Origin of the sequence: Achromobacter insolitus (genome assembly GCF_002209555.1) — a bacterium.
GTDB classification, from domain to species: Bacteria; Pseudomonadota; Gammaproteobacteria; order Burkholderiales; family Burkholderiaceae_B; genus Achromobacter; species Achromobacter insolitus.
This window is the reverse complement of record NZ_NJIF01000002.1, coordinates 734,525-847,845: the sequence shown is the minus strand read 5'-3', so window position 1 is coordinate 847,845 and position 113,321 is coordinate 734,525. Positions and strand designations below refer to the sequence as shown.

Sequence of the window (113,321 nt, the reverse complement as noted above, 5' to 3'; positions counted from 1 at the left end):
TTAATTGGCTCGATAGATTCAAGTGGAAGTCCAAATGCTAGATCCAGTCCTGCTGCGCAGCTTCCTCACCGTCGTGGACACGGGCAACTTCACCCGCGCGAGCGAACACCTGCACCTCACGCAATCCACCGTCAGCCAGCACGTCATCCGGCTCGAAGAGAACCTGGGTTGCCGCCTGCTGGACCGCACGCAGCGCCACGTCCTGCCCACCGAGGAAGGCGAGCGCCTGCTGGGCTACGCCCGCAGCATCCTGCGCCTGGCCGAGGAGGCACGCGAAAGCGTGGCCGCCGCGCAAGCCAGCGCGGTGCTGCGACTGGGCGCACCCGAAGACTTCATGGGCGCCACGCTCATGCCCACGCTGGCAGCAGTGCAATCGGCCTATCCACGCCTGCGCGTGGAGGTCGAAGGCGGCCTGAGCCATCAACTGCTGCGGCGCTACCGCGATGGCGAACTCGACCTGCTGCTCGTCAAGCAATGGGAAGTCGATGCCGATTGCGACGCGCATTGGCCCGAGCCATTGTGCTGGATCACCGCCCGCGACGCCCCGCCGCCCGCGCCCGATACCGCCGTGCCGCTGGTGGCCTTTCCCGCCGGCGCGTTGTACCGCCATGAAATGACAGCCATGCTGGAAACCAGCGGCAAGCCCTGGCACGTGCGCTTCTCCAGCCCCAGCCTGCCCAGCCTCAGCGCGGCGGTTGCCGCGGGACTAGGAATCAGCTTGCTGCCCGCCGCCTGCGCAACCGCAGAACACCGGCGGCTCACGCCCGAAGAAGGATTCCCGGCGCCTCGTGGCCTGTATCTGTCGCTCTATGCGCGATCCCGGCTCAGCGACGCCGGCCTCGCGCTGCGGCGCGCGTTGACAGACTACTGCGAAGAACGCGCGGCAATGGTTACGCCGCCGGCCTGACGTTGCCGAAAACCTTCACGGCTTCGCCCACGGGTTCGCCCCCGCGGAACAAAAACCGCTGCGCCGGCGCGGCGGCGACTGCCGCGGCGCCATTGGGCGCGGGCACCGCCACGAAGGTCGCTTCATTGCCCGTCCGCAGGCCGTAGCCCTCCAGGCCCAATACCGCCGCGCCCGCGTGGGATGCCAAGTCCAGGGCAGTCAGCAGATCGGCGTCCGTGTAGAAGCCCGAACGGTAGCCAATCAGCATCGCTCGCTGCAACATATCGCCGTTGCCGTAGGGCCACCAGCTGTCCTGGATGTTGTCGTTGCCCGTGAACACCCGCACGCCGGCGGCCAGCAACGCCAATACGGGCGGAAAGGCCCGGTCGCCGGGGGCATTCGTCATGATCGCCACGCCGGCATCGGCCAGCTTGCGCGCCACGTCGTCCACGCTTTGCGGCCCGACGTCGCCCAGCGCATAGGCATGGCTGACCGCAACCCTGCCCACCAGACCCAGCGCGCGCGTGCGCTCGGCAATGCGGGCAAGCTGCTCGACGCCTTGTTCGCCTGGCTCATGCAGATGGATGTCGATCTTCGCGCCCAACCGGTCCGCGATGCCAAACACGCAATCCAGCTGCCCGTCGGCATCGCCGTCCAAGGTGGAGGGATCGATGCCGCCCACCACTTCAGCGCCTTCGCGCACGGCGGCTTCCAGCCATGCTGGCGTGCCCGGACAGGACATCACGCCTGCCTGCGGAAACGCCACCAGTTCGATATCGACGGTGCCGCGCCATTTCTCTCGCGCCGCCATGACGGCGTGCAGGTTAGCAAGGCCGGTCGTGGCATCCACGTCCACGTGGCATCGCATCGCCACCGTGCCGAACGCCGCAGCCTGCGCGATGAGCGCATCGGCGCGCCCTTCTATGGGCGGCGCGGCAGCGAGCTCTTCCTTCTCGATAGCCAGCCGCTCGCGCAGGCTCGCTGCGGGCCGATGAGGCCGCCAGCGGTCGCCGACGAAGCTCTTGTCCAGATGGATATGGCCATCGACAAAGCCCGGCAGCACAAGGTGCCCACGCAGGTCGGTCACGCGGGCCCCGTCTACAGCAGGCGCCTCGGCGCCCAGTGCAAGGATGCGGCCATCGCGCACGTGCAGGAATAGGGGATTGCCGTCCGCGCCGACGGCATTGATGTATAGGCGGTCTGTCATGTTCTGTCTCGGTCTTGCTTGTTTCCTGTTGCCATGCAAGTCGCATGGCCAGTGCAGGCCTTCTACCTTATCGGACGGCGCGCGCGACGGCCAATTAAGTGTTGCGATACCCGCCAATGCGAATCGCGATACCCGGCTTTTCCGGGCGCAACGCAGGTACGCCTGGCGGCCGCGTGCTGGACTCGAGCGGGGTATGTCCCTATACTTGGCGCCTGTTGTAGTTCACCACGCATGCCTGCCAGACGATGCACGTCGCCTGCAGGCATCCGTCACAAGGCCGCGCACAGCGGCCCGGCGTGTAACGCCGAAACACCCAAACCCGGCCATGAAGGCCGCGGAACAAATCCCTGCCCACCAGGCAGGACCATCGCTCGCCGCATCGGGCAACGTCTAAAGCACAAAGCGTTCTGCGTTATGCGGCAGCAAGACACCTACACGGTGTGCCTTGCCGCTGTCCGGCCGAGGGCGTCGCTTGCCGCGCCCGCGCCGGGCAGGCTTGCGATCGCGCCTACGGCCGATCGCCTGGTGTTTCGGCTGCGTCATCGGGGTTTGCCGCCCTGCGCATCCTGCGGAAACGGCCTTCATGCAGCCATGACCGTCCGTCATGAACACGCTGTCAAGGAGAAAGGACGAAGACGATGCAAGAGACAGAATTCTTTCAGCTATCCGGCACCACCGCCACCCTGCTGCTCGTGGGCTTTTATGGCGCAACGTTCCTCATGTCGCTGTTCATCGGCCGCAAGAACGAAAACGTGGACGGCTACATGGTGTCGAACAACGCGGTCGGCTTTGGGCTGTCAACCGCCAGCATGATCGCCACCTGGATCTGGGCCGCGTCGTTCTACGCCAGCGCCACGTCGGGCTACAAGTACGGGCTTTCCGGTCCGCTGCATTATGGCTTCTGGGGCGCGCTGATGATTCTCTTCATCTATCCCTTCGGCAAGCGCTTTCGCAAACTGGCGCCCAAGGCGCACACCTTGGCCGAGGTCATCCATGCGCGCCACGGCACCTCCAGCCAGATGATCATGGCGGTATCCAATATCGTGGGCAGCTGCATCAGCCTCATGGTGAACTTCACCGCCGCTGGCGCACTGGTATCCATCCTGAGCCCGCTGACTTTCATCCAGGGCGTGCTGATCGCCGGCCTGGGGGTCCTGTCGTACACACTGTGGTCGGGATTCCGCACATCGGTCATGACTGACTTCGCGCAGCTGGCCGCCATGATCATCGCAGCGGTCATCATCATTCCGCTCATCTTCTTCAATGCGGGCGGCCCCGACTTGCTGTCGGCCAATATGTGGCGCCTCAGCCCCGAACAGGCGGACTTCTATTCGACCCGGGCCATCCTCGAACAGGGCGCCCCCTACTTCGTGGCCGTGCTGGCCTATGCCATCGGCAACCAGACCATCGCCCAGCGCCTGTTCGCGGTGCGCGAAGACCTCATCAAACCGACCTTTCTGACCGCCACTGCCGGTTACGGCGCCGTCGTCATCGGACTGGGCATGTTGGGACTGCTGGCGCTCTTCGTCGGCCTGGAACCCTCCAATGGCGACATGAACAACATCATCCCGCAGATGGCGTCTACCTATCTGCCGCCGTTTGGCATCGCGCTGTTCTTCCTGCTGGTGGTGGGTTCGCTGTCCTCGACCGCGGACTCCGATCTGGCCGCGCTCTCGGCCATCGTCATGACCGACGTGTACGCCAAGAATCTGGCGGGCGGCCGTCCGGACCCGCGGCGCATGCTGTGGTGGGGCCGCGCCACCATGATCGTGGCAACGATGATCGGCGTCATCTTCGCCAGCCTGCGCCTGGACATACTGGTCATGCTGGTATTCGTCGGCGCGCTGTGGGGCGCCATCGTGTTTCCCGTCATTGCCAGCTTCTACTGGGACCGCGTCGACAATCGCGCCTTCGTCAGCGCGGTGCTCAGCGCCGTGCTGTTGTTCACCATCGTTCGCTTCGAACTGATTCCCATCACTGGCGCCGTCGCCGTCTTCTTCGAGATCTGTTCGGCCATCGGCGGTGGCGTCGTACTGGGACTCATGACATTCGGCTTCTTCGGCCGCACGGCAGCGCTCGCGGTAGGTGCGGCTGGCATCCTCGTCATGCTGCCCGCGTTCATCGGCACCTTGCGCGAGTACATCGTCCTGATGGGGTCTCTGACCGCTTATGGCGTCAGCGCAACGGTGTGCGCAGGCCTCAGCCTGCTCAACCGGCAGCGGTTCGACTTCGCTCTTCTGGCGGACCGCGTCACGTCCTTCCAGGAAGCGCAGGAAGCCATGTCTGCAACCGCGGGACAGCGTCCCGTCGTCCAGCCCGCCCAGGGCTGAGCCCTGAAAACCAGCAACAAGGAGATTGATATGTGGTTGACATTCTACTTTCTGGTCTGGCCCGCCATTTCCGCCCTCATCCTGGTGCTGCTGTGCGTCACGTTGTGGCAGGACATCCGCGCGGCAAAACGCAGTGGCAAGTCGATGATTTGACCGGCTGCGCCGTCGCCCGGCGGCCGCACGCGGCTTACGCCAGCCGCAAAGGACGCTGCGCTTGCGCCAGCGCTTCCACATAGACCGCATGCGTGTCCGCCACGAAGCGAGTTAGCGCGAAATCGCGCACGGCTTTCTCCCGGGCGGCCCGCCCCATGGGCCCCAGCAGGCGCGGCTGGGCCAGAATGTCACGCAACACGGCGGCCACGGTCTCCGGCGCCCGCGCCGGCACCACCCAACCGTCCAATCCCGCGTGCACATTCTCGGCCAAGCCGCCAGCCTTGCTGACGATGACGGGCACGCCCATGGCCATCATCTCGCGGCACGCGAACGAGATGGTCTCCATCTCCGACGACAGCACAAAGCCCACGTCCAGCGCCGCCACGAAGGGGCGGACATCCTCCAGCAAACCGGGGAAGACCACCTGGTCTTCCATGCCCAGCTCTCGCACCCGCCGGCGCTCGTGCTCGCCGGGCGGCTCGCCCGCGACCATGACGACGACGCGTTCGCGCAGCGGCGCGGGCAGCAAGGACACCGCTTCGACCATGTCGGGCCAGCGCTTGTAGTCCGCAGTGCCGGCGTTGCTTCCGACCACCAGGCGGTCCGCGAGCGCCGCAGGCAGCCAACGGCGCCGGGCCTGCGCCGCGGCAACCGGCGTGGGTGGAGCGAATCGCACGATGTCCACTCCATTGCGCACGGTGCGCAACCCGCAGCGTCCGAATGCACTGCGCATCAGCTTGCGGCGTGTGTGCTCGCAGACGCAGATGACGCGGTCCGTCGCCAGCCGGGCGCGCATCATCGCCCCGAAACTGCTGGCAGGCCTGTCGTTATGCTGCGTATACACCACTGCGGGGCTGTCCGCCCCCAGGCCCAAGGTGGCGAACATGCATACGCGATGGTCGGCCGCCCCGTTCACATGAACAACGTCGAAGCGTTCTTGCACCAGCAGCCGGCGCAGACGGCTGGCAGCGGGCAAGGCCGCCAGCATCCCCCCCCGGAAATCCAGCGCCTGGGTCCGCACGCCAGGCATTGCGCGCGCAACCTTGAACAGCCGGCTTTCGGCCGGCGCCGCCACGACCACGTCGTGCGCGTCGCGCAACGCTTCCGCCAGCGACAACACATAGGTCGTGTGCCCGCCTCCGTCGCCGCGATGAAAGTTGGTGTACAGAATTTTCATGGCGGCGCGTCTGCTCAGGCCCCGAACGCGCCGGCCCGATAAGCTGGTTTCTGCCGGGCTTGTACACACGCGAACGTGCCCGGTGCATAATGCATCGCAACGCCGACTTCGTCGTTGGCGAGTTCGAAGGTCTGCCGCGCATGGGCCAGCACCGGAGACAAAAGCGCGGCCGTGGCAACGGCTGCAACCGGGGTTTCTCGAACGTACATGGATCGCTCCTTGTGTTTCAGCGCCGCCAAGCGGGAACTTGGCCGACACGCTGAACTCTACGCAGTCGGCAATTACAAAAGCCGGACCGACTCATTACATTTGTGCAAGGAAAGCGAGACCCCATGCGTATCCTCTTGATCGAAGATGAAAGAAAGCTCGCGGACTACGTTCGCAAAGGACTGACCGAACAGAACTACGTGGTCGACATCGCGCGCGATGGCATCGACGGACGGCACGCCGCTCTCGAGGGCGACTACGACGTAGTGGTTCTGGATGTGATGCTGCCCGGCGTCGACGGCTTTGGCGTGCTGTCAGAGCTGCGCAAGCACAAGGAAACGCCGGTGCTGATGCTGACCGCCCGCGACAAGGTGGAAGACCGGGTGCGCGGCCTGGAGGGCGGCGCGGACGACTACCTCGTCAAGCCGTTCGCCTTTTCAGAGCTGCTTGCCCGCATCCAGGCCCTGCTGCGACGCGGCCGCGGACAGGAATCCACACTGCTCAAGCTTTCCGACCTGGAAGTCGACCTGGCGCGGCGCAAGGCGCAACGAGGCGGCATGCGCCTGGACCTGACCGCCAAGGAATTCACGTTGCTGACGCTGATGTTGCGGCGCCATGGCCAGGTGCTGTCCAGGACTGTGCTTGCGGAACAAGTCTGGGACATGAATTTCGATAGCGATACCAACGTCATCGAAGTGGCCGTGCGGCGCCTGAGGGCGAAGATAGACGACCCGTTCGCCACGAAGCTGCTGCATACCGTGCGCGGCATGGGCTACGTGCTGGAACTACGCGAAAAATGAAGCCGCTCCGCATCCCGTCCATGGAGATCCGGCTTACGCTGCTGCTGGGCGTCATTGCGCTGGTGGTCTCCAGCATTGCCGGATACACCCTGTTCTGGGCCTTGAAGCGCGAGGTGCAACGCCAGGAAATCACAGAGGTCGCCGGCAAACTGGAGCTCATCAACCACCTGGTCGGCATGCAGGCCACGCTCGCGCAGATGCAGGATCTGCGCAGCGCCCTGGACAACATCATGGTCGGCCATGGCAACCTCAAGACGTGGATCACGCTTGCCGACGGCAACGTGTTCTATGGCGATGCGCCGCCCGTGGCCGTGCGCACGATAGCCGGGCCCGAGATCCGTTTGCACTCGCAGGACGGTTGGAACATGCGCGGATTACGCATGCCGCTGGAAGGCTCGGTGCTGCCCGGCGCAGAACTTACCGTGGCCGTGAACCTGGGCCCCGGCACAAGATTCCTGTACGCCTTCGCGACCGCGCTCATCCTGATCTGCGTCGTGTGGGTTGGCGCCACCCTGGTGCTGTCGGCGTGGGCGGTGCGGCGCTCCTTGTTCCCCATTCGCCGCCTGTCCCAGCAGGCTGCCCGCATCCAGCCGGACAATCTCGCAGTGCGCCTGCCGGAGCACGGCATCGACCGCGAACTGCGCGAATTCACCCACACCTTCAACGGCATGCTGGGCCGCGTGCAAACGGCATATCAGCAGATGGAGGGCTTCAATGCTGACGTGGCCCATGAACTACGCACCCCGCTGGCCACGCTGATCAGCGGCGCCGAGGTCATGCTGTCCTCTCCTCGCACCGAGCACGAACTACGCGAAGTGCTGGAGTCGAACCTGGAAGAACTCGAAGGCTTGAAAGCGCTGGTCAACGATATGCTGTTCCTGGCCCGCGCCGACGGCGGCGAGCCGGCCGGAGACTTGCAGGAAGTGGACGTGCGCCGGGAAGTCGCCCGCGTTGCCGAATACTACGAGGCAGCGCTGGACGAAGCCGGCGTATCCCTGACCGCGCACGGCGGCGCCAACCTGATGGCCAACCCGCGCCTGTTGCGGCGCGCCATCGCCAACCTGCTCAGCAATGCCATCCGGGCCACGCCCCGCGGACGCGGGATCGACATCTACTGCGTCGCCCGGCAGGACGAGGTCGAAATCAGGGTCAGGAACCCCGGCGCGCCGATCGCCGCCCAGGCGCTGCCGCGCATCTTCGACCGCTTCTACCGGGGCGACGACGCCCGCAGCCAGCGCACCGACGGTCACGGCCTGGGCCTGGCCATCGTACGGGCCATCGCCCGCATGCACGGCGGCAACGCCTTTGCCCGCTGCGGCGGACAGGGCACCGAGGTCGGATTCACCCTCTCGCGGTCGGCAAACATTACAGGAAAGTAATCCTCCCGACAGGTTGCGGTGTGGAGCGCGTCACTAAAGTGGCGCCTCTACCCCCAATTCGAGTCTAGAGGATACGCATGAAAAAACTGGTGATACTCGCGCAAGGCGCCGTCGCTGCGAGCGCCTTTTTGCTTTCCTTCGGCGCCATCGGCGCGCCCGGCCACGGTGCGAGCCACGGCGGCGGCCATGAAGCCGCCGCCATCGGCAAGCCCGGCAACCCCGCCAAGGTCTCGCGCACGGTTGTCGTCGACATGACCGACGCCATGCGCTTCACGCCGGACAAGATAGACGTCAAGGCCGGCGAGACCATCCGCTTCAAGGTCACCAATTCGGGCAAGATCCGCCACGAGATGGTGCTGGGCACCAAGTCGGACCTGGACAGCCACTACCAGATGATGCTCAACGATCCCGGCATGCGCCACGAAGAGCCGAATTCCGTGTCCCTGGAAGCAGGCAAGGCCGGCGACATCGTCTGGACGTTCGATAAGGCGGGAAGCGTCGCCTTCGCCTGCCTCGAACCTGGGCACTACCCGGCCGGCATGAAGGGCGCGGTTTCCGTCAAGTAATCCACTGCCGGGATGCCGGTCCGGCTACCGGGGAGATAGAGCATGAGTAGAGCAGTTTCGAATCCGCGCCGCCGGTTTGTGCAGGGCCTGGCCACGGGCGGCGCGCTGGCCGGCATGGGCCTGTGGAGTCCGGTCTCGTGGGCGCAATCCGGCTCGGGCAGGCCGTCCGAGCTAACGGGCACGGAGTTCAACCTCGAGATCGGCGAAACACCTGCCAACCTCACAGGCGCCCCTCGCATAGCGACCACGGTCAACGGCACGCTGCCCGCACCCATTCTGCGCTGGCGCGAGGGCGACCGCGTCACCCTGCGCGTCACCAACCGGCTGCGAGAGGACACATCGATCCATTGGCACGGCATTATTCTGCCGACGGAAATGGACGGAGTCCCTGGCCTGAGCTTTCCCGGCATCGCCCCCGGCGAAACCTTCACCTACCAGTTCGACGTGCGCCAGAGCGGAACCTACTGGTATCACAGCCATTCGGGCTTCCAGGAGCAGACCGGGCTTTACGGCGCCATCGTGATCGACCCGAAGCGCCCGGACCCGGTGCGCGCCGACCGCGACTACGTCGTCCTGCTATCCGACTGGACCGACGAAGATCCCATGAGCGTGTTCCGCAAGCTCAAGGTGATGCCCGACTATTACAACTATATCCAGCCCACCGTCGGCAGCCTGATCGACGATGCCGAGAAATCCGGTTGGAAGAACGCGCTGAACGAGCGGCTCATGTGGCAGAAGATGCGCATGAACCAGACCGATCTGGCCGACGTCTCCGGCGCGACCTACACCTTTCTTACCAATGGCAAGTCGCCCGCCGGCAACTGGACCGGCCTGTTCCGCCCGGGCGAACGTATCCGCCTGCGCTTCATCAACGGGTCGGCCATGACCTACTTCGACGTGCGCATCCCCGGCCTGAAGATGACGGTGGTGGCCGCCGACGGCCTGGCAGTGCGCCCCGTGGAGGTGGAAGAGTTCCGCATCGCCGTGGCCGAGACCTATGACGTCATCGTCGAACCGCAGGACGAGCGCGCCTATACGATCTTCTCGCAGGCCATGGACCGCTCCGGCTACGCCCGCGGCACGCTGGCGCCACGCGAAGGCATGCAGGCCGAGATCCCGGCGCTGGATCCCGTGCAGGTGCTGACCATGATGGACATGGGCATGGCGCATGACATGCCCGGCATGGACATGGGCGGCTCGCAGGCGGGGGGCATGGACCATGGCGCTCAAGGCGCGATGAACACGGGGACGCAAGGCGGCATGGACCATGGCTCCATGGGAGGCATGAACCACGCAGGCATGGCTGGCATGAATCATGCCGGCATGAACCATGGCGCCGGCGGCAACGAAGGCGGCATGGTCGAGATCAAGCATCCTTACCCCGCCGAATACAGCCCCGCCAATTCCATGGTTCCCGACATCGTCTCGACACGTCTGGACGATCCGGGCGTGGGGCTGCGCAACAACGGCCGCCGCGTGCTGACCTATGCCGACCTGCACTCCATGGTCGAGCCCGCGGACAACCGCCCGCCGACCCGCGAGATTGAATTGCACCTGACCGGCAACATGGACCGTTACATGTGGTCGTTCAACGGACTGAAGTTCACCGAGGCGAAACCTATCGTCCTCAAGTACGGCGAACGCGTGCGCTTCGTATTGGTCAACGACACCATGATGACGCACCCCATCCACCTGCATGGCCTGTGGAGCGACCTGGAGTCCGCCGAGGGCAACTTCCAGGTGCGCAAGCACACGATCAGCCTGAACCCGGCACAGCGCCTCACCTACCGCGTCAGCGCGGATGCGCGCGGCAACTGGGCCTATCACTGCCACTTGCTGTTCCACATGGAGGCCGGCATGTTCCGCGCGGTCGTCGTGGAATAGGAGGGAAATATGAGAACAACGACATCCAGAAAACACTGGCCCGGGCTCGTCGCGGGCGCCGCCCTCCTTTGCGCCGCGTCCGGACTGGCCCTGGCGCAGACGCCGGCCGGAAAGATGGACGGCATGGACCACGGGTCGATGCCGGGCATGGATCATGGCTCGATGCCGGGCATGGAACAGGGTTCGAAGCAGGGCTCCGCCGCAGCCCCGAAGAAAGACATGGACCACGGCTCGATGCAGGGCATGGACCACGGTTCGATGAAAGGCATGGACCACGGTTCCATGCAAGGCATGGACCACGGTTCCATGCAAGGCATGGATCATGGTTCGATGCCGGGCATGGATCATGGTTCGATGAAAGGCATGGACCACGGCTCCATGCCCGGCATGGACGAATCTTCGCGTAAAGGCCCGCCGGTGGGTTCCCTGCCATCCAGCGACGGCAGCACGGAGCAACGCTACGCCGCCTACCGCATCCATCCGCACATGATGGACAACGTCGTCACCAGCCATCTGTTGTTCGACAAGCTTGGAGTGGCCTATGACCGCAATGAGCAGACCAGCCTGCAATGGGACGGCCAATTCTGGATCGGCCGGGACCTGAACAAGCTGTGGATCAAGAGCGAAGGCGATCGCCTGAATGGCAGCACGGACGCCAAGATAGAAGCCTTCTGGAGCCACACCATCTCCCCGTTCTGGGATCTGCAATTGGGCGCGCGGCGCGATTTCGGCGCGGGCCCGAAGCGCAATTGGGCGGCATTCGGGGTGCAGGGGGTCGCGCCTTACGGCATCGAGACCGAGATCACCGGCTATGTCGGCGGATCCGGGAGGACGGCGCTGGCGCTGAAGGCGGAATATGACGTGCTCCTCACCCAGCGGCTGATCTTCACGCCCGAGATCGAAGCCAGCTTGCATGGCAAGAACGACGAAGCCCGGGGCGTGGGCTCCGGCCTATCGGACGCATCGCTGTCCCTGCGGTTGCGCTACGAAGTGACGCGCGAATTCGCACCGTATGTGGGCGTGTCGTTCGGACGCAAGTTCGGCAAGACGGCCAGCTACGCCAGCGAAGCTGGAGAAAGCCGTTCCGAACGCGCCATCCTGGCAGGCGTGCGTATCTGGTTCTGAGCCCGGCCGGCGCCGCCAGACGGCGGCGCCTTGACCCGTCCCTTTATTTAACGCGGTAGGCAGCGTTACCGCGGCCGCTCCCCTCCGTCCCCCGGACAGCCTTCGATACGCAAACGCTTGACCTTGACATCATTGGAATCTTTATAGTGCCAATCATCAGCAGCAGATTCCAAGTTTTCAAGGAGCGGATATGAGTGCCATCCCAGCAGACAGCGTCGCGGTCAGCCTGCCCATCGAAGGCATGACCTGCGCATCGTGCGTGGGCCGGGTCGAAAAGGCCTTGAAGGCCGTGCCGGGCGTCAACCAGGCCAGCGTCAACCTGGCGACCGAACGCGCCGACATCACGTTTGCAGGGGCGCCGGACGTCGCGGCCGCCGTGCAGGCGGTGCAGAAGGCGGGCTACGCAGTCGCCGAAAGCACGGTCGAACTGTCGGTCACCGGCATGACCTGCGCCTCCTGCGTGGGACGCGTCGAAAAAGCGCTGAAGGCCGTGCCAGGCGTCAGCAACGCCACCGTCAACCTCGCCACCGAACGCGCCAGCGTCACCGCGACGGGCGGCGTGCCCGCCAGCGCCTTGATCCAGGCGGTGGCCAAGGCAGGCTACGAAGCCAAGCCCCTGGCCGCCGAAGCCAGCGACACCGACGCCGTGGCCGAACGCCAGGCCGCCGAGCTGCAGTCGCTCAAGCGTTCCCTGACCATCGCCACGATTTTCGCGCTGCCCGTGTTCATCCTGGAAATGGGCGCGCACATCGTGCCGGCGTTCCACCACGTTATTGCAGAGACCATCGGCACGCAAAACAGCTGGTATCTGCAATTCGTGCTGGCCAGCATCGTACTGTTCGGCCCCGGCCTGCGCTTCTTTAAAAAAGGCATACCCGCGCTGCTGCGCGCCGCCCCCGATATGAACTCGTTGGTGGCGGTGGGTACCTCCGCCGCCTATGCCTATTCGGTGGTGGCCACCTTCGCGGCCGGACTGCTCCCTGCCGGCACGGTCAACGTCTATTACGAGGCCGCCGCCGTCATCGTGGCGCTGATTCTGCTTGGCCGCTACATGGAAGCCCGCGCCAAGGGCAACACCTCCGAAGCGATCAAGCGACTGCTGGGCTTGCAAGCCAAGACCGCTCGCGTCGTGCGCAATGGCTCCACGCTGGAGCTTGCCATCGAGGAAGTGGTGGCAGGCGATCTGATCGAAGTCCGCCCCGGCGAGCGCATCCCCGTGGACGGCGAAGTTGTGGAAGGCAACAGCTTTATCGATGAATCCATGATCAGCGGAGAGCCCGTTCCGGTCGAAAAGCAGCCGGGCTCCGAGGTCGTCGGCGGCACCGTGAACCAGAACGGCGCGCTGACGTTCCGCGCGACCAAGGTCGGCAATGACACGGTGCTGGCGCAGATCATCCGCATGGTTGAGCAGGCGCAGGGGTCCAAGCTGCCGATCCAGGCCCTGGTGGACCGCATCACCATGTGGTTCGTGCCTGCCGTCATGGCGGCCGCCGTGGCGACCTTCATCATCTGGCTGGCGTTCGGCCCCGAGCCCGCCCTGACCTTCGCCCTGGTCAACGCCGTCGCCGTGTTGATCATCGCCTGCCCCTGCGCCATGGGTCTGGCCACGCCGACCTCGATCATGGTGGGCACTGGACGCGCCGCGCAGATGGGTGTGCTGTTCCGCAAGGGCGAAGCGCTGCAATCCCTGAAGGACGCCCAGGTCGTGGCCGTGGACAAGACCGGCACGCTGACCAAGGGCCGTCCCGAGCTGACCGACCTGATCGTTGCACAGGGCTTCGAACGCGCTGAGGTGCTGGGCAAGGTCGCCACCGTCGAAGCCAAGTCCGAACACCCGATCGCGCAGGCCATCGTGGACGCGGCGCGCGCCGAGGCTATTGCGCTGGGCGCGATTTCGCAGTTCGAATCGATCACCGGCTTTGGCGTAAGCGCCCGGGTGGACGGCGAGCTGGTCGAAATCGGGGCCGACCGCTTCATGCGCGAGCTGGGCCTGAGCGTAGAACCCTTCGGCGCGGACGCCGCGCGCCTGGGCGACGAAGGCAAGACGCCGCTGTACGCCGCTATCAACGGCAAGCTGGCCGCGATGATTGCCGTGGCGGATCCCATCAAGGAAACCACGGCAGCCGCCATCCGCGCCCTGCATGACCTGGGCCTGAAGGTCGCCATGATCACGGGCGACAACCGCCGCACCGGCGAGGCCATCGCCCGCCAGCTCGGCATTGATGAAGTCGTGGCGGAAGTGCTGCCCGACGGCAAGGTCGAGGCCGTGCAGCGCCTGAAGCAGCAATACGGCCCCATCGCCTATGTAGGCGACGGCATCAACGATGCGCCGGCTCTGGCCGAAGCGGACGTGGGCCTGGCCATAGGCACTGGCACGGACATCGCCATCGAGGCGGCCGACGTCGTGCTCATGTCGGGCGACCTGGGCGGCGTGCCCAACGCTATCGCCCTGTCCAAGGCCACGATACGCAACATCAAGCAAAACCTGTTCTGGGCGTTCGCCTACAACGTAGCCTTGATCCCGGTCGCGGCGGGCCTGCTCTACCCGGTAAACGGCAGTCTGCTGTCGCCGGTATTCGCGGCAGGCGCGATGGCCCTGTCCAGCGTGTTCGTCCTGAGCAACGCGCTGCGGCTGCGCCGCTTTACTGCGCCCTTCCCGGCCCGGGGCTGATCACCCCAGGGGGAAGGGTGGCCTGCCCGGCAAGACCGGGCAGCGCCGCCTTACTGGCCCTTCTCCTTCGGCGCGCTGGCCACCAGCGCGCCGAATTTCTTGTCCAGCTCCGCCAGCGCATCGTTGATATGGGCGCGCCGCGCTTTGATCCAGGCATCCTGGTCAGCCAACTGGGCGCGCGCCTCCTTCAGCATGCGCTCCATTTCCGCCGGTTGCGGGCCGCCCGAGGTCGCGCGGTTCTTGACGATGGCCACCGGGTCCAGCGTCGAACGGAACTCCGCCTCGCTCATCGGCAACTCGTTGCCGTACTTCGAGTCCTTCATGGCGTCCGCGTAGATGCGCCGAGCCTGTTCATAGGGGAAGTCCAGCGGCTTGATGTTGTTGGTCTTGGCGTAGCTCACGACCTCTGACGCAAAGTGATGGCCGTCGCGGAACGGCAGCTTGTACTTGCGCATCAGCACATCGGCCAATTCCTGTGAAGCCGTCCAATCGCTGTTCAGCTCTTCCAGCGCGCGGTCGGGGCTGATGACCATGGCCTTGAGCACCCGGTCCCAACGTTTCAGCGCCGAAATCCCGGCATCGACCATGGCGGAGTTCTGTTTCACGTCCTTGGGATCGCTCATGCCCGGCGTGATGTTGTGCGTCTGCACCACCGGACCCATGGCCAGCGTCACCGCGGTCGAAGCGTCGCTGCGCGTGTCGTTGAGCAAGCCTGGGTTTCGCTTCTGCGGCATGGCGCTGGAAACATAGGTGTTGCCGCCGCCTTCCTCCAGCAGGATCCAGGGACGCGGCTGCGCGTACTGGGTCATCACGTCCTCGACAAAGTTGCCCGTGCGCAGCGCGATGCTGGTGACAATGGACGCGACTTCGACCGGCTGGTCCATCGACGAGATCTGCGACGCGTCATAAGCGTTGTCCACCAGCGCGGCAAAGCCCAGGTATTGCGCCATGCGCTTGCGATCCAGCGGCCAGCTGGTGCCATTCAGTACCGTCGTGCCCATCGGCGAACGGTCGATGCGCACATAGGCTTCGCGGATGCGCTGGGCATCGCGTGCCAGGCCCGCGGCCTGCCCCAGCAGATAATGCCCGTAGCTGTTGGGTTGCGCCGCCACCCCATTGGTGTAGTTCGGCACAACGGTCGCCGCGTGCTTGCCTGCAAGTTCCACCAGCGTCCGGGATGTGGCGTTCAACTGATCGGCCAGGTCCAGCAGCTTGTCGCGCAGGATAGCGCTGCGGTAGGTCGCATGCATGTCCTGGCTGGAGCGCCCCGCGTGCAGCAGAGTCACGTCTTCGCCTGCCGCCTTGATCAGCAGCGGCTCGAAGGTAATGACGCTGGACGGGCGCTTGGCGCCGGGCTGGTTGCCGTCGCTGATCACCTTGGCCACGCCGGCTGCCAGGCGCGGCGCCATGGACTTGTCCAGCAATCCTTCGTCCGTGTTGATGACGGCGGTCGCCTTGTTGATTTCTCCCAGCCAGAAGAACGGGTCGCGCGGCGGGGAGGCCGCAGGCTGGGCGGGCTGGGCCGACGCCGCCTGCGCGCCCAACGTGAAGACTAGCGCGGCGCCCAGGGCGGGGAGTAGTTGTCTCATGGCGTTCTCGTTTGAATGGCGAGCGGCCAGTGTATCGGCCGGCCGGGCGGCGCGAAATGGCGGATTTCACGGAGCCGCAGGCGATTCCCTGACGGTTTCCTTTAACATACGGCCCAAAGCCACCACGTCCAGCCATGCCCCGTCCGAATCTGACCAACGCCGAAACCCTGTGCCAGATCGCCAAGCTGGGCAGTTTCCGCGCGGCGGCCGAACGGCTGCATACCTCGCAGCCCGCCGTATCGGCCCGCATGAAGGAACTGGAGCAGGCGCTTGGCTTTCCCTTGTTCGAAAAGCGCGGCCGCAGGCTGGAATTGACGGTGCCCGCGCGGCGCTTCGTCGAACGCGTCGAACCCTTGCTGCTGGCGGTGGAAGACGCCTTCACCGATGCGGAGGCAGTGAACAACGCCGCTGGCACGGTACGCATCGGCATGGGCGAAATTTCCATGACCTGGTTTTCGCGCGTCGTGCCAGAACTGCGCCGCGCCCTGCCGCGCATCTCTTACGAGATCGAGCTGGACCTGGCGGTCAAACTGCAGGAACACCTGACGTCCGGCGCGCTGGACATCGCCATCATGGCCAACCATCTGCGCGACGATCAGTTCATCTGCGAATCGCTGGGCACAACCCGCATGTCCTGGATGGTCTCGTCCGGGCTCCTGACCGACGCCGACGGCCGGCCACGCACGATGCAGTCGCTGTTACAGACCGAACCCCTGTGGTGCGTGTCCCGGCCGTCCGGCTTCTTCGGCCCGGCGCAGGACGAACTGCGCGACATGGGCGCAAACCTGGACAATATCTGCAGCTGCAATCGCCTGAACAGCCTGATCGAGGTGGTCGAGGCCGGCGGCGGCATCGCGCAGCTGCCGGAAATGATGGTGGCTCGGCAGGTGCAGGCCGGCTCCCTGGTACTGGTGGACCCCGCGCTGCAACCGCTGACGCTGGAATTCACCATTGCCATCCATCGCAACCAGGGCCAGGCCATCGTCCATCAGGTCGCCGAGGCCCTGACCCGGCTGGGCAAGGCCGCCACCGGCAAGGCCTGACGTCACACGGCGGCATTCAAGCGTCCAGCAGCGCTCGCTTCTGCACCTTGCCGCTGGCGTTTCGCGGCAGTTCCTCCATGAACTGCACATGCTCCGGCACCTTGAAGTAGGCCAGCCGCTCGGCGCAAAACGCCTTGATGGCGGCAGCGTCGGCCTGCTGCTGGTCGTGCAGCACAATGAACGCCTTGACCGACTGGTCACGCACGGGATCGGGGATACCCACCACTGCCACATCGCGCACGGCAGGATGCCCCATCAATGCCTCTTCCACTTCCGCGGCGGAGATGTTCTCGCCCGCCCGCTTGATCACTTCCTTCTTGCGGCCGAAGAAAAAGAAATTGCCCTTGGCATCCTGATAGCCCAGGTCCCCCGTGTGCAGCCAGCCGCCTTCAAATACGGCCTGCGTCGCATCGGGGTCACGGTAGTAACCCAGGGTGAGCGTGCGCCCGGGCCGGCCGCGCACGACAATCTCGCCCACGGCGCCGACCGCCACGGGCCGGTTGTCGTCATCGACCACGAACACTTCGCGATCGGGCGTAGCGCGGCCTATGGACGGGTAGCGGGAAGGCGAGGCATGCGGTTGCAGGGTGATGTAGAGCATGGTCTCGGACTGCCCATAACCGTTGCGCAACGGTATGCGGAAACGCGCGATGAAAGCGGCAATCTCGGCCTCGGAAATATTGATGGCATACCCGGCGTAGCGCACCTGGTGCGCCGTGTCGAACGGGGTGGGCGGCTGGTTCAGCAGCGTGCGGCACAGCATGCCCGACAGGCTGCAAATAGTAATGCGATGCTCGATGAGCTGGCGCAGATAGCGTGTCGCGCTATATCGCTCGCCAATCACCGCGGTGGCGCCTGCCGTCAGGCAGGACAACACGGTTTCCTGGCAGTTCGCATGAAATAGCGGCTTGTTGTTGAACACGCGGTCGGCGCGGCTCAAGCCGCTGTTGGCCGCGCCCGCCTGTCCGCACCAGAGCAAGTTGGCCTGGGTCAGCATCACTCCCTTGGGGCGCGCTGAAGTGCCGGAGGTATACAGGATCTGCGCCAGGTCGTCGCTGCATTGCGGCGGCGCATGGTAATCCGTGCAAGTCTCCGCCCAGACGCCGCGCAACCCCTCCGGCCCCAGACTCCCGCGCGCCACCGGCACGATGTCCGGCGCTTGTACCAGGTCAGCACAGACTTCGCGGATCAGCGCCTCATGCGCGGGCTCCACCAGCGCCAGCGCCGGCTGGCAATGCTCCAGCTGATAGGCCACTTCCGGTGCGGTCAGGTAGATATTTCCGGCCACGATGACCGCGCCAGCCAGCATCAGCCCCATCCACAGCGGCACATACTCCGCCGTGTTCCCCATGAACACAAATACGCGGTCGCCCGGCATAACGCCGCGGGCCTGCAGGGCTGCCGCAAAGCCGCGGGCCGCCTCGCGCAACTGGATGTAGCTCAGTTGGCTGATGTCGCCGTTCTGGTACTCATGCACGATCGCCACCTTATGCCCATGACAAAGCGCCTGTTCATCGAGCAAATCCGTGATCGTGCGGTTTCCTGCAGCGTCCATCCAGCCTCCGGTATGTTGATTTTCAACGGCGCGCCGCTCCTGGTGCAGGCGCGCCCATGGGTAAGAAAATCAGTATAGGAAGCGGCCATTCGCGGCACTAGCTAAACGTTTTTATGCATATCCATCAAGGTTTTTCATGCATGCCGGCAAGGGCGAATGATTGATGCAATTTATGCGTTTCGATCAAAACGTTTGCTTAGTCGGCGACAGCGGGAAAACCTATACTCCGGTTCAAAGGCGCCACGCAGCCGCGGCGCCGGTCAGACAAAAAAGAATGCAATACCGGAGGAGCAGCCGTGCAAGAGGCATCGATCAAGGAACAGGTTTCGGCCGAGGAATGGGCAGTGCGAGTCGATCTCGCCGCGGCCTACAACCTGGCCGTCGAAATGCGCATGACCGACCACATCTATACGCATATCTCGGCCCGCGTTCCCGGCGCCGAGCCGCACTTCCTGATCAATGCCTACGGGCTGATGTTCAACGAGATCACCGCGTCCAACCTGGTCAAGGTGAACATCGACGGCGCCATCCTGCTGGACCAGACCGGCCTGGGCATCAATCCTGCCGGCTTCGTTATCCACAGCGCCATCCATCGGGCCCGCCACGACGCGGCCTGCGTCATGCATACGCATACCGCCGCCGGCATCGCCGTGTCCGCGCAACAGACTGGCCTGCTCATGATCTCGCAGCATGCCATGCGCTTTCACAACCGCATCGGCTATCACGACTATGAAGGCGTCGCCCTCGACATGGACGAGCAGCAGCGTCTGGTCGCCGACCTGGGTCCGCACGACGCGATGATCCTGCGAAACCACGGCCTGCTGGTCTGCGGCGCCAGCGTGCCGGACGCCTTCGACGCCATGTTCTACCTCGAACGCGCCTGCCAGGCGCAGGTCGCGGCGCTGGCCGGCGGCTTGCCGCTGACGACCCCGTCCGCGGACGTCGCCGAGAAGGTCGGCCGCCAATTCGACCGCCTCGACCGGCCATCCCGTCACAAACATTGGCCTCCCCTGCTCCGGCTGCTGCAACGCATCCGGCCTGAATACCAGGAATAGCGGCAACCGCGCCGCCATCCGGGCGGCCCTTTTTCGCAGAGTAGAAATGGAAGATGCTCATCAGAACCGCGTCGCGGTATATGGTGCGGGCGCGATCGGCTGTCTGCTCGCCGCGCGCCTGGCCCAGGCCGGATGCGAAGTGACACTGATCGCCCGCGGACAGACATTGGCGTCGCTGCGCCAGCACGGCGTGGGCTTGATCGCGGATGGCGTCACGCGCCACTATCCGGTGCTAGCAACCGACGACCCGCGGCAGGTGCGCGACGCGGACTATCTGTTCGTTGCGGTCAAGCAGCAGGCGCTTGATGAAATCGGCGCGCATCTCGCGCCCATGCTGGCGCCGCGCGGTGTCGTGGTTCCGGCCGTCAATGGTATCCCTTGGTGGTATCTGCCCACGCTGAATAGCCCTCTGGGCGACACGCCGCTGCAATCCGTCGATGGCCGCGGCATCCTGCGGCGCGCGTTGCCGCTGGAGCGCGTGCTGGGAGCCGTGGTGTACATCGCCGCGAACGCCGCCGCGCCAGGCATCGCAGCGCAAAACGCCCGTAACAACCTCATCATCGGCGAGCTCGACGGTGGCGTGTCCGCCCGAGCCACCCGCCTCGCTGAACTCCTGCGAGCGTCGGGTCTGCAATGTGAGGTCACCGCCCGGATCCACCAGGCGGTATGGATCAAGGCAATGGGCAATGCCACCTTCAACCCCCTGAGCGTGCTGGCCAACGCCACGATGGAAGGCATGGTCCGCGACCCCCATCTCGGCAAACTGGCGCGCGCCATGCTGGACGAGTATCTGACGCTGGGCAAGGCGCTAGGCCTCGCCCTGCCGGTCACCGTGGAAGAACGCATGCAGGCCGCAGCCAGCGCCGGCGCCGCCAAGACATCGATGTTGCAGGACGCGCTGCAAGGCAAGCCGCTGGAGGCGGACGCCCTGGTCGGCGCCATGATCGAAATCGCAGCAAAGCTGAACCTGGACATGCCCTTTGCCAATACGGTCTGGGGACTGATCCGGCACCGGAACCTCAGCGCAGGTTCCACCTGACTGCCACACCTAGAAATCCACAGGAGACAACCCATGAAATGGCTTTCACACTGCCTAGCCGCATCTCTGATCTGCGCGGGCGCCGCCGCCCACGCGCAGGACTATCCCAGCAAGCCTATCAACATCGTGGTGCCCTTCACGCCGGGCGGCGTGACGGACGTGATGACCCGCCAGATCGCTGCCAAGCTGCAAAGCGACCTGGGCCAGCCGGTGGTGGTGGTCAATAAGCCGGGCGCCGGCACCATGATCGCCTCGGCCTATGTGGCCAAGGCGCCAGCCGACGGTTACACCCTGCTGATGGCGGCCTCGTCCCTGGGTATCGCTCCCAGCCTGTACAAGACGACCGCGAACTATGACCCGGTCAAGGACTTCCAGCCAGTGTCGCTCATCGCCAGCGTGCCGCACGTACTGGTAACCGGCAAGCAGCTGCAAGCCTCCAGCGTCAAGGAATTGATTGCCACGCTTAAAAAGGACGGCAAATCCGCGACCTTCGCATCCTCCGGAAACGGCACCTCCAATCATCTGGAAGGCGAACTGTTCGCCGCGCTGACCGGCCTGAAGATGACCCACATTCCCTACAAGGGCAGCGTTCCCGCGTTGACGTCCCTGGCCGGCGGCGAAGTCGACCTGCTGTTCGTGGACATCGCGGCGGCCCAGCCCTTCCTCGACAGCGGCAAGGTGCGCCCGCTGGCCGTTACCACCAAAACGCGTTCATCGGTGCTGCCCGAGCTTCCCACCGTGGAGGAGTCGGGCCTGCCCGGCTACGACGCCATGCCCTGGCTGGGCATTGTTGCCCCGGCCGGCACGCCGCCCTCGGTCGTCGAGCGCCTTCAGGTGTCCCTGCAAAAAATGAAGGCGGCGTCCGACGTACAGGAACAGTTCAAGAAGATGGGTCTGGATCCCTTGTTCACCAAGCCCGCGGACTTTGGCGCCTTCATCGTCAGCGACAGCGCCAAATGGGCGGAACTGATCAAGAAATCCGGCGCGACCGCCGAGTAGGCCCGGCAACCGATACCCCCAAGCCATTCCTAGAAGGACCGTTACATGCATCGCGATACCCAGGCTTCCGACAACCCGCCCGGCCATGACGCGTGGGCAGCCACGTTACGGCGCGCGCTGTCCAGCGCCAACATTCCCACCCTGCTCATGGTGCTGGTGCACCTGACGGGCGACACGCAATGGCTGTCCGAGCGCTACCAGTGCTCGCGCATCCGCGGCCTGGAAGACAACGACCCCGGCGGCCTTCCCGAGGCCGTGCGGGAAGAAGTGCGCGAGGCGGCGTTCTCGGCCATCCTGCTTGCCCGCCAGGGCCGGGCGCCCATGCTGGCCGCGCCTACGCACGAACAACTGGTCGCCATGCTGCAAACCAGTATCGGCGAGGACGTGCCCGACTCCTACGGCCCCATGATCGCCGCCTGGCTGGGGCTGGATCCGGACTTCGCTCTGGAACAGCGCGAGGCGTTCCAGGTGCCCCAGGGCTATCGGGTGCTGGTTATCGGCGCGGGGGTTGCCGGCTTGTGCGCGGCGATACGCCTGCAAGGCGCCGGCATTCCCTATGTCGTGATCGAGAAGAACGCGGAGGTGGGCGGAACCTGGTACGAAAACCGCTACCCGGGGGCCGGCGTGGACACGCCCAACCATATTTACTCTTACTCCTTCGCTAAACACGACTGGTCGCGCTACTTCGCCCTGCAGGGCGAGATCCAGGGCTATTTCGAAGGCGTCGCCGATCAGTACGGCGTGCGGTCCAACATCCGCTTCAATACGCGTGTGGAATCGGCCCGCTACGATGAAGCCTCGCTGCGCTGGAACGTGCGCACCGTGCGGCAGGACGGCCAGGTCCAGGACTACGTGGCAGACATCGTCATCAGCGCGGTGGGCCTGCTGAACGTTCCCAAGTTGCCGCCCATACCCGGTCTGGAGACCTTCAAAGGGCCTTGCTTCCATACCGCGCACTGGCCGGAAGGCCTGGATCTGCGCGGCAAGAACGTGGGCATCATCGGCAACGGCGCCAGCTCCATGCAAGTCGCCCCCGCCATCGCCGACCAGGTCCGGTCCCTGACCGTGTTCCAACGCTCCAAGCAATGGGCCGCGCCCTTCGAGAAATTCCAGAAGCCCGTGCCGCAGGACGTACGCTTCCTGCTGCGCGAGGTGCCGTACTACCAGGAATGGTATCGCCAGCGCCTGGCCTGGATATTCAACGACCGCGTCCACGCGACCCTGCAAATCGACCCGCAATGGCCGCATCCCGAGCGTGCCATCAATGAGATCAATGACAGGCATCGCGAACACTTCACCAGCTACATCAAGGCGGAACTCGGCCAGCGCCAGGACCTGCTGCCGGACGTGTTGCCCGATTACCCCCCCTTCGGCAAACGCATGCTGATGGACAACGGCTGGTTCCGCACCATGGCGCGCGACCACGTCAAACTGGTCACGGGCGGCATCGCCCGCATCACCGAGAACGCCGTGGTCGGCGATAAAGGCGATAGCCACGAACTGGACGTCCTGGTGGTCGCGACCGGCTTCGACGCGATCAATCTGCTTTCCTCCTTCAAACTGTATGGCCGCGGCGGGCGGTCCATCCGCGAGGCCTGGGACGAAAAAGGCGCCGAAGCCTTCATGGGCGTGGCGGCGCCCGGCTTTCCCAACCTGTTCATCCTGGCTGGCCCCAACACCGCATTGGGCCACGGCGGCAGCGTCGTCGCATTGCTGGAAACCCAGGTGCGCTACGTCATGGGCCTGCTGCAGCAAGGCATGGCCCGCGCTGGCGGACGCTTCGAGATCGAAGTGCGCCAAGACCGGCACGACGCCTACAACGCCCGCGTGCAGGCGGCCCACGACCGCATGATCTGGACCCACAAAGGCATGAGCAACTGGTATCGCAACGCGCACGGCAAAGTGGTGGCGCCGACGCCATTTCGCAATGACGACTACTGGCATATGTTGCGCAAGACGAACATGGACGACTACCACTACCGCCCGGCATCCACCGCCCGCGCAAGCGGCGGCGCCGACTCGCCGGCCCCGGTCCGCGTCGAGGCCGCCTGAATGCAGCCAGCCAACAAGGGGCGCTGCCTGGTCCTGGGCTGCGGCGGCGTCACCGGCCTGGCTTGGGAGATCGGCGTCCTGGCGGGCCTGGCCAGCCAGGGCATCGACCTCGCCACCGCGGACGGGCTCATCGGCTGCTCCGCGGGCTCAGTCGCCGGAGCCCAGTTGGCGCTGGGCGTGCCGCTCATGCAGCTACTCGCAGCGCAGCAGGACGGAGCCGGGGCCGAGCAATATCGCCCGTATTCGCAACAGGCTGCCGATGACAAAAACCGCCAGCTGTATGACAAGGTGGGGGCAGACCTGAAACAGGCGCGACAGCGCATCGGCGCGTACGCGTTGCGCAGCGTCACGCCCACGCTGGCCGAACGCCGCGCCATCGTCGCCGCCCGCCTGGGCGGAAGCGATTGGCCCGGCCGCTCCTTGCATGTGGTCGCAGTCGACGCCCACACCGGCGAAGGCCGAAGCTTCAGCGCGGCCGACGAGGTTGATTTCATTGACGCCATCGCGGCAAGCTGTGCGGTGCCGGGCGCCTGGCCGGCGGTGCCCATCGGCCAAAGCGCGTACATCGACGGCGGCATCCGATCCATGACCAACGCCGATCTGGCTGCCGGCTACGGCCAAGTGGTGGTGCTGGCCCCGCTGGGCTACCGCGACGGCAATCCGATAAGCGGCCATCTGCGCCGCGAGCTGCAGGCGCTCGGCGAAGCAGGGGGCCGGGTCCACGCCGTGCTTCCGGACGCCGCAAGCGTGCAAGCCATCGGTGACAACGTGCTGGACCCGGCGCGCCGGGCCGAGTCCGCGCGGGCCGGCTTGCGCCAGGCGTCCGCCATCGCGCAAGCGGTCCGGGAAGTGTGGCGCTGAATCGCGCCCGCGCGTCCGATTGGTCGACCTCGGACCGATTCCAAGGCGGTCTGCCCGTCACTCTCGATGTGGCGGGTAACAACATACCGCTAGAGCCATAGACTCCACGTTCAAGCCCGGCCGCCCGGCCGGACGCCACCACGAACGCGGAGTGCTTCATGAACGCATCGCCGGCAGGCCTCAGACCCGCCGATTTCTTTTCTCCTGCCGTCGCGGCCCTGATCTCGGTCCTGGTGAACTATGGCGGGACCTTTGTGCTGGTATTCCAGGCGGCGGAACTGGCTCGGCTGTCGCCGGCGCAGACCACATCATGGGTATGGGCGGTTTCCGTAGGCGTGGGCGTCACCGGCGCGCTGCTGAGCTGGCGCTATAAGGCGCCGATCATTACCGCGTGGTCCACGCCCGGCGTCGCCTTCCTTGCCACCGTCATGCCTTTCACGCCTTATGGCGAAGTCATTGGGGCATATATTCTTTCGGCGCTGGGCTTTATCGTGCTGGGGCTGTCCGGCGCCTTCGAGAAGCTGGTGCGCATGATCCCCGGCGGCATCGCCGCCGGCCTGCTCGCCGGCATCCTGCTGCAATTCGGCGTCAATGCTTTCGGCGGCGCCAGCGCAGATCCTCTACTGGTGATCGTGCTGGTTATCTCGTACGCGCTGCTCAAGCGCTTTACCTCCCGCTACGCGGTGGTCGGCATCCTCGTCATCGGCCTCGCAATGCTCATCGCGCAAGGCCGGATCGACTTCTCGGCGGTACATCTGAGCCTGGCTGCGCCCGTATTCGAAATGCCCAGCTTCTCGTTGCAGGCCCTGCTGGGCGTTGCCCTGCCGCTTTTCATCATCACCCTGACCGGCCAGTACATGCCCGGGATGCTGGTGCTGCGCAACGACGGCTATCGGACCAGCGCGAACCCCATTCTGACCGTGACCGGGCTGGGCTCGCTCGTCATGGCGCCCTTTGGCGCACACGCGTTCAATGTGGCCGCGATCACGGCCGCCATATGCACCGGCAAGGATGCGCATGAGGACCCCTCCAAGCGCTACATCGCCGGCCTGGCCTGCGGCGTTTTCTACATCCTGGTGGGCACGTTCGGCGTCACATTGGCGACCCTGTTCATGGTGTTGCCCAAGGCCTTCATCACCACGCTGGCCGGGCTCGCCCTGCTAGGCGCGATCGGCGGCAGCCTGGCCAACGCGATGGCCGACGCGCGCACCCGGGAAACGGCGCTCATCACCTTCCTGGCCACCGCCGCGAACGTCACCCTGCTGGGGGTGGGCGGGGCATTCTGGGGCCTGGTGGCCGGCCTGACCGCGCACCTGCTGATCCACGGCGGACAGCGGACATTGGCCGGCAACCCCGCCAAGTCCTGATCCTGCTCCTTACCGCTACCTTCTATCAATACTGGAATCATCGTGACCGACACCGCCCTCCCCGACACCCTCGCGCTGCCTTGCGTCGGCGCCCAGCCCCTGTCGCAAGCCGATCCCGGCATCTGGGGCGCCATCGACGCCGAACGGCGCCGCCAGATGCATTCGATCGAACTGATCGCCTCCGAGAACTTCGTCAGCCGTGCGGTAATGGAGGTCCAGGGCTCGGTATTGACGAACAAGTACGCGGAGGGTTATCCCGGCCGCCGTTACTACGGCGGTTGCTTAAACGCCGATATCGCCGAGGAAATCGCCATTGAGCGCGCCACCCGGCTGTTCGGCGCCCGCTACGCCAATGTGCAACCGCACTCTGGAAGCCAGGCCAACCAGGCGGTGTATCTGGCGCTGCTGGCTCCGGGAGACAAAATCCTCGGCCTGGACCTGAAAGCAGGTGGACACCTGACCCATGGCTCCAAGGTCAATATGTCGGGACGCTGGCTGCAGGCGCTGAGCTACAGCGTCGATCCCGCCACTCATCGGGTGGACATGGACGAAGTCGAGCTCCTGGCCAGGCGGGAACGGCCCAAGCTCATCATCGCCGGCGGTTCGGCCTACTCGCGCACGCTGGATTTCGCGCGCTTTCGCGCCATAGCCGATGACGTGGGCGCAATATTCATGGCGGACATGGCGCACTTCGCCGGGTTGGCCGCGGCCGGGGCATATCCCTCGCCAGTGCCGCACGCGCATGTCACAACCACCACCACGCACAAGACGCTGCGCGGCCCGCGCGGCGGCATGATCCTGACCAACGACGGCGAATTGGCCCGGAAGATCGATTCGGCGGTATTCCCCGGCCTGCAAGGCGGTCCGCTGATGCATATCATTGCCGCCAAGGCCGTGGCCCTGGGCGAAGCGTTGCAGCCCGCTTTCCGGACGTACGCCCACGCCGTGGTCGAAAACGCGCGGGTGCTGTGCGCAAGGCTGGCGCAAGGCGGGCTTTCCATCGTGTCCGGCGGCACCGACTGCCATCTGGGCGTGGTCGACCTCAGGCCCTGGGGGCTTGCCGGCAACACGGCGGAACAGGCTCTGGAACAGGTAGGCATCACCCTGAACAAGAACGCCGTGCCCAACGACGAGGCCAAGCCTGCTGTCACCTCCGGCATCCGCGTGGGCAGCGCAGCGTGCACCTCGCGCGGCATGGGGCCCGCCGAGTTCCAAGAAATCGGCGACATGATCCTGGCCTTGCTGGGCGGTGTGCGCGCGGGAGCCGTCGACGTCCGCACGGCTGGCGCCATCCGCGAAGGCGTAGCTGGGCTGGCCCGGCGCTTCCCCCTGCCCTACTGAGCCGAACCTGGCCTTTTCAGGGCATTGGACAGGCGCAGCACGGCGGCCTCGATCTCGTAGGCCGTCAACGAGGCGTAGCCCAGCAACCAGCCCGGCTGTTTGTAATCGCCGGCGTACAGCCGGCTCAGCCCGGGCAGGCGCAGGCCGGCCCCTTCCGCCTGGCGGATGGTCTGTTCCTCTGACCATCCGCGCTCCAGCAAGCAGGGGATCTGCAGACCGCCCGGGGGCCGGACCGGCTGCACCACACCCCCGAGCTGCTTGCCCAGTGCTTCCAACAGTACCTGGCGGCGTCCGCCGTATAGCTTGCGCATCGCCCGCACATGCGAATGGTAATGGCCGTCTTCCATGAATCGAGCCAGCGTCAGCTGCAGGATCTGCGGAGTGTGTCCGTCCATGATGCTGCGCGCCCGGGAAAAAGCATCGACCAGGACCGCAGGCAATGCCATGTATCCCATCCTGAGGCCGGGGTACAGCGTCTTGCTGAACGTGCCCAGGTAAATGGTGCGCTGGTGCATGTCCAGGCCTTGCACGCAAGCCGTGGGCAAGCCGTCGTAATGGAATTCGCTGTCGTAGTCGTCCTCGATGATCCACTTTCCATGGTCGGCGGCCCAACTGATCAGCTCCAGCCTGCGTTCCAGCGATAACGTCGCTCCGGTGGGATATTGGTGCGACGGGGTCACGTAGACGCAATTGGCGCCGCTACGATCCGCGCGCAGGAGGTCCGTGCGTATGCCCTGCGCGTCGACGTCGATCGGCACGATCCTTGTCTCTGCGGATTCGAACGCCTTGCGGGCGCCGAAGTAGCCGGGATTCTCCATCAGCATGGGCTTGCCCGCGTCCGCCAGCAATTGCGCGCACAGGAACAAGGCCTGCCGCGTGCTGCTAAGCACCAGGACCTGCTCGGGCAGGACCTTGGCCCCCCGCTCCAGATTCAGGTAGGCCGCGATGGCGCGGCGTAGCGGCTCCGCGCCCTGTGGATCACCATGCAGCAGCACGTGGGCGCGGTAGTCCTTCAAGACCTGGCGCTGCAGGCGCTCCCAGACGTCGGTGGGAAACGTGCGCGTTTCCGGCAGCCCGGTGGCAAACGCCTTGATGACCTGCTGATCCGCAACACCGCCGCTGTCCAGGATCATCTTGCCGCGCCGGCTCAGGCCTGCCCCCGGCTGGGCCGCGCCCAGCCCGTGTTCCAGTTTGGATCGCTTGCGCGCGGCGCCGCGCAGCTCGGTTCCCACCTTCTCGGACACATAGCTGCCCGAGCCTTCGCGACGCACGATGTAGCCGTCGCGGTGCAGCTGCACATAGGCGTTTTCGACGGTATCGCGAGCCACGCCCAGAGACTTCGCCAGACCACGAGTGGCAGGCAGCCTGATGCCCGGCCCCAACGCTCCATCCAGGATCAGGGCGCGCAACGCGCGCTGGATGCGCTGATGCAGGTCCAGGCGCTGGAGCTCCGCATCGTTCATCCGTATTTTCAGCGTATCCAGCTCGAATGTCTTAGCCATGCGGTCTGCTCATAGAAAAAAAACTGGCCTGTCCGGGCCGGCCATTCTATCCGTAGACTCGTCCGCTCGCCACGGTTACCGCGGGCGCAACAATGCAAGAGCCCGCGCCTGGCGGGCGCAGGATCAGGAATCATGGCAAGGTCATACAATTTCAGCGCAGGTCCCGCCGCGCTGCCGCTTGAAGTGCTGCAGGAAGCACACGAGGAGTTCTTCGATTTCGCCGGGACCGGCATGTCCATCATGGAAATCAGCCATCGGTCTGGCGTATTCATCGATATTGCGCGCCAAGCCGAGCTGGACCTGCGCGCCCTTCTGCAGGTACCGGACCGCTACAAGGTGCTTTTCCTGCAGGGCGGCGCATCGCTGCAGTTCTCGCAGGTACCGATGAACCTGCTGCGCGGCAAGGCCTCGGCAGACTACCTGCACACCGGGCTGTGGTCGGGCAAGGCCATCGAGGCGGCCAGGCGGTATTGCACTGTCCGTATCGCGGCAAGCAGCGAATCTACCGGCTTTGACCGTGTTCCCGCTCCCGCTGAATGGCGGCTGGATCCCGGCGCTGCTTACCTGCACTACACGGAAAACGAGACCGTGCACGGCGTGCAGTTCGCGACCGCGCCTGAGGCGCAGGTTCCCCTGGTGTGCGACGCGTGTTCCAGCCTGTTGTCCAAACCTATCGATGTGTCCCGCCACGGTCTCATCTACGCCGCCGCGCAGAAGAACATGGGGCCGGCCGGCGTTACCGTTGTGGTGGTGGACGAAGCCTTGCTGGATGGCGCGATGTCCGTCACACCCGACGTGCTGAACTACGCGCACGCGGCGCGCGCGGATTCCATGTTCAACACGCCCGCCACGTTTTCCTGGTACCTGACAGGACTGACGCTGCGCTGGATCCGCCGCAACGGCGGGATAGATCGCATCCACCAGGCCAACCAGGCCAAGGCCTGGTTGCTGTACCGCGCGATCGACGCCAGCGGCGGCTTCTACGCCAACGCGGTGCGTCCAGAATTCCGATCCATCAACAACGTCCCGTTCTTTTTGGCCGACTCTACCTTGGAGCCGCTGTTTCTGCGCCAGGCCGAAAGCGCCGGACTGATGGGACTGAAGGGGCATACGCATACCGGCGGTATCCGGGCCAGCCTCTACAACGCAGTGGACCTGCCCGCGGCGGCCGCGCTGGCCGACTTCATGACACACTTCCAACGCGCGCATGGCTGATGGCTGCGTGCATGACACGGCGGCCATATCAAAAAGCCGCACGCGGAGATCGACATGGATTTCAGGCAACTCAGGCAGTTCGTCGTTCTGGCCACGGAGCTGAACTATCGCAAAGCGGCGGCGCGGCTGCATATGACGCAGCCGCCGCTCAGCGTAGCCATCAAGCGGCTTGAAGCTGAGATCGGGGCCGACCTGTTCGAAAGGGATCGTCTGGGTGTGCGCCTAACCGTCGCCGGCGGCGCCTTCCTGCGCGAAGCAAAGCGGCTGCTGGAGGGCGCCGACGCCGCGCTGCAAGCCGCGCGCGACGCGGCTGAGGGACGCATGGGCGCGCTTCGGGTATGCGCCGTGCCCAGCGCAGCCCTTCACTTGCTGCCACGCATGCTCCCGGAGTTCACCCAGCGCTTTCCGCATATCCGCCTGCGTCTGAGCAGTGGCAGCACCGTCAGCATCCTGGCCGGGCTTCAGCGCGGCGAGCTGGACGCGGCGTTCCTGGTGCCGCCCGCCTCCGGTGTGCCGGGCATCGCGATCACCGCCTTGCGGCGGGAGCGGATGGTTCTGGCCGTGCCGGCTGGCCATCGCGTGGCCGGCATGCAGCAGGTCAGGCTGTCGAACCTGACGGACGAAACACTGGTGGCGCTGGCGCATTCCGACAGCCCCGGCTTCGCCGGTGAAATCGTCGCTGCGTGCCAGCGCGCCGGGTTCCATCCGCGGGTATTGCAGGAATCATCCCACGCCCTCATCAGCCTGCCGCTCATCGCCGCCGGCCTGGGCATCGCCATCGTGCCGGCGGCGCTGCGCCGCATCGCCATCGACAACGTGGCCTATGTGGATCTTGCCGACGAATCGGACTTGCCATTGACTTACGCCATGGCGCTGGCGGCGCCCGCCGAATCGATGAACCCTGCAGTCCGCTGGTTCAACGACTTGGCGCGCGAGCTGCTGGGTCCGCAAACCGCGTAACGCCTCACTGTGCCGGGCGGGACAGGATGTCCGCCCATTTCTTCTGTTCCGCGACGACCTTGCGTTCAAATGCTTCCTGCGCGCCATCCACGGGCTCACTGCCTCGCGCATAGATCTTGTCCCGCACCGAAGCGCTCTTGGCGACCGCGGCAATGGCCGCATTCAGGCGCGCGACAACCTCAACCGGCGTGCCCTTGGGCACGGCAATGCCAGACAGCGACCCGCCCTGCACGTCCTTGCCCAGCACTTCCTTAACGGTGGGGACATCAGGAAGATTGGGCAGGCGCCGCGACGAAGTCACGGCAAACGGACGGATCTGCTTTGCCTCGATGAAACCTACGGCCGTGACGGCCGAAACCGCCGTCAGGTCCGTGTTGCGGCTCATCACCGCCGTCATGGACTCCGAACCGCTCTTGTAGGGCACGTGCAGCATCTTTACGCCGGTAGCCTGTTGCAGCAGCTCCAGCACCTGGTAATTGTCGGAACCTTCGCCCGCGGTGGAAAACGCGATCTTGTCCGCCTGCGCCGAAGCGGCCTTGATGATATCGGGCAGAGACGCGTACGGACTCTCCACTCCCACCGCCAGCACGGTAGGCGTATTGGCCAGCATGGCAACGTAGGTGAAGTCCTTGTTCGGATCGTAAGGCAGCTTCTTGTAGATCAGCGGATTCACGGCGACCATGCCGTTGGTGATCACCAGCAGCGTGTAGCCATCGGCCGGCGACTTCGCCACCGCGCCCGCAGCAATGGAGCCGCCCGCGCCGCCCCGATTCTCGACCACGACGGGCTGGCCCAGCTCGCGTGTCAGGCCCTCGGCAAACACGCGCGCCGTCGTATCCGTCACGCCGCCCGCGCCAAAGGGCACGATCAGGCGTATGGGCTGATCGGGATAAGGGCCCGCCCAGGCCACCGCGGCCGGAATCACCACGCCCAACAAAGCCGCCGTCCAGCGGCGCAATCCCTTGTTCATCGAACTATCTCCATTTTTTTGAGGATTTCAAGAAGCCGTTGTTCCGGTTCCGCGGCCAGTGGCGCCAGCGGCGCGCGCAGGCGCCCGGGGTCAAAGCCGCGTAATTGCAGGCCCGCGGCGACGGTCCTGGGCAAGCCATGGCCCATCAGGAAGTTCAACAGGTCGATCTGCCGGGCAAACCATTCATCAGCGCCGCGCGCGTCCCCAGCCGTCGCACAGCGGTAGAGATTCAGGGCGTGCGATGCGCTGATGTTGGCCGATGCGGTGCACCAGCCCGCAGCGCCTTCCGCGAATCCCGTGCGCGCCATGCAGTTCAAGCCGATGTACACGGCCGTCTTTGCCGGGCAAGCCGCCCGCAACCTTGCGATCTTGGCTGGATCGGGGCTGCTTTCCTTGATCATGGTGACATTGGGCAGTTCGGCCAGCCGGGCCAGGAACTCGACAGACAGGTCCATGCCCGTGGTGAACGGATTGTTGTAGACCATCACCGGCGTGGATACCGACTCGCAGACTTCGCGGTAGTAGGCAAGGATCTCGTCCTGGGTCAGCTTCCAGTAGGTGCTGGGCAATAGCTGCAGGGCAGCCGCGCCCGCGCATTCCGCATAGCGCGCATGTCGCACGGTGCTGGCGGTGCTCAAACTGGAGACGCCCGCAAGCACTGGCACACGTCCGCGTGCCGCGCCGATGACTGTGTCGATGACCGCCTCGCGCTCGCCATCGTCCAGGTACGGCAGACAGCCCACACTGCCCAATGGCGCCAGGGCATGCACGCCTTCGCCGATCAAGCGCTCGACGTGCTCCTCCAATAGCGCATGGTCCACCCCGCCGCTTTCGTCGCAAGGCGTGAGCAGATACCCGATGATTCCCTTCAAATGCATAGCTCGCTTCTCCATGTCGGCTTGCAGTCTAGGGAGGCCGCGCGGGCCGGTCCAATACCTATTTCCTGGGTGCCTGATATCTCGCGCGCGCTGCCAACGGCAAATCTTGTATCCAGTAATTCCCGGGCAACGCCGATAGACTTTCCTCGCCAATTCACGAAGGAGCAAGCCATGAGCAGCAACGATGTTCTCGACCCCGCGCAGACCCATCACATGCCCGAGTACCGCAGGCCGGAAGACATGGAATGGGAAATGGGCAGATTCAAGAACAAGACGAAGTTCCTCTTCCATACGCGGGAAGAACGCCCCACCGAACCCAATGCCGGCTTTCTGCGCTATGAACCTGGCGCGGGATTCCGGCTCCATAAGCACGACTTTGCGCAGGTCTGGTACGTCATCGAGGGCGAATTCAACATGGGCGGCAAACAGTACGGCCCCGGCACCGTCGTCTTTCATCCGGATCCCCACATCGAGGAGGCGCTCAGCACCGAGACCGGCGGCACGCTGTTCTTCGTGCAGTACCAGGGCCCCACGACCGGCGGCCGGCCGGTGTACGAAGGCCGCATGAACATCAAGGGAGATCTGCCGGAAATCACCGAGCAGGACCTCGAACACTGATATCCGCGGGCCGGCGGGGCGGCCCCGACATGCCGTCCGCCCAGAACCAGAAAAAACCAAGGAGACAAACACCATGCACGCCCCCAACCCGCGCGCCTGCCTTGCGTCCCTGACGCTTGCGCTGTCGTTCACGCTGTCCGCTCCCACCCTTGCGGCCGCCTGGCCGGATCGGCCCATCACGCTGGTCGTGCCCTTCGGCGCGGGCGGCATCACCGACCTCACGGCCCGCACGGTGGCCAAACAGCTGCAAGCCGAGCTGGGCCAGCCCGTGGTCGTGGAGAACAAGCCCGGCGCCGGTGGCAACATCGCCGCGGACATCGTGGCCCGGGCCAAGCCCGACGGCTACACGCTGATGGTGATCACGAACGGCATGGTCGCCGTCAATCCGCTCATCCACAAGCAGCTGAACTACGACGCGCTCAAGGACTTCGCCTACGTCTCCATGATCGCCAACACGCCTCTGGCCCTGGTCGTTCCAGAAAACTCTCAGGTCCAGGATCTGCCCGCGTTGATCGCCCGCGCCCGCAGCCGCCCCGACGCCGTTTCGTTCGCCAGTTCCGGCCAGGGCACGTCGATACACCAGGTTTTCGCCCTGATGCAGCAGCAGACCGGCGCCACGCTGATGCACGTGCCCTACAAAAGCGGCGCCGAAGCCGCCACCGCCCTGCTGTCCGGCGTGGTGGACGTAACCGCGGTGGAGACCGTGGTCGCCGGACCGTTCATCCAGTCCGGCAAGATGCGGGCGTTGGGCGTAACGTCGGGCCAAAGGGTGCCGAATCTGCCGGACGTTCCCGCGGCCCGCGAAAGCCTGGGCGCTGAATTCGACGTCGGCTCGATCTCCGGACTGGTCGCGCCCGCCGCAACGCCCCAGGACATACTCGACAAGCTGGAGCGCGCCATGCACGCAGTCGCGGGGAGCCAGGGCATGGCACAGTTGTACGCGCAGGGCAGCCAGCCCATGCCCCCGGGTTCACAGGTCTTCCTGGAACGCATGCGCCTGGAGCAAAAGAAGTGGGCGCTGGTATTCTCCGCGGAACCTGCAAAATAGCCGCATGATCGTTACCGGATAAGGAAGTCAGGCCATGGATCGCGCATATCCCGCCGCCGAAGAGTTGGTGCAGCACCTGGTGGAGTCCATCTCCGCAAAGATCTTCAATGGCGCCTATGCGCCCGGGCAGAAGCTGCGGCAGGAAAGCCTGGCAGAGGAATACGACGTCAGCCGCACGCCGGTGCGCGAAGCATTCCGGCAGTTGGAGATCAAGGGCCTGATCGTGCAGCAGCCGCGTTACGGCGCCACGGTAGTCGCGCCGACCGTCAAGGACATCGGCGCGAACTACTGGCTGCGCGGCGAACTCGAAGGCATGGCCGCCGAGCTGGCGGCGCGCTGGATTTCCGACGCAGACCTGCAACGGCTGCACTCCACCCATACCGAGTGCGCGCATGCCGTCACCGCGCTGTATGCCGAGGTCAATGAGGGAGGCGCTGGCGCGCCGAGCCATGCCGCCGCGTCCATGCGGCACTGGGTCATCAAGAACCAGGAATTCCACGCCCTGATCTTCCGCGCCGCCGACAACCCGTCGCTGGAACGCATCATCAAGGACCTGCACACCGACTACACCAAGAACATCCTCAACATGACCGTGCTGGGCATGTACGAAGCCCGCATGAAGAAGAACATCGAACACCATGCGGCCATCGTTGCAGCGCTGACGGCGCGCGACGCCGCCGCCTCGCGCGCGGCCATGCGCAGCCATATCCACGAGTCCGGAGAGTTCGTGGTCGAATGGCTGCAAAAGCGCCCTGAAGTCCGCCGACCGCGGCGGTAGCTTCGGCCCCAATTCGCTCGAAAGCCGCGTGCTACCATGCCGGCGAAAGGGCGCAACGCGTAGCCCAGGCGCATGTATAGGCTTGGCAATCCGCGTACCGTAGAGCGCCTGCCGACACGCACAGGAAGCGACACGGATTCGAGCATGAGCGAGACCAGGAACACGTCTAGATCCTCGATCGAGATCTCGGAAGAGATTCTGCGGCGGATCAGGAACGGGCAATACCTGCCCGGCGATGCCTTGAGCCAATACGAGCTTGCGACCGAGTTCGAAACCAGCCGCACCCCCATCCGGGAGGCGCTGCGGTTTCTCGAAGCGCGCCGAGCCATCACGCTGACCAGCACCGGACGCGCCGTGGTCACCGTGCCGTCCATCCGGGCGATCCGCGAAGCCTTCCAGATCCGCGCAGAACTCGAAGGGCTGGCCGCACAGTTGGCGGTCGACTGGATCGACGACAAAGACCTGGAGCTGCTGGCGCAACACCAGAAGCATTATGCGGACGCCTTGCGCTCGCGCGTGCGCAGCGAAAGCGGTTCCGACTGGCTCAAGTTCAACGCCAAGTTCCATAGCTTGATCACCCAGGCCAGCCATAACGAGCGGCTGCATGAGCTGGTCGGCGAATTGCAAGGCAGCATCGTGTCCAACGTGCTGGGCTTCGCCTCCAAGATGCCGCCCCGCCTGATGGAAGAGAACATCAAGCAGCACGAGGACATCATCGCCGCCCTGACCCTGCGCAATGGCCCCGCCGCGCGAGAGGCGATGGCCACGCATATTTCCCGGACGACCGAGCTCGTTATCGAATGGATGGAGACGCGGCGCTAGCCAGTTTCGCGCTGACCGCGGCGCGTTGCTGCCCATAGGGGCGCATCAAAATGCCGCAGCCCGCCGCGATCAGGCCAAGTCCGACCAGGTAAAGCACGATCAGCCGCGGCGATCCGTCGCCCAGCGACAGCAGGTACGTCGCCACCAGCGGCGCAGTGCCGCCTCCAATTGCTCCACCTATCTGCACGGCCAGCGATATCCCGGTATAGCGGACCGCAGGCGGAAACATGCTGGAGAATAGACTGGACTCCTGCGCGTACATCGCGGCATAGACCACGCCGAAGGCCACCACCATCGCGATGTTCGTGTGATAAGAGGTCTTTTCACCCAGCAACGAGAAGAACGTCGAGCTGAACAATGAAATGCCCAGGGCGCCGGCGATGAATATCGCGCGCTTGCTGATCACGTCGCCCAGCAGGCCGAATAATGGAATGGTGAACAGCGCCGCCACCGCGCCCCAGATGACCCCGGTCAATATGGTCTCGCGAGGCAGGCCCAGCGTGCCCACGGCATAGGTCAATGAGAACGTCGCCAGCGTGTAGAACCAGGTCTTTTCGGATATGCACGCGACCAGCGCGGTCAGCACGGGACCCTTGTGCTGTGCCAGCACCGTCTTCAAAGGCAGCGCATCCTGCCTGGGTTGGGCCTGGGCCTGCTTGAACTCCGGCGATTCGCTGACCTTGGCGCGGATGTACCACCCCACCAGTAGCAGGAATACGCTTGCCAGGAACGGCAGCCGCCATCCCCAGCTCAGCATGTCTGCTTCCGGCAACCGCGAGACGGCGCCCATCGCAAGCGAAGACAGGATCAAGCCGGGAGCAACGCCCACCTGCGGCAAGCTGCCGAACAATCCCTTCTTGCCTTCGGGCGCATGCTCCACCGCCATCAGAACGGCACCGCCCCATTCGCCGCCCACGGCCAGTCCCTGGAGAAAACGGAAGAAGACGAGAGCCACGGCGCCCCAATAGCCGATCGCCTCGTAGCTTGGTGTCAAGCCGATCAGGATAGTGGGCACGCCCATCAGCATCAGGCTGATCATCAGCATCGACTTGCGTCCGACGCGGTCGCCGAAGTGGCCGAACACGATTCCGCCCAAGGGCCGCGCAATAAAGCCGACAGCATAGGTCCCAAATGCCGCCAAGGTCCCGCTGATGGGATCAATGGCGGGAAAGTAGATCTTGTTGAAAATCAGTGCTGCCGCAATGCCGTAAAGAAAGAAGTCATACCACTCGATGGTGGTCCCGATCATGCTGGAAAGACCCGCGGTCACGTAGTGCTTCTTCGAGCGCGAGGAAGGCTGTTCTGAGATGGCTTTCATCTCTGGTCTCCAATATTTTTTTTTGCGCCGGCGCCTGGGCCATGCCCTGCTGCGCGCAGGGCTTGGGGCCCGGTAGTCGGCAGGCTTACCGTCCGGCTAGACCGCGGTGGTTTCTTCGGCCAGGCTCTTTCTTTCGCTGACGTTGAAGCGGCCTTCGTAGATCGCGCCCTGGCGGGTGTGCGGGCCCACGTATTGCACGTACAGGATGGAGCCGGCCTCGATCGTCTCCAGCGCGCTTTCGAAGTGGGGGTCCGGGTGGAAGATCATGGATCCCTTGCCGTAGAGCTTGCCTTCAATCAAGAATTTTCCGTCCAGGATGTACCAGACCTGCGCGAAGTAGTGGTTGTGCAGCGGGTGCCCGGAACCCTTTTCGTACCGCACGATGCCCGCATTCGGAATCGTTGGATCCTCCGCCGTCGGATGGAACATCATCTTCGCGAACTGGCCTTCGTAACGCAGGTTGGTCCACTCGAGATCATCCTCGTGATGGGCGCGCATGCCCTGGTGGTCTTCGGTCAGCGGGCCTGCGCGGCCGCCCTCGTTGATGATCTTCTTGCCTGTAATGGTGTCGATGCTGGTCATGTGCAGTCCGTCCAAAGAAAGTGACACATACAAATGGGATCCCATTTATATAAAACGGGATCCTATTGATCACGCACCTGGGCGGCTACTGGGTTTAACCCTTAGGTCCAGCGTGAGGAATGGCGGCCGATTGAAATGCCGACAGCCGCAAGGCTGCGGCGGGCAAAAGCGGGGCGCGGCGCGCCCCAAAGACACCTGGGCGAGGCGATGACGTCTAAGGAGCCCGGTTGCCCCAAAGGCGCCAACGCAGGGGAAAACTCAGATCTGGTCCAGCCACCGTTCCATCACGAGGCGCGCGCTGCGTTCAAGCCGTTGACCGTAACGCCGCGCGTCCTCCCGGATCGCTGCGGGATCGATATGGCGCAGGCTTAGCTCGCAGGCATGACCGATCAGCCAGCGTTCGATCTGCGTGGCATCCGCCTCCAGATGGAATTGCAGGCCCAGTATCCTCGCTCCAAGCGCGTACGCCTGGTTCGGGAAACCCGGCGTTTCAGCCAGGCGCGCCGCTCCCTCGGGAATAGCGAACTGGTCTCCGTGCCAATGCAGCACGGGCACGGACTCGACCGCGCTCAATACGGATTCCTGCCCTTGGGGCGTGAGCGTCAGCGGCGCATAGCCGATTTCCGCGCGGCCGGTGGACACTACCTCCGCGCCCAGGGCCGCCGCCATGAGTTGCGCGCCCAGGCAGATGCCCAGCGTGGGCTTGTCCAGCCGCAAGCGGTGCGCGATGGTGCGCAACTCCAACTCTAGAAAGGGATAGCGGCCGGTTTCGTAGACTCCGATCGGCCCGCCCAGGACCACGACGAGGTCGGCGTTGCCCAGGGTGGCGGCGTCGATAGCGTCGATGCCGGCATCCAGGTATTGCACGCTGTAGCCGCGTTCAGCCAGGATAGGCGCCAGGATGCCCAGGTCTTCAAAAGGAACGTGGCGGATCGCCACTGCGTTCAGACTCATTCGGGGCTCTCCTATTGCGGGTTCGGGTGGCCGTCCAGGCCGCCCAGCAAGCCGTCGGGCGTAGAAACGAACAGGTTTTCCGACGCCAGCAGCCGGATCCCCTGGGGCGTGCTTTCCAGCAGACGCCGTTCGCCGTCTGCAACCTGCAGGCTGAGTTGGTAGCCGTCCTTGGCCGGCAGCCGCGCCGCGATGTCGCGGCTGTCGGCTAGCGCGGAAGCGGCGGTAGATTCGAAGTGTCCGATCAGGCGGCCGTCGCGCCTGATGATGAGTCGATACACCGGCATGCGCGTTACTCCTGCCCGTTGGGCGAGCGCGACTCCGCGCCGCTTTCGGTCGGCCAATAGTACGAATCGGGCGTGTTGCGCGCCCCGAAGATGGCTTGCCCGACACGTACCACGGTGGCCCCTTCCTCGATGGCGATCTCGTAGTCGCCGGACATGCCCATGGACAATTCATCCAGGCCTATCCCCGAAGGCGCATCCTGACGCAACTGATCGCGCAAGTCTCGCAGCAACACAAAGCACTGACGTACGCGCGCCGCCTCGGCCGAGAACAGCGCCAGGGTCATCAAGCCGCGCACGCGCAGTCCCGAGAACGCCGGCAGTTCGCGCAGGAATGCCGCCGTCTCGTCCGGCTGCAACCCGTACTTGCTGGCTTCACCGGATGTGTTGACCTGCACAAACACGTCCAGCTGCCGACCTTCCGCCTGCAGCCGGCGATCCAGCGCCTCCGCAACGCGGAGGCTGTCCAGCGCTTGAAACTCGGCCGCATAGCGGGCCACGAGCTTGGCCTTGTTGGTCTGCAGGTGGCCAATGACCGACCACTTCAGATCGGTCAGGTCCGCCATCGCTTCCCATTTTCGGGACACTTCCTGAAGCTTGTTCTCGCCGAGATAGCGGCACCCGGCCTCGTAGGCGAGCCTGATGCGCGCTTCTTCCACGGTCTTGCTCACCGGCAGCAGGCGCACCGCCGCGGGGTCGCGGCCGGCGCGCCGGGCCGCGTTGGCGATGCGCTCATAGACCGTAGCCAGGTTGTGCCGGAAGTCCTCGACCGTCTGCGCCTGCGGCCAGCGGCCATGCTGGTCATGCTGTGTCTGGGTGCCGTTGTCTTGTTCCGGGCCGTGCTCGCTCATGCCTGAACCTCGCGTAGGAATGACGGCCCGCGTTCTGCATAACGCTTATGCCGTCCGTTGTTTTGTCATAGGTCAATATTATCACGATGACATGGGCGTCTGCGGACAGACTTCAAACCTTGGCGGTCAGCCATTCCCGCGGCGACACGCCCATCCGTTGGCGGAATGCCTTGGACAGCGACGATGCGCTGGCGAACCCCAACTCCGCGGCCACCAGCTTGACGGCGCGCCCCGATCGCATCATGGACGCCGCCAGGCTCAACCTCCAGTCCGTCAGATAGGCCGCAGGCGTAGAGCCCGTTGCTTCCTTGAAGGCCGCCGCGAATGCGCTGCGAGACATGCCTGCCATCGTCGCCATCCTGGCCAGGGACCACTCTTCGCAAGGAGACCGATGCAGCGCCACCAATGCCCGGGCCAGGCGAGGATCCGCCAGCCCCATTACCAGGCCGCCGGTCACGCCCGCTTCCTGCGGGTGATCGAGTATCCACCTCAACAATTGGATCAGCACCACCTCGAACAAGCGGTCGGCCAGCAAACGCGAACCGCAGCGCACGTGATCCGCCTCGGCGAAGAGCAGGTCCAGCGCAGGCCTCAGACCTTCCACCGCATCCAGCGGTATCCGTATCACGGATGGCAGCGACTGAACGATGGGATTGCGCTCTCCGCCGTCGAAATCGAGCGCCGCGCAGGTGAAGTCCGAACCGTCCCGCGGCGGGTTCACGAACTCATGATGCACGGCGCGCGGGTAGAACAACAAGGTCGGCTCGGCCAATCGCAGGCGCGGCGTGGCGGTCTCGCCCGGCCGGTGCCGCACTTCCATCTCGCCTCGGCGCAACACATGCAGAAAGCCGCGTCCCGGCACAGGCTCGAAAGCCTGGGTGCCGCATAACGCGCCCGTGTGGAACAACGTGGCGCGCACGCGGAAACGATCCAGCAACGCCGACAGGCGGTCAACCTGGAAAGGGATAGGATCGTTCATGCGCTGGACTCCGGGACATATTTTTTGGACTAAACAACACCTTTCGTCCAGACATTCTACGTACGATGGCTCCAGCCAGTCCGATACCGGCGGCCCTTTTTTCATTTCCAGGAGTTACCGACATGTCCCGAGTCCCTCTTATCGATGCCAGCACCACCACTGCGGACCGCAAGGCGCTGCTTACCCAGATCCATGGCGCATTTGGCGCAACCCCGAACATGTTCAAGGCGGTCGCCAACTCGCCTGCGGCGTTGCAAAGCATGTGGGGTGCATTCGGCGCCTTGGGCGGCGGCGTCATTCCCGCCAAGCTGGGTGAGCAGATCGCCGTGGCCGTGGCCGACCGCAATGCGTGCGAATACTGCCTTGCCGCCCATACGGCTCTCGGCCGCAAGGCTGGCGCCAGCGCCGAGGAAATGTCCGCCGCCCAAGGCGGCAACGCCGCCGATCCCAAGACCGCCGCGGCGCTGCGCTTCGCGCTGAAGCTGGTGGACGCGCGCGGACAGGTGAGCGAAGCCGACGTGCAGGCGGTGCGTGCGGCCGGCTACAGCGACCAGGAGATCGTCGAAATCCTGGCGCACGTTGCGCTCAACCTGTTCACTAACTACGTCAACGTGGCGTTTGCCGTACCGGTGGATTTCCCGGCGGTAAAACTGCGCCAAGCCGCGTAAATCGTTTCAGCCCAAGCTTTCCCGGATGTCGCGCGCCAACTTGCGGCACTGGCCGGGCTCGATGGCAGATATGGTGATGCGCAAGCCCCTGACCGGCTCCTGCACGCCGAAGGCGTCGCCGTGGCGTACCAGCCAGCCGCGATGGGCCAAGGCCAACGCAACGGCCTGGTCGTCGGTGTCCAGCGGCACCCAGAGGTTCAGCCCGTCGCCTTCCGTAGCACACGGCACGCCCTGCTCAAGCAGGGCATTTTCCAGGCCTTTGCGGCGCTGGGCGTAATCCTTGCGCGCCTGCGCCATCTGCTTGGCGACCTCGGGGCGGCCCAGCGTGACTTCGACCACGTCCTGGAGCAGATGGCTGACCCAGCTGGTTCCCGAGGCCAGCCGCAGACGCAACTGCCGCGACGTCGCGGGATCGCTGGCCACCATCGCCAGGCGCACGTCGGGCCCCAGGGTCTTGGAGAACGAACGAACCAGCGCCCACCGCTGCACGCCCGCCGGCAGCACTGAATGGTATTCCTTGTCCGATAGCAAGGCGTAGTGGTCGTCCACAATGACCAGGGCGTGGGGATACCTGGCCAGCACCCGCGCCAGCGCGCGCGCCCGCTTTTCCGTCAGGCTGCACCCCGTGGGGTTGTGGGCCCGTGGGGTCAGAATGACGGCCTGCGCGCCCTTCGCGAGCGCCGTTTCCAGGGCCTGTGCCTGCATGCCCTCCGCATCCACCGGCACGCCCAAAGCTTGCAGGCCGGCGATGCGCAGCATATTGATGCTGCTCAGGAAGCAGGGATTCTCGACAGCCACCTTATCCCCAGCCACCAGGTGAGAGCTGAGCAGCCGCTCGATGGCGTCCACCGCGCCATGGGTCAGATTGACCTCGAAGGGCATCGGGCAGTCAGGCGCGAACCAGGCCTGCGCAAAACTCTCCAGCCCGGCGTTGACGGTGGGCTCGCCATACAGCCGCGGCCTATACGGCCGGATGGCCAGGGCCGCGCTCAGGTCAGGCAACCACGCCGGGTTCGGATTGCCGCTGGCCAGGTCAGCCAGCGGGGAATCCGATAGCGCGCCTTCCTGTTCACCGGGGCCGGATTGGTCGCGAATGATCGTACCCAGCCGGCCCTGCGTCAGGGCTATGCCTGCCGTCACCAGCCGCTTGTAGGCAGCCGCGACGGTATTGCGGTTGATGTCCAGTTCGACCGCCAGATCGCGCACCGGGGGCAGCGCCTGGCCCGGCGGCAGCTGTCCCGACTGTGCCAGCGCACGCACGCAATCGAAGATTTCTGCGGCGGTCTTTCCTTGTATTTTCATAGCGTCCTAAGACAATCCGGTTCCTGGCACTGACAGCGGCCGGCCCGCGTGAAGTCAATGCTGGTCAATTCCAGGCGTAAGTTTGACACGGATCGCACGTCCGGATAAAGCGTGCTTACCGCACGCAATCCACGTAATAGCGGCGGTTTCCGTCCGCATCGGGCAGCTCGACGAAGCCATGGATGTCCGTGCCGAATCCCGGACATTCCCAGTTCAGTTCGCGAGAGAACTTCAGGTAATCGACGATGGTCCGATTGAATACTTCGCCCGGCACCAGCAGCGGAATCCCTGGCGGATAGGGCGTAATGAGGCTGGTGGTGATGCGGCCCTCCAGATGGTCGATCTCAACCCTTTCTGTCCGGCGCTGGGCAATGCAGGCATAGGCGTCGCAGGGCTTCATCGCCGGAGTCACGTCGGTCAGGTACATGTCCGTCGTCAGCCGGGCGATATCGTGACGGGCATAGGTCGCATGCACGTGCTGGCACAAGTCGCGCAGGCCCATCCCCTCGTAGCGCGGAAACTTGCGGCAGAACTCCGGCAGGATCCGCCACATGGGCTGGTTTCGCTCATGGTCCTCCTTGAACTGCTGTAGAGCCGTCAGGAGAGAGCTCCAGCGGCCTTTGGTGATCCCTATCGTGAACATGATGAAGAAGCTGTACAGGCCCGTCTTCTCGACGATGACGCCATGCTCGGCCAGGAACTTGGTGACGATAGAAGCCGGAATGCCGCTGCCAGCGAAGTTGCCGTCCAGATCCAGCCCGGGCGTGACGATGGTGGACTTGATCGGATCCAGCATGTTGAAGCCGTCGGCCAGCGCGCCGAATCCGTGCCAGGTCGCCCCGGCGTCGCCTGCCCGAATGATCCAGTCGTCAGGCGAGCCTATGCCTTCCGGCGCAAGCGATTCCGGCCCCCACACCTTGAACCACCAATCGTCCTGCGCAAAATGCGAACCGACCTCCTTCATCGCCCGGCGGAAGTCCAACGCCTCCGCGATGCTCTCCTCCACCAGCACGGTTCCGCCGGGCGGCTCCATCATGGCCGCGGCCACGTCGCAGCTGGCGATGATGGCGTACTGGGGGCTGGTGCTGGTGTGCATCAGGTAGGCCTCGTTGAACAGGTGGCGGTCCAGCCGCCGCGTCATGGAGTCCTGCGCCAACACATGGCTGGCCTGACTGATGCCCGCCAGCAGCTTGTGGGTAGACTGCGTGGAGAACACCAGCGATTCCCTGGGCCGCGCGCGTTGCTTGCCCATGCAGTGGTACGCGCCATAGAACGGGTGGAACACCGCATGCGGCATCCAGGCCTCATCGAAATGCAAAGCGTCCACGTAACCGTCCAACGCCGCCTTGATCGTCTCGGTGTCGTAGATGATGCCGTCGTAGGTGGACTGCGTCAGCGCCATCACACGCGGACGGACCTCGTCGGCGTCCAGATGCTTGAGCAGCGGGTGGGCGCGAATCTTCTCCCGGATCGTCTGGACATCGAACTCGCTACGCGGAATCGGGCCGATGATGCCGAAGTGGTTACGCGTGGGCCGCAGGAACACGGGAATGGCTCCCGTCATGACGATGCTATGCAGGATCGACTTGTGGCAGTTCCGGTCCACCAGCACCACGTCGCCCGGCGCCACCATGTGGTGCCAGACGATCTTGTTGCTGGTGCTGGTGCCATTGGTCACGAAGTAGCAATGGTCCGCATTGAAGATGCGCGCCGCGTTGCGTTCGCTGGCGCCGATGGCGCCGTTGTGGTCCAGCAGCTGGCCCAGTTCCTCCACCGCGTTGCAAACGTCCGCGCGCAGCATGTTTTCACCGAAGAACTGATGGAACATCTGGCCGACCGGGCTTTTCAGGAAGGCGACGCCGCCGGAATGCCCGGGACAGTGCCAGGAATAGGAGCCGTCCTCCGCGTAATCCAGAAGCGCCTTCAGAAAGGGTGGCTTGACGCCTTCCAGATAGGCACGCGCCTCGCGGATAAGGTGCCGCGCCACGAACTCCGGCGTGTCCTCATACATATGGATCACGCCCTGCAGCTCGCGAAGGATGTCGTTCGGAATATGCCTGGCGGTCTTGGTTTCGCCGTACAGGTAGATCGGCACGTCCGCGTTGCGGCGCCGGACTTCGTTGATGAATTCACGCAACGCCAGCAACGCGGGCGCCACGCCCTCCCCGTGGAGAAGCTCCTCGTCGTCGATGGAGAGTATGAAGGCGCTGGCACGGCTTTGCTGCTGCGCGAACAGGCTTAGATCGCCATAGCTGGTGGTCCCCAGCACGTCGAAGCCCTCGGCCTTGATGGCCTCGGCCAGGACCCGGATGCTGAGGCCGGACGTGTTCTCCGAGCGGAAGTCCTCGTCGATGATCACGATGGGAAACTGAAACTGCATGGCTGTCCTCTGACGAATCCGGGCCGCCCCCATGGCGGCCCAGCGGCAAGGACAGCCGCGCCCCTGTGCATAGGGGTGCGCGGCAGCAGTGTGTCGCATTGGACGCTTGCAAATTATTTTGTCCTCGATCAGAATTATATATGTCTTAGGACAAAACAAATGGCGCGGCGGCAGAGTGGCTATGCAGCGGATTGCAAATCCGCGAAGGTTGGTTCGATTCCAGCCCGCGCCTCCAGTTTCCTGGCCGGGACGGATGCGGCGCTCTAGGTTGCGTGATCGCGCAGGTGTTCGCGCAACGCGTCCGCGAAGGACAAGGCAATGACCGACGACGGCCAGTGCTCCGGCCACACCAGGCTCAGGTCGAAGGACGCCACCGGCTCCAGCGGCCGCAACTGATCCAGCCCGCCCGGGATGCGCGCGGCGGTCAGGCGGTCCACCAGCGCGATGCCAACGCCGCGCATCACGAGTTCCATCGCCACCGATGTCCAGAACACCTGCACGCGCCGGCGCGCGTAGACCTTCTGTTGTTCCAGCAGCGCTTCCAGCCAGAAGCGCGTGTGATCCAGGTTGTCATAGATGATGAGATCCCGGCCGGCCAGCTGTTCGACACGGATGGTGTCGAACTTTTCCAGCGGGTCGCCAGGAGGAATGGCGCAATACAGCTGCAGGCTGACCAGCGGCTCTGCCACGATGCCCGGGTGCTGCGCCGCGCAGAAGCACACGCCCATGTCCACTTGGCGCGCGGCCACCCACTCCACGATGCGCGCCGAACTGCGTGTCTGCAGCGCCACGGAAATATTGGGACGTTCCGCCATGAAACTGGCCAACACGTCAGGCATGACGGTCAAGGACAGCAGTGGCAGGGAGGCAACGGTCAGGTGCCCTTGTTTTTCGCTGCCCAGGTCCTTGATAAAGCTCTCCAGCTGCGAAATACCCGAAAAAAGCCGGTCGACCTGTCCGTAGAGCGCCCTGCCTTCGGGCGTGGGCAAGAGGCGCCCGCCCTTGCGCACGAACAGCGCCACGCCCACGCGCCGTTCCAGCTGGGCGATGTATTTGCTGGCGGCAGGCTGCGAAATCAGCAGCACCTGGGCTGCCCGGGAAACCGAGCCTTCGCGCATCACCGCCCTGAAGATTTCTATCTCTCGCACGTTCATGCGGTGACTATAACTATTTGGCTATAGACATGGCAATTATTGGTATTAGGCAGTTATGTAGTTTGTTCCTAGGATGAACGCTCGACTTCTATCCAGGACCCATCGTGTCGGAAAACTACGCTTCCATGGAATTGCCGTTCGGCCCGGACGTCTATGCCGAGAATCTTGCGCTGCTTGCGCGAGACATCCGGGCCCAGGGCCTCTCGGCGGCCATTCTGTTCGACCCCGAGAACATCTACTGGCTTACCGGCTACCGCTCCATCGGCTACTTCACCTTCCAGTGCCTGGTGGTCACCGCCGACAGCCGCATCTCCATGGTTTCACGCCAGGTCAACCACGCCGTGGCGACCGGCAACCGCAACATCGCGCGCTTCATCGCCATCGACGACGTCAGCGATCCGGTCGAGGTGCTGGCTGCCTACCTGAAAGACATCCTGCCGTCCGGCCGCATCGGCCTGGAAACGACGTCCGGCTATCTGAGCGTGGCCGCCTACAAGCAGCTGCTGGCTCGCCTGGACGCGCGCCTGGCCGACTGGCAAGGTCCCATCGAAGAGGCGCGCAAGATCAAGACCCCCGCGCAGCTGGGCTTCATGCGCCAGGCGGCGCAAGCGGCAGTCGCCGGCATCGATGCGGCGGTGCAGTCCATCGCCGTGGGCGCCACCGAAAACGACCTGGCCGCTGCCATGTTGCACGGCGCCACCAAGGCCGGAAGCGAATACACCCGCGTACCGCTGGTGGCGGTCGGGCACGCCAGCGGCGTGTGCTTCACGACCTGGCAGCGCCGCGAGCTCAAGCGAGGCGATCTGGTGTTCCTGGAGGCCGCGGCCAATATCAACCGCTATCACGCCATGATCTCGCGCAACTGCGTGGTCGGGCGCGCGACCGAGCGGCAGCGGTTCCTGGCCGGCACTGTCATCGCCGCGCTGGACGCCGCCATCGACGCCATCCGGCCCGGCGTCACGTCCGCGCAGGTGGATCAGGCTTGCCGGGCGGTTTTTGAACGCGCCGGCCTTGCGCACTACTTCGACCACCGCACCGCCTACGGCATAGGCATCGGTTTTCCGCCCAATTGGGCCGAAGGACGGTTCCTGGCGCTGCGCCCGGACGATCCCACGGTGCTCGAACCGGGAATGACCTTCCATCTCGTGCCTTCGCTGTTCATGCCCGAGGGCGGTTTCATGGCCAGCGAAAGCGTGGCTGTCGCCGAGGACGGCTGCGAAGTCCTCACCCGCTACCCACGTGAGCTGATCGAAATCGACGCCTGACAACCAAGACCGGCGCGCCAACAACATACAAGGGGAATTGCCGTGTTGAAGAATTGGATGTATCCAACGATCGCGGTCATCGGGGTGCTGCTGCTGTGGCACTTCTCGATACCGCTTTTCGGCCTGCCTGCCTACCTGCTGCCCACGCCGCTGAGCGTGCTTGAACGGCTGTGGACGGACTCGGCCTTCCTGGGGCATCACACCTGGGTCACCTCCGTCGAGACGCTGGGCGGCTTTCTGCTCAGCATCGCCGTCGGCATACCGCTGGGCATCGTGCTGGTCTGGTCGCGTCCGCTGGAACGCGCCATCATGCCGCTGCTGGTCGTGTCGCAGGCGTTTCCCAAGGTGGCGGTCGCCCCGCTCATCATCATCTGGTTCGGCCTGGGCCTGTTTCCCAAGATCCTGATCGCCTTCTCGGTGGCCTTTTTCCCCATCGTAGTCAGCACGGTGGCCGGCATGCGTTCGGTGGACGCGGACCTCAACGACCTGGCCCGTTCGATGCGGGCGGGCGCCCTGCGGACCTTTCTGCGCATCCGCCTGCCCTATGCCCTGCCGCAGATATTTTCCGGCCTGAAGGTCGCCATCGCTTTCGCCACCGTGGGCGCGGTCGTGGGTGAATGGGTGGGCGCGGAAAGCGGCCTGGGCTATGTCCTGCTGTCCGCCAACGCCAACCTGGACACCACACTGCTCTTCGCCGTGCTGGTCGCGCTCATGCTCATCGGCCTGGTCTTCTATTACCTGGTCGAATTTTCCGAACGGTTCCTGATTCCCTGGCACATCAGCGTGCGCAGCGACGCCCTGCCGTCGGTTTGATCCTGTCCTAACGGAGACTCCATCATGAAATTCCAAACCCGACTTGGCTGGGCCCTGACTTTGCTGCTGGCTGCCGGCGCCGCCAGCGCACAGGACAAATTGAGCCTGCGCCTGGACTACAGCATCTATGGCACGCATGCACCGCTGTACTACGGCATCGACAAGGGCCTCTACAAGGCCGAAGGCATAGACCTGAGCATCGGCGAAGGCAGCGGCTCGAGCAACACCGCGAAGCTGGTGGCGCAGGGCATCGATCCCGTCGGCTTCATGGACTACGGCACCATGCTCAAGGGCGTGGCCGCAGGCATGCCGCTGAAGGGCATTTTCGCCGTGCACCAACGTTCGCCCATGGTCATCATCAGCCATGCCGACGCACCCGTGCGCGCGCCCAAGGACCTGGAAGGAAAAGTCCTGGGAATGAGCGCGTCCGAATCGACGGCCCAGATGTTCCCCGTGCTGGCCGCCCTGAACGGCGTGGACCAGAAGAAAATCAACGTCATTGCCCCCGCCGTAGGCACCAAGACGGCCTTGTTCCTCCAACGGCGCGCCGACGCCATCACCGGCGTGACCTACTTCCACATCCCTCCGCTGGAAACCCAGGGCGCCAAGGTGCATTACTTCTCCTATGCCGACTTCGGCGTCAACGCGCTGGAAGGCGGACTTGCAGCCAACACCAAATGGCTGGAGGCCAATCCCGAGATTGCGCGCCGCTTCCTGCGCGCCACTCGCAAGGCCTATGAGGCGGCGCAAGCCGACCCCGCCGCTACGGTCGACGCCCTGGTGCGCCAGCGGCCCGAACAGGCGCGCAACCGCGAACAGCTGGTGCGGCAGCTGCAACTCTCGTTGCAGGCGGCCAGCACGCCCAATACGAAGGGGCTGCCGTTCGGCGTGTCTTCGGAAAAGGACTGGCAAGCCATGGTCGATCAGTTCGTTCAGTCGGGTCAGATCGCAAGCCCGGTCCCGACCGGCACGCTCTACACCAACGACTACAACAAGGACTAGACATGGCGCACCACGCAGCCCTGGCGCTCGCCCCCGACGCGGACGCGCCCGATACCGCCATCGACATCCGCGGCATGGTCCAGCGGTTCGGTTCCTACGTCGCAGTCGACGGCATCGACCTTTCCATACCCGAAGGGCAGTTCCTGTCCGTGCTCGGCCCGTCAGGCTGCGGCAAGAGCACGCTGATGCGCGCGGTGGCAGGCCTGACGCCACCCACCGCCGGTGAAATCCAAGTACTGGGGGAACGCGTGACCGAACCGGGTGCCAACGTGGGCATCGTGTTCCAGCGGGCGGCGCTCTTGCCCTGGCGCGATGTAGCCGGGAATATTTCTCTGCAACTGGAGATGCGCAATCTGCCCGCGGCACGTTACGAGAGCCGGTTGCGTGAACTGATCAAGCTCAGCGGTCTGGAAGGCTTTGAACAATGCCTGCCGCACCAGCTTTCCGGCGGCATGCAGCAGCGCGTCGCCCTGTGCCGCGCGCTTATCCACAATCCCGACATCCTGCTGATGGACGAACCCTTCGGCGCCTTGGACGCGATGACGCGTGAAGCCATGAACCTTGAGCTGCAGCGGGTATGGCTGGAAAGCAAGAAGACCGTCATGTTCATCACCCACAGCATCTCGGAAGCCGTGTTCCTGTCGGATCGCGTGATGGTGATGAGCAAGCGCCCTGGGCGGGTGGCGCTGACGGTGGACATCGACCTGCCGCGGCCGCGCGACTACACCATGGTCGGCCATCCAAACTTCGTCAAGGCGGCCACGGTCATCCGCGAGTGTTTCGACGCCGCAGGGATGACGGAATGAAGCCCATCCGCTACGACGCCGGCCCGTATCCGCGGGCGCGCCTCGCCTTCCTGTGCGTGGCCAATGCGGGCCTGACCGAAGGGGAGATGCACGCCATGGCTCCCGATGGCGTGGGACTGAGCTTCGGCCGCGTGCCCATGGCGGCCGCGTGCTCAGTGGAAAGTCTGGCCGCGATGGAGAGCGAGCTGCTCCAGGCCCTGGGCAGCCTGGCGCCGGGGCGCCGCGACATCGACGTGGTCTGCTACAACTGCACCGCCGGCAGCGTCGTGATCGGCAACGACAAGGTACGCTCCCTGCTCGCGCAGGCGCGGCCCGGTGCGATCGCGGCGACGCTGCTGGACGGCGTCACGGCGGCGCTGGCCGCGGTAGGCGCCCGCCGCCTGGCCATCGCCACCGCCTACGACGATGCGGTCAACGAGCTGGAACGACGCTGCTTCGAGGGCATGGGCTACGACGTCATCTCGTTGCAGGGCCTGGACCTGCCTGATGATGAAACCATGAACCGGGTCTCGCCCGAGTTTCTGTACGAATTCGCCCTCTCGGTGGACCGGCCCGACGCGGACGCCGTCTTCATCAGCTGCGGCGCGCTGCGCTCCACGGCCGTAATCGAACGCCTGGAGGACACGCTGGGCAAGCCCGTGATCGGCAGCAACCAGGCCAGCATGTGGCATTGCCTGCGCCTGGCTGGGGTTCGCGACCGGATGCGCGGATACGGCAGCTTGTTCAAAGAACATTGAATCCGCCCGAGCCATGGACGAAATCGATACCCGGCTGATCGGCATCCTGAGGCGGGACGCGCGCACCCCGCTTTCCGTCTTGGCCAGCAAGGCCGGCGTGTCGCGCGGCACCGTCTCCAACCGACTGCGCAAGCTGGAGGATGACGGCGTCATTGCCGGCTATACGCTGAAGCTGCGTCCCGACGCAGACCAGGGCGGCCTGCGGGCCTGGATGGGCATTACCGTGGACGGCAACCAGACTCGCGCGGTACTGGCCAGCCTGCTGGGCGAACCCAGCGTCGAACAGCTGCACGACACCAATGGCCGTTGGGACCTGTTGGCCGAAATCCGCGCCGACTCTACGGCCGACCTGTCCAAGGTGCTGGAACGCGTGCGCCTGATCAAGGGCATAGCCACCACCGAAACCAGCATCCTGCTGGCAACGTATCGCTAGAGGCGCCCCCGTCCGTGCATCACGCGGGCTCGGGCTCGCCTCGCAACCGTATCTGCGCCACGGTTCTTTCCCCGCGCTGCTCCAGCAGGAACGCATGCCTGTCGGGGTACCTCAGCACCAGGCGGCGGCACAGATTCCCCAAACCTCCCCCCCCGTTGGCCAGATCGAAGGGCGCGTGCAGGCGGCCAGGGTTGTCCACCTCGATGAGCAGTTCATCTCCCTGCAACCGCGTGCGTATGCAGATGGGGAAATGCGCATGTTCCGAACGCATGCCGTGCTTGATCGCATTTTCCACCAAGCCCTGCAATGTCATGCGCGGGATGTTGATTTCAAGCGTGGCCGGATCGATCTGGCATCGGCATTCGAGTTTCTTGTCAAAGCGCAGCGCCTGTATGCGCACATAGGCCTCGGCAGCCTCGATCTCCTCTTCCAGCCTGGACAGCCCCCGCCCGCGCCGATCCAGCGAATAGCGCAGGTACTCTGCCAGGCTGCGGGTCATTTCCTCGGCGATGGCGGGCCGATCGGCGATCTCCGCCACGATGGTGTTGAGCGAATTGAACAGGAAATGCGGTTCGATCTGCAGCTGCAGGTGTTCCAGTTCCAGCTTCAGCGAGCGCGTCTCCGCCTTCATCTTGGACAGCCGTTCTGTGCGCGCGCTCAGTTCCGCGGACACGCCGAAATAGATCAACGTCCAGATCGAGAGCATGCCCATGTAATAGAGAAAGCCCAGCCGATACTGATTGCCCGGCAGGACCCGTATCGCGCCGGGCAGGAACAGACTGTGGATGCCATAGGCGATCGAGGCCAGCAGCGCCGATGCGGTCAGGCAGAACAGTACCGCGCAAACCAGCACCAGAAGGGGTGGATCGCCCTTGCCGGAGCGGCGGCCATGCAGCACAGCCGCCCCGCTCGTCAGGACGAATGCCAGCGGCTCCAGGGCCGCGGTAAGCCAGAAGGCCGCCGTGGCGTTGCCGAATATCGCCAGCCGGATAAAGAAACCCACGATCGCAAGAAAGACCCAACCCAGCGTCTGCGCCCGCCAAAAGCCAAGCGACGACTCCCCGGGGCTGAGGCCCTGGTTGATGGATGTGAACTTCATGAACACGCCCTCCGGGCCGGCAAAGGGTTCTCTGGAAACTGCATTGGCCTTATATTTACCCGCGTGCCAGACCGCACGACTATACCCGCCACATCACGGCGCCAGGGAGGAGAATGCTGCGCGCGCTTGTCATTGACGATGAAGCCCCGGCGCGGCGCTACCTGCGCCGGCTGCTCGAAGCCTCGGCCGCCATCCACGTCGCGGGCGAAGCCGGAACGCTCGAACAGGCGCGTACCTTGATCCGCGAGCATCGTCCCGACGTCCTGTTCCTGGATATCGAACTGACTTCCGGAACCGGCTTCGATCTGCTGGACGAGCTGGAGGCTCCGCCCGCCGTGGTCTTCGTCACCGCGCACAGCGACTACGCAGCCCGTGCGTTCGACGTCCAGGCCGTCGACTACCTGCTCAAGCCCGTCCGTCCGGACCGGCTCGAACAGACGCTGGCGCGGCTGCGCCCGCGCGCCAGCGATCATCTGACGCTGCGGACCCGCAACGGCACCAAGCTCATCAAAGTCCATGAACTGACCATGGCGCAGGCGCAGGGAGACTACGTGCTGCTTTGCAGCGCCCTGCACGCGAATGAACTGATGCACATCACCTTCAAGCGCCTGGCGGCCCAGCTGCCCTGCCCGCCTTTTTGCGCCTTGTCCCGGTCCGTCATCATGAATCTGGAACATATCTCTCATCTCTCGGCGCTGCCCGGCGCGCAGACGGAGGTGACGTTCAACAATGGCGTCGCTGCCGTCGTGCTGGGCCGGGTCGCGTCGCAGCGCCTGCGGCGCGCGGTGGCGCAGCGCTGAGCCGTTCGGCGCGGCATGGCCCGCGCCGGGAATGGACCGCCACGCCGCTACCGCACCGGAATGGTGCCGATTGTCATCGAGAGGCGGCGGGATTTCACCCTATTTTCGACGAAACAGGGGTTTGCCTCGACCAAACGTCGGTCTGGCAGGCGGCGTCAATAGCCTATCGGGTAGCCATCCTTGCGATGATCCGATGCGGCCAGGTAGCCGCCCTGCTCAAGCCGCATGGCCATCTGCGCGCTGCCGAACTCCAGATCGAAGCGTGGCGCCACGTCTACCTTGTGGCCGCAGGCGCGCAGATGCTCGACGGCTTCCGGCGGGCAGTTCCATTCCACCGCCACGCCGACGTTGTCGTCCTTGATGCGCCAGCGCGGCGCGTCGCTGGCGGCCTGCGGGTTCTGGCCGAAGTCCGCCAGGCGGCTGGTGACCTGCAAGTGGCCTTGCGCCTGCATGGATCCGCCCATGACGCCGAAGCTCATCAACGGCCGCCCACGCTTCATCAGGAAGCCAGGAATGATGGTGTGGAACGGCCGCTTACCCGGCGCCACCACATTGGGATGCCCGGGCTTCGTGGAAAAGCCCCAACCACGGTTCTGCATCGCGATGCCCGTTCCCGGCACCACCACGCCAGACCCGAAGCCCTTGAAGTTGGACTGGATGAACGACACCATGGTGCCGTGCCGGTCGGCGGCAGTCAGATACACCGTGCCGCCGCTATGCGGATCGCCCGGCCGAGGCGCGCCCGCGCGATCCGGATCGATCAGCTTCGCGCGTTCGGCCAGGTAGGCCGGATCCAGCAACTGCGCGCTGGACACTTTCATGTGAGCCGGATCGCCTACGTGTTCGTATAGATCGGCGAAAGCCAGGCGCATGGCTTCTATTTGCAGGTGCAGCGCGCGGCCGCTATCGCGACCGCAACTGGCCAGGTCGAAATTTTCCAGCATGCCCAACGCCATCAATGCGCCGATGCCCTGTCCGTTCGGACCGATCTCGAACAGTTCCAGGTCCCGGTACCGCATGCCTATCGGCTCCACCCAGTCGGCGGCATGGTTCGCCATGTCGGCCTCGGTGATGTAGCCGCCTGTATTGCGCGCGTGGGCTGCGATCGCCGCAGCCAGTTCACCGCGGTAGAAGCTTTCGCCCTTGCTGCGGGCGATGCTCTCCAGCGTGCTGGCCTGACCCGGGCTGCGGAACCGTTCTCCGGGCAGCGGCGCCCGGCCGCCCGGCGCAAAGGATTCGGAAAACCCCGGCTGGCCGCTCAGGCGCGGCACCTGCTTCTGCCATTGGCGATGGACCGTGGGCGACACCAGGTAGCCGTCCCGCGCATAGCGTATGGCAGGTTCGAACAGGTCTTCGAACGGCAGCGAGCCGAACTTCTCCCAGATGGCGCGCCAGCCGGATACAACGCCGGGCACGGTCACGCTGCCCCAGCCGATCGGGTCCATGCCGTCCAGGTGGGCGAATCTGCCGGTCTCCCAGGCCGCCGGCGCGCGTCCGGACGCGTTCAGTCCATGCAGGCGTCCGCCATGCCAGACGATAGCGAACATGTCGCCGCCGATGCCGTTCATGCACGGCTCGACCACTGTCAACGCTATGGCGGTGGCCAGCGCCGCATCGACCGCGTTGCCGCCACGGGCGTACATCTGCAGGCCGGCGGCGCTGGCCAAGGGCTGCGACGTGCTGACCACGTTGTCCGCCAGCACGGGCATGCGCTGCGATGCATAGGGAAGCTGCCAGAAGGGATCGTTGGGTATGGGCATGGGATGGCTACTTGCTTGCGGTGATGTTCAAGGCCTTGACCTTGTCGCGCCAGAATGCCTGCTGGTCCAGGATGAACTGCGGCAGTGTCTTCGCCGGAATCTCGCTGATCTGGAAGCCCTGGGCTTCGATGGCCTTGCGGAATCCTGCATCGCCCTGCGCCTTGGCAAGCGCGCCGGCCACGATATCCAGCCGGTCCTTCGGCGTGCCCTTGGGAGCCATCAGCGCAAACAGGTTCTCGGCTTCGAGGCCCTGTACGCCCAATTCCTTGAGCGTAGGCACGTCAGGCATGACGGGCAGGCGTTTGGCGGAGGCCACGCCCAGCACGTCGATGCGGCCGCCCTGCTTGTGCGGCAAGGAGCTTGTCACGCTGTCGAACATGAATACCGATGCACCCGAGATCACCTCGGGCAAGGCTTGGCTGCTGCCCTTGTAGGGGATCTGCAGCGCGTCCACGCCTGCCTGCTCCTTGAAGATTTCACCTTCCAGGTTGGACAGCGTGCCCGCGCCCATCGACGCGTAGTTGTACTTGCCCGGCGCTGCCTTCAGGTAGGCCACCAGGCTGGCATAGTCCTTGATGCCCAGCGTTGAAGGCGTCACCAGGATGTGCGGGGCGCTGGCTATCGCGCCCACCGCATCGAAATCTCCATCCAGCGACACCTGCTGTTTGCCGTTGAGCGCTTCGTAGATCGAGTTGGACATCACCGACGAGATATACAGCGTATAGCCGTCCGCCTCGGAGCGCGCAGCCGCCTGCATGCCAATCAAGCCGCCCGCGCCGGGCCGATTCAATACCACCACGGACTGGCCCAGCGTATCGCCCAGCTTCTGGCTCAGCTCGCGCGCCAGCACGTCGGTTGCGCCGCCAGGCGGGAACGACAGGATCAACTGGATCGAACGCTGCGGAAAGTCCGCCGCCCCCGCGCCTGCCGCCGCCGACAACGCCAGCACGGCAAAGGCGCGCCTCAGAAAACGGATTCCTTGCGGCCGCGTGACGACGCGGCCCGATTTGCAAACAACAGTAGCCATGCGATTCCCCTTGAATGAAGAGCTGCCCGCGGGTCTGTTGCCCGTGTGTCGTGGCGGCCCTGATCAGCCCATTCTATGAATTGCCTTTCAGGCAATCAATATCAATAATTAGCACCTTGATTGCGTTTTTGTGAATCGAATCATGCTCAGCACCGCGCACCGCTATTTCCTCGAAGTTGTCCGCGCTGGCAGCATCAAGGACGCCGCGGCCGCCCTGCATGTGGCGCCCTCGGCAATCAGCCGGCAAATCGCCAAATTGGAGGAAGGCTGTGGCGCAGCCTTGTTCGAACGCCGACCGCATGGCATGGAATTGACGCGGGCAGGGGAAATGCTGGCCGACTACGCGCGTCGCGTCGCCATGGACGCGGAACACGTGCTGCGCGACATCCGCAGCTTGCGCCACGCGGAACTGACCACCATCCGTATCGGCTCGAACGAGGCCGTGGCGCGCAACGTGTTGCCGCCGATCCTGGGCGCCTATCGTTCCCGCAACCCCGGCGTCGCGTTCCAGGTTCACGTCGCGTCGCCGGGTGTCGTGACGCAGCGCCTGCGCGACGGCAGCATCGACGTGGGCCTGGCCTTCAGCCTGAACGCAGGCAGCGGCATCGATGTGCGCTACGAGATCGTCTCGCCCGTGCGCGCCATCATGGTGCCTGGTCATCCGCTTGCCGGGCGCGGCAGCGTGTCGCTGGAAGACCTGCGGCAGTATCCGATAGCGTTGACGGATTCTGGCACCACCGTGCGCCTGCTGTTCGACAGCTCGGCCGCCGGCAGCGATGGCCCGCCCTTCGATGTCGCCTACTCGAGCAATTCCTCCTCGGTCATCCGCGCCGTCGTCGAGGCCGGCCACGCCGTCACGCTGGCCGGCGAGATCACCCTCGCCGAACCGTTGCGCAGCGGCGCGCTGGTCGCCGTGGCATTGCAGCAGCCGATGTTCGCCGAGCGCACGCTGCAGGTCCAGACCGCGAGCCATGCCCAGTTGCCCGAAACGACAGACGCATTTGTGCTGCACTTGATCGAAGCCCTATCCCCAGGCGCGCATCAACGCAATTCTTGACTTCGCACAGGCTTGCCGCAAAACTGAACCTCCTACGCGCGCAAGGGCACTGCCGGGCGCGGAATGCCCCGATTCAATGGTCATAGAGAATGATTGAAGGAGCGCCGCATTGACCACTGCAGGTATGCCCAGACTGAAGTTGCGCCGGTTGGTCACCATGCTGGCGCTGGCAAGCGGAATCATTGCCTTCGTCAATACGCTGTACGCGGCCTATCTGGTCCAGCGCGAACAACTGATCGCCAACACCCTGGAGGCCAACCGCGCCTATGCGATCAAGCAGGCGGAAGTCACCGACCTGTACATCGAATCCATCCAGCGCCAGTTGACTCTCGCCGCCAACCGCGCCCCAGCCCTGCTGGGCTCCAGGCCCGCCATGGAAGATGAACTGGCGCGCCTCGTCCATCAAACCGACGGCGTCATGACCGCGGCCATCACCGACAAGAACGGCACCATCCTGGCCACCGCGCCGGCCCATCTCGGCATGGAAGGCAAGACGCTGGTGCCCCAGCAGCTGGCGTCCGGCCCTCAACGGCTGGAGGGGCGGATATCCGCCCCTTATATCGGCATGGCGGGGCATCTGATCCTGGCTTTCTCCGAGCCCTTCCTGGACACCGGAGGAGCCTATGCCGGCACGATCTTCACCGCCATACCCCTGAGGCAGGGCAACGAGCTGGACAAACTGGTCGGAGACCACTTCTACTGCGACGGTTCCTATCTGTACGTGGTCGATGGCGAGGGCAACATCATCTATCACAAGGACAAGGAGCGCATCGGCACCAGCGAGAGGGACAACGCCGTGGTCGAGGCCGTGCTGCGAGGCGAGACCGGCGCGATGCCCGTCGTCAATACCCGGGGCACGCGCCTGCTGGCCGGGTACGCTGCCCTCAAGCATGCGGGCTGGGGCGTGGTCGCGCAACGCCCCTTGGACGAAACGCTCCGCCCCCTCCAAAGCCTGACCTACAGGATCGTGCTGTACGCCCTGCCCGTGGGGCTGATCATGTTTCTGGCGATCTACCTGCTGGGCCGCTGGATCTCCAGACCCCTGGAAGAACTGGCGCAGGTCATCGAACGGGACCAGCCCGGCGCGACGGCCGACGACCTCGGCAGGATAAAAGGCTGGTACTACGAAGCCGCCCGGCTGAGGAATGCCGTGACGATGAGCCAGCATTCGCAGAACCAGCGCATCGACAAGCTGAACTCCGACACCATCACCGACCCGATGACCGGCCTCATCAACCGCAGGGGACTGGCCCTGCAGGTCGCCAAGCAACAACAAGCGCGACAGGCATTCGCAGTGCTCGCGCTGGACCTCGACCACTTCAAGCGCGTGAACGACACCTTTGGGCATGCGGCCGGCGATCAGGTGCTGATCGCCCTGGCAGGCATACTGCGGACCAGCATCCGCGGAGAAGACATGCCTTGCCGCGTCGGCGGCGAAGAATTCCTGGTACTGATGCCGGACGCCTCGCCCGCAATCGCCGGGAAGGTCGCGGAACGCATCAGGACGGCAACCGCAGGCCACACGATGCCGCAGGCAGTCGGCCACATCACGGTTTCCATCGGAGTCGCACTCTGGCCAGCGGACGATCCCGCCATCGAGCAAGTCCTGGTCAAGGCCGACCAGGCCTTGTACAGGGCAAAGCATTCGGGGCGCAACCGGGTGGAGGCCTGGTCGACAGCCACCGCCATGAGTTCGGACGGCGTTGGTATCCGGGAAGGATAGGTCACGACCGCCTCCCCGCGCCGCCGCCGGATGCTTACTCCAGTTCTTCGATGCTCTTCACATCGCTCTTGTTGACCTGCACTTTCCGGCCATCCTGGTAGTACACATACATGCCCGAACCTTCGTCGTACTTGGGCCTGTCCGCCGTAATGACGTGGCTCCCATCGGTCTTCTTGATCATCGATGGCGATGAGCAGCCCGCAAGAGCCCCAAGCCCGGTCAAAATGAAGGCGATGCGTGCTTGCTTGAAATTCATGGAGAGTCCTTCTAAATAATGAAAGTCCGGCACTCTAGTCCGCATCGCCACGGCCGCGCGTGACAAGAATTCTGCAGAATTTGCGCAGCTGTAACTGCTGAAAGACCCGCCACGAACGCTCCAGGCCGACGCCGCGCTACACACGGTTGCACCGGTAGCACTCGTCGAAAATAGCGGCCCCGGCGCGGACTGCGCCGCGATCCGATACCTATCATCGGACAGCGCGCATACGCCGAGTAGATTGTTTAACTAAGGCGGACGATCCTGCCTTCAGGCGAGTTCTGCCGAAGGGCAACGCCAAGGCCACGCAGTCTTAGCCTTGATCGGCGGGGCGCCGCGTATAGCCCGCGGCCAATGCGTGCGCGACGCGTTCGGCGTATCGCTGCATGACGGCAGCCAATGTCTCAAGGTTCTTGGATTTCAACCGCTGCAATGGCCCGGTTACGCCGAGGCTGTAGATCACACCAAGGTGTTGCAGATGCACCGGCACGCCCAGTGCAGCCAGGCCCTCATCGATTTCGCCGATGCACGTCGCATAACCCTGCTGGCGAACCACCGCGTATTCCTCCTTGATGCGGTCGCTATCGATGCATGTATGCGCGGTAAGGCGCGGTAGCGGTTCCGCCAACGCGGCATCGATGACATCGGGAGCTTGAAACGCAAGTATTGCCTTGGCCGATGCGGCGGCATGCGGCGCCATGCCCTTGCCTGGCAGCACGAACCCGCGCCAAGGCGTATCGGGCGCTTCCATCAGCACCGAGGACACCCGGTGGTCGCCGTGCAGCTTCGCCAGATAGCAGGTCTCGTCGGTTTCGGCCGCAAGATCCGCCAAGTGCGGCCTCACGACCGCGCCGATCCACTCCGTGTCCGCGCTGGCATACGCAAGCCGCTTCACCCGCGCTCCCAACACGTAGGTGCTGGAGACCAGATCCACAAGTTGCGAGTCCTGCATGGTGCCAAGCAGGCGATGCGCGCTGGTCTTGGGAAGCGCCAGCATGCGCGCGATCTCGGTCAGCGCCAATCCATCGGGAAAAGACGCAAGCAACTCAAGGATGCGCATGTAGCGCTCCAGCGGGGGAAGTTTGGAATCTTGGCTCATAGACGTTCCTTGAAGGCCGGATTGTAGGGGCGGCAGAACGCCCATGCCGGGAAAACCCGGTCTTGCTGTCCATGCCAGCAGTTTTTTATTATACCGAAAAAAGGAACGTTGTACCGATTTTCGGAACGATTACGAGTCCATCGAAAACAACCAAGGGGAAAGCCGCCCCGCCTTCAACGTCAATCGTTACAGGAGCGCAGCACCATGTCCATCAAGCACATCCTCAATCTCACTCGCCGCATCCTTCCGGCGATTACCCTGGCAACCATGGCCGGCGCGGCCTGCGCGCAAAATGTAGTCGTGGGCGCCACGGTCCCCCTCACCGGCCCCTTGTCGTTGACCGGCAAGCAGTACTTCAACTCGCTCAAACTGGCCGAGGACGACATCAACAAGGCAGGCGGCCTGCAGGGCAAGCCGGTCAAGTTCGTGTTTGAGGATGCCCAGGCCTCCAACGGCACCGCGGTCAACGCCTATGTGAAGCTGGCGCAGGAGAACAAGCCCGCCTTCACCTTCCTCACGAGCTACAGCACCCAGAACATGGCCGTTGCGCCGGAAGTGGCGAAAGCCGGCATTCCCGCGATGTATGCCGGCGGCGCCGACGCCGTCGCGGACCTGCGCAATCCCTGGATGTTCCGCATCCGCCCGCAGGACAGCACGGCGGCCGTCGCCATGGCGCGATTCATCAAGGACGAGCTCAAGCTGTCCAAGCCCGGCATTCTCTATATCCAGAATGATTTCGGGCAGGGCGGCGCCAACGCCGCAGCAGCTTTCCTGAAAGACCAGGGCATCACCCCCGTCGGCACCGAAGCCTATGGCCAGAACGACAAGGACATGTCGGCGCAGATCCTCAGCCTGAAGAACAAGGGCGCCGACGTCATCCTGGCTTTCGTCTATCCGCAAGACGGCGCAATGGTGCTGCGCCAGATCAAAATGCTCGGCCTCAAGCAACCCGTCGTGGCCTCGTCGGCCGCCTTTGTCCCTGCCGCGATGCAGCTGCTGTCGCCTGCCGATCTGGATAACGTCTGGGGCGTGATCGACACCTACCTGCCCGCGACCGACAAAGGCAAGAGCTATGCGGAACGCTTCAAGCAACGCTTCTCCATGGACGCCGACCCCTACGGCGCCGCTTACTACGACGGTGCGATGCTGATGGCCCAGGCCATCAACGCCGTTGGCGCCGATCCGCAAAAACTTCAGGGTTATCTCAAGGACCTGAAGGGCTACCAAGGCGTTTCGCACGTCTACAGCTTCGATGCCAAAGGCAATGGCGTGCACGATGTTGCCATCGTGAAGTTCGCCAAGGGAAGCAAGGACATGCAGTTCATCAGCACCATCAAGGTCGACTGAGCATGGCCGGCGCCACAAGGGGAACACCATGCAGGAAATGATCCAACTGCTGGTCAACGGCGTCGCGCTCGGCAGCGTCTACGCCTTGGCCGCGCTGGGCTTCGTCATCGTGTATTCGGCCACCAGCGTGGTGAACTTCGCCGCAGGCCAGTTCGTCATGCTGGGCACCTTTTTCGGGGTCAGCACCATCATCCAGGCGCAGTGGCCCGCGGCCCTGGCCTATCCCGTGGCCATTGCGATGATGGCGGCCTTCGGCCTGCTGTTCTATGCACTGGTCCACCTGCCGCTCCAGAACCGCCCCGTCGTGACGGTCATCATCGGCACGGTCGCCGCCGGCATCGCCATGCAGAACGGCGCGCTCCTGGTTTGGGACGCCTGGCCCTTCCGCATGCCTTCCCCTTTTGGCGATGGCACGATCAGCTTGGCCGGCGGCGTCATCACGGTACATGCGCTGGCCACCATCGTCATCACGTTGCTGTTGATTGTCGGGCTCTACGCGCTCCTGCACCGCACCTCCCTCGGACGTTCAATGCGGGCGGTGGCGCAGGACGTTGAAACCGCAAGGCTTATGGGCCTGCCGGTGCGCATGTTGCTGGGCTTCGCCTGGCTGCTGGCTGCCGTCTTTGCAGGCTTCGCAGGCCTGTTGGTGGGGCCCATGTGGTTCGCCGACGTCAACATGGGCGACGCCGTCGCGCTCAAGGCCTTCGCCGCCACCATCATCGGCGGATTCGGCAGCGTGCCCGGCGCGATAGCGGGCGGACTGGTCGTGGGCCTGATCGAAATCCTCGGCGCGGCGTACCTGTCTTCCACCTACAAGGACCTGCTGGCCTTTGGAATCATGATTCTCTTCCTGCTGCTGCGGCCGCAGGGCATCTTCGGCGAACGCATCGCCGATCGGGGCTGACCATGAAACGATCCCATCTGCTCTGCGGCCTGGCTGTCCTGGCGCTGGCCGCCGCCCTGCCTCTTTTCACGCAGGGCTACGGCAACCGTCTTGCCAATACCGCCGTCATCTCGGCCATTGCCGTCATCGGTTTGAACTTCGTTTTCGGCTATGCCGGGCTGATCTCGCTCGCCCACGCCGCCTTCATGGGCGTGGCCGCATACACGGTGGCCGTGCTGACCACGTCCCACGGTTGGAATCCCTGGCTGGCGGCGCTGCTCGCCATTGCCGCCACCTGCCTGGTCGCCTATGTCACTGGCCGCATCCTGCTGCGCTTGAAAGGTCACTACCTGGCGTTGGCGACTTTGGGATTGAACGTCAGCTTCACCATCGTCGTTTCCAACTGGATCGACATCACAGGCGGCACGAATGGCATATCAGGCATTCCACCGCTCACGCTGGGCGTCATCAAGCTCGACGACGAACCCAGCTTCTACCTGTTTTCGCTGGCGGTCCTGACGTTGCTCGCGCTGCTCGCCGCCCGCATCCGCCACTCCCACGCGGGCCGCACGCTGATGGCGGTGCGCGACGACGAGCTGGCCTCGGCCATGACCGGCCTGCCGGTCACCGAAGTCAAGGTCGCCGCCTTCACGCTAGGCGCAGCCTACGCTGCGGTGGCCGGCTGCCTGTTCGCCTTCCACATCCGCTTTGTTTCTCCCGAGGACTTCAACTTCTCCCACTCCATCATTTACCTGGCCATGCTGGTCGTGGGCGGAGAAGGCAGCATCATCGGAGCGATTCTGGGCGCGGTGAGCGTTACCCTGCTGCCCGAGCTGCTGCGCGGCGTCGGCAACGCCTATCTGCTGGTTTTCGGCATCCTGGTGCTGGTCATCCTGATCGTGCTCCCCCGCGGCCTGATCAGTTTGATCGATCCGGCCACCTACCGCCGGCGCGCCAAACGCGGGAACCGCGGCGTTGTGCATGGAGGCAGCCTGTCATGAGCCTCATGCAAGTACAGAACATCAGCAAGCACTACGGCGGCGTGCAGGCGCTTTCCAATGTCAGCCTGGACATCGGCGCCAACCAGTTCTACGCCATCATCGGTCCGAACGGCGCCGGCAAGAGCACCTTGCTCAATGTGATGACCGGCCTGGTACCTCCCACGTCCGGCCAGGTCAGATTCGACGGCAAGGTGCTGACGGGGCTGCCCACGCACGCAATCATCCACGCGGGCATAGGCCGGATATTTCAAAGCGGCCGCCTGTTCACGCGTCTCAGCGTCCTGGAAAACGTCATGTTGGGTGCTGCGATGCGTGACCCGCGCTCGCTGAGCGCGCTGCTGCTGCGCCCCAGGTCCACCCGGGAACGCGAGAAGACCGCCCGCGATGCCGCCTACGAAACCCTGCGTCAATTCGACCTGCACACGCTCGCCGACCGCAGCATAGGCTCACTTTCCTATGGCAACCGCCGCCTGGTCGAAATGGCGAGGGTCATGGTGGCGCGCCCCCGGCTGCTGTTGCTGGACGAACCAGCGGCCGGCCTGAACTCCGGCGAGGTCGAGCAATTGATGAACCTGCTGCGACGCCTGCGCGAGCAGCACCGCCTCTCCGTCGTGCTGATCGAGCACAACATGGGCATGGTGATGCGACTGGCCGAGAACGTGGCAGTACTCAACTTCGGCGCCAAACTCGCCGAAGGCACACCCGCCGAGGTGCAGTCCGATCCCGCGGTGCTCGAGGCCTATCTTGGAGGAGGCTATCAGCATGTTGCAGTGTAGAAACCTGGGCGCGGCCTACGGCGACATCGTCGCATTGCGCGCTATCGATCTCGACGTTCGCGCCGGTGAAGCCGTGGCGCTGATCGGCGTCAACGGCGCCGGCAAAACCACGCTGTTGCGCGCGATTTCAGGGTTGCTTCCCACGACGGGCACACTGAATTTCGACGGCGGCTCCCTGGATGCCTGGCCGATCCAACGCCGTGTAAAGGCGGGCATTGCGCACGTCCCGGAAGGGCGGCGGATCTTTCCGGGCCTCACCGTGAAGGAAAACCTGGAGGTCGGCGGCTCGGTGCGCGGCGGCGGATCCAGCGAGGACTTCGACCGCGTCTATGACCTCTTTCCACGACTGAAGGAGCGGGCCAGCCAGCTGGGCTGGTCCTTGTCTGGCGGCGAACAGCAAATGCTGGCGATCGGCCGCGCCTTGATGGCGCGTCCGCGCCTGCTCCTGCTGGATGAACCGTCACTCGGCTTGGCGCCGCGCCTGGCCGAAGAAGTCTATGCCCGCATCGCCCGTATCAATGAGGGCGGCATGACCGTCCTGCTGGTCGAGCAAAACACCGTGCTCGCGCTCGGCGTGGCCAATCGCGGCTACGTCATCGAAAACGGCAGCATCGTGCTGACCGACACCGCCGAGACGCTACGTCGACACCCGCGCGTCCGGGACGCTTACCTGGGCCGCTAAATCCTGCTTGAGAGAAACCATGTATCCCGATCCCTCCTCCCGTTCACAGGCATTGCACACGCGCGCCAAGCGCTCCCTTCCGGGCGGCAATACCCGCACGACCGTCTATCTGTCGCCGTACCCCGTGTACGCCGCGCATGGCGCCGGCTGCCGCGTCCATGACGTTGACGGCAATGTATTGATCGACTGCATCAACAATTTCACTGCGCTTATCCATGGTCATGCGCACCCCGCGCTGGCCTCTGCAGCGCATCGCCAAATTGATCTGGGCACAGCCTTCGGCATGCCGACCGAAAGCGAAATTGCGCTCGCCGAACTGCTGGCCGAACGCGTGCCGGGCATCGAGCAAATCCGCTTCACCAATTCCGGCACCGAGGCCGTCATGATGGCCCTGAAGGCCGCCCGCGCCTATACCGGTCGACCCAAGATCGCCAAGGTAGAGGGGGCCTATCACGGCTCGTACGATTATGCCGAGACCAGCCTCGATGCGAGTCCCGCCAACTGGGGCGAGGCGGCCGCGCCCGCGTCCGTGGCGCACTCGCTTGGAACGCCACAGGGCGTGACCGCAGATGTCGTGGTGCTGCCCTTCAATGACAGCAAGGCCACCGAGGCCCTGCTGCGGGCAAATGCCGCCAGCCTGGCCGGCGTACTGATAGACCTGCTACCCAACCGCGTCGGATTGATTCCCGCCAGCGCCGAATACCTGGAAATGCTGCGGCGGGTCACCACGGAACTGGGCATCCTGCTGATCGTCGATGAAGTCATCACGCTGCGCCTGGCGTCCGGCGGCGCGCAATCGCGTCTGGGAGTCACCCCCGATCTGACCACCGTCGGCAAAATCATGGGCGGCGGCTTTCCCGTCGGAGGCGTGGCCGGACGCGCGGACGTAATGGCCGTCTTCGATCCCAGCGCCGGCCGCCCTGCAGTCCCCCACGGCGGCACCTTCTCGGCCAATCCCGTCAGCATGGTGAGCGGGCTTGCCGCCATGCAATTGCTGGATGAGGCAGCCTACGCCCAGCTCGACCGCCACGGTGACATGCTGCGGCAGGGATTGAACCAGGCTTTCGCCGACACCGGCATCGCTGGCCAGGCCACCGGACTGGGATCACTGATCAAGCTGCATCTGAAAGCAGACAAGCTGACCAGCTACCGCGATGCCTACCCCAGCCCCGAACAGGCGCGGGCCATGGCGCGCTTCAACCGCGAAATGCTGAACCGCGGCGTCCTGATGGCCAGCTATGGACTGATCGCGCTGTCCACGCCCATGCAGGACCAGGACATCGCACAGATCATCGAGACCGCGCATGAAGCGCTCAATGTCTTGCGCCGCGAGGAGGTGCTGGCATGACGATCACCGTAGGCATAGACGTAGGCGGCACTTTCACCGACCTCATCCTGGTGGATGACGCATCTGGCGCGGTACGCATTTCCAAGGTTCCCAGCACGCTGGAGAATCAGGCGTTTGGCGTGCTCGAGGCGCTGCGCCGCACCGGGGTCCCTCTGGAACGCGTAGACAGCATTGTCCATGGCACCACCACCACAACCAATGCCGTGCTTGAACGCAAGCTCGCCAAGGTCGGCCTGATCACCACCGAAGGATTTCGCGACGTGCTCGAACTGGGCCGGCGCACGCGGCCGCATGCTTATGGGTTGACGGGCAGTTTCGTGCCGCTGATTGCACGTGAGTTGCGGCGCGAAGTCGCTGAACGCATGGACGCCCAGGGCAATGTGCTGACTCCGCTGGACGAAGAGGCTTTCGTGGCCCGGGTGCGGGAATTGGTGGAGACCGGCGTGGAAGCCCTGGTCATACACTTCCTGCATAGCTACGCCAATCCCGCCCATGAGCTTCGCGCCCTGGAACTGGCGCGCCGGCACTGGCCCAACGACTACATCACCGCCGGGCACACCATCATTTCCGAGTTCCGCGAGTTCGAACGCGGCACCGCCGCCGCCGTCAACGCCTCGGTGCAGCCGATTCTCGACCGCTACATCGACCGCCTGCAGAACAGCCTCACGGCGGCGGGCTTTCGCAATGATCTGTTGGTTATGCAAGGCAATGGCGGGACCGTCTCGGCGCGCACCATCTCGCGCGCGGCCATCAATACCGTCATGTCCGGGCCGGCCTCCGGAGTCATGGCCGCCGCCTATTCCGGCAGGATGTCGGGCTACCCGAATCTGATCACGTACGACATGGGTGGGACGTCCTCCGATGTCGCTCTCATCGAAAACAGCATTCCCAAGGTATCCAGCGAACTGGAGCTCGAATACGGCATGCCCCTGCACGTGCCGATGGTCGATGTCCATACCGTCGGCGCGGGCGGTGGCTCCATCGCCCGAGTGCAGGCTGGCGGCTTGCTGCGCGTTGGCCCCGACAGCGCCGGCGCCCGCCCCGGTCCCATCTGCTATGGGCGTGGCGGCGAACTGCCCACCCTGACCGACGCCAATCTGGTGCTGGGACGTCTCGATCCAGACCGGCTGCTCGCCGTCGATCGCGCCGTCAGCGTGGACGAGGTTGCGGCACGCATCGAAGAGACCATCGGCCGCCCCCTGGGCCTGGACGCCGTGCAGGCTGCGGCGGCCATTCTGCAGATCGGCAACAACAATATGGCGGGCGCCGTGCGCCTGGTCAGCCTCGCGCGTGGCTATGACCCGCGCGACTTCGCGCTCTTCGCCTTCGGCGGCGCGGGGCCGCTGCATGCCGTCGCGCTGGGGCGTGAACTGTCCATACCGACCGTGCTCATTCCCGTGCGGCCCGGCCTGACCAATGCTCTGGGCTGCCTGGTGGCGGACGTGCGGCACGACTTCGTCAAGTCATTCAACAGACCGCTGAAGGATCTGACGGACGCCGATCTGCAGGCCTGCCTGCATGACCAGATCGCCCTTGGGCATGCCGCGATCGAACGCGACGGCATCGCCGTCTCGGACATCGAGATCTTCCACCACGCGCAGATGCAATTCCAGGGCCAAAGCCACCTGCTGACGGTCGCTGTCGACGCGGGCGCCGCTACAGTCACCCAATTGCAAGAGGCCTTCGCCCGCGCCTACTGGCAACGTTTCCAGGTCGAACTCTCCGAGCTTCGTCCGGTGCTCGTGACGCTGGACACCAGCCTGGTCGGCAAGCGTTATGCCATATCGCTGGACTCGCTGCGCAGCACGGGCGCCCCGGCCGCCGCGCCACGACGCCGCCAGGTATGGTTTACAGAGACCGGCTGGATCGACACGCCCATCTACGCGCGCGAGCATATCCCCGCCGAAGGCCTGCATGGCCCCGCGATCATTGAACAGTTGGACGCCACAACCGTCATCGACCCAGGCGCGCATGCCTGCGGCGACGACTACGGCAACCTCATCATCACTCTCTAGGGCAGATGTATTCCCATGACCCATATCGACCCCGTGACGCTGACCGTCATCCAGAGCGGACTTCATCAGGTGTGTAACGAAATGGACCTCGCGCATTGCCGTGCGGCCTTCTCGCCCATCATTTCCGAATCGCAGGACCGCTCCAACGGTATTTACCACCGGGACAGCGGTGAACTGATTGCTCAAGGAGAGCTCGGCCTGCCCATATTCGTGGGTACCATGCAGTTCTCCACCCAGGCCGTGATCGCCTTGGCCAAGGATATCGCCCCGGGCGACATCTTCATGGTCAACGATCCCTATCTAGGTGGTACACATTTGATGGACGTGCGCTTCGTCAAGCCCTACTTCTATCGCGGCAAGCTTTACGCCTGGCTGGCCAACACCGGCCACTGGCCCGACATGGGCGGCATGGTTCCCGGTGGATTCTCCGCTCACGCCACCGAAATCGAGCAGGAAGGTCTGCGTCTACCCCCGGTCAAACTGTACAAGAAGGGGGAGTTGGATCCGGAAATCCTGTCCATCCTCATGTCCAACATCCGCATCTCCGAGCAACGCATCGGCGACATCAAGGCCCAGGCCGCCGCGCTGGCTATCGGCGAACGCCGGTTGACTCAGCTGCTGGACCGATACGGCCTGGACACCGTCGATGCCGCCATCGCCGAACTCAAGCGCCAGGCTTCCATCCAGACACGCGCCGTGATCGCCGCCATCCCCGACGGCGAGTACCACGGCCAGGCCTTTCTGGATTCCGACGGCGTCCAGGACCAACCGCTGAAGGTGTCCGTTCGCATCCGCAAGGAAGGCGAACTCATGCACTTTGACCTAAGCGAATCCAGCCCCCCCTGCGCGGGCCCCATGAATAGCGTCATTGCCACCACGCGCTCTTCCATTTACCTCGCGATCAAGCACGTTTTCCCGGAACTGCCCATCAACGCGGGCCTGTTCGAGCCGCTGCGTATCCAGGATCCCGAAGGCACTTTCCTGTATGCGAAGTATCCCCGCCCGGTATCCGGTTGCGCGGCGGAGGTCAGCCAGCGCATCGCCGAGGCGGTCTTCGATGCCTTGCAGAAGGCGATTCCGCACCGCCTGTTCGCCGCCCCCGCGGGCACGACAGCCAACCTCGCTATTGGCGGGGACGATCCCATGCACGGACGCTCCTATGTCATGTACGTGATTTCTGGAGGCGGCTATGGCGGCCATCCAGGAGGCGACGGGCTGACCAATGGCTGCTCCACCATCGGAATCTCCAAGGCGGCCCCTGTCGAAGTGCAGGAACAGCTGTATCCCATACTCTTCGAGCGCTACGCAATCCACGAAGGCTCAGGCGGGCGCGGCGAGTTCCGCGGGGGCATGGGCATCCACTATCGCATCCGCCTGCGGGCGGGCTCGGCGCGGGCGTCCATGGTCATGGATCACGGAAAATTCGGCCCGCCCGGCGCCGCTGGCGGCGAGGACGGCGGACGCACGCGGGTCACGGTCTATCGAGACGGCACGGCCTACGTGCCGGCCCATGTCTCCAAGGATCAGGGAATCGCCATGCAGGCAGGCGACGTAATTGAGGTCTACACGCCCGGCGGGGGAGGTTATGGCGACCCCGAGCGACGTTCACCGCTCGCCCGTGAAAACGATATCCGACAGGGCTATTACCCTGGTTGATGCGGGCATCCGGCCGCTTGCGCGGCCGGCTCGACAGCGGGCGACATCGACGATCCCGGACGCGCCATCGCACTCGCCGCACGGCGTTCAGCGGCCAGTTTTTCATCAAATAGCCTGCTTTAGTAAGGCATTTCCTAAATTACTCGCAGCAAGGGCAAAATCCACGCTTGCTTTGCTAAGCTCTCACAAATTCATAAGGCCAGGCTACGTCCAGCTGGCGCGGGCGATTTTCCGTGAGAGTATTTTCCACATCAAAAAACATCGTGTTCGGATTTGCCAGAATACTGCTCCTGGCATGCGCTTTCCTGGCCTCGTTCCCCTCCATCGCTGATGTCCAGCTCGAGGGAAAAAACCGGGTGATATTCACAGGCGACCAGCGTAGGGTTTTACTGCAGCTCGTCAATTCCGACGATAGCGCCGCGCTGGCCAATATCTCCCTTGACTGGGGAGACGGGCGGCAGGCGGACCCTCATATGGTCGTATCCCGCCCCGTGATCAGTATTCCTCCGCATGAGCATGGCTCGGTCGAGGTGTTCTATCAGGGCGTTGGATTGCCGCAGGACAGAGAATCCTATTTTCTGCTGAGCCTGCTAAGCGCCCCACTTGCGCCCAGCCCCGGAAACACCCTGCAAGTGGCTTTGCGGCACAGATACAAGTTCTTCTATCGCCCTCAACTGACCGTCGCTCCAGCGGAAGCCGCAAAAAGCCTGAGATGGCAACGCGTCCGCAAAACAGGCGCAGTCAAGGCAGTAAACCCTTCACCCTATTACCTGACGATCACCGATTTGAAATTGCAGGAAAAATCCGGGAAAAATTGCGGAATCCACATTCCACACACGATGCTTGCCCCATTTTCCGAAGCCACGCTGCAAACCGAAGGCTGCGAAAAAGCCATAGAACGTTTGCAATACAACCTCGTCTCGGATAGCGGCCGGGAGCATAGCCATGTCGTCGTCGTCAGCCAGCCGGAAGTGGAAACATGAAATTTCTCCTCTCGATCATTTTCCTTGGGGCTCTGTTGTTCTCCCAAAGCAGCTTTGCCGCCATATGCCTGCAGGACGGCACCAACTCGACCGCAACAATATCCTTCAACGGCACGATAGCGGTTCCCAGCACGGCCCCCAAAGGCATGATTCTGTGGCGCTCCCCTGATTACGTCACAGAAATCATCTGCTACCAGGAAACAAGCTGGGGCATGGGTGAAGATGTTTATTTCTACCTGAGCCCCACGGATCAGGGCATGGTGCAGCTGGGCCCGGACCTCGAGTTCGGCGTGAACCTGGCAGGCGTCGACATGACATGCAGCAGCCTGCCGAAGTGCCGCACCAAGATAGGCAGCATTGAACCCTGCATCGGCCCCACCTGCACTAGCCGTAAAAATCGGTTTACGCTTTCCTATAACTTTTTCGTCGCCAAGCGGTCGACCGCGGAGCAAAGCAAAGGCAAGGATGGCCCGCTCGCAGGCATTGCTTCGTATGACGCCTTCCAGATCGATGGCGCGAACGGAATCAATGCCAAGCCGGACAAGAACTTTCGCATGACGGTTCAGGGGTTGGAGCAAATACGATTCATCGATTGCTTTTCCCAACTGCAAATACTCCCCCAAACCATCGACTTCGGCAGACTGCACGTATCTACCGCAAAGGCCTCAACGGTTGCCAAAGAGAAAGATTTTTCCATCCTGATCAGCAAATCGTGTTCCAGCGTCTATGGCATCTCTGCCGTCATGACACCCATAGACGCGACGGTGCAAGGCGGGGATACCTTGGTGCCCAGACAAAATGATTCCGTGGGGATCATGCTGCTGCGTGACAATAAAGTGGCGCTGCCATTCCATAGGGAATTCGAGCTGACTTCACCCACCGGCGACCAGCTGGTGACCAAGCGGTTTACCGCACAACTGAAGTGGCTCACCGATCAGCCCAAAGTGGGAAGCTTCAGCGCCGGCGCAACATTTGATATTTACTATAAATAGACCCAACCCGCGCCTGAGAGATCTGTCTCGCAGGGCGCGGCCGTGGCGCGCCTTTTCGACATCCGCTCGCTTCCGTCCTAAAATCGCGGATTCGCCGAAAGAACCGTCATGGCCATAGCCATGAAGGGCTTTCATCCTTTACAAATAAGTGTGGTGAAGATGAACAAGCCTTTCATTTCGCTGTGCCCTGAAATCACTCGGGCACACGCGCTGACTCTGATGGACTGGTTGGAAGACGAGCGCGTCACCTGCTACTTGAGCGATTCGCGCCATGTCTCCCGCTTTATCGAACAAGCCATCAATCGGACGCAACTGCCGATTCTGACCCATCTGTTCAATCAGGGCGGCCGATTCTTCATGGCCTATGACAGGCGTGACACCCCGGTGGGCTTCGTGCGTCTGGTCAAAACCGGCCCGGACTGCGAAATCGTCCTGGTCATCGGCGACAGCGACAACTGGGGCCAAAACCTGGGCGCAAGCACGATCCGCGAAGGCATGAAACTGGCCTTCCTGGATATGCGGTCCGAGAAGCTCATCGCCAAGATTCACCCGGACAATGTGCGCTCGCTGAAGGCCTTTCTGCGCACCGGCTTTCTGCTTGAAAGCGAAACGCCAACACTGAAGTCATTGTCCCTCACTGCGGGGCGCTATCTCCGGCTGCTGCGCGAAGGCGTCATCGTTGATTCCACTGACATCTACATCACTGAAATCGACAAGGCCCGCCTCAAGAACCTGATCGAACTCGAGTATGGCCCGGCTGTTGTCGAACTCGAGCACGAGATTGAACGAGCCATCGTGGTCAAGCCCGAGCAGGTCGCGGGGAACGTGGTCACGATGAATTCCAGGGCCTTGCTGCAACTGGACGACGAAGAAATGGAAGTCGCCCTGGTCTACCCCGAAGACGCCGACAGCAGCGCCGGCAAGTTTTCCGTGTGTTCCGACGTAGGGGCCGCCATCCTGGGCTATCGGGAGGGCGACGCTATCGACTGGCGAATTTCGGACCGAACCCGCCGGATCGGCATCAGAAAAGTGCTTTACCAGCCTGAAGCCGCTGGCGATTTCCACCTGTAGTCCCGCGTTCGCTACAGGTAACTCATGATGAATGTTACCTCGGTGTTGGCGGCGCCGGGCCTGAGCAACTCCGTGCCCACGCGGTAATAGTTGGCTGCCAGAGGGACCCGGAAGTTGGTGCCATTGGTGGGGTAGCCGCTGAACGTGCGCATGGTGTTCAACGGCACGGGCAGGCCGTTTGCGTCCTTGATCTGCAGACCGACGCCCGCGGCGGACGACGTCCGGTTAAGTCCAACGACGCCTAGGGTAGCGTTGATGACCGGGGTGAGCGCCTGCAGTTGGTAATTGATCTTGGTGATCCCTGCGGGACAGTTGTTCAGCTGGAGGTAGAAAGGAACTTCGCGGGTGGTGGAGCCTGGGCCGCCGAAGTCGAATAACTTGTAGTTGTCGCCCATCGCCACAGCGACATCCGGCGTTTCGCAGGATCCAGCCACGACATTGATGTCTCGACCCAGCACCAGATCCACGATTCTTCTGGGACCAAATCTCACAAGCCCCAGATCGCCCGCGCCGACGACTCTGCTAGGCGCCAAGGGACCAGTTTTGTAGATTTCCAGGATCACGTCGCCTTCGAGGTGGTAGAAGCCCCACCTGAGCGGAGCCAATGACGCGATATAAGCCAAGCCATCTCCCAGCTTAGTCTTGATCCTAAAGGAAAGCCCGGTATCGCCTAGGGGAAATTCTTCCACGTTCGGCTTCGGAACACGCCCACGCCCGGGGGCCAGTTCCAGCCCCCAAAGCTCCTCGCTTGTGCAATCGAATTCGCTGCGAGGGATGACCTGGGTTTCGGTGTAGACCAGCGTCCCGTTCGGCGCGCCGGTCGGTATCGTGAGATTGATGGGGCCGCCATAAGTGACGTAGCGGGTAGAGTGCCCAAAACATATTGCCTGGGCCGTATCCATGGCACCGAACATGGTGGCGATGACAACGAGGATGCGTATGGCCAGTGTGCCGTGGGGGAATTTGCCATGGTTCATGCTGCCTGTACTCTCCTATGGGCCTGTCGCTCCTCTTTGTCAGTCAGCAATTGAGAGCGCTCTGAAAAAGAGCCTTAGAGCCTATAGAGCAGCCGGCGGGCGCTCCATCAGACAAGTCCTAATTTCCTTGCTTTTCCAGCAGATTGTGGGGGGCTATTGCACGGACCTGCGGCGGCTTGCGGTTCCATGGGGACGGAGACTCAGGGCGCGGCTTCAGGCTTGCTTGGGAGAGCCGCGCTTGGCGCCTTTGCCGGCCAGCAGGACAAGGTTGTAGAGCTGTTGTGCGGCAGGCGCCAAAGGGCGGCCCCGGCGCGAGATCAAACCCAGGCTGCGAGTGACGCGTGGATGTTCCAGCTTGATGCCGGCCAAGGTCGCGTGGCCGGCTGGCGGCATCGCCAGCTGCGGCACGGCCGCCACGCCCAGGCCCGCCTCCACCAGGCCCAGCAGGGTCATGACGTGGCTGACCTCGAAGGCGCTGACCGTGCGCTTGCCGCTCTTGGCCAGGGCGTCGTCAATCAGCAGGCGGTTGCCGCTTTCCTTGGCCACGGTCATGAAGCGTTCCTGCGACAGCTCTTCCCAAGACACGCTGCGACGCGCGGCCAGCGGATGGTCGCGCCGCACCGCCAGGACGAAGTCTTCGCGCAACACTGCCTTGAAATCCACGTCCGGCTCCTGGGTGCCGAAAAAGCTGATGCCAAAGTCCGCACGGCCGGTCACGACGCTGTTGAGCACGGTGTGGGCGGTCTCGTCGATGATGCGGACCCGGATGCGCGGAAAGCGCTCGGCGTACTCGCGGACGATGGCAGGCAGGAAGTAATAGGCCACCGACGGCACGCAGGCCACTGTCACCAGCCCGCCCCGCTGCGCCGCCAGGTCGCCGATGCTGAGCACCGCGCGTTCCAGTTCGTCGATGGCGCCGCGTGCCCGTTCCAGGAAGATGCGACCCACATGAGTCAATGCCACGCGGCGGGTCGTGCGCTCCAGCAGACGCGCGCCCAGCAGGTCTTCCAGCTTTTCGATGCGGCGGCTCAGCGCCGGCTGCGACAGGTTCAAGTCTTCGGCTGCGGCGCGGAAACTGGCGCGTTCGGCCACCGCAACGAAAGCCTGCAATTCCTGTAAATCGAAATTGATGCGCGCCATGCATTAATCCATCCGTAAGTTGCAATTCAAATAATAACCGCCACGTCGCAGAATGCACCGCATGGAAACGATCATCCCTTGCGTACTGATGCGCGGCGGCACCTCCCGCGGCCCCTTTTTCTTGGCAGACTGGCTGCCGGCCAATCCCGCCGACCGCGACCGGCTGCTGCTGCAGGCCATGGGCTCGCCCCACGCGCTGCAAGTCGACGGCCTGGGCGGCGGCAACTCGCTGACCAGCAAGGTCGCGATCGTGTCGCGCTCGACCCGGCCGGACTGCGATATCGACTATCTGTTCGCGCAGGTCTCCGTAGACCGGGCCAGCGTCGACACCCGTCCCAATTGCGGCAACATGCTGTCGGGCGCCGCGCCCTTCGCCATCGACGAGGGGCTGATCGCCGCGGCCGATGGTGAAACCTCGGTGCGCGTCCACAACGTCAACACAGGCGCAGTGATCGAGGCCGTGGTGCAGACGCCGGGCGGCCGCCTGACCTACGAGGGCGAGACCCGCATCGACGGCGTGCCGGGCGCCGCAGCCCCCGTGCGCCTGAATTTCCTCGACGCCTGGGGAGCGGTCACCGGCCGCCTGTTCCCCACCGGACGACGCCAGGAAACGGTGGACGGCGTGGCCGCCACGCTGATCGACGCCGCCATGCCCATGGTGTTGCTCCGTGCGGCGGACCTTGGCCTGCGCGGCGACGAATCGCCCGCGGAGCTGGACGCCAAGCCCGCGTTGCTCGCGCGCCTGGAACGCATTCGCCGCGAAGCCGGCGCCCGCATGGGCCTGGGTGATGTATCGGACAGCGTCATCCCCAAGCCGGTGCTACTGGCGCCGGGCAGCGACATCTCCGTCCCGTCTCTGCGCTCCCGTTACTTCACGCCTCATGCCTGCCACCGCGCCCACGCCGCCACTGGCGCGGTGGGCGTGGCCGCCGCCTTTCTCATGCCGGGCACGGTCGCGCATGATTGTGGCGGCCCGGCGCCGCTACCAGGCTACCGGGGCGTACGCATCGAACATCCGTCGGGCGCCATGGACATCGACGTGAAGCTGAACGACGCCAGCGGCGAGGTGCAGACCGCCGGCTTGGTGCGCACCGCGCGCAAGATCATGAAGGGCCTTCTGTATGTGCCGGGGCGCTATGGCGCGGCACGGCAAGAGCAGGAGGCACGCGCCCGGCTGGCATCGCGCCAACCGGTCGCGGCGTAAAAAAACTCGACACACAGCGGTCCGCAGAGGCCGCCCACAGATCCATCTGGAGACATGACATGGCTATTCCCACCCGCGCCACCTTGTGCGCCGCCACCCTTTGCCTGGCCCTGGGCAGCACGGCCGCGCACGCCGAATTTCCCGAACGCGCCATCACCATGGTGGTGCCCACCGCCGCTGGCGGCGGCAACGATACCCTGGCCCGCGTGATCGGGCAGAAAATGGGCGAACTGCTGGGCCAGACCGTCATCGTGGTCAACAAGCCCGGCGCGCAGGGCGCCATCGCCGCCGACTACGTGGCGCGCCAGCCGGCCGACGGCTACACCCTGATGCTGGGCTACATCGGCACGCACGGCATCAATCCGGCGCTGCAAAAGGTCAACTACGATCCGGTGCGCGACTTCAGCGCGATCGGCATGGTGGCTGACTCTCCCACGCTCATGGTGGTGTCCAGCAGCATCGGCGTGCAAGACGTTGCGGGCCTGCTCAAGTATGGCCAGGCCCATCCCGACGGCCTGAGCTACGCCTCGGCCGGCCCGGGCACGGCGCCAGCGGTCGCGGGCGAACTGTTCAACCGCGCCACCGGCGCGGCCATGCTGGAGATTCCCTACAAGGGTTCGGCGCCCGCCATGACTGACACGCTGGCTGGCGTAACGCAGGTCATGTTTCCCAGCCTGTTCAGCGCCTATCCGCACCTGAAGTCGGGCAAGATCCGCGCGCTGGGCGTAGCCGGCACGCGCCGCGCCAAGGTGCTGCCAGACATGCCGACCTTGGCCGAACTGGGTGTGCAGGGCGTGGACGTGGCGCAGTGGTACGCAGTATTCGCGCCCGCCAATGCCGATCCGCAAGTCGTCGCCAAGCTCAACAGCGCGCTCAATGGTGCGCTCAACGATCCGGCCGTGGCCGCCAAGATCGACGACCAGGGTGCCGAAGTGCGCACCAGCACGCCTGCTGAACTGGCAGCGTTCGTGCGCGAAGAAGCCGTCAAGTGGAAACGGCTGGCCTCGACGATCCACGCCGCGCTGTAAACGAGTCCGACACCGTGGAGTCGGAATGGCGCCTTGAGCAGCAGAGGGAGCCCAGACATAAGGGCTCCCTACGACAAGTCAAGGCATGGTCACGGTAACCAGGTAAGTGCCGGAAGTGACGGGCTTGCCGGCGCGATCAACCAATGTGTACTGCTGATCGTAGTAGCGACCCAGGGTCGTCCTGGTGGCGACCAGCTTAGCCTGCACCGGCGTGTGATCCGTTGCACTGAGCGACGATTTCGGCTGGACACGCCGCACATCCAAATCAATGTTGCGGGAGGGCACTGGACAAGCATCCATACGCAAGCCGTTGGCCTGGAAGGAGGTTGTGCAGGGGGATTCGACCACTCGGCCGCTAAAACGAATGACCCCAGACCCCATCGATGTCTCTGCTTGGCACATGGGAAATGCACTCAGCATTGCTATCGCGACAACTAACGAAAACTTGCCGTTCACGCCAGATCTCCTTGAGGAATAGCCTCACCTTGGGTATCGACCGAACCATGGGATTCTTAAGGATTGTCTGATTGCGAATAACAATGGCTAAACGCCGCTGCTCTATGAAAATCGGGTCTTTTGGGGCTGCAACGCGAACGAAAAATCAGACCGTCGGAAGTCGATAGTTCTGCTCAGCCATCGGCCCGTTCGCAAGCTTTGATGCCGATGCGGGATGACCAGCCTGCTTGTAGTGAGCACCGACGGCAATCGACCCAAAGCGATCTCTTGCATCTCTTGATGACGAAGATTCCGACGGCGGCTAGCGAAGAAAGCGCTGAATCACAGCCATTGCAGCGCAGCACCATGCGGATCCGTCCAGGCCAACGCCTGGCCATCGGCGCATAACAGGAACATGCCGGACGGTTGCGGCGTGGCCGCGGGCACGAATTGTGGAAAGACCAATGGACTTTCGTTGCTAACCCAGACGCAACGCGAGGCCAACATGTTGCGTGCAAATTCATTGCGCAGAGCCTGGTCCATCACGTAGTTCAGGACAGCGGAGTGATACACAACCACGGTCGCTTCCGCCGGAGCCTGTTCAATTAAGGAAGCAAGATCCCGCAGCAAATCGCCCCGGACGATCTGAGGCGGCTCGCGTCTGCAGATCCGCAGCGCAGACCGAAGGCGCGCGAGTCGATTGCCATCCTCGGGCCACACCAAGTCCTCCAGCCACTTCCTGTCCTCGTCGCAGTGAACGTCGATTGGGCTCAGGTCTAGTCCCGCCCTCCACACAATTTCAGGATAGGTGTGGGGGAGCGAGCCCGCGCCGGTGACCGCACAGGGAAATACCGGATAACCCGAATCGTCTCCACACGGAACCAGGCGTTGGGACCCCCAGTCGTAGCCGTATTTATCCATCAGCAGGCACAGCCCTGCAGAGGCCCCCACTTCAATGAGCGCTATCTTGCCCCCGATCGAAGCGAGAGCAGGCAGCAATACTGCACAGCGCCCCGGTTCGTTCGTCTGCGTGGAACGAGTCAGCATAAGGGCCCGGATGGCGGCGCCATGTTGCGCCAGGCCTGCATCGAATTCCGCGGTCGACGTGGGCGCGCCTACGGTATGCCGGAACGCTGCAAACAGCAGATTGGGTTGCTGTTTATCTACAGGCAGACCCTGTAAAAACGCCAGTGCGTCAAACGAATTCGCGACATGCAACGCCCATTTTTCATACAAGGGCGAGCGGCCCGCCGCCTCGATTCTTGCAAATCTCAAATAGCGGTCAGCAATACGATCCATGCCATCTCCCATACGCAGATGAGTCTCGGCAGATTAGCATCGGTCGCGGGGAGCTATCATCTGTCGACCATTTTTCGAACCCTCCCGGGACTCACGGGGATCACGTATCCTGGGCACCGCTTCGACGAAACTTGAGGCTGCGCGAAAGCCCCGCTAGCATCGGCTCAAATGCACTCCCGCCCTGCCCCCGCATCCATGACGGAAGCCACCGTGACCGAACCCACCGCCACTGAAGTTTCAGCCAAAGCCGCAACTCATAAGGGCGAATTTTTCCTGATCGACGCCGGCCTCTTGGGCAACGGCGGGGTTCCCGGCATAGAAATCGCCAACGAAGTGAAGCTGATCGATCCGGGGATGAATGTCGTCTCGCGTCCTAATGGAATGCCAGACCAGTATCCGGAGCGTCCCCACCTGGTTCATGTACCGGCGAAGGGCGGAATGCCACGCGATCTGGAAGAGCTTGCTGGCATATGGATTGTGTCGGAGCCGTTGAAGCAACTGTTTGAGCAGTTGGACGCCGAGGCGTTTGCATTTGTGGAATGCGACTTCAGCCTTGCTGACGGCAGCCCCGCCCCTCGGTACTACCTGGGCAATGTGCTGCGCAGGCTGGATGCCCTGGATGAAGCCGCTTCTCGTGTGAGGATCAAGCTCGATCACAATGATCAGACCGGCAAGGACGAGAAATTTTATAGCCTCGTCGGCGGGGCCAGCTTGGTGTTCAAGCAGGACGTTGTGGGAGATGCCCATATCTTCCGCCAGGATCGCATGGGAGCACCGCCCATCTGCGATCGCGCCATGTTTGATGCATTGCGTGCGGCCAACTTCTCCGGCGTACGGCTGCGCGATGTCGCCGATATTTAGCAAGACCACCTGGTGCGCGGCCGTCGGATCACTCCTGATCTCCTGGGCCAGTGCGCCGCCCGTTACGGCGTCTCTCTGACGGCCTCAATTGTCAGGTGGCTGGAGTTCACCCATCAGGCTGCCTTTGCGCATGACAAACAATCCGCCTTCATTCGAACTCTCACCTTCAGCAGATCAGGTAGAAAGCTCGGGCCATTTTTCGCTTCAGAGCGAACACTCGTTTGACCTTAATGAATGTCCGTTTTTTTGGCTGGGAACAGCCATTGGCGAGCGGCAGCTCTCGGCCAGGAGCGGTCACTCCTTTATTAGCCCTCCGTGCTCATCACAGACCGCGATCTAAGTTTGTAAAAATGGCTTTACGTTGATTGTTCATTATCATCGCCATATCTAAAGTACATTTTTTTACGCGCTATAACTGCATTTGGTTTTCCATCGAAATCTACTTAAACCAACTACTTATGCCATCTGAACTCGGAGTTGCCGTAATAGACGATGTTTGGCGAGCAATCGACTACGAGGTGACCTGGCTCCATGGTCGCTGGGCCATCTATAGGCAGCTATATGGCACCAGTGAGGCTCGCGTTAATGTTCTCAATCGCTCAGCTGGCACGTTTGCCATGATGCTCCAAGATGTATTACTTAATGATGTGCAGCTGGGATTGGCAAAGCTGGGAGACCCGGCATCTACGCGTGTCAAGGGCGAAGAGGTTGAGAATCTGACCCTCAGGAATCTCTACAACTTAGTCACCGAGTCGGGTGCTTTGGCAGCTCAATTAGCGCCACTACTTCACGCCTATGACAGTGCCTGTGCTAATGCAAGAAAGAGGCGCAACAAGCATATTGCACACTTTGATCTTGCGACCATGCTAAATGCAAGAGCAACTCTTGGAGGCCCTTCGCGCCATGAGATTGAGATTGCCTTGCAAGCATTACGCCGTGTGATGAATTGCATTTCCCTACATTACATTGGCACACAAACGGCATATGAGCACATCACACTTCACAGCGACGGTGATTCTCTGATTGCAACGCTCAAAAGAGGGCTGCGATATTCAGAGTTAGTTACGGATGGCACTATTCCACCCGATGACCTTCGCTTGAGCGACTGGGGTGACGTCTAATAACTCATCAAGCGTTGTCGACTATCTGCTCTGGGATACCCATGCGTCGTTGCCGCGTCCTTTCCTAAACCGTCCGTTTTTGGATGCTATACGATGGGTGTCCCAAAACCTGCCCGACCAGGGCCAAGCTGAACGCTGATATTGGTCTCTGCTGGCCACCGGTTTCACATAAGTGCCGAGGAAGTAGATCTACGCCACCTAATCCCGACACGTCAACATCACGACGATGAATAATATGACCGACAACGCCCAATATCTAGACCCCGCTGAACATCCTCCTGTGGCGTGTTCGCTATGCTTTTCTGACCACGGTCTACGATTAGACGCTGCGAGATTCGAACCCAACTATCTAGCCGATCTCGCGTGCCAAAATTGCGGCGCAACCGGCGGAAAGAAGCTTAACAAGGCCGCGCTGGAAGCCCTCGCACATCGATTTTTCGTTTGGGGGTCATTGTGGCGGCTCGACTATGGTGGTGCCCCGCGAATTCAGTTCAACGATAAGCAGTCCACCAGCATCAATGTGTCTCCGTGGCTTCAACCCGATGTTGCACTATTTGAGCGACTTCTCGGCGTCGGATTTTTCCACTACGGCCCGAGACTATGGATGGTCGGAGAAGTCACCCCACTCCAACATTTGCAGGACCCGCTAAGAAGGGGCAGCGTTATCGAACGCATCATCGGCGAGTTCCCATCGGTTACTTACGGTCCAGACCGGATCTTCTACCGCGTCCGTGTATCGCCCTCCATGCCGGGTGATCCAACTCAATACGATAGCCCCCCAGACCAATTTTTGGGGAGCGGTCGCATTGATTCGGCCGCTCTGCCCATCTTGTATGCGTCACCGGATCTGGATACGTGCCTACATGAGTGTCGCCTTACGGCTGAGGACGAAACGTTCGTCGCCACTATGCACCCCGCACGGGAGCTACGCTTATTGAACTTGGCAGCTTTGCTCCGTGAAGGCGATCACGTGTCTGAGTTCGAAAGTCTCGATATGGCTATCCACATGCTGTTCCTCGCCGGTAAACATGCGTATGAGATCATCCGCGAGGTTGCCATCGCCGCCCGCGCCGCCGGCTTTGATGGCCTCATCTACCCTTCTTACTTTAGTTTGATCCGACTGGGTATCATGCCATTCCAAACCATTTATGGTATCTCGCATCGTCGCATCCAGTCCCTGCAAGATCACGAAGAGTCCAAAGCGGTACCCAACCTTGCTTTGTTCGGTCGGCCTGTAGCATCAGGAGACGTCGCGATCGAGTCTATAAATCGGCTCGTCCTCAGGCAGGTCCAATACGGCTACCATTTCGGGCCGGTGTCGTTCTGAGTTGAAACCGATTGCACCGCAGAACTGGTACACAGTCGCCGCTACGCGGTCATTGTGGGTGAGCATTAGCACGTTGATTTTTGAGGATTTTGCCGACGGCGGGAGGCTGACTTCTCTCCACGCCATATAAGACTTTTGCCTTGTCCCATTCAGATCGATGGCTTGCCTGCGACGAGCGACTGGTCGGCTCTGATACCTGCCCTTGCAACTCCGACGGCCTGACCGGCAGCAACGGGCCGGGATCGGTCTGTCGTCATAGACGGCACCCGGCCAGAAGCGGACATAGGCTTCGATCTTCGTGGGACAGCTACAGGCTGATCTGAGCCGATCGTGCCGCCTGCCCTGGGGTGGTAACTCGCGCCCGCAGCGGTGATTGAATGCGGCGTTGAAAGCGTGAAGGCAATGCCGCTGCAGCCGGCGAATCCGTGGCTTCTGTTAGTATCCGCGGCAAAGAATTTGCAAGCAACGGCAACTTATCAAATGACCGACGGAGCGAGTCCAATGATCAGGCTGGTGGCTATTTGCTTTTTTCTGTGGGGCACACCTGTAGCGCAAGCGACTGAGACTTCGACATTTGCCTCGAGAGACGAGTTGAATGCCTTCAAGGAATTGCAGCAAAGCAAGTTGGAGTCACAAAAGGAGCTTCAAGCAAAAGGGTTGGAATCACAAAAGGAGCTTCAAGCCAAAGACGTTGAGGCCGTCCGCCAACAGATCACGGCCGTTGACAAGCGTGTAGATGACCAATTGGCGCAGTTGGGTCAAAGCATTGACCGGTTTGGCACCTTGACCACTCTGCTGAGCGTCGGCATCACGGTGTTGCTGCTCTTGGGTGGATTTCTCGGGTATCGCAATGCCAAGTCGGAAGCCAAGGAGGCAGCCAAGGAGGCAGCCAAAGAGGCGGCCAAGGAGGCGGCCTCTGATGTTGCGAGAGCTAGCGCACAAGAGTGGTTTGACAAACAGGCAGACCAGTTAAGAAAACAAATTGGAGCAATGGAGCAGAAAGCCGCTCAGTTGCATCTGGAAATGGATGGGCATGCGCAAGGAGTTCAAGCGCACGCTGCTGATGTCACAAAAGCTCTCAATACTGCACAGGAGTCAATTGACAAAACCAGGGCCCAACCCCCCTCTACTCTGGCCGACTCAACAAAAGTGCTTGCTCAACGCGACCGTGAGCTGAAAGCCTCTACCGAAGACAGCTACTCTTTCGATGACTGGAACACTCGCGCCCACGCCGCGTACGCCGCCGGAGACTTAGAAGACGCTGCCTATTTTTGGCTCAAAGCTGCTAGAGTTTCCAATGCTGGTGCCACCAGTGTTGCGAAGGTGCTAGTCAATCGAGGTATCACGCAGGGGCAACTGAGCCAAAGCGAAGCCGAAATAGCCACCTACGATGAGGTGCTGCACCGCTTTGGTGATGCTGTCGAGCCCGCGCTGCGCGCGCAGGTCGCCCGGGCCTTGCTCAACAAGGGCATCGTCCAGAGCCAACTGAACCAGAACGAAGCCGCCGTCGCCACCTACGATGAGGTGCTGCGCCGCTTTGGTGATGCTGCCGAGCCAGCGCTGCGCGTGCAGGTCGCCAGGGCCTTGGTCAACAAGGGCATCACCCAGGGCCTACTGAACCAGGACGAACCCGAAATAGCCACCTACGATGAGGTACTGCGCCGCTTTGGTGAGGCTGCCGAGCCCGCGCTGCGCGAGCCTGTCGCGAGGGCCTTGGTCAACAAGGGCATCACCCAGGGCCAACTGAACCAGAACGAAGCCGCCATGGCCACCTACGATGAGGTGCTGCGCCGCTTTGGTGATGCTGCCGATCCCGCGCTGCGCGAGCAGGCCGCCAGGGCCTTGACCAACAAGGGCCGCACCCAGGGCCAACTGAACCAGAACGAAGCCGCCATGGCCACCTACGATGAGGTGCTGCGCCGCTTTGGTGATGCTGACGATCCCGCGCTGCGCGAGCCTGTCGCGATGGCCTTGGTCAACAAGGGCATCACCCACGGCCGACTGAACCAGGCAGAAGCCGAAATAGCCGCCTACGATGAGGTGCTGCGCCGTTTTGGTGATACTGCGGAGCCCGCGCTGCGCGAGCCTGTCGCGAGGGCCTTGCTCAACAAGGGGATCACCCAGGGCCAATTGAACCAGAACGAAGCCGCCATGGCCACCTACGATGAGTTGCTGCGCCGCTTTGGTGATGCTGCCGAGCCCACGCTGCGCGAGCAGGTCTCCAGGGCCTTGATCAACAAGGGCATCATCCAGGGCCTACTGAACCAAGCAGAAGCCGAAATAGCCACCTACGGTGAGGTGCTGCGCCGCTTTGGTGATGCTGCCGAGCCCGCGCTGCACGAGCAGGTTGCCAGGGCCTTGGTCAACAAAGGCATCACTCACGGCCAACTGGGCCAGTACGAAGCCGAAATAGCCAGCTACGATGAGCTGCTGCTCCGCTTTGGTGATGCTGCCGAACACGCGCTGCGCGAGCAGGTCGCCAGGGCCTTGATCAACAAGGGCCTCACCCAGGGTCAACTGAACCAGGCAGAAGCCGAAATAGCCACCTACGATGAGGTGCTGCGCCGCTTTGGTGATGCTGACGATCCCGCGCTGCGCGAGCGGGTCGCCGGGGCCTTGGTCAACAAGGGCATCACCCAAGGCCAACTGCACCAGAACGAAGCAGCCATGGCCACCTACGATGAGGTGCTGCGCCGCTTTGGTGATGCTGTCGAACCCGCGCTGCGCGAGCTGGTCGCCAGGGCCACGGTCAACAAGGGCGCCATCCAAGGACAGCCGAACTCGTGAGAGAAAACTCGCGGGCGACTGCTCTGGGTCGGAAGCTGCCAATGGCGGACGACCGCTCCCGACCCATTGCGGCCGCTCGAATCTCAATAGCCAGTTCCTGCGTTGCGGAGTTTGCCTCCGCCCCACGCCTGACAAGGTTGGCCGTTGTGATCAGGGCCTGAGCGTTCCCACGCGGCAAGACCCACTGGTCACCAAGGCTTTTGCAGCATGTTGGCGCTCCCGGCCGGTGAGGCTCGCCGCCATGGATGCTTGGCTAACATGTTGAGTGTCCAGTTTGATCTGCCGCCGCAGATCTCCCTTGGCCAAAACTGGACTTCAAAGCGTTGGATTGCGCCCCAAAACACAATGACCCACAGCAGTGCCAAGGAGCGCGGCCCAAACGAGCCGCAGCCGCAGCCGTAGAGATGGGGGACGTTACCAGTAATAGTTCAGGCTGAGCATCGCTTCGCGCTCCATGCCGCGGAACGTGTAGGTGTAGTAGCGCTTGTCGAACACGTTGTTGACGTTCAGCGCAACACGGTAGCGCGGGGTCTCATACGCGATCGCCACGTCCGCCAGCGTAAAGGCGGGGTTGTACGGCGTGCTGCCGTCGGCCGCGGTGTTCAGCGGCGCCTTGCCGCGATAGCGCAGGCCACCCCCAAGCATCAAGCCCTGCACCTGGTGCGGACGGTAGTCCACCCACAGGCTGGCCGTCTGGCGCGCAGTTTGCGTAAGCTGGCGGCCCACCTCCTGCAGCCGGTTGCTCTTTGTCGTGCGCGGATCGATGTAGGTGTAGCCGGCCATCACGCTGAGTTCACGCGAGAGGGGGAATTTGGCTTCCAGTTCGACTCCCGTGGAACGCACTTCGCCCGTCTGCAAACTGAAGCGTGGATGGTCCGGATCCGGCGTCGTCACGTTGGTCTGGCGGATGTCGAACACTGCGGCCGTAAAGAGCGCGTCGGTGCCGGGCGGCTGGTACTTCAGCCCGATTTCGTACTGCTTGCCCTCGCGCGGCTTGAATGCCGTGCCGTCGAACTGCTTGCCCGTAATCGGGTCGAACGCCGTGGAGTAACTGACGTAGGGCGCGACACCGTTGTCAAAGAGATAGAGCAGGCCCATGCTCCCGGTGGTGGCCGAGTCGCTGACGCGAGGCTGCGTCGTGCTGGTCTGGGTGGTGCGCACGAAGTCGCGCCGCAGGCTCACGTTACCCACCCAGTTATTCCACTTGAGCTGGTTCAGCGTGTAGATGCCCGTCTGCTTCATATCGGTGCGAGACGGATCCAATTCGGGATACTCGATGCTTTGCCCATAGACCGGCGCGTAGATGTCCAGGTTGGGCACGTCCCATCCGAAGCCCAGCGCATCGTTCTCCTTGTAGCGCAGGTAGTCCACGCCCAGCGCAAAGGTGTGCTGCAGATCGCCCCACTTGAAGTCGCGCGACGCGCGGCTGTCCACCGCGAACGTCTTGCCGTTGGTGCGCTGGGCGAGGCTGCCGCGCGTGACCGTGCGGCGGTCGTCCAGCAGATCCATCGCGTAGATGTGCCGGTAGTCGATGTCGATCTCGGAATAGCGCAGGTTCTGGCGCAGGCGCCACCCGTTGTCCGTATCGTGTTCGAAGGCGTACCCGATCGACTTCGTGTCGCGGTCGAAGCGGTCGAAATCCGGATCGCCGGCGGTGCGGCTCAGCGGCAGGTCGCCGATTTCGGGGTAGGTATAGAGATTCGGCCACCAGCTCTTGGGCGTCGCACGCTCTTTGGAGTACGTGCCCAGCACGGTCAACCGCGTCTGGTTCGTGATGTTCCACAGGATCGACGGCGCCACGGAAATCCGGTCGTCGCGCGAACCGTCCGTGCGGCCATCGCTGTCGCGGCCCAGCACGTTCAGGCGATACAGCACCTTCTGATCGGCATCGAAGGCGCCGCCCAGGTCCGCGGTGAGCTGACGGCGATTGTAGGTGCCGTAGCTGGCGCCGACGCTGTTGACGTGATCCGCGGAAGGCCGCTTGGAGACCACGTTGATGACCCCGCCCGGCCGGCCCTGACCGAAGAGCACCGAGGCGGGCCCCTTCAGCACTTCGATGCTGTCGAGTTCCTCGATGTTGTCGTTCCACGAGGCATAGGTGCCGGTCGACAACTGCTTGAGGCCGTCCTTGAAGTAGGCGCTGCCATCGCTGAAGCCGCGGATGACGGTGCCCGTCATCCGCGCATCGCTTGAGCCCGACACCTCCGTCTGCACGCCGGGCGTATAGGCCAACGCGCTTTCCAGGTTGCGCGGCGCCTGAACCTTGAGCTGCTCCTGCGTCACGATAGACACCGATCGCGGCGTCTCGATCAGCGGCACGTCCAGCTTGCCGCTCTGGCTGGAAAGCGCGACGTAGCTGTCGGCCGTTCCCACCGCAACACCATGCACCGTCACGGTTTCAAGCTGAGCTGAACCGCCGGACGGTGCGGTCAGCGAGACATTGCGCCCGTCACGCTGGAACGCGATGCCGGTGCCGGCCAGCAGGCGGCGCAGTGCATCGTCGGGCGTCAGCATTCCCGACACGGCCGGCGCGGTGCGGCCTCGCACTGTCTCAGGCAGATAGAAGATCACCAGCGACGCCTGCTCGCCCAACTGGATCAATGCGTCGCCCAGCGGCTGCACCGCAATGCTGACCTGCACCGGGGCAGTCTGCGCGACGGCCTCGTTGGGCATGGCGCCCCACGCCAATGCCAGGGAAATCGCCAGCGCGCCGCAGGCGCCTTGCGCCCCGCGCTTCGCGGCCTTGCGCGCCGCGGCGTGCGGCGTATGTTGCTTGTCCATCATCAGAAGAAAAATTCCAGTACAACTGCCCGCGCATTGAGCGCCCGACACCCTTGGCCAAAGGTTGCTTCCGGGGTCGAGATCGGCTGGCGAGCGCGGCCCCTTTCACCGGATAGACGCCTGGGGCCTGAAAAAACCGGAATGATTCTCGATGGAATAGTTGAAACAGAATGATTCAGCCATGGATCTACCTGGACGCGGCGCCATTGCGGCCCCGGTCCCTGGTTTCATCAGCGTGCACTAACGCGGCGCCAACACCGCCCCGCCGTCCGCGGCATACAGCACGATCACGGGCGCGATGTGAGGCAGCACGTCCAGGACCGACTCAGGCGCGTCGATTGGCAACGTGCCCGCCACGCGCAGTTGCGCGAGCTTGCGGTCGTCGATCCGCAACGGACTGCGCAGATAGCGGTTCAGCTCCGCCACGACCTGCGCCAGTGGAGTATCGCGAAACACCAGCCTGCCCCGCTGCCAGGCAGTGACTGCCGCCACGTTTTCCTGATGCGGCGCCGCGAGGGGAGCCCCGGGCGCATATTGCGCGGCGTAGCCGGCCGTCAGGTGGCGCGTGGTCTTGTTCCACCAGGCGCCCGCGGAAAACGCCACGCTGCCCTCGTCCACCGCCAGCGCCACAACGTCCCCATCCCGGCGGACATTGAAACGCGTGCCCGTCACGCGCACCTGCACCGCGCCTGCGTTCACCGTGAAATGCCGCGCCGCATCGGGACTGACGGTAAACAAGGCCTCGCCCGCCAGCAACTCGATTTCGCGCCGGTCCTCATACAGCGCCACCTGGATCTGCGTGTCCGTGTTCAATTCCACCAGCGAGCCATCGGGCAACGCGACGCGCTTGCGCTCGCCGCGCGCGGTGGCCAGCGATTGCGTGAAATCCGGCGCCGGAGACCACAGCCGCGGAGCGATCACGCCGGCGGCAAGCGTCAAAGCACAGGCGGCCGATAGCCCAACGGCGAACTTGCGGCGCCCAGGCCGCGCCGGAGCTTCATCAGATCGCGCCAGGATCGCGCGCATTTCGTCTTCCGGCAGGCGATCCGCCACGCGCCACAAGGCCTGCATCGCCCGGTATTGACGCGCGTGCTCCGGATCCGCCGCCAGCCACGCCTCAAGCGCCCGCCGCTGCGCGTCGTCCAGTGCGCCCAGGCGCTCGCGCGAAAACCAGTGCGCCGCCTGGTCGCGCGTCGTCGCAGGCGGTCGGGATGCGTCCTCGCGGGCATCAGTGCGGGGCATGATCTTGCAACCGGTCATGGATGTGGGTGAGCGCGCGCTTCATGTGCTTTTCGACCATGCTTTGCGTCAACCCGAGTTTCTGGGCGATTTCGGCCTGCGTGTAACCCTCAAGCTTGTTCCACAGGAACACCTGCTGGCATTTGAGGGGAAGTTCGGCCAGCGCCGACTTTAGCGCATCGGCAAGCTGCGCCGCGCGGATAGCGGACTCCGGGTCGGCCTGCGCGGGATGCTCGGCGTCCGTCAACGCGTCCAGGCTGAGCACCTCGCGCCGCGATTGGCGGCGGAACTCGCCGTTCAGACGGTTCTGGCTGGCGCCATAGAGGTAAGCCTTCGGGTCCAACACGGCGGCGTCGCCGTTGCGCAGCATGTTGGTCACGACGTCATGCGCGGCGTCTTCCGCATCGTGCCGGCTGGCGCTACGCCGCGTCCACGTCCCGATCAGCTCGCGATAATGCGCGAGCCAACCTTTTTCGGATGGGGGATGGCGGGGCATGGAACGGCAGGGAGGCTGTTGCAGAGAAGAGGTCCGGCATTATCAATCATGATTCTCATTACGGCAACAGTGTGGCCGACGGTCCGTGGCATCGGTCCCCGCGACAGATCTTGAATTCGAGAGCCGCTTCCCCATAGACGCAACGTGGCTTTTCATGCATGCGCACCATCGTTTCATGCGCAATTGAACTTGACGTCCGCATTTGGCCGCGAGCCACTTGTGGCAATGAGCCGCTTTCGATCCACAGCAGCCCTATGTGCGGTCAGGGAGTACAGATCGAAAGCCGAGGCCATCGGTGGCTGAGTCGCTTGGAATTCACACGGTGCATAAACGTTGATACGCTCGCCCGACGAGGGTTGTGCCGAACTCGCAGTTCAAACAGGTCATTCAATCCGTACGGCGCTATGACCTTCAATGATTCATCACCGTCCAGGTAAATGCCAACGCAGGTGGCGAACTCTGGCCAAGTGGCCAGCCCATCGTCCAAAGACGTTAGGGGTGAAACCACCTGGCCGAGGGCTTCTGCGAGCCACTCGTGCACTCTGGCCTGGTTTGTCACTTCCCAGGTGAGCGAGGGAAGGAGAAATTGCAGCCGCTCTCGAAGTTCGGCATCCAGAGCTAGAGGCGCTTCGGCATCAAAGTACGCCACGTCCACATCATCCACGTTCGAGGGCACCTGAAAGCCATGCAAGTTATCCCAAACCAAGGATCTGATGGCCCCTGCACCGATGCACCACGAGGGTAAACCAAGGCAGCGAACCGCCCGCAGCGCGGCCATCAGTTGCTCAGAGGATTCGACGAGGTCGCACAGTCGTTGCTCATAGCCTGCTCGAACGTTCGCCATCATTTCGCCGGAAACTGGAATCTCGGGTGGGTTGATATGTGGAACTAGCATATCCGGAATCATTGGCCGTCCGCTTCCTGGCCGCAATCGGTCAGTCGCAACTGTTAGCTCATATCTCCGCTGCTGCCATACGCTTCGTAGACAGAACGCTCGCGCCGGTGCGGTGGTGAGCGTGCGCGTCGTGGCGTACTCAGTTGCTGGCTATATCAGACATGGACCACCAGGTCCCGAATGTAAGCCTCCAGGGTGGTCGATCCGCGCAGCGGGGTGTCTGACAAGTCAAAGCCGCTGTCGACGCACACCTGGGTCATACGGGCATAGGATTCAGCGGCGGCTTCAGAAAATCCCTGGTTGACGAACGTCTGCTGCCATTCCGCTCGCGGTACGACGTGGACCTCGACAGGCCGGCCCAAGGTCTCCGCGAACGCTCGCGCTACGTCGCTGGGTGTATACCGCCTCGGGCCTTCTACGTAGCGGACGCCGCAGTCGTCGAGAGACGACATTAAACGGGCGGCTGCGACTTCGCCCAGGTCTTTCGGCGCGACCATCGGAATGGCGAGATCCGCCGGGAAAAGACTGGGCAACACGCCGGTGTTGCGCACCGTTTCGAGTAACCCATCCCAGTTGCTCATGTAGTAAGCAGCACGGTTCACGGCGGCCGGCAACGCCTGGGCCCGTAGCCCTTCTTCCAGTTCCCACAGCACGTTCAAATCGCCAATGCGGCTGCCCGGCTGGGCGCCGCCAGTCGACTCGGCAACGACTTTTTCAAGCCCGGATCCCTCGAGCGCGGCGAGTATGTTCGCAACGGTATGTCTTTCGACGACGTCGGTGTCGGTGGTGGTGTCCGCCGGAGGATTCAATAGAAAAGCGCGTCGGCCACGCCGGAACGCGGCGCGTAATGACGCCACGTCTTCCACATTGGCTTGGACAATGTCGGCGCCCCGAGCGCGCCAGTGCGCGGCGCGAGCCGCCGAGCGGGTAACGATGGTTACCTCCGCGCCACGCGCGAGCAAAGCGCGCGCGGTAGCCGTCCCGACGTGGCCGGTGCCCCCCATGATGATGTACATGTGTATGTCCTCCGGTTGATGCGCGTTGCGAGCGTCCCGGCATCCGGGCCGCGCCTCATCGAGTCAAACTGAGTTCCCAGCTATCGCTGGCCACATTGTGTAACGGCGGTGCCCCTCGGAGTAAGGGGGCAGCGCAGGACGCCCGATCAATATCCATGATTGTGCGCAATCGGGATCCGGGTGTCGAGCGGCTCTATCTCGGCGAGAACCGTCCTTGAGGACAGCTCCTCCCGCACCCAAAGCGGCGGCGGACTTGGCTGCGGCGATGGGATGTCGGGGGATATTGAGTCCCTTGGACATTGGAGGGACCGTAGCCGCCGTACAGGGCTTTGGCCAGGGCCGATGCCGGCTCACTCAGATTGACTGCCCCCCGGAGACTTCGATGCGCTGGCCGTTAACCCACCGATTGTCCGGTCTCAGCAGGCTCGCGATCATTGGACCGATGTCGTCGGGAACACCCACACGGCCAAGCGCGGTCATGTTGGCGAAGGCCGCGTTGTAGTCGGGGATGTCGCGCACGGCCCCGCCGAGAAAATCGGTCTCGATGGCGCCCGGGGCAACGGCGTTAACCGTGATGCCTCGGCGTCCAAGTTCCTTGGCCATATATACAGTGAGCGTTTCCACGGCGCCCTTGGCCGCGGCATAGGCCGAGAAACCCGGGAACGAAACGCGGGTGAGGCCAGACGACAGGTTGATGACGCGCCCACCGTCCGCCAGCGATGGCAGCAGCGCCTGAGTCAGGAAGAACACACCCTTTACATGCACGCTAAAGAGCGTGTCGAACTGCGCCTCGCTGGTGGATTCAAAGTCCGCCATTTCGCCGTGCCCGGCGTTGTTGACGAGGTGATCGAAGCTGTCGCGGCCCCATTTTTCTTTCAGCGCTCCGCGCAAGGCTGCCACGAAGCCGGTGAAGGTGGCTACCTGGCTTGTGTCCAGTTGCAGCGCGACGGCCTTGCGGCCAAGAGCCATGATTTCGGCGACCACCGAATCCGCCGATGCCTGATTGCCGCGATAGGTGACTATCACGTCGCCACCGTGGCGGGCGATGCTCAATGCGGTGTTGCGGCCCAGACCTCGGCTGGCGCCGGTAACGAGAGAAATCGTTGTCATGAAAGAGCTCCTGAATCGTTGAGCGTTCATCTTAGGAGTTGCCGCATTGATCGGATTGCCTGATCATGTTGGCCAATTGCCTAATCGTTTTGTCGTAGAGAATCGAAGGTCATAGGCCCCATGTTTCTCTACGATTTCGCCCACTTCCGTCTCCCGAAGACAGTGAACGCTTTTGCCCAATCTTCCGAATCCTGGACTGCCGCCACCGACCAATACAGACATGCCGGTGTGGCCGACGCATTGCTGCAGGCGGCGCAACGCTACGCCGATGCAAACGTAAACCGCGAGGGCGTCGCGGCGATGCCTGTCGAAGGCGTTGCCATTCTGCGCGAAACGTCTCCTTCAGCGCTTCAATATGCCATCACCAAACCATTGGTCGCGCTGGTCCTGCAAGGCCGCAAGCGGGTGACCATGGGCGCGGAAACTTTCGAATTCAGCGCGGGCGAGTCCTTGCTGATCACGACGGACGTGCCCACCGTAAGTCAGATAACCGCAGCCAGCAGTGCCGCGCCTTACTACTTACTGGTCATGGAGCTGGACGCCGGCGTGATCACGGATCTGGTCGGCGAGATGGGATCCGCATCGACCGAGCAGAACCGCGCCGTGTGCGTGGACCCAACCGAAACTGAAGTGGCTGACGCCGCATTGCGCCTGCTTAGATTGCTGGACAGGCCGGCCTCAATTGCCGTGCTTGGGCGTCAACTTATCCGCGAGCTGCACTATTGGCTGCTGGCCGGGCGGCAAGGCAGCGCCATTCGCGCACTGGGAGTCAACGGCAGTCATACCAACAGGATTGCGCGAGCCATTGCCGTATTAAGGAAGAGATTCGCCGAGCCCTTGCCCGTTGAGACCCTCGCTAAGGCCGCCAGCATGAGCTTGTCGGCGTTTCACACGCACTTTCGCAGCGTTACCACGCTTACGCCATTGCAATTCCAGAAACAACTCCGCTTGCTTGAAGCACGCCGGCGCCTGCTCTCGGAAGGCGCGGCGATTAGCACCGCCGCCTACGCAGTCGGCTATGAGAGCGTGACTCAGTTCACGCGAGAATACGCGCGAATGTTCGGTCAGCCGCCCGGGCGGAGCATCCGCGAAGCACGCGCGCAAGCTCATCCGCCTATGCCCAACGGTGCTGACGAAGTCCGCGTGACGCAGGGGCCAGAGGTGCGATTGCCTTCGCCAGAGTCATAGGTGCCTGCGGACCTGTCGAAATGCTAGTGCGTCAGTCGATCTCTCGATATTTTTTTTCGGCCCGTTGCAACGACAAAATTGGGCATCGCGCCGCTGGCGCGATGCCCTCAGAGCAGACTGGGTGGCTTGGCCGTTATTTCGCCGTCAGAAGTCCATCGCCTCAGCCGGCGCAGCCTGCGGCTTGGTATCTTCTGGAACCTGCGCGATGGTAGCGGCGGTGGTCAGAATGAGTCCGGCGATGGAAGCCGCGTTCTGCAACGCGGTACGAGTGACCTTCGTCGGATCGACGACGCCGATATCGACCAGGTCGCCATAGTCGCCGGTGGCGGCGTTGTAGCCATAATTGCCTTTGGCTTCCCTCACCTTTGCCACGACTACCGAAGGCTCTTCGCCTGCATTGGCGACGATGGCGCGCAGCGGAGCCTCGAGCGCTCGCAGGATGATGCGAATGCCCGCATCCTGATCGGCATTGGCGCCTTTCATATCCTGTATTGCCTCTCGGGCCCGCAACAGCGCAACGCCGCCGCCGGGCACGATGCCTTCCTCGACCGCCGCGCGGGTCGCATGCAGCGCATCCTCGACCCGATCCTTCTTCTCTTTCATTTCGACTTCGGTCGCGGCGCCCACCCGGATGACGGCGACGCCGCCCGCCAGCTTGGCGACACGCTCCTGCAGCTTTTCGCGGTCGTAGTCGCTGGTGGCGTCGTCGATCTGCTTGCGGATCGATTTGACGCGCGCGTCGATGGCCTCCTGCTTGCCGCCGCCGTCGATGATGATGGTCTCTTCCTTGCGAACGTCGATCCGCTTGGCGCTTCCCAGGTCTTCCAGCGTGGCCTTGTCCAACTGCTTGCCCGTTTCTTCCGAGATCACCGTGGCGCCGGTCAGGATCGCAATGTCCTCCAGCATCGCCTTGCGGCGATCGCCGAAGCCTGGCGCCTTCACCGCGGTGACCTTTAGCACTCCGCGCATGGAGTTGACCACCAGGGTGGCAAGCGCTTCGCCTTCGACGTCCTCGGCGACGATGAGCAGCGGCTTGCCCGCCTTGGCGGCGCTTTCCAGCACAGGCAGAAGCTCGCGAACGTTGGAGATCTTCTTGTCGTACAGCAGGATCAATGGGTCATCGAGCTGAGCGACCTGCTTCTCCGGGTCCGTGATGAAGTATGGGCTCAGATAGCCGCGGTCGAACTGCATGCCCTCCACGATATCCAGTTCATTGTCCAGCGACTTGCCGTCTTCCACCGTGATCACGCCCTCGCGCCCGACCTTGTCCATCGCGTCGGCGATGATCTTACCGATCGCCTCGTCGGCGTTGGCGGACAGCGCCGCGACTTGCGCCGTCTCTTTGCTGGTGGAGATGGGCTTGGACATCTTGCGCAGAGCCTCCACCACACCGGAAACGGCCTGGTCGATGCCCCGCTTGAGATCCATGGGGTTCATGCCGGAGGCCACGTACTTCATGCCTTCCTGAACGACTGCCTGCGCCAGCACCGTGGCGGTGGTCGTGCCATCGCCCGCGACGTCGGCCGTCTTCGATGCGACCTGCTTCACGATTTGTGCGCCCATGTTCTCGAACTTGTCCTTCAGTTCAATGTCCTTGGCCACCGAGACGCCGTCCTTGGTAATGACCGGCGCGCCGAAACTGCGTTCGAGCAGCACATTCCGGCCCTTTGGGCCGAGCGTCACCTTTACGGCGTCGGCCAGGATATTGACGCCCTTGACCACACGGCTGCGGGCACTGTCGTGGAACTTAACGTCCTTCGCACTCATTTCTAGCTCCTCAATCCATAGGCCGGCGGCGTCAGGCCGCCTTCTTCAGTTGAGCATCTTGCGACGTGAGCACGGCGAAAACATCCTCTTCGCGCATGACCAGCAGTTCTTCGCCGTCGACCTTGACGGTCTGGCCGGCATACTTGCCAAAGAGAACGTGGTCGCCGACCTTGAGCTCGGGCGGCTGCAACGAGCCATCCGCGTTGCGCTTGCCCTGACCGACCGCGAGGACCTCTCCCTGTTCGGGCTTTTCCGCCGCCGAGTCGGGGATGACGATGCCGGAAGCTGTCTTTCGCTGCTGTTCGATTCGCTTGACGATAATCCGGTCGTAAAGGGGACGGATCTTCATGACTCTATCTCCTGAAGTCTTGATCATCAAAAATTGAATGCCGGCGCACTGCAGCGACATGGCGAGGCAGCATGCGCCGTACAGCCCGGGATGGGTGCGGAAAAAAAACTATGGGCGCCGCCCAGCCGCTTCAAGAGCGATAAATGATTCAAAATGAAACTTATTGAATCAAGAAATCTCTTCCTCGCCCCAGGCGGTACACGACCTTTCGACGCGGCTCGCGGCCGTCCGGCAGCAGGGTGACGGGACAAGGCGCGGAACGGCCGCCATCGGCATCCAGAGTGCGATCGTCGCCGTCCATTTGGCCCCACAGACCGCCCTTGCGAGGCCGGAACAGCCAGCGGACATAGCCGCGGCGAGCGGCGATGTCGAGCAGGGCCTGCTGATCCGGAGCCTCGACGACGACCGCCTGGTTCGCCTCGCGCGCGTCGGAATAATCCGCGAACGCTCTACGGCAGGCGAGCGCTTCGGACACCGGCGCATTTAGGCGCCACCATCCGGGCCTTGCCACTCGCTCCACATCCCAGGCGCCGAGTTTCCATGCCGCCTCCAGCATTGCGTGGTCGATGACGGCATAGTCGCGCCAGCGCTGGTTGATCTGCAGCGCAGAACCCGCGACGGAGTGCAAAGCGCCTGCCGTCCCTTTGTCGCGGCGGAATCCATGCCAGTGCAGGATAAGGATGATGGGCGTGTCTGATTTCTGTGTAGCGGTTGCGCTGACGGCGTACAACGGAAGCTGCAGCGCAGCTACGTGCGAAGTGATGGTCTCAAGGATATCCATTCGCTGACTCCAACGACTTGCAGCCTTTTTGTCAAAGGCCATTGCGACAATATCGTTTCGCAGAATTTATCGCAGGTGCTTTGCCCGGGCAACGTCAGTTGGGGTGCACGTAGCCCTCGCCAGCGCGCCTTTGCCCGGGCCACATGCTCACATATACCCCCACCCTCATGGATCGCTAAACGGGCTGGACGCGGTCGCGCGTCAGTTCGACAAGCGGGACGTCATCGTCAACAGCGCCGCCGTGGACATCGCTGCCCCATCGAAAAATCGGAATCTTTACGGGCAGTGCTTATCGCCGACCGCATTTTGCCGGGCGTCGCCAACCCGTTAATCTCTCATCCTTGCCAGGCACTGGCCGCCACGCCGGCAGCCAGCAGCAGGCACAGTGGTGAAAACACGTACGTGTCCAACCGGGCGAAGGGCTCGCCGCCAAACCGCTTGAACAATCCCACGTAGCGGAAGTCGCCAATTGCCCGTCCGAGCAGAGCCAGCGCCAGCACAGCGCCAACCCAGCGTAGCCAGGTTGGCGCCCAAAGTGTGTTCAGTAAGCCCGCGTTAACCGCGACGAGCCCGGCAAACGCCATCAATGCCAAACCCACCACGAATGTCCCCAAAGCAGACGGCCGAAACAGGGGCTTTCCGTCTTTAACAGGCAAGGCGATCTGGTAGGCGACGCGACCGCCTAGGGCCCAGTAGATGTGCCACAGCGACAGCACGACGAACACGGCACAGGTCAGGGCGGCAATGGTGGCTTGCATGGTGATTTCAGGAAGTTGGACCCGCGTGATTGTGCCCCGGAATTCCTGAGAATGATCGGTAGGGACGAACCGGTCATTGGCGACGAGGACATTACAAGGGGGTCGATTCATTACATTCTCGGCCCCCCGCGGAGCGGTCCGCCTGTTCGGCAAGATTGTCCGGCTAGCTGTGATCGCCAGATCAAGGCATCGCGGACGCCAACCTTCGACCCGAAGCGGTCAGGCGGTCAACGCGCCGTTAACGGCTCTTGGAAATCACATCGCTCATGTACTTGTTCAAATCGCGAAAATCCTGAACGGTCCAGGAGTGCGGCGCCAGCTTTACGCCGTTCTCCCTCAACGTTCTCGGAATCAGGTCTCCGTTCGGACGGAGTATTACCGACGAGACAATGACGCCAGGATAATCATTGAGCCGCTTTTTGAACGCAGCAGTTGTGAGGTCAGGCGTGGGAGGATTGCTTGTCTTGGCCAATGGCCCCGTGCCCTTGATATCTGCACCGTGGCACATCGCGCATCTCTGCGTGTAGAGAGTCTTCCCGTTGATGTTTTGTGCGAAGGATGGGGATGGTTGAGTCAACACCAACGTTCCTAGCGTAGTGATGAGTAATTCTCTTGCTTTCATGGGCCCTGGCTTATCACGCAAATCGGCGGGGCGTCGAGTATAGACTCCTAAGCGGGGAATGGCTCGTCTTGGCCGCGAGCCGCCGTTGATGACTGGCCGCTGACGATCCAATCCAGACGTTCGTCGGTTTAGGCTCCCAATGGCAGAAAACCGTGTCGAGCGGACGGAGCGCCTAGCTTTTGCCCGACAGGGAGTGTCACTATTTTTGTGCTTAGGGCCTACCTACGGATCTGCTGTGATAGCTCCATCAACACCGGCTGCAACTTGTCTGGCGTTAGCGTGCTGGCGAGGGTGGCGACGATGTCAATCCTGGCCTTGTCCATCCAAACATTACAGAGTTTCAAGACCAGCCCACCCTGGATGACACCACCAGTGCTAAGGACGACTGCCAGTCCACCCATCTCCTGGTGAAACGCAAGCGCGATACCGATCGTCACAACCACTATCACGATTAAAAGCGCGAAGTAGACCTTGAATAGGCCGTTGTTTGTAGCTTGTACCAGCCGTAGATCTTCGCGCGCCGCTTGATCGGTGCCGGTGCGCGGTTCCGTACTCGCCTCGCCGCCCGCCGTTATCGTCGTCGCGTGTTTCTGAAGGAACTCGATCAACTTCATGTCAGTCTCCTTGCCGCGCTATCGGCCCAGGGAGTCAACTAGCTTTCCCGCTTGCAACAGCGCCTTCCATAACGGCAAGGCATCTGTTTGCATCAGTCGTAGCGCCGCCTCCAGCTTCGCCAGCGAAAGCCCCACCAGCATTGGCTCATCGCTGCAGATGCAGATAACATCGGGATGCTTACGCCTGAAAGTTTCGGCGGGAATGTCGGAGGTGCATACAATCATGTGCACCGTTCCGGCGAAGTCATTGGGGAAAAGGTCGGTGAACTCCTCGGCCGTGAGCATCGCATTGTGCATCTCTAACCGACAGCAAGGAAAGTCTGCGTCCGAAGGCAGTACCATGCCCTTCCAGTGGGCAATCAAGACAACGTTGCGATATTGCATCGCTACTCGCGCCAAATCGGCAGGTGTGGCCGCGCGAACGACCTCCATACCGCGCAACTCGATTTCATCCAGCTTGCGCGAGATGAAGTGGGCCTCCTTCGAGAAGAAGGACCAGGCGTCGGGCACCGAACTCTTCAGCCGCACTTCCGCGACGAACCGTACAAAGTCGCCGAGGGGGGGCAGCGCGGCGACCTGGGTCCAGCTATCCCGGTCCAGCGGAATGCAGCAAAGGACCACGACGTCAGGAGGCGCGGACAATGGTTGCAGTTTCGTCATCTTGAGCGATGATCACGCGGTGTATTTTTTGAGTAGCATCGCTGTCAAGGTGCAACAGCACCCTATCCACATTCAGCTCTCGCAGGTCATTTTGCAGGCCGCGACGAATAGCAAGTTGGATGTCTACGGGTGACGCCGGCCCCTTTAAGGACGCCAGGATAGTCGTGACTTTGGTCGAAATTGCCTCGACAGCGGCAGCTGAAAAATCCTTCACGAAAAATACGATCCACAGATGCCACGGCGTTTTAGCCTGCACTGTGATCGGCACTTGGACACGCATGAAGCCATCGAAATCGCCGCCCTTCATTGGTGTCAGCTTGATGCCGCTGCGGTCAAGCCGAAGGCCATTGTGCGCAATTTTTTCGTTTAGCAAGCGCACGCGTTGCCCAACAGAAAATAGGTCAGATCCCGAGGCTAGGATGTCGTCGACGTAGTCTTTGGATCGACGCCGCAACGAGGCCTGCACATAGCTGAGCATGGCCTCGGCCTTCTCCTCGGCAATACCCTTTATCAATATGGAAACGCCGCCGCGGCCACTCGCGGTCCCAATGAGTCCGTTCGCGAGGGCGTCAGTGGCAGCGGTCACAGACCTGACCTGCAAGGCATTGGCGGACCCGGTGCGAGTCAGCGTGAATGCGCCACTGGCAACCTGTTCCATGATGATGGCGTCCTGACGATTAATGGCCAGCTCAGCCAGCGTTTGTGCTTCGGACGCGTTGAGTGGCCGGATTATATGCGAGGCCTCGGCTGCGTTGGTAGGTTTGAATTCCTCGGCTCGACCTCCCGTCTGTCGGATCGAACTCAGTGTCACTGGTGCTTCGGCACGCCCGGTCTTCAATGCTTGGGTGACATCTGTTTCGATCTGTTCCTTGCTCAGGTTCCTGCGAGTGCCGATTTCTCGTGCTATGGTTCCGAGCCGGCCGCTGTCTGCAGGGCTGTGTTCGACCACCCAGCTTCCGTCCTTTGCCCGATTGACCTTAATTTGGCCCTTCGCCAGCGACCTATCGGCCTGGAAGCGAGTCATCGATGCGTCGATGTTGTGGCCGCCAACGCCTGATGAAACAATTCCCAGCGTGTGGGATTCGACGACATAAGACGTGCGGGTGTTCGTTGACGTCGAGGATTCGACAGACATCAGATAATCCCAGCCTGCGGATTGGCTCATAGCCACCTGGATGAGGCCTGTGTGTCTGAGTTCGAGCCCGCGGTCCTGAAGAAGCTTCAACACCAGTTCGGGTTCCATAGCTTCCAACAACGTGTCCAAGGCAGCGTCGAAGCGAACATCTTCCTCGGAAGTGGGTTTCGATCGCAGCCTGAAGGTCGCGACCACATCCACTAGGGCGTTCAGCACCTCGCCTTCGCTGATCCTATTCGCATTGGAAAGTGCCTGAGCATAGCCCATGGCTTCTTCGACGCGCTCAGCAATGAATTCATCGCGTCGAATCCCTCTTGATGCAAAATCGGCATCGCTGACTCCCGTGGCATAGTTAGTCCAATAGATCGATAGCTGAGTCCGCAATTGAGACTCGGACATGTCATTCAGCAAGAACTTGAACTGAGCCCGGGTTACCCGGTTCAGATTCGCGGTGAATTCCTTGTACCGCGTAGCTTCGGGTGGCCGCGCGGCTGTGATGCCGAACTGTCTGAAGATTTGGTACAGCAGGGAGTACTGCACTACCCGAGCCAGGGTAGTGTCCCCCGACCGGGCAAAGTAGTTGTAGGCCGTTTCCTCCATGTCGCGCGGCCTATCATTTGCGTCACCATAGATTACCGAGAGGGATCCCGTTCGCTGTGGCGTGATTACATCCAGCCCTTCAATGGTCTGTAGGTAGGCGGCGCCGTCCGTGTTCCAATTGAACAAAAACGTTTCACGGTTATTGTTTACTATGCGCTCAGGCGTGGCCCCAAATGGGTATGTGGGAGGTTTCGGATAGTTGAAATCCGCGTACCGGACATAGTCTGCCAAGGACCACCCTTTGAGCAACTGGTCGGCAATATTAAGCAACGTGCCGAATTCGGTGTCCACCAATTGCGGACTCAACAGGATCGGTGCGCGATCAATCCCATCCAGGCCTCTGCCGGCGATCATGTCGTTGCGCTCGTAAGACTGTTTCAGTTCGCTCTCGCCGCTGCCGGCCAGCAGCAGGACGGTCTCACTCCTGAGCGCCGGCAGGTGCGCTAGCGGCTCCGCGCGAGCGCGGCCTACGATTACAACGGCCTGCTTGTTCGCAATGGCGCCCAGTACGAGATCGCCGCCTGCTGCGAAGCGATGGATATCCCCGCGCGATTGTTGGTCCAGCGACGCATCGCGGTTGACAACCCAGATGACGAGCGAGCCATCGTCGCTCTTGAACACGCCGCGCACCCCGCCATTTAACAGGTCGTTCAGGGCCACCGACGGCGCGATTGGGTTGCTTGAGAACCTCTGCTTACCATTGACGACCCAGCCGTGCAGGTCCTTGGCGGCGAATTTCACGTCTAGGCTGTGCGCCAGCATCTTTCGGGCCGTAACGGGCAGGCTGATGATGGGTGCCCCCTCGGTCGATCCAAGGGCGTCGATCTGGATGCGTGCGAGCGCGTCGGCCCAGCCAGGCAGGTCGGTCCCGACTACCGTGCACACCACATCGCTGACCGTGCCACCAGACATCACCGCCCACTCTCGGGTCTCGCAGCCCGCGGCGTGAGCGCCAAGGAGAGCTGTCAGGCTGGCCTGGGTCACCTGAGGTGCAGGCTCGGAAACGATCAACGTCCTGGGCTCGCCACCGGAGGCCTGGGACATCGCAACCACTTGCGTCTGGAAGGGTTGCGCAGCTCGGAATTGCCGCCATACCTCCACTGATGCTGCTCGCGCGGCGGTCTGTCCGTTGGCCGCGGATGAAAGGAACACTGCACAGAGCAAGATTCCAACAGTTTGCATCGGTCGCCGCTGCTCTTGCGTTGGTTCAGATGACAGAGGAGGCATGGTGGAGTATCCAATTCTCGTCGCAGGTTGGAGCAAGCTACTACGCCTACAGCATTCGTGCATACCAAATATTGAGTATGTCAGGGGCATGGAGCTCGCGTATAGCGAGCCGGGCAAGCCACAACAGAATTCCTACGCCGAACGGTTCAACAGTGCCGTGTGCTACGAATGGCTGTTGTAATTTCACTAGGACGATCTAGACCACGTGCAGCACGTCGCTACACGGTGGATTTGGTGCTGTAATCACGAGCGCCCAAGTATGGTTCAGGGCGGGTTACCCCAATACAGCGGTTGGCCATGGTCGCAGAGTGTTGCTGCTTCTGGTAATCGCTAAAAAACTGGGGACTACCGGGTGAGCCCTACTAGCAAGCTCGGGTGAGCGTCGATGAATCGGATATAGCGCAAGTTGTCCGGCGGTGGGGACGACTCTAAGTATGAGGGCAGGTTCATTTGCCATCTAAGATCGGCTGTCCGCTTCTGGCCGAAAGCCGTCTTTGGTGATCACGGCGTCCCTCCTGAAATCGACATTCCGCATTCATCCGACCAGCTCATCATTACTAACCTCTCCAGCGCGCGGGCACAGCGCTTGCTGGCGCCGCAATGTTCCCAGCTACATCGAGATGCAGCGACGATTTTCCCCGCGCATCGCAGGAGATACCGTGAGCGACCAAACTCAGTTCTTTCTGTTTCTGGCAGCCGCTGGCGCGCTGGCCGTCATGCCGGGTCCGGGTTTGCTTTATTTAACCGCTCGCGCCCTGAGCGAGGGGCGAGCCGTGGCCCTGCGGTGTTGCGTGGGATCTTTCGGTGGTGGCTTGGTGCACGTCGCGGCAGGTTCGGCGGGCTTGTCGGCCCTGCTGCTAACGAGCTCGACCGCTTTCACCGTCCTCAAATTGGCGGGCAGTTTTTATCTGCTATGGCTGGCATGGAAGACATGGCACCGCGCGGGCGCTCCCCAAAGCGCACCTGGGACGTGGAGGCGCGGCGGACCGGCAATTCAGGGATTCATCGTCGAAGCCACAAACCCGAAAACGGCGTTGTTCTTCCTAGCCTTCATCCCGCAGTTCATCGATACAAAAGCAGGTTATGTCGCGATGCAGTTCATTGCTCTAGGCGCCGTATCCGTCGTGCTGAATACCGCTGTCGCATTGATCGTGATTGTCACGGCGGCGCATATGCAAAGACGCATCGCTCATCATCGCGGCATGGTGGGGTACACGCAGAAGGGCTCTGCCCTCTTGCTTGCAGCGCTTGGTTTTGCCACTTTGCTCGTCCGCAGGCCGCAAACGTGAAAGTGTAAATACCCTTTCCCGGCGTCAGCGCGCACGTGGCAAGATTTCGCGATTCAAGCGCACAAATGCGGCATCTCAAAACGCCCACGACACCGACACATCCGCCCCGACGTCCTGCTGGCCCGGGCTGAACAACCGGGTCGCCACGCTGGCGCGCACCGCGACGTTGGGTTGCGGCGCGAAATCCATGCCGGCGCGCAGGCCCATGGCGTCCGGCGCGCCCACGGCGATCCGCTGGCTGAAGGCGATGCCGGGCGAGGTCGCGAAGCGGGCCTGTTGCGTGGCGTAGCGGGACAGCCATTCATGTTCCCAGGTGACGGCCATGTAGCCTTGCAGGCGCTGGGCGTTTTTTAGTTGCCAGTCGGCGCGCGCCATGAGGCCCAGGCTGCTTTGCAGACTGTCGGCCTTGAGGGAGGACAGGTTCAGCTTGCTGGCTGCGGGACCCGATTCGTCCACGCCCGGGCGATAGGCGTGCACGTAGTCCAGGCCCAGCACGGGACCGACGGAAACGGCCTTGTTCAGCGGCCAGGCATAGGCGGTGGCCAGGCCGGCATTGAAGCTGGCGCCGCTCCAGTCGCTGTCGTGGCTGGCTTGGTAGTCGGAGAAGCCGACGCCGCGTTTCATCTTGCCCTGTTCGGCCCCCGCCCTGGCGTAGGCGGCGAAGTGCATGCGGGGATCTTGCGCGGGCTGGTAGCGCGTGTGCACGCCCAGCTGGAAGGCCGTGCTGGAACCCTTGCCGTTGTGGGGCGAGCGGCTGGTGCTGTCGAGTTCGGAGATGCTGAGATTCAGACCGTAGGTCCAGTCCTCGCGCGTGCTGCGTTCAAGCCCGACGAGCACGCCGGTTTCGCTGGTGCGGTGGCTGGCCAAGCCTTCGCGACGGTCCTGTGTGGCGTGGTATCCGTAGGGCTGCACGAAGGCCTGCCAGCCCGACGGGCGCGTCGCCGGCAAGGCGGTGAACAAGCCGCGCGTGCCCAACAGCGCGCCCACGCGGTGGTCGCGCTGAATGGAGTCGGCGGTCAGCGCGCCATAGGCGCCGGGGCCGAGCTGTTCTAGCGCGGTGGTGACGTCGGCGCCGTCCATGCGGGAGAAGTCCAGCGAGCGGTACAGGTCGCGCAGGGGCAGCTGTTGTTCGGACGAGGCCCGGCCCAGCGCCCGGCCCAATGCCGCGCCGTTGCCGGAGCGGGCGAACTGCGAGTAGGCGTCGCTGCCGCGCATGACTGACCAGGCGTAGCCTCGCGGCGAGCCGGCGTCATCGCGGGTGTCGACCAGCAACGTGGGCGACGCGATGCTGGCGACCAGCACGTCGAAATCGCCTTCCTGGCGCGCGGGCTGGAACAGCTCGGAGGAACGGACCGTCCAGCCGTCGGCGTACCAGTCGGGCTGCAAGGCCACGTGCAGTTCGCCCGCGACGGAGGCCAGGCCGTTGACGGTAAGCGTGTCGCGTCCGCCGCGGGCATTTGTTTCCAGCACCAGCCGGCCGGTGGGTTCCTGCACGTAGTTGCCGGCGATGGTGATGTTGCCGAAGGAGTTGCCGGGGCTGAGCGTGCCGCGGTTGCGGAATGCACCGGCGTCGTTCATGGTGTAGCGGCTGTTGCCGGACAGCGTGGCGCCTGGCGCGATGTCGAGCGAATAAAGCCGGTGTTCGCCATTCAGCGAAGTCTGGCCGCCAGCGAGCCCGACGTGTAGATTGCGTATACCCTCGATATTGCCGTCGTAGCGGAACTTGAAGCCGGCGTCAGGCGTGTCCAGCGCGCGGCCCTGCGCGTCGGCCTGCCTCCCGAGGTTGAGCGACGTCAGGCGTTGTCGGCCCTGTTCGTCGACGCGCTCGTACAGGGAAACGATGTCCCCTTGGATGGAGGCGCCGCGCAGCACGTTGATTTCGCCGACCAGGGCATTGTCGGACATATAGATGGCGGCGCGGCGGCCGGCGACCGATCCGCTGATGTCGACCCTCCTGGCCAGCGGGCCTTCCAACTCGGGTAGCAGCGGCAAGGGCCCGTCTTCGGTTTCGCGGATATAGGAGCCGCGGTATTCCGACGCCGAGCCCATGCTGTTGTTGCCGAAGTCGAAGGCCAGCGCGATGCCGTGGCGGCCCAGCGCCTGCACGTCGCCGCGCTGGATCAGCACCTGGTCTCTGCCGTAGCTGAACATGATGCCGCGCCCGTTCCAGCCGTTGCCGTGAATGCGGACGCCCGGCGCGATGGCCAGCGTGTTGGCGCTGCCGTCCACACGGATCCCGGCGCCGCCGTTGCCGGCGCTGAGCAGGTCGGCCGACTGGGTCACGTGGTTGCGTTCGCCGTAGACGTGCAGGCCGAGGCCCAGAGTGGCGGTGTTGTATTTACCGGGGACATACGCGGTGCCGGCCGCGTTGCGGGCGGCGTAGGGGTTGCGGTTGTCCAGCGTTAGGCCGTCGCCGTAGACCGAAAACCCGAAGAAGTTGCGGCGGTCCAGTTGCAGCCCCATGTCCTGCATGGCGGCCAGTTCGGCTTCCATGAAACTCGTGTAATTGCGGTAGTCCTGGTGGCTCATCAGGCTGTTGCGCAGCTCGATGTGGCTCATGTAGTCCTCGTCCAATTGGCCGGCCGACAACATGCGCACCGGCAGGCCTGGCATGGCGCCGGCCAGTACTTCGTCGACGTGCCGGCCCGAGAAATAACCCTGGTCCTTGCGCACGTCGAAAGCATCGGCGCTATACGAATGGTCGCATTGGCTGCACATGATGGCCTGACCGGGTCGAGCCGGATTGCCATTGTCGTCGCGCAGGTGCTCGGACCATTGGTTCAGGCGCTCGCCGAAGCGCGGCGTGGGCGAGTCTTCGAGGTCGTCCTGCACACCGCTGAGGATACCCAGCGCATGCCCGAGCTCGTGGAACATGACGCCGGAGAAATCGAGCCGGGACGGGTCGCGCGGCAGCTGTGAAGGCATGTGCTCCAGCTCGTCGAAATCGAGGCGGCCTACGGCGATGTTGGCATGGCCGTTCGGCTCGGGGCCGCCGTCGCGCGCCAGGGCGGCGAGCAGCTTGGTCGTAAGCGTATCGCGGCCGGTGACCGGCGCGTCGGGGCTGATCGCGCCAGCGTTGGCTTCGTCGTAGGTGCCAATGTGCAGGACCGGCGGCACGTGGCCGGGTCGCAGCGTGACGATCTCGGCCCACAGTTGCAGGCCGGAGACGATTTTGCGCTTCTGTTCGGGCGAAAGCGTGAAGGTGGAGTATTCACCCGGGCCGTCATCGAACACGGCGAAGGGGCCATCGCCTGGTCCGAAAAAGCGGGCTTCGAAGGCCGTCTGCCCGTTCTGGTTCTTAATGGGCACGATGTCGAGCGCATGGCTGGACAATGGCAGGGCGGCGATGGCGGTGGAAACAATGGCGAGGGTGAGCCTGATATTGCAGAGCATATGCGAGTCGGGAAGAATGGCGAGCGCCGGGCGTGCCCGGCGCGAATAGGTGGGACGAGTCTAGGCCGGAGAACAAACCCTGCGTTATCACGTCCGTCCCAATCCACTGCCTCGTTTTGTCCCAGCGTCTCAAAGCCGGGAGGGGGCCGATCCCGCGTGCTACATTTCGCCGATACAAAATGAAACGGAGGGTAGTGGTGAGCATTCCTCGGCGACATTTTCAGAGTTCAGAATTGCCCGAAGAGGCAAGGTTCGAGATTTGGCGTGATCGCATGGGCGCGATGTTCGACATCGATACGATCGATGGCAATCGGGATCTCCGCGTCGACGTCCGAAGTTTCAACCTTGGCGGCATGATCTTTAGCGACATGGATGTTGACCCGTTCGTGTTCGAGCGATCGGCCCGCAAGGTGCGGGCCGACATGCTGGATCACGTCATGCTGCGTTTCGACCCTCCCGCGCACGGCGGCCAGAATCCCCGGATGCTGACCATAGATCTAGGCCAGCCGCTGGAACGCGCGCTCATCTCCACGCGCAATCTCTCGATCATCCTCCCACGCGCGACCATGGCGGAGCTAGTCCGTCAGCCCGAACGGTTGCACGGCCAGTTCGTTGAGGGCGGCAGCATCACGCTACTTTATGAATACCTGCGCGCACTTTCGTCTTCCATCGGTTTGATCGATGCCGGCCAGGTGAGCGGCGTCCTGTCGGCCACCGAAGGCCTGATCGCGGCATGCGTGGGCGGCCTGTCAGAGAACCCCGCCAAGGCCCGCACTGAAGGCAAGGCCACGGCCTTGATGCGGGCGCGACGTCATATCGAAGCCCATCTAGGCGATCCAACACTCAGTCCAGATGGGATCGCCTGGGCGTGCTCGATTTCGCGTTCTAGTCTGTACCGGCAGTTCGCCGACCACGGCGGCGTGGCCGGATATGTGCAGGAAAGGCGTCTTGTGCGGGCATTCGCAATGCTCTCCAACCCCTCCAACACTTCGACCATTTCAACGACGGCCTATCGTTGCGGTTTCTCCAGCGACGCCTATTTCAGCCGTACGTTTAAACGCCGATTCGGCTGCTCTCCGAGCGAGTTGCGCGCCGATGCGATATCCGGCTCCCGCACGCAACGCTTGGGTGAGCGAAACAAGACGATGGCCGACAACGTATTCAAAGCCTGGGTTTCGGGACTGTCTACCTGATAGTTCCTTACAACCTTCGGGTACACCCCTCTCCTTCAGGCTGGTTCCGACATTGCTGCGCGCTCACGGAACCAGTGTGCCGTGGCCTCGTCGGCCGCATAGAACGATTGGGCCGGGATGCTCGGGCGGGTGTTTTCAGAAATGGGAATTTCCTTGGAAGAATACTGGCGACGCGATTAGCCCCGACGTCATCGATGCGCAGGATCGCCCGATCGACAAGGGCGTAGCCTGAAAGTCGTGACCCCTACGAGAACCCCATGACAAGGCATGGCACATGCCAGATCCCATTTCCAAACGGGGCTAACCAGCGTACGTCGGAGCGCCAATTCGTGCGCCCGCCGACCAGCCTGGGAACTTGAATCTCAAGTCGCGCTCGCGCTTTGCGATCGACTGATTGTTATGAGGACTGTGTCGCACCCGTTGGATACGGCCGCGCATGCGGAGCCGCGCGGTTCACGTATCGCTGACGGTGGGCGAAACAGGGCTGCGTTCTCTGTGGGAACCATGCGCTTCGGCATATACGCGGGTAAATTCTGCGCCCAGCAGAAACACCTGGGCCGCGTAATAAACCCAGATCAGCACGATCACCAGCGACCCGGCCGCCGCGTACGACGAGGCGATGGACGCTTTGGCCATGTACTGGCCGATCAGGAACTTCCCGATTTCGAACAAGACGGCGGTGACGAACGCCCCTGTCCAGACGTCTCGCCACGCGACCGAGACTTGGGGCATAAATCGGTAGATCATCCCGAAAAGCAGGGTGAGTATGCCCAACGTAATTGCCTCGTTGACCAGTTGAAGAAGCATTCCCCAGCCCGGAATGCCGCCTCCCAGCCAACTGCCCAATGCGGCCAGCACCGTGCTTACGACCAACGAGACGAGCAACAAAAACGCCAATGTCAAAATCAGGCCAAAGGAAAGGAGTCGCGCGCGGACCAGGGCCCATATGCCGGATTGCTTCTTGGCGTTGACCTTCCAGATGCGGTCCAGCGCGCTTTGTAATTCCGAAAACACTGTCGTCGCCCCGACTACCAGCACCACGACGCTGATGACCGTGGCTGCGATGCCCTGCGCGGGTTCTTGCGCCCCCAATACGACACTTTCCACCGCCTTCCCACCCTCGGTGCCGACCAAGGCGCTGACTTGGTCGAACAACTGCCCTTGCGCGGCTTCGTGGCCCCAAAAGAACCCCGCGATACCGATCACGATAATAAGAAGTGGCGCCAGCGAGAAAACCGTATAGAACGCGATGGCGGCGCCCATGCTCGGTGCATAGTCGTCCAGCCAGTTCGTCACCGTTTGCTTGACTAACGCATAGAACCCTTTGATAGCCATTTCCACACCTCAGCGCATGCAGAGATGGAGCAAGTGGCGTGCCAGCCCTGTATCAAGACCGGATGGCGGCGGCCCTAGAAATCTGGGGAAGGTGCTATGGAGCGGGTGATGGGAATCGAACCCACGCTTGAGGCTTGGGAAGCCGCCGTTCTACCATTGAACTACACCCGCTCGGGTGTCGTGCTGTCGGCCAAAGCCGAAGCAGAGGCGGCGATTATAGCGCGCCTTTTTTTATCGGCGGGAGTGGCGTTTCCGCCTGTGCCCTCGGCCTCACGCTACGTGAATTAAATATGTCCCCAATTTAGTGCATATGGGCGACAGCGGCGCGCCGGACCTGCCACTACAATTCGGGCTATGAATACGAACACCCCCGAAAACCCCTCCGCGGCCGGTACGGCCCCGGATGCCGCAAGCACCCCCGCAACGCCTGGCGGCGATGCCGCGTCCACCGCCGTTTCCCCGGAAACCCGGGCGGCGCTCGCCAGCACCGCCCACGCTCCCAACAGCCCCGGCGCGACCCATATCCGCAGTTTCGTGCACCGCCGCGGCCACATTACCCAGGGCCAGTTGGCCGCCCTGGAGCGCCTGATGGGCGCCTGGTCCATTCCCTATGCGCCGCGCCGCCTGGATCCCGCCATTGCCTTCGGCCGCCAGGCGCCGACGGTGCTGGAAATCGGCTTCGGCATGGGCGAGACCACCGAGAAGATCGCGTTGGCGCGGCCCGATGACAATTTCCTGGGTGTGGAGGTGTTCAACGCCGGCGTGGGCTCGCTGCTGCGCCGCATTGAAGACTCCAACATCCAGAACCTGCGCATCATCCAGCACGACGCGGTGGAAGTGGTGCGCGACATGATCGCCCCCGACTCCCTGGCCGGTGTGCATATCTACTTCCCGGATCCATGGCCCAAGAAGCGCCACCACAAGCGCCGCCTGATCCAGCCCGCCTTCATCTCGCTGTTGGCCAGTCGCATCGCGCCGGGCGGGTACATCCATTGCGCCACCGACTGGGAAGACTATGCGGTGCAGATGCTGGAAGTGCTGGGCAACGAGCCGCAGCTTGCGAATACCGCGGACGGTTATGCGCCGCGCCCCGATTACCGCCCCCTGACCAAATTCGAGAACCGCGGCCTGCGCCTGGGCCACGGTGTCTGGGACCTGATCTTCAAGCGAGTCGCCTGATGCTATATCCGCCCATCGAACCCTACCGCCAAGGCACGCTGGACACTGGCGACGGCCACCAGATCTACTGGGAACTCTGCGGCAATCCGCAGGGCAAACCCGCTGTGTTCCTGCACGGCGGTCCCGGCAGCGGCTGCTCGCCCGTGCATCGCCAGCTGTTCGATCCGCAGCGCTACAACGTGCTGTTGTTCGATCAACGCGGCTGCGGCCGTTCGCAACCCCACGCCAGCCTGGAGAACAACACGACCTGGGATCTGGTGTCCGACATCGAGCGTCTGCGCACCGAAGTCATGAGCGCGGAAAAGTGGCTGGTGTTCGGTGGTTCCTGGGGTTCGACGCTGGCGCTGGCCTATGCGGAAACGCATGTGTCTCACGTCAGCGAGCTGGTGCTGCGCGGCATTTTCGGCCTGCGCCACGCAGAGATCCAGTGGTTCTATCAGGAAGGCGCGTCGTGGCTGTTTCCCGACCGCTGGGAAGAATATCTGGCGCCGATCCCGGAGAACGAACGCGGTGACCTGGTTGCGGCCTATCACAAGCGCCTGACCGGCGACGATCCTGCCGAGCAGCTGCGCGCAGCCAAGGCCTGGAGCAAGTGGGAAGATAGCACCATCACGCTGTTGCCCAGCCCGCGCCATCAGCAAAGCCACGCCGCCGACCGCGCCGCGCTGGCTTTTGCCCGCATCGAAAACCACTACTTCGTGAATCGCGGCTTCATGGAAGAAGGCCAACTGATCCGCGACGCGCACAAGCTGCGCGGCATTCCCGGCACCATCGTGCAGGGCCGCTATGACGTCTGCACGCCCGCGCGCACGGCCTGGGACCTGCACCGCGCGTGGCCCGAAGCGGACTTCCACCTGGTGCCCGACGCGGGACACGCATTTGATGAACCCGGCACGTTGGCGCGGCTGATCGCCGCCACCGACGGCTATGCGCGATAACTGAGGAGACCTGCATGCACATCACCCTGAACGGAGACGCACGGGAGTTTCCCCTGGACACGACCGTGAACGAACTGCTGGAAACCCTGGGTTATGCCGGCAAGCGCGTGGCCGTGGAGCGCAACGGCGAAATCGTGCCCAAGAGCCAGCACGCGCAAACCGCGCTGACCGATGGCGACCAGATCGAAATCGTGGTGGCCGTGGGCGGAGGCTGATAGTCGCGCCGCACTCGAACGCTGCATAGACAAGGGCCGCTGCAATAGCGGCCCTTGTCGCATGTAGCCGCGCGCCGGATGCGGTTTAGACCCTCTGCCGCGCATTCCCTACAAACTGACCAGCATTCTTGCGTAGTCTGCCAACGGGCTAGCAACCTGTTACACGTTAACCCCTCGTCGTGCGGCGAATGTGCGAGTCATAATCGTTCCTGCTGGTTTCGTACGCTTGTCTTGCAGTTGTTCTAGCGTTGCACATCGCCCTCGCGGGCAGAGGAGGCATCATGAACACCGCAGTCATCATTAACCTGCTCATCCAGCTTGTCGCCGGCGCCGCCGGAGGCAACGGCTTGGGGAAGATGCTCCAGCAGTTCAACCTGGGTCCGTTGGGAAATACCATCGCAGGGGCCATCGGCGGCCTTGCAGGCGGTTCCTGGCTAGCCCCGATGATCACCGCGGGAGCTGGCGCGGTTGCAGCGAGCAATACGGGACTGGATCTTTCCGCGATCGCCAGCAGCGTGGTTGGCGGCGGCGTCGGTGGCGCCGTGCTCACCTTGATCGCCGGCATCGTGCGCAAAATGTTCATGGGCCAAAAGCCCTGATGGCACTTGTTTCTCTCACCGCAACATAGACAAAGGAAACACTATGGGTCTGCTCAATTTCATCAAGGACGTTGGAGAAAAGCTCTTCGGCGCCAGCGAGGCCAAGGCCGCGACGGCGGACGAATTGAAGAAAGAGCTGGATAAGCACGGCCTGAATGCCGACGGCCTGCAGATCTCGGTCGACGGCGACAAGGTCACGGTGGCGGGCGAGGCCCTCAGTACGGAAGCCGCGGAGAAGATCACTCTGGCGCTGGGCAACACCGTGGGCGTGGCCCAGGTGGACAATCAATTGAAGGTGAAACAGGCTACGCCGGAAGCCAAGATGTACACGGTGCAGAAGGGCGACAACCTCTGGAAGATTGCCGAAGCGCAATACGGCAAGGGCCAGGGCGCCAAGAACACCCTGATCTTCGAAGCCAACAAGCCCATGCTGACCAGTCCCGACAAGATCTATCCGGGCCAGGTGCTGCGCATCCCGCCCCTGTCCTGATCGCCCTCGGAACTCGGACAGGCCGGAAGGCACCCATGCGCTTTCCGGCTTGCATCGCGGCAGGCGCCCCCTGCTAGCCGCGATTACTTGGCCAGA

At 63.2% G+C, this 113,321-nt stretch carries 101 protein-coding genes and 2 tRNA genes; 60 read left to right on the top strand and 43 right to left on the bottom strand.

Features of this window, described 5'->3' with window-relative positions:
* Window positions 1-34 precede the first annotated feature (34 nt).
* Window positions 35-907: a LysR family transcriptional regulator gene (locus CEY08_RS09430; RefSeq protein WP_042795254.1), complete on the top strand. Its 873-nt coding sequence runs from the start codon at window positions 35-37 to the stop codon at window positions 905-907.
* On the opposite strand, the gene CEY08_RS09425 is transcribed toward CEY08_RS09430, so the two are convergent.
* Entirely contained in the window at window positions 891-2,093 is a 1,203-nt protein-coding gene (locus CEY08_RS09425) for an amidohydrolase family protein (protein WP_076817495.1), read from the bottom strand. The two genes, CEY08_RS09430 and CEY08_RS09425, sit on opposite strands and share 17 nt — an antisense overlap.
* A 638-nt stretch (window positions 2,094-2,731) precedes the next feature.
* On the opposite strand from CEY08_RS09425, the gene CEY08_RS09420 reads away from it, so the two are divergent.
* Together CEY08_RS09420 and CEY08_RS30070 are read left to right on the top strand one after the other, a co-directional pair.
* Window positions 2,732-4,423, top strand: a complete 1,692-nt coding sequence (locus CEY08_RS09420; protein ID WP_076817492.1) for a sodium:solute symporter family protein — start codon at window positions 2,732-2,734, stop codon at window positions 4,421-4,423.
* A 30-nt stretch (window positions 4,424-4,453) separates the two neighbouring features.
* The gene (locus tag CEY08_RS30070; protein ID WP_088607637.1) at window positions 4,454-4,576 is read left to right on the top strand and encodes a putative transporter small subunit; all 123 of its coding nucleotides are present in this window, start codon (window positions 4,454-4,456) and stop codon (window positions 4,574-4,576) included.
* A 34-nt stretch (window positions 4,577-4,610) separates the two neighbouring features.
* Here the strand turns inward: CEY08_RS30070 and CEY08_RS09410 are convergent, their stop codons facing one another.
* A complete protein-coding gene (locus tag CEY08_RS09410; RefSeq protein WP_088607636.1) occupies window positions 4,611-5,753 on the bottom strand; it encodes a glycosyltransferase in 1,143 nt (380 codons plus the stop codon).
* 14 nt (window positions 5,754-5,767) lie between these two features.
* A complete protein-coding gene (locus CEY08_RS09405) occupies window positions 5,768-5,962 on the bottom strand; it encodes a hypothetical protein (protein ID WP_042795257.1) in 195 nt (64 codons plus the stop codon).
* Window positions 5,963-6,085: 123 nt separating this feature from the next.
* Between CEY08_RS09405 and CEY08_RS09400 the strand changes: the two genes are divergently transcribed.
* The 6 genes from CEY08_RS09400 (at window position 6,086) to CEY08_RS09375 (ending at window position 14,385) form a co-directional block, all read left to right on the top strand.
* Entirely contained in the window at window positions 6,086-6,760 is a 675-nt protein-coding gene (locus CEY08_RS09400; protein ID WP_063639523.1) for a heavy metal response regulator transcription factor, read from the top strand.
* The gene (locus CEY08_RS09395; RefSeq protein ID WP_076817490.1) at window positions 6,757-8,139 is read left to right on the top strand and encodes a heavy metal sensor histidine kinase; all 1,383 of its coding nucleotides are present in this window, start codon (window positions 6,757-6,759) and stop codon (window positions 8,137-8,139) included. Before CEY08_RS09400 ends, CEY08_RS09395 begins: the two co-directional genes overlap by 4 nt.
* A 77-nt stretch (window positions 8,140-8,216) precedes the next feature.
* Window positions 8,217-8,705 carry a cupredoxin domain-containing protein gene (locus CEY08_RS09390; protein ID WP_076817488.1) on the top strand — a complete coding sequence of 163 codons (489 nt, stop codon included), beginning with the start codon at window positions 8,217-8,219 and terminating at the stop codon, window positions 8,703-8,705.
* A 42-nt stretch (window positions 8,706-8,747) separates the two neighbouring features.
* Window positions 8,748-10,589: a copper resistance system multicopper oxidase gene (locus tag CEY08_RS09385; RefSeq protein ID WP_076817486.1), complete on the top strand. Its 1,842-nt coding sequence runs from the start codon at window positions 8,748-8,750 to the stop codon at window positions 10,587-10,589.
* 282 nt (window positions 10,590-10,871) lie between these two features.
* A complete protein-coding gene (locus CEY08_RS09380; protein WP_269471929.1) occupies window positions 10,872-11,714 on the top strand; it encodes a copper resistance protein B in 843 nt (280 codons plus the stop codon).
* 190 nt (window positions 11,715-11,904) lie between these two features.
* Window positions 11,905-14,385: a heavy metal translocating P-type ATPase gene (locus tag CEY08_RS09375; protein WP_088607635.1), complete on the top strand. Its 2,481-nt coding sequence runs from the start codon at window positions 11,905-11,907 to the stop codon at window positions 14,383-14,385.
* A 50-nt stretch (window positions 14,386-14,435) separates the two neighbouring features.
* Here the strand turns inward: CEY08_RS09375 and CEY08_RS09370 are convergent, their stop codons facing one another.
* On the bottom strand, window positions 14,436-15,974 hold the full coding sequence (locus CEY08_RS09370) for an argininosuccinate lyase (RefSeq protein WP_063639519.1): 1,539 nt from the start codon (window positions 15,972-15,974) through the stop codon (window positions 14,436-14,438).
* Between the two features lie 134 nt (window positions 15,975-16,108).
* Here CEY08_RS09370 and CEY08_RS09365 point away from each other — a divergent pair, with 134 nt between their 5' ends.
* A complete protein-coding gene (locus tag CEY08_RS09365; protein ID WP_042795271.1) occupies window positions 16,109-17,017 on the top strand; it encodes a LysR family transcriptional regulator in 909 nt (302 codons plus the stop codon).
* 16 nt (window positions 17,018-17,033) lie between these two features.
* Here the strand turns inward: CEY08_RS09365 and CEY08_RS09360 are convergent, their stop codons facing one another.
* Entirely contained in the window at window positions 17,034-18,572 is a 1,539-nt protein-coding gene (locus CEY08_RS09360; protein WP_076817484.1) for a class I adenylate-forming enzyme family protein, read from the bottom strand.
* Window positions 18,573-18,868: 296 nt separating this feature from the next.
* Between CEY08_RS09360 and CEY08_RS09355 the strand changes: the two genes are divergently transcribed.
* The 7 genes from CEY08_RS09355 to CEY08_RS09325 all read left to right on the top strand — a co-directional run bounded on the left by CEY08_RS09355 (window position 18,869) and on the right by CEY08_RS09325 (window position 27,286).
* A complete protein-coding gene (locus CEY08_RS09355; protein ID WP_042795273.1) occupies window positions 18,869-19,627 on the top strand; it encodes a class II aldolase/adducin family protein in 759 nt (252 codons plus the stop codon).
* On the top strand, window positions 19,572-20,666 hold the full coding sequence (locus CEY08_RS09350) for a ketopantoate reductase family protein (protein WP_341865801.1): 1,095 nt from the start codon (window positions 19,572-19,574) through the stop codon (window positions 20,664-20,666). The genes CEY08_RS09355 and CEY08_RS09350 overlap by 56 nt, the downstream gene beginning before the upstream one ends.
* Before the next feature lie 33 nt (window positions 20,667-20,699).
* Entirely contained in the window at window positions 20,700-21,665 is a 966-nt protein-coding gene (locus CEY08_RS09345) for a Bug family tripartite tricarboxylate transporter substrate binding protein (protein ID WP_042795275.1), read from the top strand.
* A gap of 45 nt (window positions 21,666-21,710) precedes the next feature.
* Window positions 21,711-23,717 carry a flavin-containing monooxygenase gene (locus tag CEY08_RS09340; protein WP_232033790.1) on the top strand — a complete coding sequence of 669 codons (2,007 nt, stop codon included), beginning with the start codon at window positions 21,711-21,713 and terminating at the stop codon, window positions 23,715-23,717.
* A complete protein-coding gene (locus tag CEY08_RS09335; RefSeq protein ID WP_076817482.1) occupies window positions 23,718-24,578 on the top strand; it encodes a patatin-like phospholipase family protein in 861 nt (286 codons plus the stop codon).
* A gap of 158 nt (window positions 24,579-24,736) precedes the next feature.
* Complete coding sequence (locus tag CEY08_RS09330; RefSeq protein WP_076817480.1) at window positions 24,737-25,945, top strand: benzoate/H(+) symporter BenE family transporter; 1,209 nt, start codon at window positions 24,737-24,739, stop codon at window positions 25,943-25,945.
* A gap of 42 nt (window positions 25,946-25,987) precedes the next feature.
* The gene (locus CEY08_RS09325) at window positions 25,988-27,286 is read left to right on the top strand and encodes a serine hydroxymethyltransferase (protein WP_076817478.1); all 1,299 of its coding nucleotides are present in this window, start codon (window positions 25,988-25,990) and stop codon (window positions 27,284-27,286) included.
* On the opposite strand, the gene pdxR is transcribed toward CEY08_RS09325, so the two are convergent.
* Window positions 27,280-28,788 carry a MocR-like pyridoxine biosynthesis transcription factor PdxR gene (pdxR, locus tag CEY08_RS09320; RefSeq protein WP_076817475.1) on the bottom strand — a complete coding sequence of 503 codons (1,509 nt, stop codon included), beginning with the start codon at window positions 28,786-28,788 and terminating at the stop codon, window positions 27,280-27,282. The two genes, CEY08_RS09325 and pdxR, sit on opposite strands and share 7 nt — an antisense overlap.
* Before the next feature lie 132 nt (window positions 28,789-28,920).
* Between pdxR and serC the strand changes: the two genes are divergently transcribed.
* Window positions 28,921-30,003 carry a 3-phosphoserine/phosphohydroxythreonine transaminase gene (serC, locus tag CEY08_RS09315; RefSeq protein ID WP_076817473.1) on the top strand — a complete coding sequence of 361 codons (1,083 nt, stop codon included), beginning with the start codon at window positions 28,921-28,923 and terminating at the stop codon, window positions 30,001-30,003.
* Between the two features lie 54 nt (window positions 30,004-30,057).
* Complete coding sequence (locus CEY08_RS09310; RefSeq protein ID WP_076817471.1) at window positions 30,058-30,963, top strand: LysR family transcriptional regulator; 906 nt, start codon at window positions 30,058-30,060, stop codon at window positions 30,961-30,963.
* A gap of 4 nt (window positions 30,964-30,967) precedes the next feature.
* On the opposite strand, the gene CEY08_RS09305 is transcribed toward CEY08_RS09310, so the two are convergent.
* Entirely contained in the window at window positions 30,968-31,933 is a 966-nt protein-coding gene (locus CEY08_RS09305) for a Bug family tripartite tricarboxylate transporter substrate binding protein (RefSeq protein ID WP_076817468.1), read from the bottom strand.
* Window positions 31,930-32,811 (bottom strand): dihydrodipicolinate synthase family protein, encoded by an 882-nt coding sequence (locus CEY08_RS09300; RefSeq protein WP_076817466.1) that lies wholly within the window; start codon window positions 32,809-32,811, stop codon window positions 31,930-31,932. The genes CEY08_RS09305 and CEY08_RS09300 overlap by 4 nt, the downstream gene beginning before the upstream one ends.
* Window positions 32,812-32,982: 171 nt before the next feature.
* On the opposite strand from CEY08_RS09300, the gene CEY08_RS09295 reads away from it, so the two are divergent.
* From CEY08_RS09295 to CEY08_RS09280, 4 genes are all read left to right on the top strand, one after another.
* Entirely contained in the window at window positions 32,983-33,429 is a 447-nt protein-coding gene (locus CEY08_RS09295) for a cupin domain-containing protein (protein WP_076817464.1), read from the top strand.
* Window positions 33,430-33,502: 73 nt separating this feature from the next.
* On the top strand, window positions 33,503-34,477 hold the full coding sequence (locus CEY08_RS09290) for a Bug family tripartite tricarboxylate transporter substrate binding protein (protein ID WP_076817462.1): 975 nt from the start codon (window positions 33,503-33,505) through the stop codon (window positions 34,475-34,477).
* A 34-nt stretch (window positions 34,478-34,511) separates the two neighbouring features.
* On the top strand, window positions 34,512-35,255 hold the full coding sequence (locus tag CEY08_RS09285) for a GntR family transcriptional regulator (RefSeq protein WP_063639506.1): 744 nt from the start codon (window positions 34,512-34,514) through the stop codon (window positions 35,253-35,255).
* 144 nt (window positions 35,256-35,399) lie between these two features.
* Window positions 35,400-36,077 carry a GntR family transcriptional regulator gene (locus tag CEY08_RS09280; RefSeq protein WP_042795284.1) on the top strand — a complete coding sequence of 226 codons (678 nt, stop codon included), beginning with the start codon at window positions 35,400-35,402 and terminating at the stop codon, window positions 36,075-36,077.
* Here CEY08_RS09280 and CEY08_RS09275 read toward each other — a convergent pair.
* The 6 genes from CEY08_RS09275 to CEY08_RS09250 form a co-directional block, all read right to left on the bottom strand.
* Complete coding sequence (locus CEY08_RS09275; protein ID WP_076817459.1) at window positions 36,049-37,395, bottom strand: MFS transporter; 1,347 nt, start codon at window positions 37,393-37,395, stop codon at window positions 36,049-36,051. The genes CEY08_RS09280 and CEY08_RS09275 overlap by 29 nt on opposite strands.
* 96 nt (window positions 37,396-37,491) lie before the next feature.
* A complete protein-coding gene (locus CEY08_RS09270; protein ID WP_063639505.1) occupies window positions 37,492-37,977 on the bottom strand; it encodes a cupin domain-containing protein in 486 nt (161 codons plus the stop codon).
* A 258-nt stretch (window positions 37,978-38,235) separates the two neighbouring features.
* A complete protein-coding gene (locus CEY08_RS09265; RefSeq protein ID WP_076817457.1) occupies window positions 38,236-38,931 on the bottom strand; it encodes a glutamine amidotransferase in 696 nt (231 codons plus the stop codon).
* Window positions 38,932-38,942: 11 nt separating this feature from the next.
* Window positions 38,943-39,215 (bottom strand): hypothetical protein, encoded by a 273-nt coding sequence (locus CEY08_RS09260; protein WP_042795288.1) that lies wholly within the window; start codon window positions 39,213-39,215, stop codon window positions 38,943-38,945.
* Window positions 39,216-39,220: 5 nt separating this feature from the next.
* On the bottom strand, window positions 39,221-40,063 hold the full coding sequence (locus tag CEY08_RS09255) for a YggS family pyridoxal phosphate-dependent enzyme (protein ID WP_076817455.1): 843 nt from the start codon (window positions 40,061-40,063) through the stop codon (window positions 39,221-39,223).
* A 112-nt stretch (window positions 40,064-40,175) separates the two neighbouring features.
* Window positions 40,176-41,042 (bottom strand): AraC family transcriptional regulator, encoded by an 867-nt coding sequence (locus tag CEY08_RS09250; RefSeq protein ID WP_042795290.1) that lies wholly within the window; start codon window positions 41,040-41,042, stop codon window positions 40,176-40,178.
* 122 nt (window positions 41,043-41,164) lie between these two features.
* Between CEY08_RS09250 and CEY08_RS09245 the strand changes: the two genes are divergently transcribed.
* Window positions 41,165-41,710, top strand: coding sequence for a carboxymuconolactone decarboxylase family protein (locus tag CEY08_RS09245; protein ID WP_042795292.1), 546 nt, complete (start codon window positions 41,165-41,167; stop codon window positions 41,708-41,710).
* A gap of 6 nt (window positions 41,711-41,716) precedes the next feature.
* Here CEY08_RS09245 and ptsJ read toward each other — a convergent pair whose 3' ends face one another.
* Window positions 41,717-43,012 (bottom strand): MocR-like B6 salvage transcription factor PtsJ, encoded by a 1,296-nt coding sequence (gene ptsJ, locus CEY08_RS09240; protein ID WP_063961911.1) that lies wholly within the window; start codon window positions 43,010-43,012, stop codon window positions 41,717-41,719.
* 115 nt (window positions 43,013-43,127) lie between these two features.
* Entirely contained in the window at window positions 43,128-45,392 is a 2,265-nt protein-coding gene (locus CEY08_RS09235) for an arginine/lysine/ornithine decarboxylase (RefSeq protein WP_076817453.1), read from the bottom strand.
* 161 nt (window positions 45,393-45,553) lie between these two features.
* On the opposite strand from CEY08_RS09235, the gene CEY08_RS09230 reads away from it, so the two are divergent.
* Window positions 45,554-45,627, top strand: a tRNA-Cys gene (locus CEY08_RS09230).
* A 28-nt stretch (window positions 45,628-45,655) separates the two neighbouring features.
* On the opposite strand, the gene CEY08_RS09225 is transcribed toward CEY08_RS09230, so the two are convergent.
* A complete protein-coding gene (locus tag CEY08_RS09225) occupies window positions 45,656-46,546 on the bottom strand; it encodes a LysR family transcriptional regulator (protein ID WP_042795295.1) in 891 nt (296 codons plus the stop codon).
* A 104-nt stretch (window positions 46,547-46,650) separates the two neighbouring features.
* On the opposite strand from CEY08_RS09225, the gene CEY08_RS09220 reads away from it, so the two are divergent.
* The 6 genes from CEY08_RS09220 to CEY08_RS09195 are packed head-to-tail and all read left to right on the top strand — an operon-like array spanning window position 46,651 to window position 51,602.
* Window positions 46,651-47,811, top strand: a complete 1,161-nt coding sequence (locus tag CEY08_RS09220; protein ID WP_126389531.1) for a M24 family metallopeptidase — start codon at window positions 46,651-46,653, stop codon at window positions 47,809-47,811.
* A gap of 57 nt (window positions 47,812-47,868) precedes the next feature.
* The gene (locus tag CEY08_RS09215) at window positions 47,869-48,624 is read left to right on the top strand and encodes an ABC transporter permease (protein ID WP_042795296.1); all 756 of its coding nucleotides are present in this window, start codon (window positions 47,869-47,871) and stop codon (window positions 48,622-48,624) included.
* A gap of 24 nt (window positions 48,625-48,648) precedes the next feature.
* Window positions 48,649-49,626, top strand: coding sequence for an ABC transporter substrate-binding protein (locus tag CEY08_RS09210; RefSeq protein ID WP_076817449.1), 978 nt, complete (start codon window positions 48,649-48,651; stop codon window positions 49,624-49,626).
* A gap of 2 nt (window positions 49,627-49,628) precedes the next feature.
* Entirely contained in the window at window positions 49,629-50,432 is an 804-nt protein-coding gene (locus CEY08_RS09205) for an ABC transporter ATP-binding protein (RefSeq protein WP_076817447.1), read from the top strand.
* Window positions 50,429-51,169, top strand: a complete 741-nt coding sequence (locus CEY08_RS09200; protein ID WP_076817444.1) for a maleate cis-trans isomerase family protein — start codon at window positions 50,429-50,431, stop codon at window positions 51,167-51,169. The genes CEY08_RS09205 and CEY08_RS09200 overlap by 4 nt, the downstream gene beginning before the upstream one ends.
* Window positions 51,170-51,182: 13 nt before the next feature.
* Window positions 51,183-51,602, top strand: coding sequence for an Lrp/AsnC family transcriptional regulator (locus CEY08_RS09195; RefSeq protein ID WP_076817442.1), 420 nt, complete (start codon window positions 51,183-51,185; stop codon window positions 51,600-51,602).
* A gap of 19 nt (window positions 51,603-51,621) precedes the next feature.
* Here CEY08_RS09195 and CEY08_RS09190 read toward each other — a convergent pair whose 3' ends face one another.
* Window positions 51,622-52,701, bottom strand: a complete 1,080-nt coding sequence (locus tag CEY08_RS09190) for a sensor histidine kinase (RefSeq protein ID WP_063639495.1) — start codon at window positions 52,699-52,701, stop codon at window positions 51,622-51,624.
* Between the two features lie 113 nt (window positions 52,702-52,814).
* Between CEY08_RS09190 and CEY08_RS09185 the strand changes: the two genes are divergently transcribed.
* Entirely contained in the window at window positions 52,815-53,501 is a 687-nt protein-coding gene (locus tag CEY08_RS09185) for a LytR/AlgR family response regulator transcription factor (RefSeq protein WP_076817440.1), read from the top strand.
* 155 nt (window positions 53,502-53,656) lie between these two features.
* Here CEY08_RS09185 and CEY08_RS09180 read toward each other — a convergent pair whose 3' ends face one another.
* Window positions 53,657-55,261 carry a gamma-glutamyltransferase family protein gene (locus tag CEY08_RS09180; RefSeq protein WP_042795300.1) on the bottom strand — a complete coding sequence of 535 codons (1,605 nt, stop codon included), beginning with the start codon at window positions 55,259-55,261 and terminating at the stop codon, window positions 53,657-53,659.
* A 7-nt stretch (window positions 55,262-55,268) separates the two neighbouring features.
* The gene (locus CEY08_RS09175; protein ID WP_084738658.1) at window positions 55,269-56,288 is read right to left on the bottom strand and encodes a Bug family tripartite tricarboxylate transporter substrate binding protein; all 1,020 of its coding nucleotides are present in this window, start codon (window positions 56,286-56,288) and stop codon (window positions 55,269-55,271) included.
* A gap of 142 nt (window positions 56,289-56,430) precedes the next feature.
* On the opposite strand from CEY08_RS09175, the gene CEY08_RS09170 reads away from it, so the two are divergent.
* Window positions 56,431-57,345 (top strand): LysR family transcriptional regulator, encoded by a 915-nt coding sequence (locus CEY08_RS09170; protein ID WP_076817438.1) that lies wholly within the window; start codon window positions 56,431-56,433, stop codon window positions 57,343-57,345.
* A 109-nt stretch (window positions 57,346-57,454) separates the two neighbouring features.
* Window positions 57,455-59,068, top strand: coding sequence for a diguanylate cyclase (locus tag CEY08_RS09165; RefSeq protein ID WP_088607634.1), 1,614 nt, complete (start codon window positions 57,455-57,457; stop codon window positions 59,066-59,068).
* Window positions 59,069-59,102: 34 nt separating this feature from the next.
* Here the strand turns inward: CEY08_RS09165 and CEY08_RS09160 are convergent, their stop codons facing one another.
* Both CEY08_RS09160 and CEY08_RS09155 read right to left on the bottom strand, forming a co-directional pair.
* Window positions 59,103-59,324 (bottom strand): YgdI/YgdR family lipoprotein, encoded by a 222-nt coding sequence (locus CEY08_RS09160; RefSeq protein ID WP_076817434.1) that lies wholly within the window; start codon window positions 59,322-59,324, stop codon window positions 59,103-59,105.
* A 313-nt stretch (window positions 59,325-59,637) separates the two neighbouring features.
* Entirely contained in the window at window positions 59,638-60,423 is a 786-nt protein-coding gene (locus CEY08_RS09155) for an IclR family transcriptional regulator (RefSeq protein ID WP_063960789.1), read from the bottom strand.
* Between the two features lie 204 nt (window positions 60,424-60,627).
* Between CEY08_RS09155 and CEY08_RS09150 the strand changes: the two genes are divergently transcribed.
* The 11 genes from CEY08_RS09150 (at window position 60,628) to CEY08_RS09100 (ending at window position 73,177) form a co-directional block, all read left to right on the top strand.
* Entirely contained in the window at window positions 60,628-61,770 is a 1,143-nt protein-coding gene (locus CEY08_RS09150) for an ABC transporter substrate-binding protein (protein WP_076817432.1), read from the top strand.
* A 28-nt stretch (window positions 61,771-61,798) separates the two neighbouring features.
* On the top strand, window positions 61,799-62,674 hold the full coding sequence (locus CEY08_RS09145) for a branched-chain amino acid ABC transporter permease (protein WP_042795305.1): 876 nt from the start codon (window positions 61,799-61,801) through the stop codon (window positions 62,672-62,674).
* 2 nt (window positions 62,675-62,676) lie between these two features.
* Window positions 62,677-63,654, top strand: coding sequence for a branched-chain amino acid ABC transporter permease (locus CEY08_RS09140; RefSeq protein ID WP_063639491.1), 978 nt, complete (start codon window positions 62,677-62,679; stop codon window positions 63,652-63,654).
* On the top strand, window positions 63,651-64,430 hold the full coding sequence (locus CEY08_RS09135; RefSeq protein ID WP_076817430.1) for an ABC transporter ATP-binding protein: 780 nt from the start codon (window positions 63,651-63,653) through the stop codon (window positions 64,428-64,430). The genes CEY08_RS09140 and CEY08_RS09135 overlap by 4 nt, the downstream gene beginning before the upstream one ends.
* Complete coding sequence (locus CEY08_RS09130) at window positions 64,417-65,112, top strand: ABC transporter ATP-binding protein (RefSeq protein WP_076817427.1); 696 nt, start codon at window positions 64,417-64,419, stop codon at window positions 65,110-65,112. The genes CEY08_RS09135 and CEY08_RS09130 overlap by 14 nt, the downstream gene beginning before the upstream one ends.
* A 19-nt stretch (window positions 65,113-65,131) precedes the next feature.
* Window positions 65,132-66,460, top strand: a complete 1,329-nt coding sequence (locus tag CEY08_RS09125) for an aspartate aminotransferase family protein (protein WP_063639488.1) — start codon at window positions 65,132-65,134, stop codon at window positions 66,458-66,460.
* Window positions 66,457-68,475 (top strand): hydantoinase/oxoprolinase family protein, encoded by a 2,019-nt coding sequence (locus CEY08_RS09120; protein WP_076817426.1) that lies wholly within the window; start codon window positions 66,457-66,459, stop codon window positions 68,473-68,475. Before CEY08_RS09125 ends, CEY08_RS09120 begins: the two co-directional genes overlap by 4 nt.
* A gap of 15 nt (window positions 68,476-68,490) precedes the next feature.
* A complete protein-coding gene (locus CEY08_RS09115; protein WP_088607633.1) occupies window positions 68,491-70,131 on the top strand; it encodes a hydantoinase B/oxoprolinase family protein in 1,641 nt (546 codons plus the stop codon).
* 233 nt (window positions 70,132-70,364) lie between these two features.
* Complete coding sequence (locus CEY08_RS09110) at window positions 70,365-71,114, top strand: fimbrial biogenesis chaperone (RefSeq protein ID WP_084738657.1); 750 nt, start codon at window positions 70,365-70,367, stop codon at window positions 71,112-71,114.
* The gene (locus CEY08_RS09105; protein ID WP_076817424.1) at window positions 71,111-72,106 is read left to right on the top strand and encodes a fimbrial protein; all 996 of its coding nucleotides are present in this window, start codon (window positions 71,111-71,113) and stop codon (window positions 72,104-72,106) included. Before CEY08_RS09110 ends, CEY08_RS09105 begins: the two co-directional genes overlap by 4 nt.
* Window positions 72,107-72,214: 108 nt before the next feature.
* A complete protein-coding gene (locus CEY08_RS09100; protein WP_076817422.1) occupies window positions 72,215-73,177 on the top strand; it encodes a bifunctional GNAT family N-acetyltransferase/nucleoside diphosphate kinase regulator in 963 nt (320 codons plus the stop codon).
* Between the two features lie 11 nt (window positions 73,178-73,188).
* Here the strand turns inward: CEY08_RS09100 and CEY08_RS09095 are convergent, their stop codons facing one another.
* Window positions 73,189-74,154: a fimbrial protein gene (locus CEY08_RS09095; protein ID WP_084738656.1), complete on the bottom strand. Its 966-nt coding sequence runs from the start codon at window positions 74,152-74,154 to the stop codon at window positions 73,189-73,191.
* 213 nt (window positions 74,155-74,367) lie between these two features.
* On the bottom strand, window positions 74,368-75,294 hold the full coding sequence (locus CEY08_RS09090) for a LysR family transcriptional regulator (protein WP_076817420.1): 927 nt from the start codon (window positions 75,292-75,294) through the stop codon (window positions 74,368-74,370).
* 61 nt (window positions 75,295-75,355) lie between these two features.
* Here CEY08_RS09090 and CEY08_RS09085 point away from each other — a divergent pair, with 61 nt between their 5' ends.
* Both CEY08_RS09085 and CEY08_RS09080 read left to right on the top strand, forming a co-directional pair.
* Entirely contained in the window at window positions 75,356-76,498 is a 1,143-nt protein-coding gene (locus CEY08_RS09085; RefSeq protein ID WP_076818129.1) for a 4-oxalomesaconate tautomerase, read from the top strand.
* A 59-nt stretch (window positions 76,499-76,557) separates the two neighbouring features.
* Entirely contained in the window at window positions 76,558-77,526 is a 969-nt protein-coding gene (locus CEY08_RS09080) for a Bug family tripartite tricarboxylate transporter substrate binding protein (RefSeq protein ID WP_076817418.1), read from the top strand.
* A gap of 78 nt (window positions 77,527-77,604) precedes the next feature.
* On the opposite strand, the gene CEY08_RS09075 is transcribed toward CEY08_RS09080, so the two are convergent.
* A complete protein-coding gene (locus tag CEY08_RS09075; RefSeq protein WP_197723192.1) occupies window positions 77,605-77,982 on the bottom strand; it encodes a hypothetical protein in 378 nt (125 codons plus the stop codon).
* Between the two features lie 321 nt (window positions 77,983-78,303).
* Window positions 78,304-79,260: a DUF2332 domain-containing protein gene (locus CEY08_RS09070; protein WP_076817415.1), complete on the bottom strand. Its 957-nt coding sequence runs from the start codon at window positions 79,258-79,260 to the stop codon at window positions 78,304-78,306.
* Window positions 79,261-79,470: 210 nt separating this feature from the next.
* Here CEY08_RS09070 and CEY08_RS09065 point away from each other — a divergent pair, with 210 nt between their 5' ends.
* The 4 genes from CEY08_RS09065 (at window position 79,471) to CEY08_RS29790 (ending at window position 85,356) form a co-directional block, all read left to right on the top strand.
* The gene (locus CEY08_RS09065) at window positions 79,471-80,121 is read left to right on the top strand and encodes an imm11 family protein (protein WP_232033789.1); all 651 of its coding nucleotides are present in this window, start codon (window positions 79,471-79,473) and stop codon (window positions 80,119-80,121) included.
* Between the two features lie 365 nt (window positions 80,122-80,486).
* Window positions 80,487-81,242 (top strand): AbiU2 domain-containing protein, encoded by a 756-nt coding sequence (locus CEY08_RS29795; protein WP_126389528.1) that lies wholly within the window; start codon window positions 80,487-80,489, stop codon window positions 81,240-81,242.
* A 235-nt stretch (window positions 81,243-81,477) separates the two neighbouring features.
* The gene (locus tag CEY08_RS09060) at window positions 81,478-82,569 is read left to right on the top strand and encodes an RES family NAD+ phosphorylase (RefSeq protein WP_063960798.1); all 1,092 of its coding nucleotides are present in this window, start codon (window positions 81,478-81,480) and stop codon (window positions 82,567-82,569) included.
* A 501-nt stretch (window positions 82,570-83,070) separates the two neighbouring features.
* Window positions 83,071-85,356 (top strand): tetratricopeptide repeat protein, encoded by a 2,286-nt coding sequence (locus CEY08_RS29790; protein WP_167380351.1) that lies wholly within the window; start codon window positions 83,071-83,073, stop codon window positions 85,354-85,356.
* Between the two features lie 414 nt (window positions 85,357-85,770).
* On the opposite strand, the gene CEY08_RS09050 is transcribed toward CEY08_RS29790, so the two are convergent.
* From CEY08_RS09050 to CEY08_RS09025, 6 genes are all read right to left on the bottom strand, one after another.
* Entirely contained in the window at window positions 85,771-88,140 is a 2,370-nt protein-coding gene (locus CEY08_RS09050; protein WP_082884493.1) for a TonB-dependent siderophore receptor, read from the bottom strand.
* A gap of 237 nt (window positions 88,141-88,377) precedes the next feature.
* On the bottom strand, window positions 88,378-89,379 hold the full coding sequence (locus CEY08_RS09045; protein ID WP_076817409.1) for a FecR family protein: 1,002 nt from the start codon (window positions 89,377-89,379) through the stop codon (window positions 88,378-88,380).
* Window positions 89,366-89,872: a sigma-70 family RNA polymerase sigma factor gene (locus CEY08_RS09040; RefSeq protein WP_042795315.1), complete on the bottom strand. Its 507-nt coding sequence runs from the start codon at window positions 89,870-89,872 to the stop codon at window positions 89,366-89,368. Before CEY08_RS09040 ends, CEY08_RS09045 begins: the two co-directional genes overlap by 14 nt.
* A gap of 262 nt (window positions 89,873-90,134) precedes the next feature.
* Window positions 90,135-90,779, bottom strand: a complete 645-nt coding sequence (locus CEY08_RS09035; protein WP_331866839.1) for a nucleotidyltransferase family protein — start codon at window positions 90,777-90,779, stop codon at window positions 90,135-90,137.
* Window positions 90,780-90,922: 143 nt separating this feature from the next.
* On the bottom strand, window positions 90,923-91,783 hold the full coding sequence (locus CEY08_RS09030) for an NmrA family NAD(P)-binding protein (RefSeq protein ID WP_076817407.1): 861 nt from the start codon (window positions 91,781-91,783) through the stop codon (window positions 90,923-90,925).
* 354 nt (window positions 91,784-92,137) lie between these two features.
* On the bottom strand, window positions 92,138-92,893 hold the full coding sequence (locus CEY08_RS09025; protein ID WP_088607632.1) for an SDR family NAD(P)-dependent oxidoreductase: 756 nt from the start codon (window positions 92,891-92,893) through the stop codon (window positions 92,138-92,140).
* 120 nt (window positions 92,894-93,013) lie between these two features.
* On the opposite strand from CEY08_RS09025, the gene CEY08_RS09020 reads away from it, so the two are divergent.
* Window positions 93,014-94,081, top strand: a complete 1,068-nt coding sequence (locus CEY08_RS09020; RefSeq protein WP_170946315.1) for an AraC family transcriptional regulator — start codon at window positions 93,014-93,016, stop codon at window positions 94,079-94,081.
* A 144-nt stretch (window positions 94,082-94,225) separates the two neighbouring features.
* Here CEY08_RS09020 and groL read toward each other — a convergent pair whose 3' ends face one another.
* From groL to CEY08_RS08980, 8 genes are all read right to left on the bottom strand, one after another.
* Window positions 94,226-95,848, bottom strand: coding sequence for a chaperonin GroEL (gene groL / locus CEY08_RS09015; protein ID WP_063639465.1), 1,623 nt, complete (start codon window positions 95,846-95,848; stop codon window positions 94,226-94,228).
* Window positions 95,849-95,879: 31 nt separating this feature from the next.
* Complete coding sequence (locus CEY08_RS09010; protein WP_042795319.1) at window positions 95,880-96,197, bottom strand: co-chaperone GroES; 318 nt, start codon at window positions 96,195-96,197, stop codon at window positions 95,880-95,882.
* Window positions 96,198-96,357: 160 nt separating this feature from the next.
* Entirely contained in the window at window positions 96,358-96,978 is a 621-nt protein-coding gene (locus CEY08_RS09005; protein ID WP_063639464.1) for a hypothetical protein, read from the bottom strand.
* A 335-nt stretch (window positions 96,979-97,313) separates the two neighbouring features.
* On the bottom strand, window positions 97,314-97,847 hold the full coding sequence (locus CEY08_RS09000; RefSeq protein ID WP_232033788.1) for a DUF3995 domain-containing protein: 534 nt from the start codon (window positions 97,845-97,847) through the stop codon (window positions 97,314-97,316).
* A 127-nt stretch (window positions 97,848-97,974) separates the two neighbouring features.
* Window positions 97,975-98,358: a c-type cytochrome gene (locus tag CEY08_RS08995; protein WP_076817399.1), complete on the bottom strand. Its 384-nt coding sequence runs from the start codon at window positions 98,356-98,358 to the stop codon at window positions 97,975-97,977.
* A gap of 218 nt (window positions 98,359-98,576) precedes the next feature.
* The gene (locus tag CEY08_RS08990) at window positions 98,577-98,972 is read right to left on the bottom strand and encodes a hypothetical protein (RefSeq protein ID WP_063639463.1); all 396 of its coding nucleotides are present in this window, start codon (window positions 98,970-98,972) and stop codon (window positions 98,577-98,579) included.
* 18 nt (window positions 98,973-98,990) lie between these two features.
* Window positions 98,991-99,632 (bottom strand): hypothetical protein, encoded by a 642-nt coding sequence (locus tag CEY08_RS08985; protein WP_126389522.1) that lies wholly within the window; start codon window positions 99,630-99,632, stop codon window positions 98,991-98,993.
* Complete coding sequence (locus CEY08_RS08980; RefSeq protein ID WP_126389519.1) at window positions 99,598-102,594, bottom strand: hypothetical protein; 2,997 nt, start codon at window positions 102,592-102,594, stop codon at window positions 99,598-99,600. Before CEY08_RS08980 ends, CEY08_RS08985 begins: the two co-directional genes overlap by 35 nt.
* Here CEY08_RS08980 and CEY08_RS30325 point away from each other — a divergent pair.
* Both CEY08_RS30325 and CEY08_RS08970 read left to right on the top strand, forming a co-directional pair.
* Window positions 102,593-102,775 carry an integrase core domain-containing protein gene (locus CEY08_RS30325; protein WP_082884490.1) on the top strand — a complete coding sequence of 61 codons (183 nt, stop codon included), beginning with the start codon at window positions 102,593-102,595 and terminating at the stop codon, window positions 102,773-102,775. The two genes, CEY08_RS08980 and CEY08_RS30325, sit on opposite strands and share 2 nt — an antisense overlap.
* Window positions 102,776-103,253: 478 nt before the next feature.
* Window positions 103,254-103,883: a LysE family translocator gene (locus CEY08_RS08970; protein WP_197723191.1), complete on the top strand. Its 630-nt coding sequence runs from the start codon at window positions 103,254-103,256 to the stop codon at window positions 103,881-103,883.
* A gap of 75 nt (window positions 103,884-103,958) precedes the next feature.
* Here the strand turns inward: CEY08_RS08970 and CEY08_RS08965 are convergent, their stop codons facing one another.
* Window positions 103,959-107,276, bottom strand: a complete 3,318-nt coding sequence (locus tag CEY08_RS08965; protein WP_076817389.1) for an autotransporter outer membrane beta-barrel domain-containing protein — start codon at window positions 107,274-107,276, stop codon at window positions 103,959-103,961.
* Window positions 107,277-107,548: 272 nt separating this feature from the next.
* Here CEY08_RS08965 and CEY08_RS08960 point away from each other — a divergent pair, with 272 nt between their 5' ends.
* Window positions 107,549-108,469 (top strand): helix-turn-helix domain-containing protein, encoded by a 921-nt coding sequence (locus CEY08_RS08960; protein WP_164794637.1) that lies wholly within the window; start codon window positions 107,549-107,551, stop codon window positions 108,467-108,469.
* Between the two features lie 453 nt (window positions 108,470-108,922).
* On the opposite strand, the gene CEY08_RS08955 is transcribed toward CEY08_RS08960, so the two are convergent.
* Entirely contained in the window at window positions 108,923-109,804 is an 882-nt protein-coding gene (locus CEY08_RS08955; RefSeq protein ID WP_088607630.1) for a YihY/virulence factor BrkB family protein, read from the bottom strand.
* 97 nt (window positions 109,805-109,901) lie between these two features.
* Window positions 109,902-109,975: transfer RNA gene (locus CEY08_RS08950), tRNA-Gly, on the bottom strand.
* Window positions 109,976-110,158: 183 nt separating this feature from the next.
* On the opposite strand from CEY08_RS08950, the gene trmB reads away from it, so the two are divergent.
* The 5 genes from trmB (at window position 110,159) to lysM (ending at window position 113,225) form a co-directional block, all read left to right on the top strand.
* Window positions 110,159-110,983 carry a tRNA (guanosine(46)-N7)-methyltransferase TrmB gene (gene trmB, locus CEY08_RS08945; protein ID WP_042795327.1) on the top strand — a complete coding sequence of 275 codons (825 nt, stop codon included), beginning with the start codon at window positions 110,159-110,161 and terminating at the stop codon, window positions 110,981-110,983.
* On the top strand, window positions 110,983-111,921 hold the full coding sequence (gene pip / locus CEY08_RS08940; RefSeq protein ID WP_076817384.1) for a prolyl aminopeptidase: 939 nt from the start codon (window positions 110,983-110,985) through the stop codon (window positions 111,919-111,921). The genes trmB and pip overlap by 1 nt, the downstream gene beginning before the upstream one ends.
* Before the next feature lie 14 nt (window positions 111,922-111,935).
* Complete coding sequence (thiS, locus tag CEY08_RS08935) at window positions 111,936-112,136, top strand: sulfur carrier protein ThiS (protein WP_042795329.1); 201 nt, start codon at window positions 111,936-111,938, stop codon at window positions 112,134-112,136.
* A 281-nt stretch (window positions 112,137-112,417) separates the two neighbouring features.
* Window positions 112,418-112,735: a hypothetical protein gene (locus tag CEY08_RS08930; RefSeq protein ID WP_042795331.1), complete on the top strand. Its 318-nt coding sequence runs from the start codon at window positions 112,418-112,420 to the stop codon at window positions 112,733-112,735.
* Between the two features lie 43 nt (window positions 112,736-112,778).
* Entirely contained in the window at window positions 112,779-113,225 is a 447-nt protein-coding gene (lysM, locus tag CEY08_RS08925; protein WP_042795332.1) for a peptidoglycan-binding protein LysM, read from the top strand.
* The last annotated feature ends 96 nt before the right edge of the window (window positions 113,226-113,321 follow it).

What these genes read in the sequence shown, in the direction of transcription:
- CEY08_RS09045 (WP_076817409.1), bottom strand. Translation starts at nt 89,379, where the DNA reads ATGCCCCGCACTGATGCCCGCGAGGACGCATCCCGACCGCCTGCGACG.
- CEY08_RS09345 (WP_042795275.1), top strand. Translation starts at nt 20,700, where the DNA reads ATGAAATGGCTTTCACACTGCCTAGCCGCATCTCTGATCTGCGCGGGC.
- CEY08_RS09280 (WP_042795284.1), top strand. Translation starts at nt 35,400, where the DNA reads ATGAGCGAGACCAGGAACACGTCTAGATCCTCGATCGAGATCTCGGAA.
- thiS (WP_042795329.1), top strand. Translation starts at nt 111,936, where the DNA reads ATGCACATCACCCTGAACGGAGACGCACGGGAGTTTCCCCTGGACACG.
- CEY08_RS09085 (WP_076818129.1), top strand. Translation starts at nt 75,356, where the DNA reads ATGGAAACGATCATCCCTTGCGTACTGATGCGCGGCGGCACCTCCCGC.
- ptsJ (WP_063961911.1), bottom strand. Translation starts at nt 43,012, where the DNA reads ATGAAAATACAAGGAAAGACCGCCGCAGAAATCTTCGATTGCGTGCGT.
- CEY08_RS08955 (WP_088607630.1), bottom strand. Translation starts at nt 109,804, where the DNA reads ATGGCTATCAAAGGGTTCTATGCGTTAGTCAAGCAAACGGTGACGAAC.
- CEY08_RS09235 (WP_076817453.1), bottom strand. Translation starts at nt 45,392, where the DNA reads ATGCAGTTTCAGTTTCCCATCGTGATCATCGACGAGGACTTCCGCTCG.
- CEY08_RS09115 (WP_088607633.1), top strand. Translation starts at nt 68,491, where the DNA reads ATGACCCATATCGACCCCGTGACGCTGACCGTCATCCAGAGCGGACTT.
- groL (WP_063639465.1), bottom strand. Translation starts at nt 95,848, where the DNA reads ATGAGTGCGAAGGACGTTAAGTTCCACGACAGTGCCCGCAGCCGTGTG.
- CEY08_RS09170 (WP_076817438.1), top strand. Translation starts at nt 56,431, where the DNA reads ATGCTCAGCACCGCGCACCGCTATTTCCTCGAAGTTGTCCGCGCTGGC.
- CEY08_RS08960 (WP_164794637.1), top strand. Translation starts at nt 107,549, where the DNA reads ATGGGCGCGATGTTCGACATCGATACGATCGATGGCAATCGGGATCTC.
- CEY08_RS09360 (WP_076817484.1), bottom strand. Translation starts at nt 18,572, where the DNA reads ATGGACGCTGCAGGAAACCGCACGATCACGGATTTGCTCGATGAACAG.
- CEY08_RS09255 (WP_076817455.1), bottom strand. Translation starts at nt 40,063, where the DNA reads ATGAGCGAGCACGGCCCGGAACAAGACAACGGCACCCAGACACAGCAT.
- CEY08_RS09290 (WP_076817462.1), top strand. Translation starts at nt 33,503, where the DNA reads ATGCACGCCCCCAACCCGCGCGCCTGCCTTGCGTCCCTGACGCTTGCG.
- CEY08_RS09185 (WP_076817440.1), top strand. Translation starts at nt 52,815, where the DNA reads ATGCTGCGCGCGCTTGTCATTGACGATGAAGCCCCGGCGCGGCGCTAC.
- CEY08_RS29790 (WP_167380351.1), top strand. Translation starts at nt 83,071, where the DNA reads ATGATCAGGCTGGTGGCTATTTGCTTTTTTCTGTGGGGCACACCTGTA.
- CEY08_RS09025 (WP_088607632.1), bottom strand. Translation starts at nt 92,893, where the DNA reads ATGACAACGATTTCTCTCGTTACCGGCGCCAGCCGAGGTCTGGGCCGC.
- CEY08_RS09195 (WP_076817442.1), top strand. Translation starts at nt 51,183, where the DNA reads ATGGACGAAATCGATACCCGGCTGATCGGCATCCTGAGGCGGGACGCG.
- CEY08_RS09050 (WP_082884493.1), bottom strand. Translation starts at nt 88,140, where the DNA reads ATGATGGACAAGCAACATACGCCGCACGCCGCGGCGCGCAAGGCCGCG.
- CEY08_RS08985 (WP_126389522.1), bottom strand. Translation starts at nt 99,632, where the DNA reads ATGACGAAACTGCAACCATTGTCCGCGCCTCCTGACGTCGTGGTCCTT.
- CEY08_RS09430 (WP_042795254.1), top strand. Translation starts at nt 35, where the DNA reads ATGCTAGATCCAGTCCTGCTGCGCAGCTTCCTCACCGTCGTGGACACG.
- CEY08_RS09010 (WP_042795319.1), bottom strand. Translation starts at nt 96,197, where the DNA reads ATGAAGATCCGTCCCCTTTACGACCGGATTATCGTCAAGCGAATCGAA.
- CEY08_RS09105 (WP_076817424.1), top strand. Translation starts at nt 71,111, where the DNA reads ATGAAATTTCTCCTCTCGATCATTTTCCTTGGGGCTCTGTTGTTCTCC.
- CEY08_RS09135 (WP_076817430.1), top strand. Translation starts at nt 63,651, where the DNA reads ATGAGCCTCATGCAAGTACAGAACATCAGCAAGCACTACGGCGGCGTG.
- CEY08_RS09375 (WP_088607635.1), top strand. Translation starts at nt 11,905, where the DNA reads ATGAGTGCCATCCCAGCAGACAGCGTCGCGGTCAGCCTGCCCATCGAA.
- serC (WP_076817473.1), top strand. Translation starts at nt 28,921, where the DNA reads ATGGCAAGGTCATACAATTTCAGCGCAGGTCCCGCCGCGCTGCCGCTT.
- CEY08_RS09160 (WP_076817434.1), bottom strand. Translation starts at nt 59,324, where the DNA reads ATGAATTTCAAGCAAGCACGCATCGCCTTCATTTTGACCGGGCTTGGG.
- lysM (WP_042795332.1), top strand. Translation starts at nt 112,779, where the DNA reads ATGGGTCTGCTCAATTTCATCAAGGACGTTGGAGAAAAGCTCTTCGGC.
- CEY08_RS30325 (WP_082884490.1), top strand. Translation starts at nt 102,593, where the DNA reads ATGGTGGAGTATCCAATTCTCGTCGCAGGTTGGAGCAAGCTACTACGC.
- CEY08_RS09265 (WP_076817457.1), bottom strand. Translation starts at nt 38,931, where the DNA reads ATGAGTCTGAACGCAGTGGCGATCCGCCACGTTCCTTTTGAAGACCTG.
- CEY08_RS09090 (WP_076817420.1), bottom strand. Translation starts at nt 75,294, where the DNA reads ATGGCGCGCATCAATTTCGATTTACAGGAATTGCAGGCTTTCGTTGCG.
- CEY08_RS09215 (WP_042795296.1), top strand. Translation starts at nt 47,869, where the DNA reads ATGTATCCAACGATCGCGGTCATCGGGGTGCTGCTGCTGTGGCACTTC.
- CEY08_RS09120 (WP_076817426.1), top strand. Translation starts at nt 66,457, where the DNA reads ATGACGATCACCGTAGGCATAGACGTAGGCGGCACTTTCACCGACCTC.
- CEY08_RS09190 (WP_063639495.1), bottom strand. Translation starts at nt 52,701, where the DNA reads ATGAAGTTCACATCCATCAACCAGGGCCTCAGCCCCGGGGAGTCGTCG.
- CEY08_RS08995 (WP_076817399.1), bottom strand. Translation starts at nt 98,358, where the DNA reads ATGAAAGCAAGAGAATTACTCATCACTACGCTAGGAACGTTGGTGTTG.
- CEY08_RS08965 (WP_076817389.1), bottom strand. Translation starts at nt 107,276, where the DNA reads ATGCTCTGCAATATCAGGCTCACCCTCGCCATTGTTTCCACCGCCATC.
- CEY08_RS09335 (WP_076817482.1), top strand. Translation starts at nt 23,718, where the DNA reads ATGCAGCCAGCCAACAAGGGGCGCTGCCTGGTCCTGGGCTGCGGCGGC.
- CEY08_RS09200 (WP_076817444.1), top strand. Translation starts at nt 50,429, where the DNA reads ATGAAGCCCATCCGCTACGACGCCGGCCCGTATCCGCGGGCGCGCCTC.
- CEY08_RS09130 (WP_076817427.1), top strand. Translation starts at nt 64,417, where the DNA reads ATGTTGCAGTGTAGAAACCTGGGCGCGGCCTACGGCGACATCGTCGCA.
- CEY08_RS09260 (WP_042795288.1), bottom strand. Translation starts at nt 39,215, where the DNA reads ATGCCGGTGTATCGACTCATCATCAGGCGCGACGGCCGCCTGATCGGA.
- CEY08_RS09060 (WP_063960798.1), top strand. Translation starts at nt 81,478, where the DNA reads ATGACCGACAACGCCCAATATCTAGACCCCGCTGAACATCCTCCTGTG.
- CEY08_RS09370 (WP_063639519.1), bottom strand. Translation starts at nt 15,974, where the DNA reads ATGAGACAACTACTCCCCGCCCTGGGCGCCGCGCTAGTCTTCACGTTG.
- CEY08_RS09310 (WP_076817471.1), top strand. Translation starts at nt 30,058, where the DNA reads ATGGATTTCAGGCAACTCAGGCAGTTCGTCGTTCTGGCCACGGAGCTG.
- CEY08_RS30070 (WP_088607637.1), top strand. Translation starts at nt 4,454, where the DNA reads ATGTGGTTGACATTCTACTTTCTGGTCTGGCCCGCCATTTCCGCCCTC.
- CEY08_RS09210 (WP_076817449.1), top strand. Translation starts at nt 48,649, where the DNA reads ATGAAATTCCAAACCCGACTTGGCTGGGCCCTGACTTTGCTGCTGGCT.
- CEY08_RS09305 (WP_076817468.1), bottom strand. Translation starts at nt 31,933, where the DNA reads ATGAACAAGGGATTGCGCCGCTGGACGGCGGCTTTGTTGGGCGTGGTG.
- CEY08_RS09340 (WP_232033790.1), top strand. Translation starts at nt 21,711, where the DNA reads ATGCATCGCGATACCCAGGCTTCCGACAACCCGCCCGGCCATGACGCG.
- CEY08_RS09005 (WP_063639464.1), bottom strand. Translation starts at nt 96,978, where the DNA reads ATGGATATCCTTGAGACCATCACTTCGCACGTAGCTGCGCTGCAGCTT.
- CEY08_RS09000 (WP_232033788.1), bottom strand. Translation starts at nt 97,847, where the DNA reads ATGAATCGACCCCCTTGTAATGTCCTCGTCGCCAATGACCGGTTCGTC.
- CEY08_RS09275 (WP_076817459.1), bottom strand. Translation starts at nt 37,395, where the DNA reads ATGAAAGCCATCTCAGAACAGCCTTCCTCGCGCTCGAAGAAGCACTAC.
- CEY08_RS09300 (WP_076817466.1), bottom strand. Translation starts at nt 32,811, where the DNA reads ATGCATTTGAAGGGAATCATCGGGTATCTGCTCACGCCTTGCGACGAA.
- pip (WP_076817384.1), top strand. Translation starts at nt 110,983, where the DNA reads ATGCTATATCCGCCCATCGAACCCTACCGCCAAGGCACGCTGGACACT.
- CEY08_RS09420 (WP_076817492.1), top strand. Translation starts at nt 2,732, where the DNA reads ATGCAAGAGACAGAATTCTTTCAGCTATCCGGCACCACCGCCACCCTG.
- CEY08_RS09180 (WP_042795300.1), bottom strand. Translation starts at nt 55,261, where the DNA reads ATGCCCATACCCAACGATCCCTTCTGGCAGCTTCCCTATGCATCGCAG.
- CEY08_RS09295 (WP_076817464.1), top strand. Translation starts at nt 32,983, where the DNA reads ATGAGCAGCAACGATGTTCTCGACCCCGCGCAGACCCATCACATGCCC.
- CEY08_RS09270 (WP_063639505.1), bottom strand. Translation starts at nt 37,977, where the DNA reads ATGACCAGCATCGACACCATTACAGGCAAGAAGATCATCAACGAGGGC.
- CEY08_RS09330 (WP_076817480.1), top strand. Translation starts at nt 24,737, where the DNA reads ATGAACGCATCGCCGGCAGGCCTCAGACCCGCCGATTTCTTTTCTCCT.
- CEY08_RS09095 (WP_084738656.1), bottom strand. Translation starts at nt 74,154, where the DNA reads ATGAACCATGGCAAATTCCCCCACGGCACACTGGCCATACGCATCCTC.
- CEY08_RS09100 (WP_076817422.1), top strand. Translation starts at nt 72,215, where the DNA reads ATGGCCATAGCCATGAAGGGCTTTCATCCTTTACAAATAAGTGTGGTG.
- CEY08_RS09425 (WP_076817495.1), bottom strand. Translation starts at nt 2,093, where the DNA reads ATGACAGACCGCCTATACATCAATGCCGTCGGCGCGGACGGCAATCCC.
- CEY08_RS09030 (WP_076817407.1), bottom strand. Translation starts at nt 91,783, where the DNA reads ATGTACATCATCATGGGGGGCACCGGCCACGTCGGGACGGCTACCGCG.
- CEY08_RS09020 (WP_170946315.1), top strand. Translation starts at nt 93,014, where the DNA reads ATGTTTCTCTACGATTTCGCCCACTTCCGTCTCCCGAAGACAGTGAAC.
- CEY08_RS09035 (WP_331866839.1), bottom strand. Translation starts at nt 90,779, where the DNA reads ATGATTCCGGATATGCTAGTTCCACATATCAACCCACCCGAGATTCCA.
- CEY08_RS09380 (WP_269471929.1), top strand. Translation starts at nt 10,872, where the DNA reads ATGCAAGGCATGGACCACGGTTCCATGCAAGGCATGGATCATGGTTCG.
- CEY08_RS09070 (WP_076817415.1), bottom strand. Translation starts at nt 79,260, where the DNA reads ATGGATCGTATTGCTGACCGCTATTTGAGATTTGCAAGAATCGAGGCG.
- CEY08_RS09225 (WP_042795295.1), bottom strand. Translation starts at nt 46,546, where the DNA reads ATGAACGTGCGAGAGATAGAAATCTTCAGGGCGGTGATGCGCGAAGGC.
- CEY08_RS09155 (WP_063960789.1), bottom strand. Translation starts at nt 60,423, where the DNA reads ATGAGCCAAGATTCCAAACTTCCCCCGCTGGAGCGCTACATGCGCATC.
- CEY08_RS09385 (WP_076817486.1), top strand. Translation starts at nt 8,748, where the DNA reads ATGAGTAGAGCAGTTTCGAATCCGCGCCGCCGGTTTGTGCAGGGCCTG.
- CEY08_RS09175 (WP_084738658.1), bottom strand. Translation starts at nt 56,288, where the DNA reads ATGGCTACTGTTGTTTGCAAATCGGGCCGCGTCGTCACGCGGCCGCAA.
- CEY08_RS09150 (WP_076817432.1), top strand. Translation starts at nt 60,628, where the DNA reads ATGTCCATCAAGCACATCCTCAATCTCACTCGCCGCATCCTTCCGGCG.
- CEY08_RS08980 (WP_126389519.1), bottom strand. Translation starts at nt 102,594, where the DNA reads ATGCCTCCTCTGTCATCTGAACCAACGCAAGAGCAGCGGCGACCGATG.
- CEY08_RS09400 (WP_063639523.1), top strand. Translation starts at nt 6,086, where the DNA reads ATGCGTATCCTCTTGATCGAAGATGAAAGAAAGCTCGCGGACTACGTT.
- CEY08_RS09390 (WP_076817488.1), top strand. Translation starts at nt 8,217, where the DNA reads ATGAAAAAACTGGTGATACTCGCGCAAGGCGCCGTCGCTGCGAGCGCC.
- CEY08_RS09410 (WP_088607636.1), bottom strand. Translation starts at nt 5,753, where the DNA reads ATGAAAATTCTGTACACCAACTTTCATCGCGGCGACGGAGGCGGGCAC.
- CEY08_RS09405 (WP_042795257.1), bottom strand. Translation starts at nt 5,962, where the DNA reads ATGTACGTTCGAGAAACCCCGGTTGCAGCCGTTGCCACGGCCGCGCTT.
- CEY08_RS09365 (WP_042795271.1), top strand. Translation starts at nt 16,109, where the DNA reads ATGCCCCGTCCGAATCTGACCAACGCCGAAACCCTGTGCCAGATCGCC.
- CEY08_RS09145 (WP_042795305.1), top strand. Translation starts at nt 61,799, where the DNA reads ATGCAGGAAATGATCCAACTGCTGGTCAACGGCGTCGCGCTCGGCAGC.
- CEY08_RS09125 (WP_063639488.1), top strand. Translation starts at nt 65,132, where the DNA reads ATGTATCCCGATCCCTCCTCCCGTTCACAGGCATTGCACACGCGCGCC.
- CEY08_RS09245 (WP_042795292.1), top strand. Translation starts at nt 41,165, where the DNA reads ATGTCCCGAGTCCCTCTTATCGATGCCAGCACCACCACTGCGGACCGC.
- pdxR (WP_076817475.1), bottom strand. Translation starts at nt 28,788, where the DNA reads ATGGCTAAGACATTCGAGCTGGATACGCTGAAAATACGGATGAACGAT.
- CEY08_RS09205 (WP_076817447.1), top strand. Translation starts at nt 49,629, where the DNA reads ATGGCGCACCACGCAGCCCTGGCGCTCGCCCCCGACGCGGACGCGCCC.
- CEY08_RS09250 (WP_042795290.1), bottom strand. Translation starts at nt 41,042, where the DNA reads ATGAACGATCCTATCCCTTTCCAGGTTGACCGCCTGTCGGCGTTGCTG.
- trmB (WP_042795327.1), top strand. Translation starts at nt 110,159, where the DNA reads ATGAATACGAACACCCCCGAAAACCCCTCCGCGGCCGGTACGGCCCCG.
- CEY08_RS09040 (WP_042795315.1), bottom strand. Translation starts at nt 89,872, where the DNA reads ATGCCCCGCCATCCCCCATCCGAAAAAGGTTGGCTCGCGCATTATCGC.
- CEY08_RS08930 (WP_042795331.1), top strand. Translation starts at nt 112,418, where the DNA reads ATGAACACCGCAGTCATCATTAACCTGCTCATCCAGCTTGTCGCCGGC.
- CEY08_RS09080 (WP_076817418.1), top strand. Translation starts at nt 76,558, where the DNA reads ATGGCTATTCCCACCCGCGCCACCTTGTGCGCCGCCACCCTTTGCCTG.
- CEY08_RS09285 (WP_063639506.1), top strand. Translation starts at nt 34,512, where the DNA reads ATGGATCGCGCATATCCCGCCGCCGAAGAGTTGGTGCAGCACCTGGTG.
- CEY08_RS09395 (WP_076817490.1), top strand. Translation starts at nt 6,757, where the DNA reads ATGAAGCCGCTCCGCATCCCGTCCATGGAGATCCGGCTTACGCTGCTG.
- CEY08_RS09140 (WP_063639491.1), top strand. Translation starts at nt 62,677, where the DNA reads ATGAAACGATCCCATCTGCTCTGCGGCCTGGCTGTCCTGGCGCTGGCC.
- CEY08_RS08990 (WP_063639463.1), bottom strand. Translation starts at nt 98,972, where the DNA reads ATGAAGTTGATCGAGTTCCTTCAGAAACACGCGACGACGATAACGGCG.